General features: G+C 38.4%; 108 protein-coding genes and 1 pseudogene. 72 read left to right on the top strand and 37 right to left on the bottom strand.

The window, feature by feature from the left end; translation table 11 throughout:
• Nucleotides 1-41 precede the first annotated feature (41 nt).
• Nucleotides 42-302 (bottom strand): chlororespiratory reduction protein 7, encoded by a 261-nt coding sequence (locus H5968_RS04485; protein WP_096570233.1) that lies wholly within the window; start codon nt 300-302, stop codon nt 42-44.
• A 102-nt stretch (nt 303-404) separates the two neighbouring features.
• Complete coding sequence (locus H5968_RS04480; protein ID WP_187038953.1) at nt 405-1610, bottom strand: histidine kinase; 1206 nt, start codon at nt 1608-1610, stop codon at nt 405-407.
• A gap of 126 nt (nt 1611-1736) precedes the next feature.
• Between H5968_RS04480 and H5968_RS04475 the strand changes: the two genes are divergently transcribed.
• The 3 genes from H5968_RS04475 (at nt 1737) to H5968_RS04465 (ending at nt 5293) form a co-directional block, all read left to right on the top strand.
• On the top strand, nt 1737-3257 hold the full coding sequence (locus H5968_RS04475; RefSeq protein ID WP_187038952.1) for a hypothetical protein: 1521 nt from the start codon (nt 1737-1739) through the stop codon (nt 3255-3257).
• Nucleotides 3258-3401: 144 nt separating this feature from the next.
• The gene (locus tag H5968_RS04470; protein WP_187038951.1) at nt 3402-4799 is read left to right on the top strand and encodes an S-layer homology domain-containing protein; all 1398 of its coding nucleotides are present in this window, start codon (nt 3402-3404) and stop codon (nt 4797-4799) included.
• A gap of 236 nt (nt 4800-5035) precedes the next feature.
• Nucleotides 5036-5293 carry a hypothetical protein gene (locus tag H5968_RS04465; protein ID WP_187038950.1) on the top strand — a complete coding sequence of 86 codons (258 nt, stop codon included), beginning with the start codon at nt 5036-5038 and terminating at the stop codon, nt 5291-5293.
• Nucleotides 5294-5508: 215 nt separating this feature from the next.
• Here the strand turns inward: H5968_RS04465 and H5968_RS04460 are convergent.
• From H5968_RS04460 to H5968_RS04450, 3 genes and pseudogenes are all read right to left on the bottom strand, one after another.
• Nucleotides 5509-5706 (bottom strand): annotated as a pseudogene (locus H5968_RS04460) (hypothetical protein); the annotation flags it as partial.
• A 641-nt stretch (nt 5707-6347) separates the two neighbouring features.
• Nucleotides 6348-6977 (bottom strand): (2Fe-2S) ferredoxin domain-containing protein, encoded by a 630-nt coding sequence (locus tag H5968_RS04455; RefSeq protein WP_187038949.1) that lies wholly within the window; start codon nt 6975-6977, stop codon nt 6348-6350.
• A gap of 65 nt (nt 6978-7042) precedes the next feature.
• Nucleotides 7043-7318, bottom strand: coding sequence for an Asr1405/Asl0597 family protein (locus H5968_RS04450; protein WP_187038948.1), 276 nt, complete (start codon nt 7316-7318; stop codon nt 7043-7045).
• A 388-nt stretch (nt 7319-7706) separates the two neighbouring features.
• Here H5968_RS04450 and H5968_RS04445 point away from each other — a divergent pair, with 388 nt between their 5' ends.
• The 7 genes from H5968_RS04445 (at nt 7707) to nblB (ending at nt 16959) form a co-directional block, all read left to right on the top strand.
• A complete protein-coding gene (locus H5968_RS04445; protein WP_187038947.1) occupies nt 7707-8261 on the top strand; it encodes a Dps family protein in 555 nt (184 codons plus the stop codon).
• 820 nt (nt 8262-9081) lie between these two features.
• The gene (gene carB / locus H5968_RS04440; RefSeq protein ID WP_187038946.1) at nt 9082-12372 is read left to right on the top strand and encodes a carbamoyl-phosphate synthase large subunit; all 3291 of its coding nucleotides are present in this window, start codon (nt 9082-9084) and stop codon (nt 12370-12372) included.
• Nucleotides 12373-13144: 772 nt separating this feature from the next.
• A complete protein-coding gene (locus H5968_RS04435) occupies nt 13145-14101 on the top strand; it encodes an RNA polymerase sigma factor, RpoD/SigA family (RefSeq protein ID WP_096570252.1) in 957 nt (318 codons plus the stop codon).
• A 242-nt stretch (nt 14102-14343) separates the two neighbouring features.
• Nucleotides 14344-14691 carry a DUF760 domain-containing protein gene (locus tag H5968_RS04430; protein ID WP_187038945.1) on the top strand — a complete coding sequence of 116 codons (348 nt, stop codon included), beginning with the start codon at nt 14344-14346 and terminating at the stop codon, nt 14689-14691.
• Between the two features lie 269 nt (nt 14692-14960).
• Nucleotides 14961-15380: an 8-oxo-dGTP diphosphatase MutT gene (gene mutT / locus H5968_RS04425; RefSeq protein WP_187038944.1), complete on the top strand. Its 420-nt coding sequence runs from the start codon at nt 14961-14963 to the stop codon at nt 15378-15380.
• A gap of 221 nt (nt 15381-15601) precedes the next feature.
• Nucleotides 15602-16060 (top strand): CBS domain-containing protein, encoded by a 459-nt coding sequence (locus tag H5968_RS04420; protein WP_187038943.1) that lies wholly within the window; start codon nt 15602-15604, stop codon nt 16058-16060.
• Between the two features lie 239 nt (nt 16061-16299).
• Entirely contained in the window at nt 16300-16959 is a 660-nt protein-coding gene (gene nblB / locus H5968_RS04415) for a phycobilisome degradation protein NblB (RefSeq protein ID WP_187038942.1), read from the top strand.
• A gap of 4 nt (nt 16960-16963) precedes the next feature.
• On the opposite strand, the gene H5968_RS04410 is transcribed toward nblB, so the two are convergent.
• The gene (locus H5968_RS04410; RefSeq protein WP_187038941.1) at nt 16964-17482 is read right to left on the bottom strand and encodes a DUF456 domain-containing protein; all 519 of its coding nucleotides are present in this window, start codon (nt 17480-17482) and stop codon (nt 16964-16966) included.
• Between the two features lie 92 nt (nt 17483-17574).
• Here H5968_RS04410 and H5968_RS04405 point away from each other — a divergent pair, with 92 nt between their 5' ends.
• The gene (locus tag H5968_RS04405) at nt 17575-18195 is read left to right on the top strand and encodes a Uma2 family endonuclease (RefSeq protein ID WP_187038940.1); all 621 of its coding nucleotides are present in this window, start codon (nt 17575-17577) and stop codon (nt 18193-18195) included.
• Between the two features lie 39 nt (nt 18196-18234).
• Here H5968_RS04405 and H5968_RS04400 read toward each other — a convergent pair whose 3' ends face one another.
• Together H5968_RS04400 and rpaB are read right to left on the bottom strand one after the other, a co-directional pair.
• Nucleotides 18235-18876: a cofactor assembly of complex C subunit B gene (locus tag H5968_RS04400; RefSeq protein WP_187038959.1), complete on the bottom strand. Its 642-nt coding sequence runs from the start codon at nt 18874-18876 to the stop codon at nt 18235-18237.
• 171 nt (nt 18877-19047) lie between these two features.
• Nucleotides 19048-19776, bottom strand: coding sequence for a response regulator transcription factor RpaB (rpaB, locus tag H5968_RS04395; protein WP_096570268.1), 729 nt, complete (start codon nt 19774-19776; stop codon nt 19048-19050).
• A 169-nt stretch (nt 19777-19945) separates the two neighbouring features.
• Here rpaB and radA point away from each other — a divergent pair, with 169 nt between their 5' ends.
• On the top strand, nt 19946-21514 hold the full coding sequence (gene radA / locus H5968_RS04390; RefSeq protein WP_096570270.1) for a DNA repair protein RadA: 1569 nt from the start codon (nt 19946-19948) through the stop codon (nt 21512-21514).
• A gap of 122 nt (nt 21515-21636) precedes the next feature.
• On the opposite strand, the gene rfbD is transcribed toward radA, so the two are convergent.
• The 4 genes from rfbD to rfbB form a co-directional block, all read right to left on the bottom strand.
• On the bottom strand, nt 21637-22512 hold the full coding sequence (rfbD, locus tag H5968_RS04385; RefSeq protein ID WP_187038939.1) for a dTDP-4-dehydrorhamnose reductase: 876 nt from the start codon (nt 22510-22512) through the stop codon (nt 21637-21639).
• Entirely contained in the window at nt 22509-23054 is a 546-nt protein-coding gene (rfbC, locus tag H5968_RS04380) for a dTDP-4-dehydrorhamnose 3,5-epimerase (RefSeq protein ID WP_187038938.1), read from the bottom strand. The genes rfbD and rfbC overlap by 4 nt, the downstream gene beginning before the upstream one ends.
• 115 nt (nt 23055-23169) lie before the next feature.
• Nucleotides 23170-24051, bottom strand: coding sequence for a glucose-1-phosphate thymidylyltransferase RfbA (gene rfbA / locus H5968_RS04375; RefSeq protein ID WP_187038937.1), 882 nt, complete (start codon nt 24049-24051; stop codon nt 23170-23172).
• 112 nt (nt 24052-24163) lie between these two features.
• Nucleotides 24164-25252 carry a dTDP-glucose 4,6-dehydratase gene (gene rfbB, locus H5968_RS04370; protein ID WP_187038936.1) on the bottom strand — a complete coding sequence of 363 codons (1089 nt, stop codon included), beginning with the start codon at nt 25250-25252 and terminating at the stop codon, nt 24164-24166.
• Between the two features lie 359 nt (nt 25253-25611).
• On the opposite strand from rfbB, the gene H5968_RS04365 reads away from it, so the two are divergent.
• The 6 genes from H5968_RS04365 to H5968_RS04340 all read left to right on the top strand — a co-directional run bounded on the left by H5968_RS04365 (nt 25612) and on the right by H5968_RS04340 (nt 34317).
• Nucleotides 25612-27042: a hypothetical protein gene (locus H5968_RS04365; RefSeq protein WP_187038935.1), complete on the top strand. Its 1431-nt coding sequence runs from the start codon at nt 25612-25614 to the stop codon at nt 27040-27042.
• A 207-nt stretch (nt 27043-27249) separates the two neighbouring features.
• Complete coding sequence (gene rimP, locus H5968_RS04360; RefSeq protein WP_096570282.1) at nt 27250-27711, top strand: ribosome maturation factor RimP; 462 nt, start codon at nt 27250-27252, stop codon at nt 27709-27711.
• Between the two features lie 130 nt (nt 27712-27841).
• Nucleotides 27842-29125: a transcription termination factor NusA gene (gene nusA / locus H5968_RS04355; protein WP_187038934.1), complete on the top strand. Its 1284-nt coding sequence runs from the start codon at nt 27842-27844 to the stop codon at nt 29123-29125.
• A 151-nt stretch (nt 29126-29276) separates the two neighbouring features.
• Nucleotides 29277-29546 carry a YlxR family protein gene (locus H5968_RS04350; RefSeq protein WP_096570286.1) on the top strand — a complete coding sequence of 90 codons (270 nt, stop codon included), beginning with the start codon at nt 29277-29279 and terminating at the stop codon, nt 29544-29546.
• Nucleotides 29547-30385: 839 nt separating this feature from the next.
• Complete coding sequence (gene infB, locus H5968_RS04345) at nt 30386-33511, top strand: translation initiation factor IF-2 (protein WP_096572763.1); 3126 nt, start codon at nt 30386-30388, stop codon at nt 33509-33511.
• 608 nt (nt 33512-34119) lie between these two features.
• Nucleotides 34120-34317 carry a hypothetical protein gene (locus tag H5968_RS04340; protein WP_096570288.1) on the top strand — a complete coding sequence of 66 codons (198 nt, stop codon included), beginning with the start codon at nt 34120-34122 and terminating at the stop codon, nt 34315-34317.
• A 130-nt stretch (nt 34318-34447) separates the two neighbouring features.
• Here H5968_RS04340 and H5968_RS04335 read toward each other — a convergent pair whose 3' ends face one another.
• The 3 genes from H5968_RS04335 to H5968_RS25050 all read right to left on the bottom strand — a co-directional run bounded on the left by H5968_RS04335 (nt 34448) and on the right by H5968_RS25050 (nt 37542).
• Nucleotides 34448-35797, bottom strand: a complete 1350-nt coding sequence (locus H5968_RS04335) for a TldD/PmbA family protein (RefSeq protein WP_187038933.1) — start codon at nt 35795-35797, stop codon at nt 34448-34450.
• 22 nt (nt 35798-35819) lie between these two features.
• Nucleotides 35820-36005, bottom strand: coding sequence for a hypothetical protein (locus H5968_RS04330; protein WP_187038932.1), 186 nt, complete (start codon nt 36003-36005; stop codon nt 35820-35822).
• Between the two features lie 229 nt (nt 36006-36234).
• On the bottom strand, nt 36235-37542 hold the full coding sequence (locus H5968_RS25050) for a dynamin family protein (RefSeq protein ID WP_222620552.1): 1308 nt from the start codon (nt 37540-37542) through the stop codon (nt 36235-36237).
• 338 nt (nt 37543-37880) lie between these two features.
• Here H5968_RS25050 and H5968_RS04315 point away from each other — a divergent pair, with 338 nt between their 5' ends.
• Complete coding sequence (locus H5968_RS04315) at nt 37881-38492, top strand: Uma2 family endonuclease (RefSeq protein WP_187038931.1); 612 nt, start codon at nt 37881-37883, stop codon at nt 38490-38492.
• A 97-nt stretch (nt 38493-38589) separates the two neighbouring features.
• On the opposite strand, the gene H5968_RS04310 is transcribed toward H5968_RS04315, so the two are convergent.
• Both H5968_RS04310 and cysS read right to left on the bottom strand, forming a co-directional pair.
• Nucleotides 38590-40038, bottom strand: coding sequence for a TldD/PmbA family protein (locus H5968_RS04310; RefSeq protein WP_187038930.1), 1449 nt, complete (start codon nt 40036-40038; stop codon nt 38590-38592).
• A 358-nt stretch (nt 40039-40396) separates the two neighbouring features.
• A complete protein-coding gene (gene cysS / locus H5968_RS04305) occupies nt 40397-41854 on the bottom strand; it encodes a cysteine--tRNA ligase (RefSeq protein ID WP_187038929.1) in 1458 nt (485 codons plus the stop codon).
• A 503-nt stretch (nt 41855-42357) separates the two neighbouring features.
• On the opposite strand from cysS, the gene H5968_RS04300 reads away from it, so the two are divergent.
• The 5 genes from H5968_RS04300 (at nt 42358) to H5968_RS04280 (ending at nt 46024) form a co-directional block, all read left to right on the top strand.
• Nucleotides 42358-43473, top strand: coding sequence for a GTP-binding protein (locus H5968_RS04300; protein WP_187038928.1), 1116 nt, complete (start codon nt 42358-42360; stop codon nt 43471-43473).
• A 152-nt stretch (nt 43474-43625) separates the two neighbouring features.
• Entirely contained in the window at nt 43626-44078 is a 453-nt protein-coding gene (dtd, locus tag H5968_RS04295) for a D-aminoacyl-tRNA deacylase (protein ID WP_187038927.1), read from the top strand.
• Between the two features lie 108 nt (nt 44079-44186).
• The gene (gene psb28 / locus H5968_RS04290; RefSeq protein WP_187038926.1) at nt 44187-44522 is read left to right on the top strand and encodes a photosystem II reaction center protein Psb28; all 336 of its coding nucleotides are present in this window, start codon (nt 44187-44189) and stop codon (nt 44520-44522) included.
• Between the two features lie 162 nt (nt 44523-44684).
• Complete coding sequence (locus H5968_RS04285) at nt 44685-45254, top strand: Uma2 family endonuclease (RefSeq protein ID WP_096570302.1); 570 nt, start codon at nt 44685-44687, stop codon at nt 45252-45254.
• 263 nt (nt 45255-45517) lie between these two features.
• A complete protein-coding gene (locus H5968_RS04280) occupies nt 45518-46024 on the top strand; it encodes a MogA/MoaB family molybdenum cofactor biosynthesis protein (protein WP_187038957.1) in 507 nt (168 codons plus the stop codon).
• An 81-nt stretch (nt 46025-46105) separates the two neighbouring features.
• On the opposite strand, the gene mraY is transcribed toward H5968_RS04280, so the two are convergent.
• Together mraY and H5968_RS04270 are read right to left on the bottom strand one after the other, a co-directional pair.
• Nucleotides 46106-47209 (bottom strand): phospho-N-acetylmuramoyl-pentapeptide-transferase, encoded by a 1104-nt coding sequence (gene mraY / locus H5968_RS04275; protein ID WP_187038925.1) that lies wholly within the window; start codon nt 47207-47209, stop codon nt 46106-46108.
• An 82-nt stretch (nt 47210-47291) separates the two neighbouring features.
• Nucleotides 47292-47531, bottom strand: coding sequence for a DUF3134 domain-containing protein (locus tag H5968_RS04270; RefSeq protein WP_187038924.1), 240 nt, complete (start codon nt 47529-47531; stop codon nt 47292-47294).
• 237 nt (nt 47532-47768) lie between these two features.
• Between H5968_RS04270 and H5968_RS04265 the strand changes: the two genes are divergently transcribed.
• The 7 genes from H5968_RS04265 to H5968_RS04240 all read left to right on the top strand — a co-directional run bounded on the left by H5968_RS04265 (nt 47769) and on the right by H5968_RS04240 (nt 52876).
• Nucleotides 47769-48353 (top strand): PAP/fibrillin family protein, encoded by a 585-nt coding sequence (locus tag H5968_RS04265; RefSeq protein WP_187038923.1) that lies wholly within the window; start codon nt 47769-47771, stop codon nt 48351-48353.
• A gap of 102 nt (nt 48354-48455) precedes the next feature.
• Entirely contained in the window at nt 48456-48590 is a 135-nt protein-coding gene (locus tag H5968_RS25460) for a hypothetical protein (RefSeq protein WP_255427045.1), read from the top strand.
• Between the two features lie 94 nt (nt 48591-48684).
• Nucleotides 48685-48903 carry a photosystem I reaction center subunit IV gene (locus H5968_RS04260; protein ID WP_096570310.1) on the top strand — a complete coding sequence of 73 codons (219 nt, stop codon included), beginning with the start codon at nt 48685-48687 and terminating at the stop codon, nt 48901-48903.
• Between the two features lie 146 nt (nt 48904-49049).
• Nucleotides 49050-49883, top strand: coding sequence for a DNA-formamidopyrimidine glycosylase (locus H5968_RS04255; protein ID WP_187038922.1), 834 nt, complete (start codon nt 49050-49052; stop codon nt 49881-49883).
• Nucleotides 49884-50143: 260 nt separating this feature from the next.
• Nucleotides 50144-51730, top strand: coding sequence for an NAD(P)H-quinone oxidoreductase subunit 4 (locus H5968_RS04250; protein WP_187038921.1), 1587 nt, complete (start codon nt 50144-50146; stop codon nt 51728-51730).
• A gap of 458 nt (nt 51731-52188) precedes the next feature.
• Entirely contained in the window at nt 52189-52524 is a 336-nt protein-coding gene (locus H5968_RS04245) for a DUF433 domain-containing protein (RefSeq protein ID WP_096570316.1), read from the top strand.
• Entirely contained in the window at nt 52514-52876 is a 363-nt protein-coding gene (locus tag H5968_RS04240; RefSeq protein ID WP_187038920.1) for a DUF5615 family PIN-like protein, read from the top strand. Before H5968_RS04245 ends, H5968_RS04240 begins: the two co-directional genes overlap by 11 nt.
• Before the next feature lie 68 nt (nt 52877-52944).
• On the opposite strand, the gene H5968_RS04235 is transcribed toward H5968_RS04240, so the two are convergent.
• Nucleotides 52945-53496, bottom strand: a complete 552-nt coding sequence (locus H5968_RS04235; protein ID WP_187038919.1) for a hypothetical protein — start codon at nt 53494-53496, stop codon at nt 52945-52947.
• Between the two features lie 421 nt (nt 53497-53917).
• On the opposite strand from H5968_RS04235, the gene H5968_RS04230 reads away from it, so the two are divergent.
• Nucleotides 53918-54241: a hypothetical protein gene (locus tag H5968_RS04230; protein WP_187038918.1), complete on the top strand. Its 324-nt coding sequence runs from the start codon at nt 53918-53920 to the stop codon at nt 54239-54241.
• A 6-nt stretch (nt 54242-54247) separates the two neighbouring features.
• Here the strand turns inward: H5968_RS04230 and H5968_RS04225 are convergent, their stop codons facing one another.
• From H5968_RS04225 to ispG, 5 genes are all read right to left on the bottom strand, one after another.
• The gene (locus tag H5968_RS04225) at nt 54248-55168 is read right to left on the bottom strand and encodes a protein rep (protein ID WP_187038917.1); all 921 of its coding nucleotides are present in this window, start codon (nt 55166-55168) and stop codon (nt 54248-54250) included.
• A 1-nt stretch (nt 55169) separates the two neighbouring features.
• A complete protein-coding gene (locus H5968_RS04220; protein ID WP_187038916.1) occupies nt 55170-55439 on the bottom strand; it encodes a hypothetical protein in 270 nt (89 codons plus the stop codon).
• A 135-nt stretch (nt 55440-55574) separates the two neighbouring features.
• Entirely contained in the window at nt 55575-55667 is a 93-nt protein-coding gene (locus H5968_RS26035; RefSeq protein WP_370569744.1) for a 4-Cys prefix domain-containing protein, read from the bottom strand.
• A gap of 352 nt (nt 55668-56019) precedes the next feature.
• Nucleotides 56020-57303 (bottom strand): carboxyl-terminal processing protease CtpC, encoded by a 1284-nt coding sequence (gene ctpC / locus H5968_RS04215; protein WP_187038915.1) that lies wholly within the window; start codon nt 57301-57303, stop codon nt 56020-56022.
• Between the two features lie 214 nt (nt 57304-57517).
• Nucleotides 57518-58744: a (E)-4-hydroxy-3-methylbut-2-enyl-diphosphate synthase gene (gene ispG, locus H5968_RS04210; protein ID WP_096570327.1), complete on the bottom strand. Its 1227-nt coding sequence runs from the start codon at nt 58742-58744 to the stop codon at nt 57518-57520.
• A 163-nt stretch (nt 58745-58907) separates the two neighbouring features.
• Here ispG and H5968_RS04205 point away from each other — a divergent pair, with 163 nt between their 5' ends.
• Both H5968_RS04205 and H5968_RS04200 read left to right on the top strand, forming a co-directional pair.
• Complete coding sequence (locus H5968_RS04205; RefSeq protein ID WP_187038914.1) at nt 58908-59234, top strand: cupin domain-containing protein; 327 nt, start codon at nt 58908-58910, stop codon at nt 59232-59234.
• Between the two features lie 21 nt (nt 59235-59255).
• Nucleotides 59256-59732 carry a hypothetical protein gene (locus tag H5968_RS04200; RefSeq protein WP_187038913.1) on the top strand — a complete coding sequence of 159 codons (477 nt, stop codon included), beginning with the start codon at nt 59256-59258 and terminating at the stop codon, nt 59730-59732.
• Between the two features lie 154 nt (nt 59733-59886).
• On the opposite strand, the gene H5968_RS04195 is transcribed toward H5968_RS04200, so the two are convergent.
• The 7 genes from H5968_RS04195 to H5968_RS04165 form a co-directional block, all read right to left on the bottom strand.
• On the bottom strand, nt 59887-61278 hold the full coding sequence (locus tag H5968_RS04195; protein ID WP_187038912.1) for an amidase: 1392 nt from the start codon (nt 61276-61278) through the stop codon (nt 59887-59889).
• 235 nt (nt 61279-61513) lie between these two features.
• Entirely contained in the window at nt 61514-62377 is an 864-nt protein-coding gene (locus H5968_RS04190) for a matrixin family metalloprotease (RefSeq protein ID WP_187038911.1), read from the bottom strand.
• A gap of 21 nt (nt 62378-62398) precedes the next feature.
• Nucleotides 62399-62632 (bottom strand): preprotein translocase subunit SecG, encoded by a 234-nt coding sequence (secG, locus tag H5968_RS04185; protein ID WP_096570332.1) that lies wholly within the window; start codon nt 62630-62632, stop codon nt 62399-62401.
• A 195-nt stretch (nt 62633-62827) separates the two neighbouring features.
• Entirely contained in the window at nt 62828-64426 is a 1599-nt protein-coding gene (gene gpmI / locus H5968_RS04180; RefSeq protein WP_187038910.1) for a 2,3-bisphosphoglycerate-independent phosphoglycerate mutase, read from the bottom strand.
• A 197-nt stretch (nt 64427-64623) separates the two neighbouring features.
• The gene (locus tag H5968_RS04175; RefSeq protein WP_187038956.1) at nt 64624-65022 is read right to left on the bottom strand and encodes a type II toxin-antitoxin system VapC family toxin; all 399 of its coding nucleotides are present in this window, start codon (nt 65020-65022) and stop codon (nt 64624-64626) included.
• Nucleotides 65023-65053: 31 nt separating this feature from the next.
• Nucleotides 65054-65350, bottom strand: a complete 297-nt coding sequence (locus H5968_RS04170) for a hypothetical protein (protein ID WP_187038909.1) — start codon at nt 65348-65350, stop codon at nt 65054-65056.
• 352 nt (nt 65351-65702) lie between these two features.
• Nucleotides 65703-67397, bottom strand: coding sequence for an ABC-F family ATP-binding cassette domain-containing protein (locus tag H5968_RS04165; protein ID WP_187038955.1), 1695 nt, complete (start codon nt 67395-67397; stop codon nt 65703-65705).
• A 269-nt stretch (nt 67398-67666) separates the two neighbouring features.
• On the opposite strand from H5968_RS04165, the gene H5968_RS25045 reads away from it, so the two are divergent.
• The 3 genes from H5968_RS25045 to H5968_RS04155 all read left to right on the top strand — a co-directional run bounded on the left by H5968_RS25045 (nt 67667) and on the right by H5968_RS04155 (nt 71240).
• Nucleotides 67667-67846 (top strand): hypothetical protein, encoded by a 180-nt coding sequence (locus tag H5968_RS25045; protein ID WP_222620550.1) that lies wholly within the window; start codon nt 67667-67669, stop codon nt 67844-67846.
• A gap of 347 nt (nt 67847-68193) precedes the next feature.
• Nucleotides 68194-70404 (top strand): cation:proton antiporter, encoded by a 2211-nt coding sequence (locus H5968_RS04160; RefSeq protein ID WP_187038908.1) that lies wholly within the window; start codon nt 68194-68196, stop codon nt 70402-70404.
• Between the two features lie 71 nt (nt 70405-70475).
• Nucleotides 70476-71240 carry an AMIN domain-containing protein gene (locus H5968_RS04155; RefSeq protein ID WP_187038907.1) on the top strand — a complete coding sequence of 255 codons (765 nt, stop codon included), beginning with the start codon at nt 70476-70478 and terminating at the stop codon, nt 71238-71240.
• A 122-nt stretch (nt 71241-71362) separates the two neighbouring features.
• Here the strand turns inward: H5968_RS04155 and H5968_RS04150 are convergent, their stop codons facing one another.
• On the bottom strand, nt 71363-71902 hold the full coding sequence (locus H5968_RS04150; protein WP_096570346.1) for a DUF3172 domain-containing protein: 540 nt from the start codon (nt 71900-71902) through the stop codon (nt 71363-71365).
• A gap of 199 nt (nt 71903-72101) precedes the next feature.
• Nucleotides 72102-72578, bottom strand: coding sequence for an NAD(P)H-quinone oxidoreductase subunit N (locus H5968_RS04145; protein ID WP_187038906.1), 477 nt, complete (start codon nt 72576-72578; stop codon nt 72102-72104).
• A gap of 819 nt (nt 72579-73397) precedes the next feature.
• Between H5968_RS04145 and rplC the strand changes: the two genes are divergently transcribed.
• The 34 genes from rplC (at nt 73398) to H5968_RS03975 (ending at nt 98120) form a co-directional block, all read left to right on the top strand.
• Nucleotides 73398-74036, top strand: a complete 639-nt coding sequence (gene rplC, locus H5968_RS04140; protein ID WP_096570351.1) for a 50S ribosomal protein L3 — start codon at nt 73398-73400, stop codon at nt 74034-74036.
• A 59-nt stretch (nt 74037-74095) separates the two neighbouring features.
• A complete protein-coding gene (gene rplD / locus H5968_RS04135; RefSeq protein WP_137665975.1) occupies nt 74096-74728 on the top strand; it encodes a 50S ribosomal protein L4 in 633 nt (210 codons plus the stop codon).
• Nucleotides 74721-75035, top strand: a complete 315-nt coding sequence (locus tag H5968_RS04130; protein WP_096570355.1) for a 50S ribosomal protein L23 — start codon at nt 74721-74723, stop codon at nt 75033-75035. The genes rplD and H5968_RS04130 overlap by 8 nt, the downstream gene beginning before the upstream one ends.
• A 109-nt stretch (nt 75036-75144) precedes the next feature.
• Nucleotides 75145-76008 carry a 50S ribosomal protein L2 gene (rplB, locus tag H5968_RS04125; RefSeq protein WP_096570357.1) on the top strand — a complete coding sequence of 288 codons (864 nt, stop codon included), beginning with the start codon at nt 75145-75147 and terminating at the stop codon, nt 76006-76008.
• 201 nt (nt 76009-76209) lie between these two features.
• Nucleotides 76210-76488 (top strand): 30S ribosomal protein S19, encoded by a 279-nt coding sequence (gene rpsS / locus H5968_RS04120; protein ID WP_096570360.1) that lies wholly within the window; start codon nt 76210-76212, stop codon nt 76486-76488.
• A gap of 151 nt (nt 76489-76639) precedes the next feature.
• Nucleotides 76640-77002, top strand: a complete 363-nt coding sequence (gene rplV, locus H5968_RS04115) for a 50S ribosomal protein L22 (RefSeq protein WP_096570361.1) — start codon at nt 76640-76642, stop codon at nt 77000-77002.
• A gap of 68 nt (nt 77003-77070) precedes the next feature.
• A complete protein-coding gene (gene rpsC, locus H5968_RS04110; protein ID WP_096570363.1) occupies nt 77071-77823 on the top strand; it encodes a 30S ribosomal protein S3 in 753 nt (250 codons plus the stop codon).
• A 108-nt stretch (nt 77824-77931) separates the two neighbouring features.
• Nucleotides 77932-78357, top strand: a complete 426-nt coding sequence (gene rplP, locus H5968_RS04105) for a 50S ribosomal protein L16 (RefSeq protein ID WP_096570365.1) — start codon at nt 77932-77934, stop codon at nt 78355-78357.
• A gap of 3 nt (nt 78358-78360) precedes the next feature.
• A complete protein-coding gene (gene rpmC / locus H5968_RS04100) occupies nt 78361-78588 on the top strand; it encodes a 50S ribosomal protein L29 (RefSeq protein ID WP_096570367.1) in 228 nt (75 codons plus the stop codon).
• Between the two features lie 6 nt (nt 78589-78594).
• Entirely contained in the window at nt 78595-78846 is a 252-nt protein-coding gene (gene rpsQ, locus H5968_RS04095) for a 30S ribosomal protein S17 (protein ID WP_096570369.1), read from the top strand.
• A 43-nt stretch (nt 78847-78889) separates the two neighbouring features.
• On the top strand, nt 78890-79258 hold the full coding sequence (gene rplN, locus H5968_RS04090; RefSeq protein ID WP_096570371.1) for a 50S ribosomal protein L14: 369 nt from the start codon (nt 78890-78892) through the stop codon (nt 79256-79258).
• Nucleotides 79258-79605: a 50S ribosomal protein L24 gene (gene rplX / locus H5968_RS04085; protein WP_096570373.1), complete on the top strand. Its 348-nt coding sequence runs from the start codon at nt 79258-79260 to the stop codon at nt 79603-79605. Before rplN ends, rplX begins: the two co-directional genes overlap by 1 nt.
• Nucleotides 79606-79723: 118 nt before the next feature.
• A complete protein-coding gene (rplE, locus tag H5968_RS04080; RefSeq protein WP_096570375.1) occupies nt 79724-80272 on the top strand; it encodes a 50S ribosomal protein L5 in 549 nt (182 codons plus the stop codon).
• 20 nt (nt 80273-80292) lie between these two features.
• A complete protein-coding gene (gene rpsH / locus H5968_RS04075; protein ID WP_096570376.1) occupies nt 80293-80694 on the top strand; it encodes a 30S ribosomal protein S8 in 402 nt (133 codons plus the stop codon).
• A 135-nt stretch (nt 80695-80829) separates the two neighbouring features.
• Nucleotides 80830-81378, top strand: coding sequence for a 50S ribosomal protein L6 (gene rplF / locus H5968_RS04070; protein WP_187038905.1), 549 nt, complete (start codon nt 80830-80832; stop codon nt 81376-81378).
• 2 nt (nt 81379-81380) lie between these two features.
• Nucleotides 81381-81743 (top strand): 50S ribosomal protein L18, encoded by a 363-nt coding sequence (gene rplR, locus H5968_RS04065; RefSeq protein WP_096570380.1) that lies wholly within the window; start codon nt 81381-81383, stop codon nt 81741-81743.
• Nucleotides 81744-81840: 97 nt separating this feature from the next.
• Entirely contained in the window at nt 81841-82365 is a 525-nt protein-coding gene (gene rpsE, locus H5968_RS04060) for a 30S ribosomal protein S5 (RefSeq protein ID WP_096570382.1), read from the top strand.
• An 83-nt stretch (nt 82366-82448) separates the two neighbouring features.
• A complete protein-coding gene (gene rplO / locus H5968_RS04055) occupies nt 82449-82895 on the top strand; it encodes a 50S ribosomal protein L15 (RefSeq protein ID WP_096570384.1) in 447 nt (148 codons plus the stop codon).
• A 69-nt stretch (nt 82896-82964) separates the two neighbouring features.
• Nucleotides 82965-84278 (top strand): preprotein translocase subunit SecY, encoded by a 1314-nt coding sequence (gene secY, locus H5968_RS04050; protein WP_096570386.1) that lies wholly within the window; start codon nt 82965-82967, stop codon nt 84276-84278.
• Entirely contained in the window at nt 84278-84832 is a 555-nt protein-coding gene (locus H5968_RS04045; RefSeq protein ID WP_096570388.1) for an adenylate kinase, read from the top strand. The genes secY and H5968_RS04045 overlap by 1 nt, the downstream gene beginning before the upstream one ends.
• Nucleotides 84833-85007: 175 nt before the next feature.
• Complete coding sequence (gene infA, locus H5968_RS04040) at nt 85008-85232, top strand: translation initiation factor IF-1 (RefSeq protein ID WP_006276978.1); 225 nt, start codon at nt 85008-85010, stop codon at nt 85230-85232.
• A 116-nt stretch (nt 85233-85348) separates the two neighbouring features.
• Nucleotides 85349-85462 (top strand): 50S ribosomal protein L36, encoded by a 114-nt coding sequence (gene rpmJ, locus H5968_RS04035; protein WP_013191489.1) that lies wholly within the window; start codon nt 85349-85351, stop codon nt 85460-85462.
• Between the two features lie 115 nt (nt 85463-85577).
• On the top strand, nt 85578-85958 hold the full coding sequence (rpsM, locus tag H5968_RS04030; protein WP_096570390.1) for a 30S ribosomal protein S13: 381 nt from the start codon (nt 85578-85580) through the stop codon (nt 85956-85958).
• A 58-nt stretch (nt 85959-86016) separates the two neighbouring features.
• Nucleotides 86017-86412: a 30S ribosomal protein S11 gene (rpsK, locus tag H5968_RS04025; protein WP_096570392.1), complete on the top strand. Its 396-nt coding sequence runs from the start codon at nt 86017-86019 to the stop codon at nt 86410-86412.
• Between the two features lie 471 nt (nt 86413-86883).
• Complete coding sequence (locus H5968_RS04020; protein WP_096570394.1) at nt 86884-87828, top strand: DNA-directed RNA polymerase subunit alpha; 945 nt, start codon at nt 86884-86886, stop codon at nt 87826-87828.
• Nucleotides 87829-87860: 32 nt separating this feature from the next.
• Nucleotides 87861-88211 (top strand): 50S ribosomal protein L17, encoded by a 351-nt coding sequence (gene rplQ, locus H5968_RS04015; RefSeq protein ID WP_096570396.1) that lies wholly within the window; start codon nt 87861-87863, stop codon nt 88209-88211.
• Nucleotides 88212-88321: 110 nt separating this feature from the next.
• Entirely contained in the window at nt 88322-89149 is an 828-nt protein-coding gene (gene truA / locus H5968_RS04010) for a tRNA pseudouridine(38-40) synthase TruA (protein ID WP_187038904.1), read from the top strand.
• Between the two features lie 115 nt (nt 89150-89264).
• Nucleotides 89265-89720: a 50S ribosomal protein L13 gene (rplM, locus tag H5968_RS04005; RefSeq protein WP_096570400.1), complete on the top strand. Its 456-nt coding sequence runs from the start codon at nt 89265-89267 to the stop codon at nt 89718-89720.
• A 2-nt stretch (nt 89721-89722) separates the two neighbouring features.
• On the top strand, nt 89723-90139 hold the full coding sequence (rpsI, locus tag H5968_RS04000) for a 30S ribosomal protein S9 (RefSeq protein ID WP_187038903.1): 417 nt from the start codon (nt 89723-89725) through the stop codon (nt 90137-90139).
• A 126-nt stretch (nt 90140-90265) separates the two neighbouring features.
• Nucleotides 90266-90499, top strand: coding sequence for a 50S ribosomal protein L31 (rpmE, locus tag H5968_RS03995; RefSeq protein WP_096570404.1), 234 nt, complete (start codon nt 90266-90268; stop codon nt 90497-90499).
• A 123-nt stretch (nt 90500-90622) separates the two neighbouring features.
• Nucleotides 90623-91717, top strand: a complete 1095-nt coding sequence (gene prfA / locus H5968_RS03990; RefSeq protein WP_096572769.1) for a peptide chain release factor 1 — start codon at nt 90623-90625, stop codon at nt 91715-91717.
• A gap of 277 nt (nt 91718-91994) precedes the next feature.
• Nucleotides 91995-93086, top strand: coding sequence for a HindVP family restriction endonuclease (locus H5968_RS03985; protein ID WP_187038902.1), 1092 nt, complete (start codon nt 91995-91997; stop codon nt 93084-93086).
• A 31-nt stretch (nt 93087-93117) separates the two neighbouring features.
• The gene (locus H5968_RS03980; protein ID WP_187038901.1) at nt 93118-94059 is read left to right on the top strand and encodes a DNA cytosine methyltransferase; all 942 of its coding nucleotides are present in this window, start codon (nt 93118-93120) and stop codon (nt 94057-94059) included.
• A gap of 143 nt (nt 94060-94202) precedes the next feature.
• A complete protein-coding gene (locus H5968_RS03975; protein WP_187038900.1) occupies nt 94203-98120 on the top strand; it encodes an N-6 DNA methylase in 3918 nt (1305 codons plus the stop codon).
• A gap of 129 nt (nt 98121-98249) precedes the next feature.
• Here the strand turns inward: H5968_RS03975 and H5968_RS03970 are convergent, their stop codons facing one another.
• Both H5968_RS03970 and H5968_RS03965 read right to left on the bottom strand, forming a co-directional pair.
• Nucleotides 98250-98684, bottom strand: a complete 435-nt coding sequence (locus H5968_RS03970; RefSeq protein ID WP_096570415.1) for a hypothetical protein — start codon at nt 98682-98684, stop codon at nt 98250-98252.
• 111 nt (nt 98685-98795) lie between these two features.
• Complete coding sequence (locus tag H5968_RS03965) at nt 98796-99524, bottom strand: GDSL-type esterase/lipase family protein (RefSeq protein WP_187038899.1); 729 nt, start codon at nt 99522-99524, stop codon at nt 98796-98798.
• A 464-nt stretch (nt 99525-99988) separates the two neighbouring features.
• Here H5968_RS03965 and H5968_RS03960 point away from each other — a divergent pair, with 464 nt between their 5' ends.
• A complete protein-coding gene (locus tag H5968_RS03960; protein ID WP_255427044.1) occupies nt 99989-101167 on the top strand; it encodes a glycoside hydrolase family 10 protein in 1179 nt (392 codons plus the stop codon).
• Nucleotides 101168-101243: 76 nt separating this feature from the next.
• Here H5968_RS03960 and H5968_RS03955 read toward each other — a convergent pair whose 3' ends face one another.
• Nucleotides 101244-102893, bottom strand: coding sequence for a hypothetical protein (locus H5968_RS03955; protein WP_255427043.1), 1650 nt, complete (start codon nt 102891-102893; stop codon nt 101244-101246).
• Nucleotides 102894-103079: the final 186 nt, after the last annotated feature.

The following is a 103079-nucleotide window of genomic DNA, read 5'->3' as shown; positions in this document are numbered from 1 at the left end:
ATTGGGAAAAATAAAATGATTACCCAGTCCCCAGTCCCCAGTCACTTTTCTAATCTCACAGCATACCACTGTAAATATTTTCCTGGTCCTACATCTAATTCACAACTGGTATCAATTAAATATTGTGCTTGTTCTGTGACAGAATCAAATTTCTGGATATCAGGAGTTAAGTCATCAAAAGCCAGTTGTTTTAAAGTATTTTCTAGCTTTTCTAGTAATTCTGATTTCGTCAAAAATTGTTCTTCTTGGTTAGTTTCGAGAACAACAAAATTGTCCTCTTCATACATTAATGGATGTGGCATTTTTTTGGGTAATTGGTAATTGGTAATTGGTAATTGGTAATTGGTAATTGGTAATTGGGAAATAAAAATTCTAACTTCTAGAAATCCTGACTCCTGACTAAATTAAGATGGATAAACTGGTAAAGTAAAATGAAACCATGCACCACCATGAGGATTTGCATCTACCCAAATTTGACCATAGTGCGCTCTAATAATACGTTGACATAAAGCCAGACCAATGCCATAACCATCAGTTGCTTCATCTCGTTGCAGACGGAAATGATTTTCAAAGATGCGATCGCGGTTTTCTGGGGGAATACCAGGACCTGTATCACCAATACTAAACTGTACTTTTTGAGTGGTGCGGTGTAGTCCGGCTAAACTAATCATGCCTCCTTCGGGTGTATATTTAATAGCATTATCTAATAAATTTACTAAAACTTGACGGATACGCTCAGGATCGGCATATACATAAGGTAAATCTTTGGGGATATCTGTTTCTATTTTTTGAGCTTTGCTAATATAGCGATCGCGTAATTCTTCCAATACTTCATAACTAAGTTTTCCTAATTCTACTTTTTGTGGTATGATATTAAATTCTTTATCATTTCCCCTTCCCACTTGTAACAAGTCAGCTATCATCCGGTCAATGATTCGTGTTTGATTACGGGCTTGTTTTAACAAATGTTCAGCCATAGCTGGTTTTAAACGGTAAAATGCTCCCTTTTCAGAATTGTAGTTATTTTGAAGCGTTTCTATAGCTATAGCAGCAGCAGTTAAAGGATTACGGAGGTCATGGGCTAACATTGCCATTACCCGGTCTTTAAATTGTAACTGTTCTTGCAGTTTCTCTTTTTCCTGCTTCAAGTTAAAAATTTCATCTGAAAGCTTGATCAACTCCGCAGAAACAGCAACAGAATGTATGGTAGATGTGGGTAATGTTGCCCGCACATTCTCATCTTTGAGTTCTTGTAAGTCTTCCTGTAACTTTAAGAAAGCGTCTACAGCAACTTGCCAGCGAGGCCACCAGTTTTTTAATTGGGTTATAATATTGCTTCCCGCCAGAGTCTGTTGAGGTTCTGGATGAATTTTAATTAAAGCCGGCGTTGCTACTAATTTAAAATGTTCCGCTAGATACGGTTGTTGGCCGACATCAATAATTTGTAGTTCAAAACTATACTCTGTTTCTAATTCTCTTAAATAAGAGCGTATGCGCTGTACCTGTTGTCGGGACTTTGGTCGTCCATCGACAAAAAGCAACAGCTGGAGTGGAGCCTCAGAATAGATAGGCTGATCCTGGGAAACTTGCATGTAATCTTGTTTCAGCACTGGTAACAACCTGGCGACGCTTTACAGAAAGTAAAATAAACTGACGGTTGTCGATGGTCGTTGTTTTCTTCCAATTTAATATCTATTTTAGATTTTTCATACACCCATCAGATTGACATTTTTGACATGAGAAAAATCTTTGTGGGACTTTCACTGTCTTTGACGCTGGGTTTTACTCCCAGTTTTGCCTTAGCTCTGGAATATAAGTCTCAGTTAGACCTGAGTCAAAGTGTTGATTCAGTAGCAGGAGAAAATATATTTTATACCAAAGCTATGCAGCTAGTACAACAGCAGATTTATTTAATTGCTCGACTTGAGCAAGCACTGAGCAGTTCAGACCCCAACAGAATGAGATCCGTGAGGGGGCAATTAACTGTTTATACCCATTCTGTAGAAACTTTTCTCAAACGTCAGTACCCAAGTCCGAAAACTTTGTGTACCGCAAAAGGAGAGTTGTCTCAACAGTCTGATTTAACTGTGCAGTTAACTGATTCTCAATTACAAATTTACTGCTCTTTGTATGCTGCCAACCAGGAATTGTTAAAATTATCCCCAGTTACAGATCGGCTGTTGTCTCGACGGGGTGAGTTAGGGTTGGTGAGAAAGTTACCTTTGGTTTCTGGAGAAAGAAAATCAGATCCGGTGATTTCTATTGCACCAGTACAGCGTCCTGATCTTAGTAAACCTGCAACACCTTTTATTCGTAAAGAACCAAATTTAACTTCTTCCCCATTACCAGTGGTTGGCAGCCCGGCAAAAACAGCTATAGCTAACTATAAACCGCCTATCCAGCCCGCGATCGCACCACCAGAGGAAGCTATCAGCACTCTTAGAACTGCCAATCAAATCTTGCAAGCAGCCCAAAAAAGATTTCCTGACAACATCAAATTTATCAATCCACAGGAAGACGCAGCGACACTAGACCGTTTTGCTTACGACATTGATTCCCAAGAAAAACAAATCTACGCTCAGTTTTTGCAATTGCCTAACACGGGCATTTTTCGAGTGTTACCTGATTCAGCCTACCGTCGTCGGCCGAATACCCTCCAAAATCGATTACAACCAAGTGTTATTGAGCGTTATCCTTTTCCCTCTGTGGGTGAGGGTAAGGGAGATTTTACTCCTAGTTTAGCATTGAAAATGATTGACGATAACTTCCAGTTATTCCCTCAAGGAATAGATTATGGTTTTATCGTTAATATAGGTGATGTACCTTTAGAAAAATTGGATGGTAGACTACAAACTCTTGATCTATCAACGCGGGACTTTTTTCTCAACTACCAACCACCGAGAGAGTTAAAAGCCTTACAGGTAGATAGAAGGCGGTTTATTACAGGTAAAAGTCAAAATTGGCAACAGTCGCAAATTTATTTGAGTGGTGCTAAAGCGGAAGTAAATAAAACTTATTTAGTGCGATCGCTCCAATTTCAACTCCCAGAAATCATCTCAGAACGTCAACCCGTACGCCGTCAAAATAGCCGTATCAGGCAACAATTAACAGAAGTGCCTAGTAGTGATACTATCATAGCCTTTCGTGCCGTGCGTCGCCGTCCTGATGGCAGCTACACTATTCTTTGGCGAGTTCTCAACCAGTTACCCGCACCGCAAATCAATGATTTAGAAAAATATGTGATTGGTGATTGGTGACTGGGGACTGGGGACTGGTGATTGGTGATTGGTGATTAGGTTATTTACCTCCCTGTTCCCTGTTCCCTGTTCCCTGTTCCCTGTTCCCTGTTCCCTGAAATGCTAATGTAGAAATTGATAATAAATATCTATTTGTGATTTCCTGTGGTGCTTTATAAAAATCCTGTTATCTTTTTCAGTATAGCTGTTTTACTTTCTACCTTAACAGCCTGTGCTAATGGTCCTACTGCCAAAAATTTAGAACAGTCTTTAGCAGCAGATCCTAGACTGCAAACAAATACTGCGGTTTTTGGTGAAACCAAGAATCCAGAAATATCAACTGCACCTAAAGTTGAATTACCTGCTGACTTTCCTCAAGAAATTCCTATTTATCCTAATGCTAAGTTAGCAGAAATTCAAACTGCAAATAATAATTCAGATAATTCAACAAATTCAGAAAATAAACCTGAAAATAGAATTGTAACTCGTTGGCAAAGTGCAGATCCTAGTAATATAATTGCCAACTTTTACAGCAGTGAGTTTAAAAATCAGAATTGGCAAATTTTACAACAACCACAAGACGATACAGAAGGAACTTTTGAAGTCAAGCGGAATGATTTATTATTGAAAGTAGCAATTAACCCAAAAACCGTTACCAACTCAGCACCAAATCAACCACAAACAGCTACAGAATTAACAATTGAATATACATCTAATAATAGTGTAACTGCAAATTCTGGGACAAATTCTGGGACAAATTCTCAACCAGGAGATTCGCAATTTATTGGACCAGTTTCACCAGGGGTTGATGTTTCTAAACAACCAACAAATACAGAAATTACAGCAATTGAAAATTCACAAACTCAAGAATTTACTGATTTGAATAAAGTACCACCAGAATGGCGGAAACAGATTGAAGATTTAGGTAGATTAGGAGTTTTATCAATTGCATCAAACCCCAATAACAGCAATTCTAATGCTACAAATGCTCAACAATTTGCACCTGATAAAATCATCACTCGCAGAGAATTTGCTCGTTGGTTAGTAACTGCAAATAATGTCATGTATGCTAATAATCCTGCGAAAAAAATCCGTTTATCATCCACAAATACACAACCAGTCTTTAGAGATGTTTTACCTAAAGATCCTGATTTTCCAACTATTCAAGGATTAGCAGAAGCGGGATTAATTCCTAGTAGTTTATCAGGAAATGCCACAGAAGTTTTATTTCGTCCTGATGCACCTTTAACCAGGGAAAATTTGTTAATGTGGAAAGTTCCTTTAGATACTCGTCAAGCTTTACCGAATGCTAATTTGGAAGCTGTAAAACAAACTTGGGGTTTTCAGGATACAGAAAAAATTGATCCTAAAGCATTAAGAGCAATTTTAGCTGACTTTCAAAATGCAGAACAATCAAATATTAGGAGAGTTTTTGGATATACTACTCTTTTTCAACCGAAAAAAGCTGTAACTCGTGGGGAAGCTGCTGCTGCCATATCTTATTTTGGTTTGCAAAGTGAGGGGATGTCAACTACTGAAGCTTTGAAATTGAAAGGAGAGTAAGTTGTTAGAGTGAGGATTTTTGGGATTTGGGTATGTACAGGATTGATTTATTTGTCTGAATCATGATGTCCAGGATTTGAGGATTTATGGCTAACGCCACGCTTCGCTATCAGGATGAGATTTAGGAAGATAGAAAACTGTTATTTTATAATTAAGGAGTGATAATTTTTGATAAAATAAGATATTGAATTATTATTTCTAGGGTTCTCTTAATTAAGAACACATACACAAAAACCATGAATCAGCTTTTAGAACAAGCATTCGCTGTAGTATCACAGCTACCAGAACAAGAACAAAATGAAATTGCTCAAATAATTTTTCAAAAATTAGCTCAGAATCAACAATTACTGCAACCCAAATATATGGATAAAAATATCGATTTTATACAATTTGCTGGTATTGCTAATTCAGAAGAATCTATATTGTTACGGCAGCTTGAACATGAGATTGAAGAACAAAGATTACTAGACTCATCAAGGGAAATTGAATTGTGAAAAAAGTGATGTTAGATACTAATATCATCTCATATTTTTTGCGAGGTGAAACACAAGTAGTTCAAAAACTTCGGGAATATCAAAAATTTTATATAGCATAAAATTTGCCATTCCATTCAGCACTAAGCTGTTGTGCATTTAATTTGTATAAGTGGAACAGGCATCTTGCCTGTTAAACAAGAGTTCAGAATATTAGGATTATACAATTTAGCTGTGTAACAGCTTACCATGCAAGGTAAACTAGCTTCATCAAAGACATTTTCTACCTCAACAATATGGGGATGACGACATAACGCTAGTCTCAAACCTTCATCACGAAAATCCTGTTTTAATTTATTTTGATGTTGTATCAAATCTGGACGATTTAAAATTTCTTGTCTCAGGGTTTTTATTACTCGCAGTTCACCACGTTGCTTTTCAGCCATTTTGATATAGTTCTATTTGTTGAGTTTGATTGATATCATCATTTTTATCAATATTCATCTAGGTTTGATTAGGGTTGAAACAGAATTTACAGTATGTTTGTTTAGGTTAATATTTTTATTTGTCAGAATCAGGATATCCAGGATTTAAGGATTTTCAGGATATGATTTAGGAAGTTAATATTTCTATTTTTCAGAATCAGGATTTACAGGATGTTATTTGAATAAGCTGTTATGCCTTTAACTTGAATAATTAATACAAGCAAGATGCTTGTGCTACTGTAACTTCAGGTTTTTTTAATTATACAGTTTAGCTGCACATCAGCTTACCATTATTTTTTAATTAGATAATCTGATTATATCATTTTTTGTTCAATTGTATTTTCTTGATTTTAACTAATGTAGGCATAATATCAAATGAGTTTGCAATAATTTTTACTTTTTTGAGACAAATAATTAAACCCCAAAAATCATTATCAATGAGAAAAAATTAAACATCCTGAAAGTAATTAAATCCTGGATATCCTGATTCAGATAAATAATTAAATCCTGCAAATCCTGAAAATAATTAAATCCTGGATATCCTGATTCAGACAAATAATTAAATCCTGAAAATCATCAATTACAAAAAATCAAACTTCCATAAACTGCGGAGATTTGATTTCCGCATCCTCACCAAAATGCTTATCTACCAAAATAGCAACTTGTGAAGGTTGAACTTTAGTATACCGGGTTTTATCTGGCATGACTAAATTAGGTCCAGCCTTACAATTTTTCATGCAACCAGTACCTTTAATATCAACTGTATCCTGTAAACCGCGATCGCTCAACTCAGACTCCAACACCTGACACAACGCTTTACCACCGCGTTTCATGCAATCAGATTTTTGACACATTAAGATAGTTTGCTTTTTCGCTCGTTTGGGTTTACTCGTTTCCGGTGCTAAAGCAACTTTTTCCATATTTAAATTAGGCGCAATTATTTCTACTTGAGAGCGACCAGCCATTACCCGTTCAGCTTTTAACGTGACTTCCTCTTTTTTAGCGTCATACTTTTTAGTACCTACCACCTGTAACCAAGTACCACGAGGTAAACGCAAGTCAAAAGCTATCCGTAAATGCTTGGCTAATTTTACATAACATTCACCATCAGAAGTCGCTAATAATAAACCTTTTAACTTATAACCATCTTTAATCACAAAATCTAAAAATCTACCTTCTAGGCAAAATTCTGATACTTCTACACCAGTATAGATACTCATCTTTCGTTCACCCAAGATTAACTAACTACAAAGCAGATAAAAGGAAAACAGAAAATAATTACAAATTACAAGGCTTGATAACGCAAGCGCAAACAATCTTTTAAATGACAAATTAAGTCTTGGCGATAAGCTTTAACTTGTCTCACCACACTCCAAACTTGGATAGCTATTTGTGGGTTAGTAATTTCTACTTGCAATGGTTGGTTACTCTGACAATGACAAGGAATATCTAATTCATTTAAGCGTTGATAAACTTGCCAACGTTCTGACCAACTCACATCAATAACGTGCTGTGTTCCTAATTGTGAATTATGTGAATTATGTGAATTAGAGAATTTCAAGTGAATTACCCTCAAAGTGCAACAAAATGGCAGTAAATAGAACAGAATAACCCCCTGTGACTGGGAGTTTATTGGACTTGAGCCTTATCAACCAGAATAGCGTAAGTGCAAATTATTGTCATTAAATTTGCAAAAAATTTTCATAAAACTTGAACCACCACACCCCAAAGGTGTTACACACAATGTGTAAATAAAGTCAAGGATATTAGCAAACAAACAGAGATGAAATTAATAGTTAACACCAGACATAAAAGGAAAACGAATACTTGCAGCGATAAAAATTAGAAATTCTGTCATATTTAGCAGACTGGCATGAAAATTTTTTAATGTTAAGATATAACAAAAAGCAGTAGTTGAAAAAAACAACTGCTACAAAGCGAGGAGAACCATGTCTGATACTCAAACTTTGATTCAAAATTTTGGTCAAGTATATGACAACCCTGTATTACTAGATCGCAGTGTTACCGAACCAGTAATTGAAGGATTTAATATTGCATTAGCTAGTTTTCAAGCACTTTACCTACAGTATCAGAAACATCATTTTGTGGTTGAAGGTGCGGAATTTTATTCACTGCATAAATTCTTTAACGAAAGCTACGAGGAAGTTCAAGATCACATTCATGAAATTGGTGAACGTTTAAATGGTTTGGGTGGTGTTCCTGTAGCTTCTTTTAGCAAATTAGCTGAATTATGCTGCTTTGAACCAGAAGCAGATGGTACATTTTCTTCCCGGAAGATGATAGAAAATGACCTAGTAGCAGAACAAGCAATGATTAGCTTAATTCGCCGTTTAGCCTATCAGGCTGAGAGTTTAGGAGATCGGGGGACAAGATATCTCTATGAACAAATCCTGCTAAAAACAGAAGAAAGAGCTTATCATTTAGCACATTTCTTAGCCAAGGATAGTTTAACATTAGGTTTTGTTCAAAGAACCACAAACTAAATTTAACCTCATCTTAAATTTCTGCATTTATATAGATGCAAAATTTAGTAGAGTAGATTAAAACCGAAAATAAAAAATTGGCAGCTAGGTAAAACCACAGATGAGTTACCTATCTGTCATTTTTTGTATTTATCAGTGCAATTATTATTAATTATATAAAATGCAAATATTTGTCATTTGCTGATCAAGCAGGACTTACGGAAAACAGAAAGGAGGTAGGGGTAATTCATGAATTACCCCTACGAATAAAACATCACTAAAAATTGTTAAAAATCATATTTAACAGTTATTGAAAATAAATTTCAGGAAAATTTATCAACTCAGAAGCTATAAATTTTCAAAAATAATCTGAAAAATAGGATCATCATCAAATCAACATTCATCCTCAAAGCAAATATTCAGGAAAAAATCTCACAATAGCTGCAAACTATTTAGGACTTACGCAGAAGTTATGGAAGAATGAACCACGAAGAACACGAAGAACACGAAGGTAAGAGAGTTTGAGAGGTATTTTGGGTAAGTCTTGAGTTTCTTCCTTTGAGTCTTCGCTTATTTGCGTCTACCCTGCGGGATCTCCTGACGGAGATTGCGCGAAACATAAATATCTGGAAAATGGAATTGTTCAGTTATTCTTTTACGTCTGCGTTTATCTGCGTGTATCTGTGTTAAATTACTCAAGATAACCGAAAAATTAGGCTACACTGTTAAAAAATCTACCTAATCACAAGAACTAAGAAAACTTAATAATAAATATAAGGACTAGGGGTAAAGACCCTTAAAATAGTCAAGATTTGTATTTTCCTGATCTAAAGTAAAAACTATGCCTCGTCGTCAAGATATCCGCAAAATTCTTTTGTTAGGTTCTGGTCCTATTGTCATTGGCCAAGCTTGTGAGTTTGACTATTCTGGTACTCAAGCCTGTAAAGCTTTACGGGAAGAGGGTTTTGAGGTGGTGCTGATAAATTCTAACCCGGCTACTATTATGACTGATCCAGAAACGGCCGATCACACTTATATCGAACCGCTAACACCGGAAATTGTAGCAAAGGTCATTGCTAAAGAACGTCCTGATGCCCTTTTACCAACTATGGGGGGACAAACTGCTTTAAATCTTGCGGTTGCTTTAGCGAAAAATGGGGTTTTAGACCAGTATAACGTCGAATTAATCGGTGCGAAATTACCAGCGATTGAAAAAGCTGAAGATCGCAAGTTGTTTAACGAAGCGATGGATAAGATCGGGGTGAAGGTATGTCCTAGTGGTACAGCGTCAACCTTAGAAGAAGCTAAGGCGATCGCCGATCGGATAGGATCTTATCCTCTCATTATTCGTCCTGCTTTTACAATGGGCGGTACTGGTGGCGGTATTGCTTACAATAAAGAAGAATTTGAAGTGATGGCACAGGTTGGTATTGATGCTAGTCCTGTTTCTCAAATTCTTATAGATCAGTCTTTATTAGGTTGGAAGGAATATGAACTAGAAGTGATGCGGGATCTTGCGGATAACGTTGTCATTATCTGTTCTATCGAAAATTTCGATCCGATGGGGATTCATACTGGTGATTCTATCACGGTTGCCCCTGCCCAGACTCTCACAGATAAAGAATATCAACGTCTGCGGGATATGGCGATCAAAATTATCCGGGAAATAGGGGTGGAAACCGGTGGTTCTAATATTCAGTTTGCGGTGAACCCAGTAAATGGGGATGTGGTAGTTATTGAAATGAACCCCCGTGTTTCCCGCAGTTCTGCGTTAGCTTCTAAAGCAACTGGTTTTCCTATTGCAAAGATGGCCGCAAAGTTAGCTGTGGGTTACACTTTGGATGAAATTAGTAATGATATTACTAAGAAAACCCCCGCTTCTTTTGAACCGACTATTGACTATGTAGTTACGAAAATTCCCCGGTTTGCGTTTGAAAAGTTTCCTGGTTCTGATCCAGTGTTAACTACGCAAATGAAGTCTGTGGGGGAAGCAATGGCCATAGGAAGAACTTTTAATGAGTCTTTCCAAAAAGCTATGCGGTCCTTGGAAACTGGCCGCGCTGGATGGGGTGCTGATAAACCAGAAAAGTTACCCAGTGGGGAACAAATTCGCGCTCAGTTACGTACACCTAACCCAGAGAGAGTTTTTGCTTTGCGTCATGCGATGCTGTTAGGTATGAGTAATGAGGAAATTTACGAACTAACTGCTATAGATCCCTGGTTTTTGGATAAATTACAGCAAATTCTGGAAGTTGAGAAGTTCTTAAAACGCACTTCTTTACAGCAGTTGACAAAAGAGCAAATGTATGGGGTCAAGCGTAATGGTTTTAGTGATCGCCAAATTGCTTTCTGTACGAAAACCAAGGAAGATGAAGTTAGAGCATATCGTAAACAGTTAGGTGTTATCCCCGTTTACAAAACTGTGGATACGTGCGCTGCGGAGTTTGAAGCGTTCACACCTTATTATTATTCTACCTACGAGGAAGAAACGGAAGTTTTACCCACCGATAAACCCAAGGTAATGATTTTGGGAGGTGGTCCAAACCGTATTGGTCAGGGGATAGAATTTGATTATTGTTGCTGTCATGCGGCATACTCTTTGAAAGCTGCGGGGTATGAAACCATGATGGTGAACTCTAACCCGGAGACTGTTTCTACTGATTACGATACTAGCGATCGCCTATATTTTGAACCTCTTACCAAAGAAGACGTACTCAACATCATCGAAGCGGAAAACCCTGTCGGTATTATTGTCCAGTTCGGTGGACAAACTCCCCTAAAATTAGCAGTTCCATTGCAAAACTATCTTCAAAGTATAGCCAGCAATGAGGAAATCCAAAATCCAAAATCCAAAATCCAAAATCCAGAAATCTGGGGTACTTCTCCTGATTCTATCGACATGGCAGAAAATCGGGAACGGTTTGAAAAGATTCTTCAAGAGTTGAATATTGCCCAACCGCCTAATGGTATCGCTAGAAGTTATGAAGATGCGTTAATTGTCGCTAAACGGATCGGCTATCCCGTTGTGGTTCGCCCTAGTTACGTTTTGGGTGGACGAGCGATGGAAATAGTCTACTCTGATGCAGAGTTGGAAAGATATATGACTTTTGCAGTGCAGGTAGAACCAGATCATCCAATTTTAATTGATAAGTTCCTAGAAAATGCCATTGAAGTGGATGTAGATGCGATCGCCGATCATACGGGTAGAGTGGTTATTGGTGGCATTATGGAACACATTGAACAAGCGGGTATTCACTCAGGAGATTCGGCTTGTTCTCTCCCTTCAATTTCCCTCTCTCCCGCAGTCCTTAACCAAATTAGGACTTGGACAGTTGAACTAGCAAAAGCTTTATCTGTAGTGGGTTTGATGAATATTCAATTTGCCGTTGTTGGTGCAAATAGTTATTCTCCCCAAGTCTACATTTTAGAAGCTAACCCCCGTGCATCTCGCACTGTTCCATTTGTGTCTAAAGCAACAGGCGTACCTTTAGCTAAGTTGGCATCTTTAATTATGTCTGGTAAGACTTTAGAGGAATTAAACTTTACTCAGGAAGTGATTCCCTCTCATATAGCTGTGAAAGAAGCAGTTTTACCCTTTAATAAATTCCCCGGTACTGATACCATCTTAGGTCCTGAAATGCGTTCCACTGGGGAAGTTATGGGAATTGATGCTGATTTTGGGCGGGCATTTGCTAAAGCGGAAATGGGCGCAGGGGAAAAATTACCCCTCCAGGGTACTGTATTTGTGTCTATGAGCGATCGGGATAAAGCCTTAGTTGTGGATGTGGTGAAAGAGTTTATCAACCTGGGTTTTCATATTATCGCCACCCAAGGTACACGCCAATATTTGAAGGAGCAAGGTTTAAAAGTTGAGCAAGTGCTGAAACTTCATGAAGGCCGTCCTAATGTGATTGATGTGATCAAAAATCAACAAATTCAGTTAATTATTAACACACCTTCAGGGGAAGAAGCCCGTACCGATGGACAACTGATCCGCCGTACAGCTTTAGCCTACAAAATTCCCATAATTACCACTATAGCAGGTGCGCGGGCAACAGTAGCCGCTATCCGTTCCCTGCAAAACACCACCTTAGATGTGAAAGTCATTCAAGAATACTGTCCCATAGGGTAATGAGTAATGGGTAATGGGTAATTGGTAACTGGTAATTGGTAATTGGTGAGAATCAACTTTTGCCTTTTGCTTTCTTGCTGTTCCCTGTTCCCTATTACCTATTACCTATTACCTATTACCTATTACCTATTACCTATTACCTATTACCTATTACCTATTACCTATTACCTCTTCACTGTCACCTGTCACCTGTCACCTCGTCCCGAAACATTAAGCAATTATTATAGGCAAATCATTATAGTTAATATTGAGATATTTTAACAAATATGAGGAAACCATCTACTTCTCATTTTTCGTTCTGACTCCTGACTCATGCTTCAAGAGGGCAACCACAGGGGGTTGCCCCTACGGCTGAACTCCTGCCTCATGCCTCAAGAGGGCAACAACAGGGGGTTGCTCCTACGGCTAAACTACTATTCCTATAATATTTCAGTACAATTACGACATAGCCTCACCTGATGTAACCAGGAATTTTCTAGTTACTCGGTAGTCAAGCTTTTTTAATAAATGTTACAATTGTTAACAATTACATCACACGGAAAATGTTAGACAGATCATGGTATCTCTAACTACAGGTACTTGTAATTACAAGTAAATAACTGTACCGTCTAGCAGTTAATAAGCCTAAATTGACGACATACCGGAAACAAAGCGGATCGGGTATGTAAATTGCAAACCAGAGCATAGTTTTCTAGTTAACCTGGGTATTATCTTCTCAAGGCATCAGCTAATGACACTACCAACCAACCCAACATCAACCAAGAGTAGCGCCATGAAGACGGCTCAGACACCTACCGACCTCGTACGGACTTACCTAAGAGAGATTGGACGCGTGCCACTTTTAACCCATGAGGAAGAAATTCACTTTGGGAAACAGGTACAAAGATGTACCGCGTTGTATGAGGTGAGAGATAATCTTGCTACTCAGTTAGAACGTCAACCAACTGTAGAAGAGTGGGCAATTGCAGCTGAGTTAGAAGTAAAAGAATTAAATAGAGCGATCGCCGAAGGTGAAATTGCTAAACGGAAAATGGTAGAAGCTAATTTGCGTTTAGTAGTGTCTGTAGCGAAAAAGTATATTAAACGTAATGTTGATTTACTTGACTTAATCCAAGAAGGTAGTATAGGAATGCAACGGGGTGTAGAAAAATTTGACCCCACAAAAGGTTATAGATTTTCTACCTATGCTTATTGGTGGATACGTCAGGCCATCACCCGCGCTATAGCGGAAAAAGCCCGCACCATTAGACTACCTATTCATATTACGGAAAAATTAAACAAAATCAAGAAAGCCCAAAGGCAATTATCCCAAAAATTGGGACGTGCGCCTAGCATTTCTGAACTAGCTGAAGAATTACAATTAACACCTAAACAGGTGCGGGAGTGTCTAGAAAAAGCACGTTTACCCTTGTCTCTTGATTTGCGTTTAGGTGATAATTATGACACCGAACTAGGGGAAATGTTGGAAGATACAGGTGCATCACCTGAAGATTTTGTGATGCAATCTTCTCTATCTTGCGACATAGAAAGGATGATGTCAGAACTCACACCCCAACAAAAAGAAGTCATTAGACTGAGGTTTGGGTTATCAGATGGACAATCTATGACATTAGCCCGAATTGGTGAAATACTTAATATTAGTCGGGAACGAGTGCGACAAATTGAAAGAGAAGCCTTAACAAAACTTCGTAAATCCAAACATAGCATGAATGAGTATCTTGCTAGTTAGGTGATTGGGGACTGGGGACTGGGAATAATTATTTAATTACCAATTACCAATTACCTATTACCCATTCGCAATAATACGCTGCTTTTGGTACGGTTTAACCGACTCCCCCGACTGAAATAACCTGTTACATTGAATGACATAGACACAAAGTTAAATTTTCGTCGTCATTAAATAGAAAACAGGTTATTTATCATTGTAGTCACAATTACCAGAAACAGTAGTTGTCATAAAGGAGATCAAAAGTGAGTAACCAACCTAATCGAGTATCAGAATTTTTCAACGGTGAAGCAGAAAATAGCAACTTATTGTGGCAGTATGTAAAATCTTTAAGTCCAGAAACCGTAACACAATTATCTAAACCTACTTCTGCGGAAGTATTTCAAGTGATGGAACGGAATATTGTGGGACTTTTGGGAAATCTTCCTTCTGAACATTTTGGTGTTACCATTACAACCAGCAGAGAAAATTTAGGTAGATTATTAGCTTCTGCAATGATTAGTGGTTATTTTATACGTAATGCAGAACAAAGAATGAACTTTGATATGGCTATACAAGGAACAGAAGCAAGCAGTAGTGATGTTGCTGAATAATTTAACAAAATAGCACCAATTATATAAATTCTCTAATAAATCCAAAATGAAGGTAGCAGAATTTTGATTATTGGTGTTTTTTAAGTAATAAATGTTAATGTTTCCTAATAATTAATTCATATCCCCGATTTCTGTGAGAAATTGGGGGTTTATTAGTGTAAACTAAGAATTTGGTTTGTAGTAAGCGATTTATCGCTATATGTAAGAATTTACAGGACTAAAGTCCTAACTACGAACCGGATTTTAATTTAATTGTCATAGTTATAGTCATGAATGAAATATCTACTGTCCCACATAAAATCATTGGTGTTGCTGTTATTTGGAATGAAGAAAAACAGATTTTAATTGATCGTCGTCTTCCCACAGGAACAATGGCGAATTTATGGGAGTTTCCAGGGGGTAAAATTGAACCAGGGGAAACTATAGAAGAATGTATAGAAAGAGAAATTTTAGAAGAGTTAGGAATTAAAATAGAAGTTGGCAAACATTTGATTACTATTGATCATACTTATCCTCATTTACGAGTAACTTTGACAGTGCATCATTGTAATTATTTATTAGGTATTCCCCAAGCTATTGAATGTGCGGAAGTGCGTTGGGTGGGTTTAGATGAGTTAGATAATTTTGATTTTCCTGAAGCAAATGGAGAAATTATTGCTGCTTTGAGGAAATATCAAAACAATAATTAATGTTTAATAAACCGAATTTGATGTAGAATATTATGCAATAATCCATGATAGTAATATAGTAATAAAGTAAAAATTTTTATCATACAAGAGATTATTCAGCAAATTCAGCATTTTTTTCAATCATCAAAAGTAACAATCTATTAAAACTGTTTATTTATCATCCCCCAATTACCTAAAATAAAGACAGAAAAAGACTTTTATAAAAGGTGTAAGTAAAAAAAATGCTGAAAACCGTTGCAGAAGTGATGACCCATAATCCAATTATGGTTAATCCTCAAACTCCTTTAAAAGAAGCTATCCAAATCTTAGCAGAAAAACGCATTAGCGGTTTACCTGTAATTAATGATGCAGGGAAATTAGTGGGGATCATATCCGAAACAGACTTGATGTGGCAGGAAACCGGTGTCACTCCACCTGCATACATCATGTTTTTGGATAGTGTAATTTATTTACAAAATCCTGGTGCTTATGAACGGGATTTACATAAAGCTTTAGGACAAACTGTAGGGGAAGTGATGAGTAAAAATCCTCTCACTATTACCCCTGATAAGTCCCTAAAAGAAGCTGCAAAAATCATCCAAGAACATAAAGTACATCGTTTACCTGTGCTGGATATTACGAGTAAAGTTATTGGTATTCTGACTCGTGGTGACATTATCCGTGCTATGGCGGCTGAGTAGGCGACAGGTGACAGGTGACAGGTGACAGGTGACAGAAAAAAGCAGGAGGAGAAATACTAACCTCGTTCCCAGTCTCAGACTGGGAATGTCATTAAGAGGTTCTACCTCTGATTTAATATAAGGCAGAGCCTTATTTCATTCATTCCCACACAGAGTATGGGAACGAGAGAATTACTGTAGGGGTTTAGCAGTGCTAAACCCCTACAAATTGAAAACTAATAATAACATAGGATTATTAAATGAGTATATCTGCTGAATCTGTAAAAGAATTACTGAGTTCTGATAACTTGGGCGATCGCCTCCGTGCAGTCAATCAAATTCGTGAACTCGAACCCAAAACCGGTTTAGAATTAGTACAAGTCGCTATCCGTGATAAAAATTCCCGTGTGCGTTATTCTGCTGTTAGTCAAATGGACACATTGGGAGAACAGGATTTAGATTTATCCTTGCAGATATTACGGGAACTACTCAACGATCCTGAAGCAGATGTCCAAGCAGCAGCAGCAGACTGTTTAGGGGCGCTGAAATTACAGGCAGCTTTTGAAGATCTACAGGAACTCTATCATCAAACCCCAGAATGGCTCGTACAATTCAGTATTATTGCTACCTTGGGAGCATTGGGAGATCCACGGAGTTTTGAACTCCTCAAACAAGCACTTGCTTCAGATAATGGTTTAGTGCAAACTGCGGCTATTAGTTCCCTGGGAGAGTTGGGAAACCCAGATGCAGTTCCCCTTTTAGCAACCTATTCTACTAATTCAGATTGGCAGGTGCGTTATAGAGTTGTTCAGGCTTTGGGTAATTTAGGTGGTGCAGAAGCTAAAGCTATTTTAGAGACTTTGGTTAATGATGAAGTAGAAGCGGTTGCTAAAGAAGCGAAAAGAGCAAACCATAGTTAAAATACTACCCACCAAAAACCTGTGTCCATGTAGTCCAAATAAAAACTACCACCGCACCCACAGCAAGAACACCCTGAAGTAAATTCCCTACTACTGTTCCTACAGTGATTCCTATACCTGCTTTCACTGCTTTACCCAAATCTTTTTGATACAGCAACTCACCAATAATTGCCCCTAAAAGTGGACCAATTAACATTCCCAACAATGGTCCACCGAAGGGTAAAGCTGGCAATAATCCGAAAAATCCCAGAAGTAAACCAACAAACGCCCCTATTTGTCCCCATTTACTTGCACCGGCTTGTTTTGCGCCTATGTAACCTGCTAAAAAATCAACAGCCATACTTAGAAGTAGGACAATACCTGTAACAATGAGGGGTATTTTAATAACTGCTACAGAACCATTAACAATTCCCCAGATGATGATAGCGGCTAATATTAAACTACTACCAGGAATTGCAGGAACTACAGAACCAATCACACCCACAAGCATTAAAGCTATTAATAAACAGTAAATAATTTGCATAGTTTTAAAGAAGGTGACAGGTGACAGGTGACAGTAAATAGGCGAAAGGCAAAAGTTTATAATATTCTTATCTTCAGAAATGCTCAAGAGCCATGATCCAAACCTTATCTAAAGTTATCACCTTTGAGGAATTTGTCGCTTGGCTACCTGAAAATTCCGGGGTACGTTATGAATTACATAATGGCAATATTATTGAAATGTCACAACCAACAGGAGATCACGAAGAAGTTAAAAGTTTTCTAGGGGTAGAAATTCCCTTTGAAATCAAACGTCTGGGATTACCTTATGGTATTCCTAACCAAGTGATAGTTAGACCAGATGGTAAAGATTCTGGTTATTTCCCAGATTTGTTGGTGCTAAACCGTGAAAATTTAGTTAATGAAAAATTATGGAAAAAAGAATCTATTGTTAGTCAAGGTGCTTCTATACCTTTGGTGATTGAAATTGTATCAACTAACTGGCGTGATGATTACCATCTAAAATATGCTGATTATGAGGAAATGGGGATTCCTGAATATTGGATTGTAGATTATGCGGCTTTGGGTGGACGTAATTTTATTGGTAATCCTAAACAACCGACTATTTCTGTTTGTAATTTGGTTGATGGAGAATATCAAATTAGTAAGTTTCAAAATAATGATATAGTCATTTCTCAAACTTTTACTGAATTTAATCTTACCGCAAATCAGATTTTTCAGGCTGGTGTAGTTTAGCATCCAATTCCAGCATCATTGCCAATCACCAATCACCAATCACCCATTACTAAGAGTAACAGCTAATTTATCAGCTATTCCCGCAATCCAATTTTCATCTTGTTTTGTATAACTGCGGGGAGCATTTGCTCCTAAAATTAACACACCTTCTTTACCAATAGGTTGACAAATTACACCTTGGGTATTTTCGGGTAAATAATCAAATTCAATTTTGCCAGGATAGACTTTTAAAGCTACTAAATAAACCGGTTTTTGGGTTTCTAATACTCTTTTCAATATTGCACCTGGGGTAACTTCTGATTTAGCACCCAGAATACCGCGACGTAACAGAACTTTACCTTGGTAATAAACTACAAGCGATCGCGTAACTGTATTAGTTAACAATAACCTTGATGCCCAAGCTAATTCTGTTTTCACGGTTTCTGGTAAATCAGGATTTAACACAAAACCCTCTTCTCCGATCAGTTCTACTGTATCAGGGGTTTTAGGTTGTACTTGTTGCCAAATTAAACCTGTTAAAATTAACACCGCACTCAAAATCACTCCCAGCACATCCCCCCGTGCTTGAGAGTCTGTCAGTTCCGGTGTTAACAACCGATTTACAAACAAAAGCACAGCACCTAAACCCCCAACTACCAAGGGTAAACGCCGTAAAACTCGATTAGGATCAGATTTGGTCATTGGTGATTGGTAATTGGTAATTGGTAATGGGTAATTGGTAATGGGTAATTGGTAATGGGTAATTGGTAATTGGTAATTGGTAATTGGTAATTGGTAATTGGTAAGAATAAACTTTTGCCTCTTGCTTCTTGCCTTTTGCCTTCTTACTGTCACCTGTCACCTGTCACCTAATTACTCTTCCCCTGCTTCCAGGATACGTTGAAATAGATAACCAGTACCTCTAGCAGTAAGTATAAGTTCTGGGTTGCTGGGGTCATCTTCTAATTTTGCCCGTAACCGGGAAATATGTACATCTACTACACGGGTATCTACATGGCGTTCTGGTGTGTAACCCCAAACTTCTTGTAAAATTTCAGAACGAGAAAAAGCCTCTCCAGAACGACTAACTAATAGTTCTAATAAGCTAAATTCCATGCCGGTTAAGCGGATGCGTTCATCCCCTTTGTAAACTTGGCGTTTATTGGTATCTATCCTGATGTTACCTACATGAATCACACCAGAACTGGGAATACCACTAGCACCAGTTTTATCTACTCTGCGTAAAACTGAGCGAATACGCGCTTCTAGTTCTTTGGGAGAAAATGGCTTAACTACGTAGTCATCAGCACCTAATTCTAGTCCGGTGATCCGATCAGCTACATCACCCAAGGCTGTTAACATGATGATGGGAACATCGGATTCTTTGCGTAGTTCTTGACAAACACCGTAACCATCTAGTTTTGGCATCATCACATCCAAAACTACCAGGTCTGGTTCGGATTTGTGAAAAGTTTCTAAGGCTTCTTCTCCATCACCTGCTGTCACTACATCATAGCCAATCATGGAAAGGCGTGTTTCCAAAATCCGCCTAATGCTTGCTTCGTCGTCTACTACCAGGATTTTTTCTTTATGACTTTCCAAGTTTCTTCACGCTCCCTAACTAAATTTTTAACATTATGAATTTTATTACCATAATATTAAGATATCATTGCATCAGTTAATCTGAAAAAGCTGTAACTACTACTATTATTTAACTTGAGTTTTTTCTAAAACTTAAACAAAAATTAAGATTCTTAAATAAAAATTACCCATGGCAAAGCCTAAAACTATTTTTATATGTAGCAAATGCGGAGCCGAGTTCTCCCAGTGGTTCGGCAAGTGTGCAAATTGTGACACTTATGATTCTTTAGTGGAAGAGAATGCTACACCTTTTGGAGTAGATATACCCAGTCGGGGGGGAGTAGGTAACTGGCACGCTGCACCAGGGGGAATTAAACCCAGCAGCAGTAAACCCGCTAAACCAAGGGCTTCTCTGACTTTCGATCAAATTAGCGATCGCCAAATTGCTCGGTGGGAATCCGGTTATGGCGAGTTAGATCGGGTACTTGGTGGCGGTGTTGTCCCTGGTTCGATGGTTCTCATCGGTGGTGATCCCGGTATTGGTAAATCTACTCTCTTACTGCAAGTTTCTAACGAATTATCCCAAAGATACCGTATTCTCTACGTTACTGGTGAGGAATCAGGACAACAGGTAAAATTACGCGCTTCTCGTTTGGGAATGTCTAAACCGATCAATGTTGTCACTGAAGAAAATTCGGAGAACGAAGAAGAAGTTACAGATACCGATAAAGTATGTAAAAATACAGAAGAAATTATAGAACATCATACCATTGGTTCTGATTTATATGTCCTACCAGAAACGGATTTAGAGGAAATTTTGCGGGAAATTGATTCTCTCAAACCTAATCTGGCGGTGATTGATAGTATACAAACTGTATTCTTCCCAGCTTTGACATCTGCACCCGGTTCAGTAGCGCAGGTGCGGGAATGTACCGCCGCTTTAATGAAGGTGGCAAAACATGAAGATATTACAATGTTAATTGTTGGTCACGTTACTAAAGAAGGAACTATCGCAGGACCGAGGGTTTTAGAACATTTAGTAGATACGGTTTTGTATTTTGAAGGCGATCGCTTTGCTTCCCATAGATTATTAAGAACTGTTAAAAATCGTTTCGGAGCTACCCATGAAATTGGTATATTTGAAATGGTATCTAATGGATTAAGGGAAGTACCCAATCCTTCAGAACTGTTTCTGGGAAACCGCGACGACCCCGCACCCGGTACAGCTATTGTAGTGGCTTGTGAAGGAACAAGACCGATAGTTGTAGAATTGCAAGCTTTAGTTAGTCCTACCAGCTACCCTTCACCCCGACGCGCTGGCACGGGGATAGATTATAACCGCTTAGTGCAAATTTTAGCAGTATTAGAAAAGCGGGTGGGGATACCCATGTCAAAATTAGATTCCTACGTTGCATCTGCGGGGGGTTTGAATGTAGAAGAACCTGCGGTAGACTTAGGGATTGCGATCGCCATTGTTGCCAGTTTTCGAGATAGGATAGTAGATCCCGAAACCGTGTTAATAGGGGAAGTGGGTTTAGGGGGACAAGTGCGATCAGTTTCCCAAATGGAACTAAGATTAAAAGAAGCAGCAAAATTAGGTTTTAAACGAGCGATAATACCCAAAGGTCAAAAGTTTCCTGATTTAAACATAGAAATTTTACAAGTTTCTAAAGTCATAGATGCCATAATTGCTGCTATTCCTCATCAATCTTTGGAAGATATTGATTTAGAAACAGATGAAAAAGATGAGGATGAATAACAAATATCCGCGTTCATCTGCGTTTGATGTTTATTCAACGAACCACTCCAGACAAAGAGTTTTGATCCCCGCTAAAAATTTTAATTTTTTCCTGTTTTAAGGGAGATCAGATTTTTTAACTATCAATCAATAACTAATTTTAAAACTTGATCCCATTCTGGCATTTTTAACCCAAAAGTATCAGACAATTTTTGATTATCTAACAAAGAAAAAGCTGGTCTAGATGCAGGTGTAGGATATTCTGGAGTAGTAATAGGAATTAACCGTTTTAATTGACGTTCATTATTGGGAAAATCATCATTAAAAATTGCCTTCGCAAAACCATACCAACTAGTTTTTCCACTAGGAGATAAATTATATATTCCTCCTTTATTAGCAAAAAAATCAGTTAGGTTATTTTGACCTTGAGTAATAACTTGTGCTGTGATTTCTGCAATCATTCTACTCCAAGTCGGTGCGCCAATTTGATCATCAACTACTTTAATTTCTTCTCTTTCTTTTGCTAATTTTTGCATCGTTAATAAGAAGTTTTTGCCACGCAAACCATAAACCCAGCTAGTACGGAAAATAATATGATTAACACCGACAGATGTAATTGCTTCCTCACCAGCTAACTTAGTTTTACCATAGACATTTTGGGGATTTTTGAGTTCATCTTCTTGATAAGGAAGACTGTTATTACCATCAAAAACATAATCAGTAGAATAGTGAATTATAGCTGATCCCAAACGTTTAGCTTCTTCAGCTATAATACCAGGTGCAACACCATTAATCAACATTGCTAAATCGGGTTCTGATTCTGCTTTATCCACCGCAGTATAAGCAGCAGGATTGACAATTAAATCTGGTTTTATATCCCTAATTGTAGCACTAATTGTATCTGGTTGTGCTAAATCTAATTGATTTCTTCCCACAGAAATAACATCACCCATAGTCATTAAAGTACGTTGTAATTCCCAACCCACCTGGCCAGAAACACCAGTTAATAGAATTTTCATTGATAAACCTCCGCTTCTGAAAATAACTTACCTACTTTATCCTTAGCAGAAATAATTGGTTCATCTTCAATCGGCCAAGCAATAGCTAAATCAGGATCATTCCATAAAATAGTGCGGTCATATTCTGGTGCATAATAATCAGTGGTTTTATACAAAAAATCTGCATATTCAGATAACACTAAAAAACCATGAGCAAAACCCGGTGGTATCCACAATTGATGGTTATTTTCTGCTGATAAATGCACACCTACCCATTGACTAAAAGTAGGAGAACTTTTTCGCAAATCAACAGCAACATCAAAAACTTCACCAACTACAACTCTGACTAATTTTCCTTGTGGTTGTTGAATTTGATAATGCAACCCGCGTAACACATTTTTCACTGAACGCGAATAATTATCTTGAACAAAATGAGGTAATATTCCGGTTTTGTCTAAAAAAACTCTTTCATTAAAACTTTCATAAAAAAAACCCCTTTCATCTCCAAAAACTTTAGGTTCAATTAATAGCACATCAGGAATTTCTATATTTATAATCTTCATCAAATTCTCCTTTGCTCTAGGTTTAATTATAGATCACCGACTTCTTTTATTGATTGTGTACAAAAATTATAAATTGATCTTAGAAGTCGAGGACATAATTTTTTTATATCATTTCTCAATTAAAAGTAATTTCATCTTCTAAAATTCGTCTTAAATAAAGACCATAACTACTTTTACCCATAGACTCAACCAAATAACTAAGTTGTTGAGTATCAATATATCCTTGATAATAGGCAATTTCTTCAATACAAGCTATTTTCAATCCCTGTCTTTGTTCTAAAGTTTGGATAAAATTACTAGCTTGATGTAAAGATTCATGTGTACCCGTATCTAACCAAGCATATCCTCTTCCTAAAATTTCTACCTTTAATTGATCTTGCTTTAAATAAGCTAAATTCACATCAGTAATTTCTAGCTCACCCCGTGCAGAAGGTTTCAAACTAACAGCTATTTCTGTAACTTGGGAATCATAAAAATAAATTCCCGGTACTGCATATTTTGATTTAGGACTTTTTGGTTTTTCTTCAATACTAATTGCTTTACCTGTACTATCAAATTCAATCACACCATAACTTTCAGGGTGAGTGACTTTATAACCAAAAACTAAACCTCCATTTTGCAATTGAGCAGCACGGGTTAAAACTTCTGTGAAACCATGACCATAAAAAATATTATCTCCTAAAATTAAACATACTGAATCATTTTTGATAAAATCTTTTCCCAAAATAAAAGCTTGTGCTAAACCTTCTGGTTTTGGTTGTTCTACATAACTAAACTTTAAACCCCATTGACTACCATCTTTTAGCAATCTTTGAAAAAGAGGTAAATCTGTGGGTGTGGAAATAATCAAAATTTCTCTAATTCCCGCTAACATCAACACCGATAAAGGATAATAAATCATCGGTTTATCATAAACCGACATTAATTGTTTACTCACAACTTGTGTTAATGGATAAAGTCTTGTACCCGAACCACCTGCGAGAATAATACCCTTCATTTTACCATCCTTATACAGCGAATTAATTATTACTAAATAAATCCTAAATAAATCCAGGACTTACGCAAAATAAAACGGAAGTAGGGGTAATTCATGAATTACCCCTACTCCTTTAACGACTTTCGTAATTTTTCTGAATCCAGTTTTTATATTCTCCTGTAAAAATAGATTCTACCCAAGCAGAATTATCAAGATACCATTGCACAGTTTTTAACAAACCACTATCAAAATTTTCCTTGGGTTGCCATCCTAATTCTTTGGTGATTTTACTACAATCAATTGCATAGCGGCGATCATGTCCAGGACGATCTTTAATAAAGGTAATTAAAGATGAATATTGAAAATTCTCTTTGGGTGCTAACGTATCCAAAATTTCACAAATTTTATTCACAACTACTAAGTTAGTTTGTTCATTCAATCCCCCAACATTATAACTTTCGCCAATTTTACCTTCCTTTACAACCAGATAAATAGCATCACAATGATCACTTACATATAGCCAATCTCTAATATTTTGACCGTCACCATAGATAGGTAATGGTTTACCATTTACAGCATTGAGAATCATTAAAGGAATCAGTTTTTCAGGAAACTGTAACGGTCCATAATTATTAGAACAATTAGTAGTTAAAGTAGGTAAATTATAGGTGTGATAGTAGGATCTAACTAAATGATCTGCACTAGCTTTAGAAGCTGCATAAGGGCTATTTGGTGCATAAGGTGTATCTTCTTTAAAACCTGGATCTTCTGGATTTAAAGAACCATAAACTTCATCGGTAGATATATGCAAAAATCGGAATTTTTCTTGTTTTTCTGATTTGAGTTTTTGCCAATAAAATTTACTTGCTTCTAATAAATGAAACGTTCCTAATACATTAGTTTGGATAAAGTTAATGGGTGTTAAAATAGAACGATCTACATGAGTTTCTGCCGCAAAGTTAATTACTGCATCTGGTTGATATTTTTCTAACAAATAACTGACTAATTCAAAGTTACCAATATCTCCTTGAATAAAAGCATAATTGGGATCATCTTGTAATTCAGCTAAATTTTGTAGATTACTAGCATAAGTAAGTTTATCTAAATTAATGATATTAGCCCACTGATTTTTTCTAGCTTGGAGAACAAAGGTAGCCCCTATAAATCCTGCACCACCTGTAACTAATAAAGTTGGCAGATCATTTTTTGGTACGTTTGACATATAAACAGATTTTTCCTATGTGTTATTGTTTGATTTTTAGTGGAAATGTGGTAATTTCAATTGTTGGAATGTCACGGCTAATCATCGGATTACAGCTATTTTCAGGTAAATAAACCACATTTTGATTTAGGTTTCGCGTCAACAATGTAGGGGCGTTCGCGAAGCGTGCTGGAAGCATCAGCATTCGGACAATTAATTATCGGTTTTTACCTAAGACTATCATCCGAATGCTTCGCCCTTACTATGGTCTAAAGACATGAAAACTGCTGTAAAAACCAGAGATATGAGGTAAATAATTAAACAATATCTTAAACTAAAGAAGAGAAAGACTTAATATCGAGTATAGAAATTAACTAATAATGAATAAATTAAAACCTCGAAAACAAGCTAATCTATGGTTGGAAAAGTTAATGGCGATCGCAGCCAGTGTTAACTTAGGGTTAGTGTTATTTGACTTGAGTTACGTACCTTGGCGGGATTTCTATTTTCGCCAACTTCCCCAGATTACCCAAATTTACGATCCCATTAAAGGTATTGAACCCCATCGAGACACGAAAAATTATCTAGAAACAGTAGCAGCTTTAGAAGCACAGGTTAGCCAAACCGGTTTAAACTCCCCTCAAGTAAAAACCAAGTTAGCAGAAATCAGCCGTCTCAGCAACGAGATGATTGATAGTAACCCCTTTGCAGGTGCGGGTAAAAGTGGAACTCTGGAAAAAATTAAAAACCGGATGCGGGAACACATTGGTCAAGAATCAGCCAAACGCGCCTTTGCTACTTTTTGGAGTGTAGAATATTTATCTAAACGGGGTTGGATACAAGAAATTAATTTTTTTAACCAGCAAATTCGTCCAGGCATTGCCTCTAATTATTATCGCCAAATAGGCGAAAATGGCGAATTTATAGATGATTTTTGGTTAATTGATTTACCGTTTGTCGTGATATTTGGCTTAGAATTGCTATTACGTACTTTTTATATAAAACGTCAAAATCGCCATTTAAGCTGGTTAGAAGCGATTTTATGGCGTTGGTATGACCTATTTTTAGTAATTCCCTTTTGGCGTTGGTTGCGAGTTTTGCCAGTATTAGTTCGTCTAGATCAAGCCGGGTTAATTGATCTACATTTAGTGAGAAGGCAAATTCACCAAGGTATAGTAGCCAATTTTGCCGAAGAAATCACAGAAATTGTGGTAGTGCGGGTAATTAACCAAATGCAGGTTTCAATACAGCGCGGTGATATTACTAGGTGGTTATTACAACCGGAAAAAGAGCGTGCCTACATTGATATTAATAATGTTAACGAAGTAGAAGCACTTTCAGGACTGTTAATACAAACCATCGTTACTCAAGTCTTACCAAAAATACAACCAGAAATGAATGCCATTTTGCGGCACAATATCGAACTTGCTTTTAGGCAAGTACCTGTTTATCGTAACCTGCTCATGCTGCCAGGAGTAGGACAGGCACAAAATCAGCTAAGTGAACAATTGGCCAATCAAATCACCACAAACCTATATATTGCCTTGGTTAGCGCCTTTAAAGATCCAGTGGCAGCCCAACTTTCTAGTCAGTTAGTGGAAAAATTTACTACGGTTTTAGGTGCAGAGATCCAGGAAAAACACGTAATTTCAGAAATTCAAAGTTTGCTCAATGACTTTTTAGAAGAAGTGAAAATTAATTATGTTCAACGTCTATCCCAAGAAGATATTGAGCAAATTATCGAACAAACAAGAAGGATGCGATCGCAAGCTACTGTTCCCACAGTTATTGATAATAGCTTTATAGCATAAAAGTGTACAGGTGTTGTGTATATAGGTGTATAGGTAAATTAATAACCCAATCACCAATTACCAGTCACCAATCACTAATGACTAACGAAAAAAATACGCTACACTCATGTTAGGGGCGAACCAATACAGGTTCGTCACAAGACTTCTTGGAAGATATCCCTATCGCCGGAAGTGGGTAGAAGCCCACTTTTTTTATTGAATTTTCCCATGACTCATCCTTTAGTTCCACAAATTATTGAATTGGCGAAACCAGTAGCAGAAGAACTGGGTTTGGAAGTAGTTGGCATAGTTTTTCATACCAACCAACGTCCACCAGTTTTGCGGGTAGATATCCGTAACCCTCAACAGGATACTGGTTTAGACGATTGCGAACGAATGAGCCGTGCTTTAGAAGCCTCCTTAGACGCGACAGAGATGATTCCAGATGCTTACGTATTGGAAGTCTCCAGTCCTGGAATTTCCCGACAATTGAACACAGACAGGGAGTTTATTTCCTTTAAAGGATTTCCCGTGGTGATCTCCACTTCTGAACCCTACGAAGGAAAACAAGAGTGGATTGGTAACTTGATGCGCCGGGATGAAACAAAAATTTACTTAAACCAAAAAGGTCGTGTAGTACAGATACCCCGTTCCCTCGTTACCAGGGTGCAACTCGATGAGGGCAGTTAACTAAAATTGAGATTTTAGATGCAGGGTTTTAGATTCAGGGTTTTAGATACAAATCTAAAATCCCAGATTTAAAATACAAAAAATTGCTGGTTGCTGACATAAAAATTTAAAAATTAAGGAGATGTTGCTTATGTCAATGGTTACTTTACCTGGATTAAAAGATTTAATTGAAAGCATTAGCCGCGAGCGAAATTTACCACGTTTAGCAGTGCAATCATCTATTAGAGAAGCATTACTTAAAGGTTACGAACGTTATCGCCGCGCCCAAAATTTAGAGCGCCGACAATTTGATGAAAATTATTTTGATAATTTTGAAGTAGAACTTGATATTGAAGGAGAAGGATTTCGAGTTCTTTCTACCAAAACAATAGTCGAAGAAGTTACTAATACAGATCATCAAATTTCCTTAGATGAAGTACAACAAGTTGCGCCAGAAGCTCAATCAGGTGATTCTGTGGTCTTAGATGTCACCCCGGATCAAGGAGAATTTGGACGCATGGCAGCCATGCAAACTAAACAAGTGCTGGCACAGAAATTGCGGGATCAACAACGTCAAATGGTGCAAGAAGAATTTCAAGATTTAGAAAGTACCGTTTTACAAGCAAGAGTTTTAAGATTTGAAAGACAATCAGTAATTTTGGCAGTTAGCAGCGGTTTTGGTCAGCCAGAAGTAGAAGCAGAATTACCAAAAAGGGAACAACTACCCAATGATACATACCGTTCCAATACCACCTTTAAGGTATATCTAAAAAAAGTTTCCCAAGGACAACAAAGGGGTCCACAGTTATTAGTATCTCGTGCTGATGCTGGGTTAGTAGTTTATTTATTTGCCAACGAAGTCCCAGAAATTGAAGACGAAGTAGTGCGAATAGTGGCAGTAGCTAGAGAAGCAAATCCTCCTTCCCGTTATGTCGGTCCACGGACTAAAATAGCAGTAGATACACTTGATCGAGATGTAGACCCAGTTGGAGCTTGTATTGGCGCGAGGGGATCACGCATTCAAGTGGTAGTCAATGAATTGCGGGGTGAAAAAATAGATGTAATTCGCTGGTCTCCAGATCCAGCAACTTACATTGCCAATGCCTTGAGTCCGGCCAGAGTTGATGAAGTGCGCTTAATGGATCCCGAAAGTCGGCAAACCCACGTTTTAGTAGCAGAAGATCAACTGAGTTTAGCTATTGGGAAAGAAGGACAAAACGTGAGATTAGCTGCCAGACTGACAGGCTGGAAAATTGACATTAAAGATCAAGCTAAATATGACTATGCCGCAGAAGATGCGAAATTTGCAGCTGTGAGAGCAAAATATCAGGCAGAAAATGATGAAACCGAGATGGAACAACTAGAAGATGAATATCAGGACAAATTAGAATTAGAGAATGATAATTTTGAAACTAACGAGGAAGAGACAGATTAATTCTCAAATGTTTTTTGACAATAGTCTGTTCACTATCAACAGTTCACGGTAAACTAGAAGACATTTGGCAAGTGTGAAAATTAACAAAAACAAATCTGAGGTAAGTATCTCAAGCAAGTAAAAACTGCTCACATGACTGAACAAAAACCCGATGAAACCAAACTATCGGCGTTGTATTAGTTGTCGCCGGGTAGGACAAAAACAAGAGTTTTGGCGGATTGTCCGCGTCTTTCCATCTAGGAAGGTACAATTAGATCAGGGCATGGGGCGTTCTGCCTATATTTGCCCGCAAGCTGACTGCCTACAAGCAGCACAGAAAAAAAATAGATTAGGGCGATCGCTACATGGAACAGTGCCAGAAACACTGTATCAAACATTGTGGCAGCGACTTAGTGAACGCAATCCCCCAAATCAAATTTAATTAAACTAAATATTCTGGTTTGCCCAAGGTAGTCTACTGCCTGATTTCCGGCCAGATCAAAGGTTAAAATACCAGAGAGGCTGTGTCAGACAAAGGTTAAAAGCTAGTTAGTGTTTTCCTAAAAAAAGCTAACAAATGCTCACATTTGATCAAGATTTATGTCTACTCATTGACAAAAAAACTTGAGAATTGAGAATACTAAAGATCCTGTAGCCTGAGAGTCAGCAGACAGGGCAAACAAGAAAATGCTATTATTGATAGGTATTTTAGGTGAGAACCAAGCCTAAATACTTAATAGTAGGGTGAGATAGACCCAATCTGAAAGCCTGTAGACTAGATAGTGCCGACACTTCTAGGAGTTCAGTGAGAGTAGTCGAAACTGATGAAGCAGGAAGGAAAAGCATCAAAGCTTGTTAGCATTAGTTAGCTTTTTGTATCGGATTAGTGCCAAAATAGTAAATGGGTGTAAAAGGCAAGTGGCTCTCTAAAAATGGAGAGAGACGAAGCAATACTCCCAACAAGTTTTACTCGATTGTGTTGTGGAAGACTCAGAATCAGCAAAACAAAAACCTAAAAAATGGCAACCTGGTAGCGTTAAAGCGCAGTTCGGCATCAAGGATGCCCAAAAAAATTTTTTATTGAGAAAAATTTTATGGGGTCCAGTCAACCATCATTCCCGGTGGGGATGCCAGTATTAAACCGAAACATCTCTCTTTCCTAATTATTGGAGGCACCGGCAACATCACCAAGGGCAACCTAAAAAACAGTGATCAAAGGATGGAGATGTCGCAAACCAGGCAACCATCCGTTAAAACTGTAAATTAAAGGGGAAAGAGTGGATGAACAACGGCAAAGTTAGAATCTACGAATTATCAAAGGAATTGAATTTGGATAACAAAGAGCTATTAGCAATTTGCGACCAGCTCAACATCGCGGTCAAAAGCCATAGCAGCACGATTTCAGAAACAGAGGCAGAACAAATTCGACAGGCTGCGGAAAAACTCCCAGCCACGAGTGTCACGCCCAAAAAGGAATTAGGTACAAACAGCCATAAACCAAATTCACAAAAAACTGGCTCCCGAAACCGACCTGCTGCACCCCATAAACAACAAATTTTGGAAATTCGCAAACCCAAAATCTTGAGAAACACTACCTCCAACGCCTCAGAAGCGTCAGTTGCTACCAATAGCCAAGTTGCTTCGTCTGATAGTGTACATGGCGAAGTTACAGCTAATTCTCCATCACCTCCACGGCCTTTCGCTACACCAGTCTCACCCATGAAACCGACGGCACCAACTCGACCTGTACCCCGGAATCAATCTGAGACACCACAGAAACCTGTGGCAGAAACAGATCATAAACCCAATGTCCAAGCAGCCCCAGAAAAAATAAAAGCGGAAAAACCAGAAAAACCGGCTGGTCATCGACCCAAACCGGAAAAACCCCAAAAACCGCAACTGGTTGCTCCACCAGCAAGGCCTGTGGAAGAAAAAGCTTCTGCCACAGAACAGCTATCTCCTGCGGAAAAACCAATTCTCAAACGCGATCGTCAGCAACGGCGTGAAGAGGAAAGAGAACACTCAAAACCCAGGGGCAACAAAGGAACAGCAGAGCAGACACCACAAAAACAGGGTCGCTCAACTCCATCACCTGTGAAACCAGAACACAGGGGAAGTAAATCTGCACCCACACCATCAACTGAGGTGCAACGACCCAGCAGGCCAACACGTCCTGCTGAACCTGTAGCCGCCATGCCTGTAGCCACTCCACCCAAACCAATGTCTGGAGGAGGTAAAAAAGAGGCATTGGTGGATGAGCCGATCGCACCAGCTTTGCTGGATTTGAAACGGCCAACACCACCACGCCTATCTAAAGGTGGGAAGAAGTGGCAAGAAGAAGAAATAATTGACGAAATCAAAGAGAAAGCCAAGGTTGGACCTAAAGGCAAGCGAGCTAAACCCATCCTCGATGATGATTTTGAAGAAGACGACTTACTGGATGAAGAAGGTCTGGAAATTCCAGCCGCAGTCCAAGTCAGCCTGTCTATAGCTCGTCCACCCAAGCCCAAGGCTGCTCGACCTGCACAGCAACCAACATTGGTTACATCTGCACCCACGAAAAACAAAAAGCCTGGTTCCCAACGCGACCAAAATCGCCGTCAGCAGGAAGTAGAAGTTAAGCGTGAGCGTCCAGAAAAACTGGTTGTCACAGGACCAATGACAGTACAAGAGTTGGCGGATGCTTTGGTCATTGCCGATACAGAGATTGTGAAAATCCTGTTTATGAAAGGCATGGCGGTAAGTATCACCCAAAATCTGGATATTCCCACCATTACCCTAGTAGCTAAAGAACTAGAGGTAGAAGTGGAAACGGCTGAACCAGAAGCAGAAGCCCGCAAAGTCACAGAAATGATTGACATTGAGGATCTGGAGCATCTGATTCGTCGTCCTCCCGTGGTGACAATTATGGGTCACGTAGACCACGGTAAAACTACTCTACTGGACTCCATCCGCAAAACTAAAGTGGCGGCGGGTGAAGCAGGTGGTATTACCCAGCATATCGGCGCATACCATGTTGATGTAGAACATGATGGTAAGCAACAACAGATTGTCTTCCTAGATACTCCTGGTCACGAAGCTTTCACAGCAATGCGGGCTAGAGGTGCGCGGGTGACAGATATTGCGATTTTGGTTGTAGCCGCAGATGACGGTGTACGTCCGCAAACAGTGGAAGCGATTAGCCATGCTCAAGCCGCAGGTGTACCGATTGTTGTCGCTATTAACAAGATTGACAAAGAAGGCGCACAACCAGAGCGGGTTAAACAAGAACTGACCAATTATGGTTTAACCGCAGAAGACTGGGGTGGTGAGACAATTATGGTTCCTGTGAGTGCGATCAGGGGCGAAAACCTGGATACACTGCTAGAAATGGTTCTCTTGGTGGCAGAAGTTGGAGAACTTTCCGCTAACCCCAATCGTGTGGCTAAGGGAACAGTCATAGAAGCTCACTTAGATAAAGCTAAGGGTGCGGTTGCTACCTTGTTGATTCAAAACGGTACTCTCCAAGTGGGAGATATGCTAGTTGCGGGATCGGCATTTGGTAAAGTCCGGGCAATGGTAGATGATCGAGGTAAGCGTGTAGAAGCTGCTACTCCCTCCTGTGCGGTTGAGGTACTAGGCTTAAGCGATGTACCCGCAGCAGGTGATGAGTTTGAAGTGTTCGAGAATGAAAAACAAGCACGAGCGATCGCTGCTGATCGAGCCGACAAACAACGTCAATCTCGTTTGTTACAAGGAAGAGTTACCCTCACAACCCTATCGGCTCAAGCTCAAGAAGGCGAGTTGAAAGAACTCAACTTGATACTCAAAGGCGATGTCCAAGGTTCTGTAGAAGCTATTATCGGCTCTCTCAAGCAAATACCTCAAAACGAAGTACAAATTCGGATGTTATTGGCTACTGCGGGAGAAATTACAGAAACAGATATCGACTTAGCTGCGGCAAGTAACGCTGTCATCATTGGCTTCAACACTACTTATGCTAGTGGTGCTAGACAAGCTGCCGATGAAGCAGGTGTGGATGTGCGGGAATACAACATCATCTACAAACTACTAGAAGATATCCAAGGAGCTTTGGAAGGTCTACTAGAACCAGAGTTAGTGGAAGAACCTTTAGGACAAACAGAAGTCCGTGCTGTCTTCCCAGTCGGTCGTGGCGCAGTTGCTGGTTGTTATGTACAATCTGGAAAACTGGTTCGTAACTGTAAAGTGCGAGTTCGTCGCGGCAGTAAGGTGATCTACGAAGGTGTTCTTGATTCCCTCAAACGGATGAAAGAAGATGTGCGCGAGGTCAACTCTGGTTATGAATGTGGTATTGGTATTGATAAGTTCCATGACTGGGCTGAAAATGATATCATCGAAGCTTACCAAATGGTAACTAAACGCCGTACCCTGACCTTAACTAAGTAGTCTTGAGTACCAACTTTTGAGTGCTGAGTAAATTGATGAGTGTTGAATGGATATAGGTTTTATTTCAACATTCACATACATAAATCTCAGCACTCATATAGCAGGTGGCAGGTGACAGGTGACAGGTGACAGGTGAGAGCGAAGAGATAAAAGAAAAAAATAACTATCTATCACACAGATAAAACAGCTTAAAACCCATAAGTAAGTTGCCATAAAAAAAACTGAGGTATATTACAAAATGTAAAATCGCTAAAAGCCTCTTGCCTCTTGCCTTGCCACAACGATAAATTTCAACGCCCACTTACTTAGTTAAAAATCTTTTGGTTAATTTAAAAAGCTTATTTGGCAGAATTTTACCGAAAATATCCTTAGTTTTAGTGATCAATCACACAGAATTTGTTGCTGTGTAACCGTTATCTTGAGAAAAGATTAAATAAGATTGCAAAATTTTCGGGGTAGGTATGGATCACCTCCTGCCCCATTTAAAAAATGTTAGATTTAGCTTATTTGGTTTCTTTGTTGTCGTTCTAGGCAAAACAATAATCCATTTCAAGTCTAAAATCTAAAATTGTTTGACTCTAAAATTGAAAAACGAGGAATGAGGAACTATGGCTCAAATTTCAGCTTCTATCACCGGCCAGCTTTCTCGTGATGCTCACATTTGGCAAAACCTGAAGTATGCCATTTCTGCTAGTTCCGGTTTCCAACGCTGGCAACTAGAAAGTAATGCTCAGTTAAAGGGTTTGCGCCTAGAACAGCAAGTACAACGGTATTTACGAGAAACTTTAGAAACTTTAGCTTATTAAGAAAACAACATTTTTCACAATAACCAGGTATAAAAGGAGTCAGGAGTCAGGAGTGATTGATTTTGGATTTTGGATTTTGGATTTTGGATTGTTTTTGTCAACTCTAATCTAAAATCTAAAATCTAAATTTTTAGTAACTATATGTGAAATCTTCCACCAGCATTCCTGGAACTAAAGTACCACCTAATTGACGACTTTCATAAGTACCGACTTCGGGAATAAATTCTTGAAAGTTGGTTAAGTCAACTAAATTTTCTGATCCCCAACAGCGATAAAGACTTTCATCAAAACGGAGGTTTTCTATAGGTGCAACTATTTCTCCGTTTTCTACCCAAAAACAGGCATAACGAGTCATACCTGTAATTCTAGCAGTTTGGCGATCGCTCCAATTTAAATAATGCAAATTAGAAACATACAACCCAGTATCTAAACTGCGTAAAATATCAGCAAAAGCTAAATCACCTGTCTTTATTTCAGGAGAACGTAAAGTTTCTGAACTATTAGCACCATTGGCAGGTTTATTATATTCCTTAGCTGTGCGAGAATTAACTAAACTATTTACCAAAACACCATTTTCTATTAAAGTTAATTCCTCTGGTGATATTTCTCCTAAATTATTAAATCTGGGAACTAAACCAGATGTGAAATTTTCTTTTAAAACGAATTTAGATGAAAGTTGTTTTTCCTGACGTGATAAAGCAGCTAAAGCACTATTTCCCTGTTGGATAGAAGCTTCACTAATAGCACCCCAAGAAAGCATTCCCAATAATTCTGCTACCGCAGCAGGAGCAAAATAGGTTTTATAATTTCCTCTGGGTAGTTCTTTGGGTTGACGAGACAATAAAGCTAATTGTTTTTTCCCATCATTTATCTTATCTACATAAGCAGCTTCATCCCATGCACTACCAGCAAAAGTACCTTTTACCGCTTTTCCTGATTTGATAATTAAAGAATAATCTAAATTAAAAGAATCAGTTGCGAACCAGTGTTTTTGCCCATTAGAATCACCATAACCTCTAATAATCACTCCCCCAGCATAAATACCAGTAAAATCTAAATTAGCAACCGATTCTAAAATAGAATTAACCACATTTTCCGGTGCTAATAATTTACCTGTATGTACTTCTCTACTAACATTATTTCCTGTAGGTAAAACCAAATAGGGATCAACAGGTAATAGATGTAATTCTTCTCGTAAATCTTGTAAAGCTTGGTATGCTGTTTGCCAATCTATATCCCAGTTACCAGTAAAAGGAAATTTACAGAAACTACTGCGCTGATTTTCCATTAAAGTTAGGGTAATTGAACCATCAGCAACTAGTCCTGTTTGTCTAACTTTAGCATGATTAAAACGGGTAAATTGACTTCTTTCGCTGTTAAGTCTGACGGTAAAATGTTCGCTATCTGCTTTTTTTGCAAGCAGCATTTCTATCAGTTGATTAAAGTTACTTTCTAAGATTGATAATTCTTCAATTTGCATTTTCATTTTTTTAAAAGTCGCTTTAAATGTTCTCAGTATCAATATTTAATTCTCGCAATTTTGCCGCTAAACGTTCTGCTCTTGCGTCTGCTTGTGCTGCTCGTTTAGCTTCTTGGTTTGCTCTTTTCTCTGATTTTACTGCTTTCTTAGTTTCCTCTTCTGCGGTTTCTTCTAGTGTGCAGTTCTGTTTCCACTGGTGGTTCATCACTATATAAATCACTAGGGGGAAATGTGACCTCTGGGGAGATGTCTTTTGTTTGTTCTAAGTCTTGTGCAATCATCATATTGATATAGCATCAAGTAGTTATTGGTTGATTGTAGCATTGATTATACATTTGGTGGTAATTCAATTTGCATAATCTGAAACCGTTTTAGAGACAATTCATGAATTATTCCTACCATAAATGATTACTTTTTAGTGCAATAGATAATTGTCGTCATTTATCACTAACTTCTAAATTAGATGTTTGAGATTTTAAATTATTTGGTATTTCCGCTAATAAAAGTGGATTTCCTTGTAACCATTCATTTAATGCTACACCAGTCCAAGTTCCTTCTTTCTCTCTAAAACTATCAACTAAATTCTGGAGTTCTTGACGATAATAAGACTCAAAACCCGCAGCGTCAAAAATTGCATAACGCAAATATTCAGCAAAAGCATTAATATCATTTTCTACTTCAAAAACTACAGCTTGTTGTGCAGGTATCAGTTCACTAACAACATCCATTGCTATTTGCGCGACAACTTCTGTTACTCCTAATATTTGTTGGCGAATTTCTGGGTTAAAAAGTAAATCAGAACCATATTTTATATATCTTTTGAGAACACTATAAGCCTGTTCTTCTCCTGTGTAATAGTTATCTACAATTTCAATATCTACTCCCAAATTTTTGATGATTTTATTGCGAGTATCACTATTAACTGGTCTGCGAATTAATGCTTCTGCTACTGGCCGCGCAAAACGTAAAAATAACACACTTAAACTATTTTCTAATTTGGATAAAAAATAGTCTTCTGAATTTTCAATTAATCTGGCTTTTACTTGACTACTTCCCCATAATAAACTTTTGACTTTTTGAGAATCGGTTTCTGCACTGTTATAAGTAACTATACATAAAGCCTCTCGACATTGTTTAATCACATTCGCATTACCTTGATCACCCACATAAGCTAACCCAGGTAAATCAAGAATTCTAACTTTTGTTCCTTGTGGTAATTGTAATTGAGATTCTTTTAATAGTCGGAAAGGATAAAAAATAGTAGATTGTGGACAGGCTAAATTAGGTTGTGTTTCTCGATTTTCGATATAACTTATCATCGCTTGATAAAGCAATTGATAAATTTTTTCTTCACTAATTCCTTTCCATTCTCCACACTCCCACAAAGCACCTGGTGTTTCATGAATGATCAGAGATTTTTCTTTACTATATTCAATTGTCACTGCTCCTGCACTCATTTCACTAACTGCAACGGGAACAATTTCTGCACCACATAATAAATTTACCAGGGTGCTTTTACCACTACTGGTAGTTCCCGTTGTAGCAAGAGTAAGGGTAGGATTTTGTAATTCGTAAACGAGTTGAGTTAATGCTGTTTCTAATTTATCTGACAGTTCTTGTATTTCCGGTTGATAACTCTCTGGTAAATGCTGAGATATTTCCGTATGAAAGTTATTCCAGTATTGTGCGAGTAGTTTGGCTTTAAACTCGATTTCTTCAAATACCTTATATACTTGATTACTCATATAGTTTTAACTGTTAGTTTTATTTTTTACTGTTTAAACATACCTTTATATCTTATACATAGTAATAACCTGTGTCAAGATTGAAACAGGTTTAAATTTTAATTTTTTGTGTCTTTTTTATAAAAAGATAATACTTATTTTGAAATATTATGTAGATAATTAAAGTTGTGTAAACAACGACTTGGGAATAAATAACCAAGATCACTGAAACAAATTGAGGAAATAGAAACAGCAATTCAAGATAATGAGAAGATTGTAAATTACATCCACACAAACAAAACCTTGGGAAATGAGATAAAATAATAATATGATAATAATAATTATTCAAGAGGTGAATCATGGTTCAAACAATAATTAAACCAGTAACCTTTGAGGAATTTATCGAATGGTATCCAGATACAGGATTACGCTATGAATTACATAATGGAGTAATTGTTGATATGAACCCACCATTAGGAGATCATGAATTAGTTATTGGTTTTTTAGTCCGTAAATTATCAGCAGAATTAGATAAACTTGATCTTCCTTATCTCATACCTAAAACAACATTGATTAAATCATCAAGTTCTGAATCGGCTTTTTATCCAGATATTTTATTACTAAATCCTGAAAACTTAGTTAATGAACCTCTGTGGAAAAAAGAATCAACAATTACTCAAGCTGCTTCTGTTCCTTTAGTAATAGAAATTGTTAGTAGTAATTGGCAAACAGATTATTCGACTAAAACTAATGAATATGAATTAATGGGTATTCCTGAATATTGGATTGTTGATTATGCTGCTTTCGGTGGTAGAAGGTTTATTGGTAATCCTAAACAACCCACGATTTCAGTTCATACTTTAATTGATGGAGAATATCTAGTTAATCAATTTAGAGGAGATAATTTGATTGTATCCCCACTATTTCCAGAGTTAAAATTAACTATTGCGGATATTTTACAAAGAATATAATGATCTGGTGTTGTTGCAGATCCCCGACTTCTAATATTAACTTATAAGTTGTAAAAATTAAGTAAATAAAAAGTCGGGGATCTTATTTAATCGGTCTCTAACCACCACCAAAAACTTCTACATTTGCAAATACACAAACAGGTGAACCATGTCCTACCCAAATAGTTTGATTAGGTTCTCCTTTTCCACAGAATGGTGTACCGTACATTTGCCAATTTGCATCATTACCAACTTTAATTAAACTGTGCCAAAATTCGGGCGTAGTAGCTCTATAATTAGGATTACGCAAGGTTTTAGTGAGTTTACCGTTTTCAATTAATTTGGCATATTCACAACCAAATTGAAATTTATGTCTTCTATCATCAATTGACCAAGAACGGTTAGACTCCATGTAAACACCATGTTCTATATCCGCTATCATTTCGGAAAAATTTGCGTTTCCTGGTTCTAAATTTGGTTCTAAATTTAAGTTAGCCATTCTATCAATGGGTGGACGATTCCAAGAAGTAGCACGCGCACAAGCTACCCCTGGCAAACCAGAACGATTTTGACTTTCTAAACTGCCTAAACCTCTTTGTAAAATGCCATCTTTAATGATATATTCTCTGGTGGCTTTTGCTCCAGTATCATCAAAACTATAACTGGCAAATTCACCTTCAACGGTAGGATCAAAAGTAATATTCATTAAAGGTGAACCGTATGCTAATTTACCAAAATCTTCGGGTTTCACAAAACTACCACCAGCGTAGTTGCGCTCATCTCCTAAAATGCGGTCAATTTCTAAAGGATGTCCCACACTTTCATGAATTTGCAGCATCATTTGATCTGGTGCTAAAACTAAATTAGTGCGTGTATTTGGACATTCTGCTGCTGTTAATAATTCTAATCCTTGTTCAGCAATTTGTTGGACTCGATGCCATAAATTATCTTGTTTTAATAGTTCCCATCCACCTTGATAACAATTAGCGTGCATTCCGTTATTACTACGTTGTTGCACAATATTACCATCTTGGGCAATAACACCAAAATGGTTTCCTAAAGAAATGATTTTTTGATAAACTTCTGAACTGTTACTGCTAACAAACCAAGTTTCTTTTTCAGATGTGTTAATATTGGCTACGGTTTTGACAATTTTATCACTAATTTTTAAGCTGTGACAAATTCTCATTAATAAATCATTTATTTCCTTTGGACTGATAGAATTTAATGGTTTAAAAAAGGGTGAGTTATATTCACCGACGACTTTGGGACGGGTATTTTTACTAAAGGGATATATCCAAAATTCACTTGCTGCAACTGCTTGTTTATAAGCTATTTCTGCGGCATTTTGCAATGATGATAATGTTAAAGAGTTGGTAGCAGCATAACCCAAACTACCATTAACCATCACTTCTATCATTGCTCCCATTGTTAATGATTTACCGTTGCTTTGGGGTAAACCATCTCTGACAAAATGGGTTCTGGTTGTTTCTTTGACTGCACGAATACCGATCCAATCAGCAGGAATGTTAAAATTAGATATGGCGGTTGTTAGTTCTTTCCACATAGGTTAAATTGAAAATTAAAAAATTCAAAGTTAAAAATCTGTTTTTACATTATAAGTTATATATGGTGTAAAGAATAATAAACCACAGAGGACACAGAGGAAAAGAGTTTCTGAGATATTGGTTAGTTGTGAATAATTTTTCAAGAGAATGAACCACGTTCAGCGAAGCTGTTCCCGCAGAGTAGGACGCAAAGAACACGAAGGAAGAAGAGAAGAATAGGGGGAATATTAGAATGAGAAATGAGTAAGATTCAATCATCTTTTTTGTCTTTACCTCTGTGTCCTCTGCGTCTGGAGCGGTTCGTTTAAAAAATCATGTTCACAACTCAGATGACGATGCTTTGTTAATTTTTAATTTTTAATTTCTCCGTTGCCAGCGTGTACCTTCTTTGCTATCAATTAATTCAATTCCTTGGGCTTTGAGTTCATCTCTGATTCTATCAGATTCGGCAAAGTTTTTGGCTTTTCTTGCTTCCTGTCTTTTTTGAATTAATTCCTCAATTTCTGCATCACTTAAACCATTAGTTTTTGTTTTTTCTGCTTCTGGTTCGGCGGTTAAACCTAAAACTTCTGCTAATGTAGTTAAGGTTTGCCATTGTTTAAATAATTCATCGGCGGGAGTTTCTGTTTTTCCTTGATGAACAATGATATTTCCTTCTTTTCTCAGTTCTTTAGCTAATTCAAAAATAACCGCTAACCCACCAGGAAAATTAAAATCATCATCCACTGCATTAGTAAATTTTTCACCTTCTGATTTATCAATGTTGGCGTTATTTAGTTCCAGATTTTCCCAACCTAACTTTTCACCGTGTTGATGTCCAAAAAGCAGACCTTCCTTAATAGTATGCCAGCCGTTTGTTGCTGCTAAAATTGCTTCATCTGTGAAATCAATGGGTTTACGATATTGTGCCATTAACACAAATAATCTTAATGCCATTGGGTCAACTCCACGATCTAATAAATCGCGGATTGTGGTAAAATTGCCTAAAGATTTAGACATTTTTTCACCATCAACTTTAACCATGCCATTGTGTAACCAATAGTTAGCTAAAGGTTTACCGGTTACTGCTTCTGATTGGGCAATTTCGTTTTCATGGTGTGGGAAAATTAAGTCAGCACCACCAGCATGAATATCTATGGTATCACCCAAGCGATCGCGCACCATTGCAGAACATTCTATGTGCCATCCGGGGCGGCCTTTTCCCCAAGGTGACTCCCACGCAGGTTCGGAAGGTTTTGCAGCTTTCCACAAGGCAAAATCAAAGGGATCTTTCTTTTTCTGATATTCTGGATCTTCTACGTTTACTCTTTCGCTTGCACCTGCTTGTAAATCTTCTAATTTCCGTCCTGAAAGTTTACCGTACTGATCAAACTTTCGCACCGCATAATAAACATCACCATCAGCAGGATAAGCAAAACCCTTGGTTTCTAAATCATGAATTAATCTTTGGATACCATTCATGGTATGAGTTGCACGAGGATATTCATCTGCTTCTTTTATCCCCAAACGTCCCATATCTTCAAAATATGCCTGGATATAGCGTTCTGAGACCGCTTCCATTGTTGATTTTTCTTCCCGTGCGCGGTTAAGAATTTTATCATCAATATCCGTGAAATTCTGGATATACCGCACATCATAACCAATAAATTGTAAATAGCGACGCACTACATCCCAAACAATACAAGCTCTAGCATGACCCAAATGGCAATAATCATAAACCGTCACACCGCAATAATACATTTTTACCTTACCAGGTTCGACGGTTTTAAATTCTTCTTGACGACGGGTGAGAGTATTGTAAATAGATAGGGTCATAATATAAGGGATAAGGCAATCTAACGATTAGCAATGATAGCGTATGTAGTGAGTAACCGGATAGGTGAGACAGATTAAGTTACAGATACAGTAAAAAGCGATCGCTCTTATCATCTATGATATCTAAATATAGTTCTCTAGTTGATTTCCAGTAATATCATGTAATATAGTTGTCAGAGTTAGGTAACTTATGATTCTAGCTTTACCCAGAACTAAACAAGTAAATTTTGCAGAGTTGGCGTAATTTAACCCAAGATCAAAATGATTTAACTTTATATTTAGGTTTAGGTATAATTTCTGATATTGCAAATCTTCAAACAACAACTATTGCTATTGAGAATTGCATCAATGAAAACATCACCTTAAGCAATTTATAAATGATTGAAAAAAATGATAAAATAACTAGCTAACAAACACTTCCCAAGTGACAATTAACAGCTACTGGGATTTTTGCAAATCACGCTAACATTCAACACTTCTGACTCAAACCCTACTTCATAAATATGACATCAGCAGTTACTTCAGAATCTCACGTAATGGAAGCAACCAAACAGGGATTACCTGTTACCATTATCACTGGTTTTCTTGGCAGTGGTAAAACTACCTTACTAAATCATATTCTTACTAATCAGCAAGGTGTAAAAACTGCTGTTTTAGTTAACGAATTTGGCGAAATTGGTATTGATAACGAATTAATTGTTTCTACAGATGATAATATGGTGGAACTTAGTAATGGTTGTATTTGTTGCACCATTAATAATGACTTAGTTGATGCTGTTTACCAAGTTTTAGAACGGGAACAAAAGCTAGATTATCTAGTAGTTGAAACTACAGGTTTAGCAGATCCTTTACCTGTAGCAATGACATTTTTAGGATCTGAATTGCGAGATTTAACCCGATTAGATTCAATTGTCACTGTAGTAGATGCGGCAAATTATAGTTTGGATTTATTCAACTCTCAAGCTGCATTTAGTCAAATTACTTATGGTGATGTAATTCTGCTCAATAAAACCGATTTAGTTGATGAAGCTGCTTTAAATTCATTAGAGAAAAAGATTAATGATATTAAGGAAGGTGCAAGAATTATCAGAACTAAAAATTCTCAAGTTCCACTTCCTTTAATTCTCAGTGTTGGGTTATTTGAATCTGATAAATATTTTGATTCAGAAACTGATGAACATGATCATCATAATCACGATCATGATCATTCTACCTGCGAACATGAACATCACGACCATGATCATTCTACCTGTGGACATGACCATCACGACCATGATCATCACCACTCTGATCACTTAGAAAATGATGGTTTTACATCCATATCTTTTCAAAGTGATAAACCTTTCTCGATTAGAAAATTTCAATATTTCTTAGATAACCAACTACCCACAAATGTCTTCCGCGCTAAGGGTATTATGTGGTTTGAAGAAAGTCCTCAACGTCATATTTTCCACCTGTGCGGTAAACGCTTCACTATTGATGATGATCAGTGGAAAGGTGAAAAGAAAAATCAACTGGTTTTGATAGGTCAAAATTTGGATCAAGAGACTTTACTTCAGCAATTAGAAAATTGTCTGTGTTTACCTTCAGTTAGCAAAGGTAAAGGTTTCGGAAAATAGGTAGATCAGATCCCCGACTTCTTTTATGAGTGTTTTAATAAATTGTAAATTGATCGTAGAAGTCGGGGATCTGCGTATCGTCATTAGTCATTAGGACGAAAATTATGAACTCCTGACTCCTGACTCCTGACTCCTCGATCTCCTAAATTAATATGCGCGTTATTGTTCAAAGAGTTAAATCATCCCAAGTAACTATAGACGGGGAAATTGTTGGTAAAATTGGTCGAGGTTTAAATTTACTTGTGGGTATTTCCAATACTGATACTGCTGCTGAAATTGATTGGATGGTGCGTAAATGTTTAGAATTACGTTTATTTCCCGATGATGAAGGTGGTGATAAATGGCAAAAATCTGTACAAGAAATTAATGGGGAATTATTAGTAATTAGTCAATTTACATTATACGGTGATTGTCGTAAAGGTCGTCGTCCTTCCTTTGACCGTTCTGCTACACCCACATTAGCAGTAGATTTATATAATCGCTTTGTATTAAAATTACAGGAAAGTGGTTTAAGGGTAGAAACTGGTAAATTTGGCGCGATGATGCAAGTTGCAATTGAAAATGATGGACCAGTTACTTTAATTTTGGAAAAAGAAGCTATTTAGCGACACCCACCCAAAATGAAAAACAGATTTAATCAAGATAGCCAAATCGCTGCTATATGATGAGAGAATATTAACCTAAAGATCATAAAACTTAAACAAACATTCATCATGGCAAAAATCCAATTTTCTAGAGGCATTGACGAACCAGTAGTTCCAGAAGTAAAGTTAACAAGATCACGTAGTGGTGATAGTGGAACAGCAACATTTACTTTTGTAAATCCCCAAGCCTTCAGTGAAAATAGTACAGAAGAAATTACAGGGATGTATATGATTGACGAAGAGGGGGAAATTATCACCCGTGAAGTCAAGGGTAAATTTGTGAATGGTAGACCAGAAGCAGTAGAAGCGGTTTACCTGATGAAAACTCCAGAAGAATGGGATCGCTTTATGCGCTTCATGAATCGGTACGCTGAAGAGAATGATTTAGGATTAAGTAAATCTTAAATCACTTAGTGGTGATTGGTGATTGGTAATTGGTGATTAGTGATTGGGTTATCAACACTCCACACTTCGCACTCCGCATCCTGCACCCCATCACCCGATTTAATTAGGTTGTTAAAATAGTAAATATCTAGTAAATATCAGCAGTTTCTAGGAGTAATAATCATGACAGTTGCAACTGCTAAAAAAATGACTTTTGAAGAGTTTCTACAATTTGATGACGGTACAGATAATTTATATGAATTAGAAAATGGAGAATTAATTGTTATGCCTTTTGAAAGCGAACTAAATCGGCGCATAGCCACATTTTTATTAATCTATTTTTCTAAGTTAGGTATTCCCTATTACCGCTTGAGTATGAAAACAGAAATAGCTGTAAATAGTAAAATGGTGGGGGTGCGTATTCCTGATTTAGTGATATTTTCAGAAGAATTAGCAGAAGAAATGAAAGACGCTACACGCTCTTTAATTTTAATGGATATGCCACCTCCTTTATTAGTAGTTGAAGTAGTCAGTTCTAACCAAGAAAATCGTGATTATCGTTATAAACGTTCAGAATATGCAGCGCGGGGTATTGCTGAATATTGGATAGTTGATCCCATGCAGAAAAAAGTAACAATTTTAGAATGGGTAGAAGGTTTTTATGATGAGCATATTTTTACTGATGATATGGTGATTTCTTCACCTTTATTTGCTGATATTAAGTTAACTGTGGGTGAGGTTTTACAGGGATAGAAATTAATGAAAACTTTAGCAGTAGTAGAAGCTACACTAACCCGATAATTCAAACACAACTGAAGTATTTGTTCTTAGATATAGATAATCAAAATATAACATTTCTTCTTCCTTCCTTCTTCCTTCTTCCTTCCTTCTTCCTTCCTTCTTCCTTCGTGTTCTTCGTGCCTTCGTGGTTTATTAAATCGGTATTATTCAGGTAGGAAGGGAGTAAACTATAGCAAAATTAATAATAGTAATTGCATTTTCTATATTCATATATGATCAAATCACATCCACATCCAGATACAGAAAATATCACAGTAAAATGTGCAGTTGTTACCGTCAGCGATACCCGCACATCAGAAACAGATAAAAGTGGAAAATTAATACAGGATTTATTATTATCTGCTCATCATTTAATTGCAGATTATCAAATAATCAAAGATGAACCAGACAAAATCCAAGCGTATATAGAAAGTATCAGTAAAAATCAGAATGTAGATGTAATTATTTTGAATGGTGGTACAGGAATAGCACCTAGAGATACTACTTATGATGCGATCGCTAATTTATTAGAAAAGACTTTACCAGGTTTTGGCGAAATATTCCGTTTTCTCAGTTATCAAGAAATCGGTTCTAGAGCGATCGCTTCTCGCGCTATTGCTGGTATTTATAGAAATCAACTGATTTTTTCCCTACCTGGTTCTAGTAACGCTGTCCGTTTAGGAATGGAAGCTTTGATATTACCAGAAATCGTGCATCTTGTCAAGCAAATGCAAACTGAATAAACAACCAATAAAAACAAGATCCCCGACTGCTCAAAAAAAGTCGGGGATCTAGGCTGAATTATGGATAGTTTGTTAAAAATCTCAAAATTTAATGCTTGTCAAGCATATAGTAGCCAAAATTGCAGCAATGATATAAAACGCACCAACTACTTGCAATTCTGTCCAACCAGATAATTCTAAATGGTGGTGTAAAGGGGCCATTTTAAATAACCTTTTACCTTTTCCATCTGGTCCCTTGGTAGCTTTGTAATAACTGACTTGTGCCATCACAGACAGAGTTTCCACAAAGAAAATACCGCTGAGAATGAACAAGGCTACTAAACTATTAGTAAGCAGTGCTACAGCAGCCAACGCACCACCCAAAGCCAGAGAACCTGTATCACCCATAAAAACACGGGCTGGGTTGCGGTTATGGGCTAAAAAGCCTACACAACTACCACTCATAGCTGCACAGAATATCATCAAATCAGGTGAAGTGGGTGCAATTAAAGCGCCTAAAGCAAAAATGGCGATCGCCACCGTTCCCCCAGCCAACCCATCAATACCATCAGTTAAATTAGTAGCATTGCTTTCTGCAACCAACACAAAACCAGCCACAGGCCAGAAAAGTAAACCCAGAGGCAAAGATAAACCAACCCAAGGCAAGGCAATATTTGTTATACTAAAATCTCTGTTAAACATCATCCAGACACAGAAACCAGTTGCAAAAACAATCTGCAAAGCCAATTTCATCTTTGGAGATATACCTTTATTTGATTTTCGATGCAAAATTTGCCAATCGTCGATCCAGCCTATTAAGCCATAGCTGAGAGTTAACACAGAAACAGCAAGTACATCCTGAGCAAAATTAGACAAAATACAAGCAACTGTTACAGCTACAGGTATGAAAAAGATCCCCCCCATAGTCGGAGTACCAGCTTTTTTCAGATGCGCTTGCGGTCCATCTTCCCGAATTATTTGTCCTGTTTTCAAAGCTTGTAGCAACGGCACAACCCAAAAACCAGCAGTACCAGCGCCTACAGCACATAGAAAAAACGGCATAGTCAGCGAATTAGCTTGCCAGAATACTCTATGTCCTAGCCCATCTAAAATCAATGCAGCTGTAGTCAGCGAGAGGGCTAACAGAGAGGCCAGCCCAATTCCAGAAATGTTTAATCCTTGGTTTGGAGATAATTTAGCGTCCACAAAAAATTTCCCTTCACTCCACACTTTTAAAAAACCGAAAACCGAAACTATTTATCAAACCCAGTCCCCACAGTCCTCAAGACTAGTCCTCATCTATACTGATATCGCCATCATCATCATAGTCAAGGTCGCCAATTCCATCTTCTCCCGCCAAAAAATCGGATATTTCTTCTTCAGGCTCCGAAAAAGTCGATTCGTTAAAGTCACGAGCGATGAGACGACCGCTAGACTGCAACCAGTCCAACATCGAAGACTTTTGCTTCAAGGGAATTACAGTAGCTCTTTGGTTCCGGGGTTGCTCATTTAGGGGAGAATTTAACATATCAACGAAGACAGAAAAAGGTACAAGTTCTGGACATTAAGAGTCTATCATTTGATACGGGATAATTTAGTTAATGATTCAACTCTTTGATTGATCTATCCGAATTAAACACAAAAATTTATTTAATAGCCCTATGCCAAACAGCAAGCTATTCTTCGACGATTACACCAGCCTATACATATAACATTTAACCCTTGTTAATCCTGATTTCATAGCTATATTTTGAGGTCAAGAGTTATGGTAACAAAAAATACGCTTTTAGATGCAATTGCTGGTACAAACCGGGGTTTACTGGCAACTGAAACCCAAAAACAGGCTATCCTAGCAGCGATCGCCAGTCTAGAAGACTTTAACCCCACACCCCGCCCAATGCAAGCCAGCCATTTACTAGAAGGTGATTGGCGATTACTTTACACCACCAGCAAGGCCTTATTAAACCTGGATCGTTTCCCTCTTTGTAAACTTGGTCAAATTTACCAATGTATTCGAGTCGAAACTAAAAGTGTTTATAACATTGCTGAAATTTATGGACTACCGTCTTTGGAAGGATTAGTTAGCGTAGCTGCTAAATTTGAACCTGTTTCCGAACGTCGAGTCCAAGTCAAATTTCAACGTTCTATTTTTGGCTTACAAAGGTTAATTGCCTACAAATCACCTGCAACGTTTATCCAACAAATTGAATCAGGCAAAAAATTTACCGCTTTTGATTTTTCCATCAACAGCGACCAACAACAAGGATGGTTGGACATCACTTATCTAGACAATGATCTGCGTATTGGCAGAGGTAACGAGGGGAGTGTCTTTGTGTTAAGCAAAGCTTAAAAGGCATAGGCAATTTATTCGCAAAAAGTGTTTGCGAACGACATTATTCTATTATAGGTACTTTGTCAAGTAGGGTTTGATACTTTTTCGGGTAATTGGTAATTGGTAATTAGGTTATTCATCTTCCCCAGTCACCAGTCACCAGTCACCAGTCACCAGTCACCAGTCCCCAGTCACCAGTCCCCAGTCCCCAGTCCCCAGTCACCAGTCCCCAGTTCCCTAACTTATGACAAATAACTTAACAAATACGCTAGTAAAGACCTTCTAGTTGTAGAGTGAAATCAAATAGCCCTAATTTATTCTCAATTGAACATTCAAAGGGAAGATAATCATGGTTCAACGTGGTTCCAAAGTACGTATTCTCCGCCCTGAGTCCTACTGGTTTCAAGAAGTAGGTACTGTTGCTACTGTAGATCAAAGCGGAATTAAGTACCCTGTAATTGTCCGGTTCCCCAGTGTTAATTACGCTGGTGTTAACACCAACAACTTTGCTTTAGATGAATTAGTAGAAGTGGAAGCACCCAAAGCTAAACCTGCTGCTAAAAAGTAAGCAATACAACAGTCATGAGTCCTGAGTGCTGAGAATTGAGTATAAAAACATGGAAAAGCAGTAAACTAAATATGCTGGTTCCATGCCCTTAATCTACGGTTGAGGTATGACTCTAAACTAAACACCCAGCAATCATTACTCTGAAAATGCCTGAACTGCCTGAAGTTGAAACAGTACGACGGGGTTTAAATCAATTAACCCTAAATCAAGAAATTACGGGGGGCGATGTGTTGCTACCACGCACCATCGCCCACCCTTTTTTTGTTGAAGAATTTATAGAAAAAATTAAAACCAGTACCATTACATCTTGGCATCGTCGCGGTAAATATCTTTTAGCTGAACTCTCCCCTTTTTCCTGGTTAGGCGTTCATCTGCGAATGACAGGGCAATTATTATGGTTAAATCGAAATGAACCCTTACACAAACATACAAGAGTAAGATTATTTTTTGGAGATCAGCAAGAATTACGCTTTGTAGATCAGCGCACCTTCGGGCAAATGTGGTATGTTCCTGGGAATGTACCTGTAGAAAGTATTATTACAGGTTTAGCCAAACTAGCAGTAGACCCATTTTCCCCAGAGTTTACAGTTGAGTATTTAGCAAATAAACTGCAAAAAGTCCGTCGTCCGATTAAAACAGCCTTATTAGACCAGTCAATAGTAGCAGGATTAGGTAACATTTATGCTGATGAGGCTTTATTTAAAAGTGGCATCTTACCTACCACCATCTGTACAGACTTAGATAAAAAACAAATAGCACCTTTAAGAACAGCGATAATTGATGTTTTATCCGCCAGTATTGCCGCAGGTGGGACAACTTTTAGTAATTTCCTTAATATTAAAGGTGTTAACGGCAATTATGGCGGTGAAGCATGGGTTTACAACCGTGCTGGAGAGCCTTGTAAAGTTTGTAGTAATATCATCCAGCGTATTAAACTAGGTGGGCGTTCTAGTCATTTTTGTTCTCAGTGTCAAAGTTAGTGCTGAGTCTATATCGCTGTTAAAATTTTATGAGGAGAAAAATTATATCTGAAAATGGCGGCCAATTTAGCCGCTTTTTTGTTGACGTTACAAAAATTTATGATTAGAATAGCGGCTAGGCAATTTTAGTAAGTATTTATTACTATTTATTACTATTTATTACCTAGATTGAAATTATGTTAAGAAATGTGTTTACAAAAGTAACGATTTCTTAATATAATCTAATTAAAAGAAAAATGCAAAATTGATTGTCAACAGTGATGAATCCGATACAAATTCCTTGGCTATCAGCCATAATTTTTTTGCCGTTAGTGGCATCCTTAGCCATTCCCCTCATTCCCGACAAAGACGGTAAAACCATTCGCTGGTATGGTTTAGGAGTAGCTTTTGCAGATTTAGCATTAATGATTTATGCGGTTTGGCAAGGTTACGATTTCCAAAGTTCCGCTTTACAACTCACAGAAACCTATAGTTGGATACCTCAAATTGGTTTAAATTGGGCATTAGCAATTGATGGTTTATCAATGCCCTTAGTATTACTCACAGGTTTAATTAACACATTAGCTATATTCGCGGCTTGGAAAGTAACCAATAAGCCGCGTTTATTTTATGCCTTAATGCTGGTAATGTATAGCGCCCAATTAGGTGTATTCCTGGCTCAAGACTTGTTATTATTCTTCTTAATGTGGGAAATTGAATTAGTACCAGTTTATTTATTGATTTCTATTTGGGGAGGCAAAAACCGCCGTTACGCAGCTACTAAATTTATTCTCTACACAGCAGCCGCATCTATATTTATTCTCGTAGCTGGTTTAACAATGGCGTTTTATGGTGATCACTTCACCTTTAACATGACAGAATTGGGACTTAAAGAATATCCCCAACTGTTAGAATTAGCTCTCTATGCAGGTTTCTTAATTGCTTACGGTGTAAAATTACCTATTTTCCCCTTTCATACCTGGTTGCCTGATGCCCACGGTGAAGCATCTGCACCCGGTTCAATGATTTTAGCTGGTGTGTTATTAAAAATGGGTGGTTATGCCCTAATTCGCTTTAACATGGAAATGTTAGGTGATGCCCACGCTGTTTTTGCTCCAGTTCTAGCAATTTTAGGTGTAGTTAATATTGTTTACGGTGCTTGTTGTGCTTTTGCTCAAACCAACCTCAAACGCCGTTTAGCTTACTCTTCTATTGCCCACATGGGTTTTGTGTTAATAGGCATTGCATCTTATACCGAAATTGGTATTAGTGGTGCGGTGTTACAGATGGTTTCTCATGGTTTAATTGCTGCTAGTTTATTCTTCTTGTCTGGTGTCACTTATGAACGCACCCATACTTTAATGATGAACCAAATGGGTGGTATTGCTAAGGTAATGCCCAGAACCTTCGCTCTGTTTACTGCTGGTGCAATGGCTTCTTTAGCTTTACCCGGTATGAGTGGTTTTGTGGGTGAGTTGATGGTGTTCTTGGGTATTGGTACTAGCGACGTTTATAGTTCTAGTTTCAAGGTTGTAGTTATTTTCTTATCTGCTGTGGGTGTGATTTTAACACCTGTCTATTTACTTTCTATGTTGCGTCAGGTGTTCTACGGTAAGCAAAGTGAAGAGTTACATTTAGATACTGTAGTTGCTGATGTGAAACCCCGTGAGTTGTTCATCACTGCTTGTTTGTTACTGCCTATCATCGGTATTGGTTTCTATCCTAAGTTGGTGACAGAAACATACGATGTAAAAACTGTAGAAGTTGCGGCTCATGCCCGTCAAGTGTTGCCTGTGATCGCTCGTCAACAACCTACAAGTTTATATTCTCAAATCTTTTCTGCTCCCACTTTAGCTAGTGCTGAGTAGTTGTTAAGTTACAAGTTGTTTTAGGGGTGGTTGTGAAAGCTGCCCCTATTTTTTTCTATTTTTTCTCACGCAGACACGCAGAGTAGGGGCGAAGCATTCGGGGGATAAGTTATCCCTGAAACCATTGATTTTCTTTCCGAATGCTTCGCCCTTACTTATTTGAAAATACTTGTAATTGCTTATGCACAGAAGATAGTTCTTCCTCATCAAGATTAGCATAACAGGGTTTTCAGGTGGTGTCAAGGGGTTTACTCTTTACTATTGCGGAAATCTTGCGGTTTTTAAGGTGAGATCCAGTTTTATAATTGTAGATGAGTAATTCTAGAAAGATCAGATCCTCGACTTCTTTTTTCTATCTTGATAGTTACCCTTATGGTTAAAAAGTATCACTCAACATAACCGATAATATTCTAAAATAAAATTAAGATACAGTAACAGCAATTGAGACTTAACTAACTATGCAACTTGAAGAATACTTTAATTTTCTAGCTCCCGATGATATTAGACTCAAAGGTACAAGAGTGGGAATTGAAACCATTTTATTTGACTATCTTTTCCATGCGAAAACTCCTGAAGAGATTGCTAAAACCTATACATCACTAACATTAGAACAGGTTTATGCGACGATTCTTTACTATTTGCATAATCAACAATCAGTAGATGAATACATAAAAGATTGGTTGGAATGGGGTGATAAAATGAGAGAAGAACAGCGTCGCAATCCTAACCCTGTTGTGGAAAAATTACGTAAGTTAAAAGCTGAAAAAATGTTGTTGCAAAGTCATGGCGCTTAATTATCTCATTGATGAAAATGTTAATCCAATTTATACCATTCAATTACGCCGTCTAAACCCTGATTTATTTATCCTAGCAGTGGGAGATTTGACTACTCCACAAAAGGGAACTCTTGACCCAGAAATTTTGATTTGGTGTGAGGAAAATAACTTTGTTCTCGTAACTAATAATCGTAAATCTATGCCTGTTCATTTAACAGATCATATCGCTCAAGGTCATCATATTCCAGGAATTTTCATTCTTAATCCAAAATTAAGTGTTGGTGAAAATATTGAACAATTATTACTGATAGCTGAAGGATCACTAGATAATGAGTATCAAGACAGAATAGAGTTTCTTCCTATTGTCTAGTTAAGTATTAATTATAAATTAGTCTGTTATTGTTGGGTTTTCTTGCGTCAACCCAACCTACAAAATTGTTAGTTAATTGCCACAACAGACGGGGTAAGTGATGATAAGAAGGTGATTATTTCTTGTATTAATGGATGTTGTTGTAATATCTTAATTTCTTGATCATTGATATTGCTAAATATTTTATCATTGATTGATGTTTCTTTACCTAATACTGTTTCTAAAAATTCCTTGGGTTTACTTTGGGCAAGTTGCCATTCTAAGTCATTAAATTGACGTTGGGCGATTTTTTCAATTAATGGTTTATTTTGGAGAAATATAATTTCTATTTCAGGAGTAGCAAGGGAGATTTGAAAAGGAATACCTGAAGATACTTGACTTAACATATAATTAATTAAATCTTTCTTTTCAAATACTTTAGATTGGTTATTTGTATCTGCATCTATAACAAGACAAACAGGTATTTTTTGAGTCGCAAGTAGTGAACTAGCTAAAGAACGCGCTCTGTAAGAACTTGCACCTGCTATAAATTTAATATCTTGAATTAAATTTTTTGGTAGCAATTTCTGTAAAATTTCTATATCTTTATCACTTTCTGTCAGGATGTATGCTAGTGTCATGAGAAAATCTCCGTTGTAATGTCGTAGTTAGGTATACATTTTTGAACACAAACACGATATTTTTTGACTAGGAATTTACATATACATTTATTTGTGAGTGAATATTCACTTTCTTCTCCTTAATTTTACATTATAAGCCTTTCCATTTTCCTAAATGCAATAGATCATCCATTAATTTGGTGAGATAATTTTTGGTTCATGAAATTCTTTGGAAAATATTTATTAGTTTCAAGTGAAGGTAATTTTAAACTCTCATTTACTACAACACTATGTAATTGGGAGTTTTTTATGTCCAATACCCACAATTTTGTTTTCCGCATCTTCTTTCTTCTTCTATTTATCTACAAGGCTAACGCCTCTTTGTTTGTGAAGAAAAAATTATTTCATTTTAAAAATCATTTTGTTTATTTGAGGTGTTTCAATGATTGTTGAGTTTTCTATTTTCACCCGTTATTCCAAATTTGATGGTATTCCTGTTGGCAGACTTTATGTTTCTCATGCCTTTCTTACACATCCTCTTTTTCTTTCTTGGCTTCCTTCACTTCATGTCATTGATGAACATATCTATAGGGATGGTTCTAAACGTATCTGGTTTATTGCACCTGTTTCTTTCTATTCTTATCTTGCTTCTCAATATCCTAATCCCCGTTTTTCTGCTTATAATCTCTATCTTCTGAGAAAATCAGCTACCTTTTTCAGAGGGCTGAAACCCCCGCATTTACCCGATAGTCACTATCTTGACTAATCTTAGTTATTCCTCTATTATGTACTGATGTAATCTTCTATTCCATCCGAAATATAAACTATCACCTGTCACCTCATCTATCTCTTCACTGTCACCAATGAGGTCTTGATTTTTCTCCTCTAATTCTCTCATGTAATGTCTGAGGACTCCCCCAACTGCGATCGCTCTAGTTTTGTGTAGTTGACGGGTTAACTCCAGAAACCATTCCCTATCATCCAATAAGTCAGACTCTTTTACCTGATATTTCAGAATTTCAGGAATTAGCACCTTTGGATCATGGTGTTTTGCGATCGCTCTCACATCAACTACTGGCTGATAATTAACCCTTAAACACTGCTGCCATAATGATACCCATTTAGCTTGAGAAATATAGCCATGACTGAAATATGAAGGTTTAACCATCGCTAAAAGGTGTATATGTGGGTGTGCTGATATTCCATCTTTACCTTTGGTGACTTCTACAGACTTTACCCAACCTTTAGCTGGCCATGCTTTCAATTCTGACAAACGTTTAAAAGCTTTGTTTATTTCGTCCAAGGTTTCTCTGAGTTCTTCAATTTGGCAATTTCTGACTGTGAGAGTGATAAACAACCAACGGTATTTAGGATAATCTGTAACAACTTGCGGGAGAATTTGATAAGCTTTTGCTTTCCACATCATAGAACGTCGCCACTGACAAACCGGACAGTGACGCACTCGACAAAATCGCGCATTAGTTAATTTTAATTTGAGAGTGTCTGCTGATTCTTCTGGTACTAAGCGAAACTCTAGCCACTCAGAACAGCTTTTTAAACGCCAAGCATAATCATTAAAAGTCTCATCATCCGCTTTGGCGTAAAAATCAGCAATTTTATCAGCATTAACTCGATGCTTTTCCCAAATTTTACCTGTAGGATCAACTTCAGACAAGCAATCTAACTTGGTCATTCTAGTATGTCCAATCAACAACTTGACATTCCAGCATATTACATACGATTACAGCATAAGGACCAGGATTGACCATAAGAAATGCCTGACGACCTGATCCAGTTTCCACACATATCCATATATCTAATCCAGAACGAGTTCGACCATAATACTCTGGGTAAATAACAGGTAAACCAGCAACACCAGTACAAGTCATTTGTGCAACAACTTTTGTTCGACTGGGAGAAGCAGCAACCGATTGAGTAAATACAATCGGAGAAGCTATAAGCAATGCAGAAATTAATTTTCCAGCTATTCTACTACTTAGAAAGTTTTTATGGCTGGATACGTGATTAGTTTTTTTAGTCTGGTTAAACATAGGTGATTTCTTTTACTATTTTTGATTACCAGTTTATATTTTAATGTGTCAAAACAAAACCGCAAATTTACTTAAAAAGCGGTTATTGACATTTGCAGGATCAGCAGGTTTGGCACAGTGAGGATTGATACAATAGGACATCGCGCAAAAATCCGCCCCATCAATAAATGACTGTTATTCATCACCAGTACAGGAATTAACAGTATAAAGTAATGATAATATGTTTAAATATACTCTAAGTAGATTAACATACTTGTCGTATTTTTGGCAACTGGTTATACTATATAAATAACAAAATAAGTAACGTCTGCTGTTCCCGCAGCGTGCCATTAAGCATATAAATACAAAACTGAATCAAGGGATTCAGGGATCAAAAGGGGAAGAAAATCCAAAGAATAGACATTAAAACCATCAAAAGCTGCCCACTTTTCCCCCTGACTCCTGTACGGGTTTAGCACTGCTAAACCCCTACTGACTCCTGACTCCTGACAATTTAATTCTTATTAGTTGTTGTAGTATTTTGAGCAGCTTGTTTACCTAAAATTTCCAAAGCTTTAGCAAATTGGGGATCTTCTAAAGTACCTAATTTCTCACGTTCCCTTAACCACAAATCTTGTCTTTGGGCATCAGTTAAATCTACTTTGATATCAGGGTCAATACCATGCTTGTTAATATCTTTACCGCTAGGAGTATGATATTTAGCAATAGTCACCGCTAAACCAGAACCATCTTCCAACGGACGCACAGATTGTACCAAACCCTTACCAAAAGTTTGTGTACCTACTATCGTCGCCCGCTTATTATCCTGCAAAGCACCGGACAGGATTTCACTAGCACTGGCTGAACCCTTATCCACCAACACTACTAAAGGTTTATTAGTTAAAGCACGTCCTCTGGCTATTTCCCGTTCTTGCTCACCTTGACGATCAATAGTGGAAACAATCGTACCTTTATCTAACCACATCCGGGAGATTTCTATACTGGAAAATAATAAACCACCAGGATTACCACGCAGATCCAAAACGTAACCAGTGACGTTTTTAGCTTCTAACTTATTAATCGCATCTCTCATTTCTTTGCCAGCATTAGCACTGAATTGATTCAGTCGGATGTAGCCAATATTACCTGCTGGACTTGGTTTTTCAGCAAACTTAACCGGATGAATTTCGATTCGCGCCCTGGTGATGTCAAATATTTTTTGCTGACCATTTCGCAGAATTTTCAGTCTGACCTGAGTTCCCGCTTCACCCCGGATCAAAGATACAGCTTGGTTTGTATCCATGCCTTTAGTGCTTTTGCCATCAATTTCTAAGATGACATCTTTAGCTAAAATTCCTACTTTAAAGGCTGGTGTATCTTCAATAGGGGAAATTACAACTAATTCCTTTGTTTTTTCATCCTGACTGATAGTGATACCAATACCTGTTAATTCTCCAGAGGTATCAACCTGCATACTCTTAAATTCCTCTGGATCCATAAACCGGGTATAAGGGTCTTCTAGCTTTTTCAGCATTTCCCGGATGGATGTATAAGCTTCCTGCTGATTACTGTAGGACTTGCTTAAATATTCTTTACGAACAGCTTGCCAATCTACTTGATTAAAAGTCCCGTCTACATATTGACGGTAAACAATTTGCCATACTTCGTCTACCAATTCCTTGGGACTTGCTTTAAACAAAGCCTGACCACGGGAATTAATACCAAGACTAGTAACAGCAATTGTAGAAAGCGTCACTGCTGTAGCACCTAAAACAAGTCTACTTTTTGTAATCACCATAATGACATCTATGTCAGAGGGAAAATCTATTGTCAGTATGCCCAATCTAACACAGGATTTGGTGATTGGTGATGGGTGATGGGTGATGGGTGATAGGGGAAAAATATTTCTCTCCCGACTCCTCTACGGGCGAAGCATTCGGGCTACCAATTCTCAATTTTATGAAAAGGTTATTTTCCGAATGCTTCGCCCCTACGACTCCCCATTCCCCAAATTAAGGATCTACCCAACGTCCATCAGCTTTAATTAAATTGATCAATTCCTCTACACCTTGATCTTCTGGAACTTTTTTGATTTCTTCTCTGCCACGGTATAAAGAAATAAACCCAGGATTTTTACCTACATAACCATAGTCAGCATCCGCCATTTCTCCCGGTCCATTGACAATGCAACCCATGACAGCAATATCTAAACCTGTTAGGTGCTTAGTTGCTTCCCGGACTTTGTGTAACACTTCTTCTAAGTTAAATAAAGTTCTTCCGCAAGAAGGACAAGCGACATACTCAACCATTGTTTTCCGCAAACCTAAAGCTTGCAGAATGCTGTAACAAACGGGAATTTCTTTTTCTGGTGCTTCTGTCAAAGATGCGCGAATTGTATCACCAATACCATCGGCTAATAATGTAGCTATTCCCGCAGTAGATTTAATTCTGCCATATTCCCCATCTCCGGCTTCGGTTACACCCAGATGTAAAGGATAATCCATGCCTAAATCATCCATGCGTTTGGCCATTAACCTATAGGCGGCTACCATGACGGGAACTCTTGAGGCTTTCATCGAAATAACGATGTTGCGAAAATCCAAAGATTCACAAATGCGGATAAATTCTAAGGCAGATTCTACCATTCCTTCTGGGGTGTCACCATAGGTAAATAGCATTCTTTCTGCTAACGAACCATGATTGACTCCTATCCGCAAAGCTTTACCTTGATCTCTTAGGGAAACTACCAAGGGTTCTAAGGTTTCACGGATTTTCTCGCCAATTTCGTCAAATTCAGCTTTTGTGTATTCTGTGCGGTTGGTGTTGGGTTTTTCAAATACATACAACCCTGGATTGATACGTACTTTTTCGATATGTTTAGCTACTTCCAGGGCAATTTTCATGCCATTGTGATGTACGTCGGCAACAATGGGAACATCACGGTAAGTTTGCTTTAATTTCTGTTTAATTTCTGCTAAGGCTTTGGCATGAGCCATACTAGGAACTGTAACGCGGACAATTTCGCAGCCAATTTCATGAAGACGACGAATAGCTGCTACAGAACCATCAATATCGAGGGTATCTTCGTTAATCATTGACTGTACCACCACAGGGTAGCCTCCGCCAATGGTGACATCTCCCACTTTCACAGGACGAGTTTTGCGGCGTTTGATGGTGGTGTCAAAGACGGGTTGACTGGATGTAATGTTGTTAGTTTCAAGGGGTGGTAGGGTTTGCATAGCCTCAACAGGTAGATTTTCTGTAGCTAAAATATCAGATTGCCAGGGGTTATGTTTATCAGATTGCCATAGTTGAGGCTCTTTTGGGTGATGATGTGGGAAATTTCCAACTTCATTTTGTTAGCATTTATTAGATGGTATTGATAGGTTCAACGCTATTGATATGAATCCTACTGTCACTCGATTACAGGAACACATTGAATATCCCCGTGAGGGAATTTTAAGCAAGGTGCTGGCAAAAGATACAGTTTGTCAATATACTCTCTTTTGTCTAGCAGCTAATACGGAAATTTCTGAACATACCTCTACACGCAATGCTACTGTCAATGTTTTGGAAGGTAGAGGTTTATTAACTTTATCAGGAGAAGAAATTATACTCGAACCTGGAGTTTTTATTTTTATGCCTGCTAATGCCCCTCATGCGTTACAGGCTGAATCTAATTTATCATTTCTGCTCACACTTTCTGAAAAGTCAGCAGATATTAATTAATCATTTTGGGAGGTTTGGAAAATGTCAACAGCAATTTCTACCTTTACTCAGCATTTAGATTTTTCTCAATCAGAAATAGAAGCAATACTTTCTACACCTTTAGATGAGGTACTGAAATCAGAAGCACTAAAACAAGAATTAGACAGTTTAGATATTCAACTATTGCGCGAGACTTTACCCACAGCAGGACAAGTTTTAGCTGAACATTTACCGCCTTTTTATAATTGGTTAAAAAACGAATTAGGGGTTAAGCGTGTTCCTGATAGTCCAGATCATACAACAAAATGGGTAATTAATTTTCTCCATCATCAAGAAAGTTTAAATCACCTCGTTGAGTTACATCGTCCTGTTTCACCAGCAGCTTTGGAAGCAGCTGTTCCTCGTTTAGTTAGTTTATTTGATGGTGTGGAAGATGTCAAAGTTCGTCAGGAATGGGAAAAAGCTGTTGCTGCACTTTGTTTAGTTTTGGTTGTTGATAAACGACAGAATAATTCGTAATTCGTAATTCGTAATTTGTAATTCATAATTGCTGTAAAAAGTGAAAATCATAAATTAACAGGATTTCCAGAAAAACATGATTTATTTTTGATGAAAATCCTGAAAATCATGGATATCCTGATTCAGACAACATTACCATCTTATTAACACTAACTCAGAGATTTGGACGATGTTGAATCCAAGGATTAGCGGTTTCCAATTGTGCTGCTAAACTAATAATAGTAGACTCGTCCGCAGGTTTACCTATTAATTGCACACTCAGGGGTAAACCATTACTATCAAAACCTACAGGAATCGCTATTGCAGGTAATCCTGTTGCGTTTGCTACTGGACAAGGTGCAACCCATTTGATAATATTTTGAAATATCTCTTCTGGGGTTAAATTTTCCCATTCACCAACTTTAATGGGTGAGTGCAAATAAACCGGTAATACTAACACATCAATATTATCAAAAAAGGCGACTATTTGCCGGGAAACTATCTGCATTTGTGCTAATGCTTGCAAATATTCACCCGCAGAACCTGTTCTCGATAATAAAAATTGATTCAATGGTTGCAGTGCTTCTGGGGGTATTCCTGCTGCTGCTACTCCAGATTGCCATACTATTTGAAATGGTTCTACTAAACCACTCATATCAGGACATTTTTCTGCTATTTCATGTCCAATTTCTGCTAATAATTTAACTGTTTTTAATACTCCTTGTTTGCAGTTTGTGTCAGCATCTCCCAAGGGAGTAATACTGGTACTAAAAGCTATTTTTAACTTCTGGTTTTTTACTTGGGTTGCTGCTAAAAATGAAGGTTCTGGATTTGTCAACCAATAAGGATCTCCGGTAATATATCCAGAAATTACATCTAACATGGCTGCTGCATCTGATACAGTTCTAGCTATGGGACCATTAACAGCAATTCCTCCCATACGATCGCCTACCGGTGCTTGTGTGACTCTTCCCCTTGCTGGTTTAATTCCCACCACACCACAACAAGCCGCAGGTCCTCTAATTGAACCACCACCATCTGAACCTTGAGCGATCGCACATAATCCTGCTGTCACAGAGGCCGCAGCACCACCACTAGAACCCCCAGGAGTATATTCTAAATTCCAAGGGTTTCTAGCTGGGGTAAAACCCGTAGGTTCACTGTAAGGATAAGAACCTAATTCAGAAGTCGCAGTTTTTCCCAAAATTGTAAAACCGGCTTGTTTAATTTTGCTCACTACGCCATCATCATAGTTAGAGATATTTTTAACGAAAGCTGGATTTCCGTAAGTGCAAGTAACACCAGCTACGGCGTTTAAATCTTTAATAGAAATGGGAACACCAAAAAATGGCGGTAATTCTGAAGCGGTTGTGAGTAATTCTGTTTTTGCTTTAGCGTCAGCAATAGCTAAATCTGCTGTGACAGTAAAATAACTTCCTAATTGGGGATTGAAGCGAGAAATTCTATCTAAATATAGTTCTGTCAATTCCAGAGGTGAAACTTCCCGACGACGAATTAATTGTGCTAACTCTAAAGCTGGGGTAAAAGCTAAATCAGTTTCATTCATTGTTGTAATTTGCAACTTTAAATTTGCAACTTTAAATTTTATACATCTATCAGAAGTTATAAATCTTCCATATTTCACAAATATTAACTTATAGCCCAACACAGGGTAGTTAAGACATCAATTTATCATCAAAGTCTTACTAAAATAGGCTTATACTCCTGACTTCTGACTCCGGTTGGTGAGCGACTTGTACTGAGCGCAGTCGAAGTAAGTCGAACCACTGACTCCTACTATATTACTTTTCCACATTTGACCACCCCAAACTTGTAGACTGTTGATAAATCTTCTTTAAAGTATTCACATCTCTGCTAGAAATAGATACAGGGTTACGAACTTGAGAAAAATAAAGTGCGTCAGTTTCTACGGGACTATGACCCCAAATTCCTAAAGCGTGTCCCATTTCATGACGTGCTGCTGCTTGCAAATGTTCCCCTGTTTGAGTGGGACTTAATAAAATAGTAAAACGGTGTAATAAAAAATTATTTTGATTATATAACTCGTATGTCGCTAATGCAGAACGCGCACGGGGAATTTTACTAATGGGGTTTATTTGTAAAGGTGGACGTTGACGCATAATTTTAATATCAGCTTTAATATCAGCTTTAATATCAGCAATTTCTGAATTTTCTACTAATTCTAAAGGTAAAAAATTATTCCACTCTTTAATAGCTTGTGAAACTTGATTTACCCATGTTTGCGCTTGTTGTTGATTGATATTTGTAGGAGTTTCAATATTTACTTGAATCGGGAAATGTGACCAAATTAAATAACCATATTTTGTAGGTTGAATTTGCTCAAAATAATCACCACTGTTATTTTGATCTTGCCATTTTTCTAAACTTAGTGGTAAAGGATGGGGTTTTTGTATTGACTTTTCCCCTAACCTCTCTGCTACAAGGAAAGGGGAAATTATAGTCTCCTTCTCTGCTAGGGAACGGGGTTGGGGGTTAGGTTCTTGGGCATGAGTATGAAAATTCGTCAAAATAACTAACAGCCCTGAAATTATGAATAAAGTCAGAACTGTTAATAATTTCCACCCAAAAAAATGATGATTTCTATTTTGGGTTTTGGATATTGATTTTTGGGATATTTTTCCCATTTTTACTTATCTAGGTTTTACTTATTTAGGTAGCCAGTTAGCACTTAAAACCACTGTTAAACCGAGAAAAATTACTACTAACGCCCAGGTGACACGATTTAATGTATTTTCTGCGCTTTTGGTACTGCTAAAGAGTTGAGCTTGGCCACCAATAGCACCAATACCATCACCTTTAGGGCTATGTAGTAAAACCAGGACAATTAAACCTAAAGCAGAAAATGCCCAAATTCCTTGCACAATGTTAGTAATCGACATACGTAATTAAAAATTCCCAAAGATGATCTTGAATATTATTTAACGTAACACGGTTAATTAAAAATTTGATGATTGGTGATTGGTGATTGGTGATTGGTGACTGGGATAATATTACCAATTACCAATTACCCATTACCCATTACCTCTAAAAAACAGTTAACTGTAAAAAGTTAACTGTCAAAGAAGAGAAATAGATTACAAACCTACTTGTACAGGAGTACGAGAAAGCTGTAAATCATATTCTGCGGCTCTTAGTAGAGATTTACCAGTCATTTCTTCTGGTTGAGGAATTTGTAAAATATCCAAAATAGTGGGTGCAATATCAGCTAACTTACCATCATGTCGCAAGTCAACATTTGCACCATATCCGGGTATTTTCACCTTTTCCCCTTCTACCAAAATGAAGGGAACGGGGTTAGTTGTATGTGCCGTCCAAGGATTACCATCCTCATCTGCCATATACTCAGCGTTACCGTGATCGGCTGTAATTAGCATTGTACCGCCAACTTTGCCGACACTTTCTATAAGTCTGCCTAAACATCGGTCAACTGTTTCAATCGCTGTGACTGTAGCTTCTATTTTTCCTGTGTGGCCTACCATGTCGGGGTTAGCGTAGTTCATCACTACTAAAGAGTAAATACCCTTTTCAATGGCAGCGATCGCCACCTTTGTCACCGCCTCTGCGGACATTGCGGGTTCTGTGTCGTAGGTGTCCACCATTGGACTGCTGACCAGTTCCCGATCTTCTCCCTCATAAGGGTCCTCTAGTCCCCCATTAAAGAAATAGGTGACATGAGCGTATTTTTCCGTTTCTGCCGTGCGGAACTGTTTTAGACCATGATTTGCAATCACTTCACCCAGAATATTCGTCAAGTTCTGGGGAGTAAAGGCCACAGAGACAGTTAACTCTGGGTCATATTGGGTAAATGTCAGAAAAGACAGAGGTGTAATTTGCTGTCTCTCAAAACCCTGAAAATGAACACTAACAAAAGCTTGAGTTAATTCTCTGGCGCGGTCGGGACGGAAATTGAAAAAGATCACCCCATCGCCAGGTGCAACTGCGCCAGGAGTAATTCTGACGGGAACAATAAACTCGTCGGTTACGCCTTCAGCATAAGAGGCTTGCAAGACTTCTAACGCTGTTTTTCCGTTGCCAGCGCCTTCTTGCGTCATTACATCATAAGCTCGTTGGACTCGATCCCAACGGCGATCGCGGTCCATCGCATAATAACGACCGCTAATAGTGGCTATCTGCCCTATTTCCACGCGGTCTATATAATCTTGCAGTTGTGCGATGGCTTTTATTCCATCTGCGGGAAGAGTATCACGCCCGTCCATGATAGCGTGAATACATACATCTGAAATTTGCTGTGATTTGGCTAGGTCCAGTAACCCAAAGAGATGGGTAATGTGGGAATGTACCCCACCGTCAGAACAAAGTCCAATCAAGTGTAACTTGCCATTTCGTGATTTCACTTCCTGGCAAATGTTTACAAGTGCTGGGTTAGCGGACAGAGAACCGTCTTCAACCGCATCGGAGATGCGTACCAGTTCTTGGGGGACGACACGCCCAGCGCCAATATTCAAATGACCAACTTCCGAGTTGCCCATTTGACCTTCTGGCAACCCTACGGCTTTTCCTGAAGTGCGAATGAGGGTATGGGGGTAGGCCGCCCACAAACTGTCCATAATGGGAGTTTTAGCGGCAGCGATCGCGTTTCCTCGCTTGTCCTCACAGTAGCCCCATCCATCTAAAATGACTAGCACCACAGGAGCAACAGGTGCTTTGGTCATAGTAAAATTGCCCTTTACTTTTTGTAATAACCGAATGATATCACTACTAACCACAAATTGAAGAAAGAAGTTGAAAAAGAGAGGAGTCAGAAGTTCAGAAGTTCAGAAGTTCAGGAGTTCAGGAGTTCATAAGAATAAGAGTCCGTTAAAACGCACTTTCACTAGGAGACAGAGCATTTATTACCTAGCATTTATCCCTACAACCAATTTTCTAAACTTAAACCTTCAACTCTGGTTAAATCACTATCATTAGAAACCACAGTTAAACCTTTAATTATTGCTGTAGCCGCAATTAAAACATCTTCACTTTGAATCGGTAAACCTTTTAATCTTAAATCAGCATGAATTTCCGCAGCTTTTTCTAAAATCGCTAAATCATCTAGAAAAATTATCGGATATTTTTGACAGAATATGTTAAATCTGGCTCTTTGTTTAGGCGAATCAACCGCTAAAAAACCTCTTCTAATTTCAAAATAGGTAATACAACTAATAAAAATATTGTCTTCTTTAGCTTGAGCTAATACAATCTTTTCCAAAATTAGAGAATTTTGTTTGAGGGCTAAAGAAACAATATTAGTATCTAATAAATAATTCATATTTTTTATTTGATTATTTTTATAATATTCTCTATTTTCGTTTAATTGCATCTTCAAAATTTGCCATTTGTTCGGGTGTAAAATCTTCACCAATTTTCGCCAAAATTCTCACAGCCATAATACCATCACAACGTTTTTTTAAACTTGCATCTGAGATATGATTAAATTCATCAAAAGATAAGGTTTTTTCAAAAATTTCCACTAAATCATTCACTATTGCAGCATAATTAAGGTCTTCTTTAAATATGGGATTCTCTTCCATTAAAATAGATACTACTCTCTCAACTCTCTTAATCACGGATTCTTGCTCAATGTTTGTTGATAACATAATATTTGCCTCCTGCTTTCATAATGATATATATATATAGATGTTTACAATTAAAATTTGAGTATGAAATTATTAAGATTTTACCATTTTTAATAATATAGCTCAATTAATCAATTACTATTTTCTAAATTCTGATGCTGACCCATTAAAATTAAGATATATTAATTTATTATACTATCATTATACCATGTTCAATAAAAATTTACATAAGTTATTTTATTTCTGCTTTACAGTATTACGTAATTAGGGGTGTTATATTTTTTGCAGTGTGATTTATTTTGTCTGATTCAGACAAAAAATCCCCAACTTCAAAAAGTCAGGGACTCACAAATACTTGTTTTTAAAAACAAACCTACTTCTTCTTCGCTGCGGATTTTGCTGATTTTGCTGCTTTCTTCGCTACTTTTTCTGCTTCTATTGCAGCTAACTTTGCTTGTTCCTTTTCCTCTTCAATCTTCCGCAAATAATAATGATAATCTCCCAAATAAACCCGAAATTCTCCGTCCCGAATTTCCACAATTTTATTTGCAACTTGGGAGATAAAATAACGGTCGTGAGATACTACAATGGCAGTACCATCATAATTTTGTAATGCTTCCTCCAACATTTCCTTAGCAGGAATATCTAAATGGTTGGTAGGTTCATCTAAAATGATTAAATTAGCAGGTGTTAATAGCATTTTTGCTAATGCTAACCTAGCTTTTTCTCCTCCACTTAAAGCACCCACTTGTTTAAATACTGTATCACCCGCAAATAGAAATCTTCCTAACAAAGTGCGGACTTCTTCATTTTTCCAGTCGGGAACTTCATCATGTATGGTTTCCATGACAGTTTTATTTAAATCTAATGCTTCCGCTTGGTTTTGTTCAAAATAACCAGGGATAACATTATGATCTCCTAGTTTCACAGTTCCTTCTGTGTATGGTTCTACACCCATAATCATTTTCAAAAGTGTAGATTTTCCAGCACCATTGGGACCTAAAAAGGCGATTCTATCACCTCTTTCAATCAACAAATTAGCACCTAAAAACAGAATTTTATCTCCATAAACATGAGTTAAATCTTTGATTTCTACTACTTCTCTACCGCTACGAGGTGCGGGGGGAAAGCGAAAATGTAAGGTTCTAACTCCTGCGGTTGGTGCTTCAATTCTTTCAACTTTTTCTAATTGCTTTTCTCGGCTTTTTGCTTGGGTGCTGCGAGTTGCACTAGCGCGGAATCTATCCACAAATGCTTGTTGTTTTTCTAATTCCTTTTGTTGCCGTTCAAAGGCGCTCAATTGTGCAGATTCATTTTCTGCTTTTTGTTGCAGATATGATGAATAATTACCCAGGTAAGTGCTAGAAATTCCTCTTTCAGTTTCCACAATTTGAGTACAAAGTCGATCCAAAAATTCCCGGTCATGGGAAACTATTACCATTGGTGTCAGTAATTTTTTCAGGTAATTTTCTAACCATTCAATGGTTTCTAAATCTAAATGGTTTGTCGGTTCGTCTAGTAGTAATAAATCTGGTTCTTGCAGGAGAATTTTACCTAAACTCATCCGCATTTGCCAACCACCAGAAAAAGCACTGACTAGGCGATCGCCATCTTCTACTTGAAAGCCCATTTCCGGTAAAATCTTACCAATGCGAGCATCTAAACCATAACCATCCAAGGCTTCAAACTGACGCTGTAATTTATCTAACTTATTAATCAGTTTATCTAATTCCTCTAGGGTGGCGGTTTCCATTTCCCGTTGTACTTCGTGCAAAGCTAACTGAACTGCGTTAGCTTCCTTGAAAACCGTCCAAAATTCTTCATTAACTGTCCGCGTCGGATCAACTTCAAATTCTTGGTTTAGGTAAGCTATGTGTAAACTAGCAGGGCGGATAATTTCCCCAGCAGTGGGTTCTATTTCACCAGAGATAATTTTCAGTTGGGTAGACTTTCCCGCACCGTTAACACCAACCAAACCAATGCGATCGCCTGGTTTCACTTCCCAGTTGATATCCTTTAAAACTTCGCCTGTAGGGTAAATTTTGCTAATGTGTTCCAGTCGCAACATGAAATATCTCTCAGATAGGGGATATAAGGGTAAAGCTAACGCCATACTCAATCTTAACAAAATTTAACGACATATTTACAAGAATTTAGGAGTCAGGAGATTGGCTTCGCCACGCTTCGCGAACAAGGAGTCAGGAGTCGTAGGGGCGAAGTAGGGGCGAAGCATTCGGAAAATAACCTTTTCATAAAATTGATAATTTATCGCCTGAATGCTTCGCCCTTACTTACAGGAAAATAACCTTTTCATAAAATTGATAATTTATCGCCTGAATGCTTCGCCCTTACTTACAGGAAAATAGCCTTTTCATAAAATTGATAATTGGTCGCCCGAATGCTGATGCTTCCAGCACGCTTCGCGAACGCCCGTACAGGAGTCAGGAGTCAGGAGAAAGAATTGATTTTTTGTCAGCATTTAGCCGTCGGTTTTCGTCGGTTTCCGTCAGTACCTGAAATATTTAAATACAAAGAATGAAAAGAAACAGATGCAGATAAAATGCACGCAATTAAAACTTTAGGAAATTAAAACTTCACGAAATTAAAACTTTTCAATTCTTGCTAATGCTGCTATTAGCTGATTACTAATTACTAATTACTAATTACTAATTACTAATTACTAATTATTAATTATTAACTATTGATAGCTCATTACTGACTCCTGACTCCTGACAGCTTTTTCTTACTTAACAATAATTTACATCAAAATTAATAGAATACACCTGTATTGTGTCTAACAAGGTTGACATTTTGCCATCCTTTAAAGAATCATCTTAGGGAAACCGAAGAGTCAAGAGGAAACTATGCACACAGTTATTCTCGTTCTGGTTGAGGTGTTAATTGTAATTGGAATGTCAAGGTTAGTAGGATTGGCATTTAAATCAATTAAACAACCTTTAGTCATCGGTGAAATTGTCGCCGGTATCATGTTGGGACCATCATTATTGGGTTTCATTGCTCCCCATGCAGCAGCTATACTGTTTCCAGCAGAAACCGTACCTTTCCTGAATGTTTTATCTCAGGTAGGACTAATATTTTTCATGTTTTTGATAGGTTTAGAGCTAAATCCTAAATATCTTAGCGGTAATTTAAAATCAGCGATTATTATTTCCAATATCAGCATAATTGTGCCGTTTTCTCTAGCTGCGATTTTATCTTTGCTGTTGTATCCACTCATTTCTAATGCTAGTGTATCTTTTACCGCCTTCGCCTTATTTTTAGGTGCAGCAATGTCAATCACAGCTTTTCCTGTATTGGCCAGAATTATTACCGAAAATAATTTACAAGGGACAAAATTAGGAACATTAGCTTTAACTTGTGCCGCCGTTGATGATGTAACAGCGTGGTGTATTTTAGCAATAGCGATCGCAGTCGCTCGTAATGGTAGCATCGATCAAAAAGCTATCCTCACCATTGTTGAAAGTATCATCTACATTGGCTTTATGTTCACCGTAGGGCGGTGGTTTCTCAAACATCTTCTTACTCATTATCGCCGCACAGGAAAGTTAAGCCAACTTCTTCTAGCGTTAATTTATATGGGAGTAGTTGCATCTGCTCTCATTACTGAATTTATCGGTATTCACCTGATTTTCGGCGCATTTTTATTAGGTGCAGTCATGCCCAAAAATGCCGAATTAGTCAGAGAATTAGCCGTAAAAACTGAAGATTTCGTCTTAATTTTTCTTCTCCCTGTGTTTTTTGCCTATAGTGGTTTAAAAACCCAAATAGGTTTACTCAACAGTCCACAATTATGGTTACTATGTGCATTAGTTTTAGGAGTAGCCATAGCAGGAAAGTATTTTGGTGCTTACTTCGCCGCCCGTGTCAGTGGGATTAATAAAAGAGAAGCATCAGCCCTGGGTTGGTTAATGAATACTCGCGGTTTAACAGAATTAATTGTTTTAAATATTGGTTTGGAATTAGGAGTAATATCACCTTTGCTATTTACCATGTTGGTAGTGATGGCTTTGGTAACAACATTTATGACATCACCATTATTAGAATGGACCTATCCCAAACAGTTAATCAAATTAGATGTCGTTGAATCAGAACCAAAAAAAGAGACAAATACAAACACAGAAATAATAGACACAATAGAAACAATAGAATCTTTTGTTACTCCATATCGGATTTTAGTACCTGTAGCCAACCCCAGCACCCAAAAAGGTTTAGTGCAATTAGCAGTAGCGATCGCCCTCAACTATCGACAACCTGCTGTGATCAATCCTCTCAGTTTAATCGAATTAGAGGAAGACTACGGTTTTGAAAATACACCCACAGAAGCTAACCGCTTAATTACCGAGCGTCGTCACCAACTAGAAGAATTAATTGATACTCTAGAACCGCCAATCATTCGCTCTTATATCCATCCTATCGTTCGCATATCTAGCAATGTCGCCAGAGAAACAGCCCAAATAGCCCAAATAGAACAACCTGACTTAATACTTGTAGGATGGCATCGTCCAGCCTTTAGTAATAATCGCTTAGGTGGTAGAGTTGGACAAATTCTCAGCACCGCACCAGTAGATGTAGCAGTATTCATAGATAGAGGCGGCGATCGCCTGGAAAATTTGCTAGTTCCCTACTCTGCAAATATCCATGATGACTTAGCCCTGATCCTTGCCCTGCGACTACTCATCAACCGTGATACCTGTATGTTGCAGATTTTACAAGTCTTAACAACAAATCAAACCCAAGATGAATTAAGTTATGAATTAAACGGAATGATTTCCCAACTACCAGCCAATGTACGCGATCGCATAGAAATCAAAACCATCAGCGATCCAGAACCCATGTCAGCCGTACTTGCAGCCTCAGAAAATATTGACTTAACCATTGCTGGTACTAGTCGCGCTTGGGGTATTGAAAGACAAACTTTAGGAAGATACACAGATGAACTTGCTATTCAATGTCGTTCTTCCCTACTTATCACCCGTCGTTATAGTCAAGTTACCTCTCATCTGAGTTCCCTACTACTAGAAACTAGCTACCAAGAAACAATACATAATTCGTAATTCGTAATAGTGCCTCCGGCACGCTGCGCGAACGTAATTCGTAATCACCAATCATCAACAACATCTAAAATATGAAAAGTCTACTCAAAACCAGGCAAGTTTTACCATCCAATCTTTTGAAGATCAGCTTATTGTTATTATCTACAACAATAACCCTAAATACTTGCATTAATCTGGCAATTGCCAATTTACCAAAATCAAAAGTAACACTCAACAAATGGCAACTTAACCCCAAATCCCAACAGCTAGAAATTACCCTTTCCGCAAATACAAAACCAGAGTATTTCTACCTGGATCAACCCCCCCGTCTAGTTGTAGATTTGCCTAACACCCAATTAGGCAATGTCAACACCCAAAAAAGCTATTCTGGAACAATCCAGAAAATTCGCGTTTCCCAATTTAGCCCACACATCACCCGCCTAGTCATTGACTTAAAACCAGGAACTTTTGTCGATGTCAGCAAAGTAAAACTGCAACCCGCTTCCCCAAAAAAACCCACGCGCTGGGTATTACGCCCGATATTCTCCCATCATAACACCACTAACAGCAATCAACCATCTCCATCATCTTTAATGACTCTGCCACCACCAACCACCAACTTACCCACCAACCAACAACCTTTAGTTACAGCACCACCCCTAAATTCTCAAAACCCCTCTCGATTATCCAACTTAACCATCATCCCCGCCAATTCTGCCAACTCTTCAGAAAACACCAATATGATTACAATTCCTAATTCTTCTGCAAATATTCCTAATTCACAGAATTATTCAAATCAAAATTTTAGCGTTCCTATTATCGAATTTGGTCAACCCATACCAACCACTAACTGGTGACTGGTGACTGGTGACTGGGGATACAATGAAAAGATTTTAGATTTTGGATTGTTTTTGTCAACTTCAATCTAAAATCTAAAATCTAAAATTATTCTGCCTCCTGACTCCTTGAACTCCTTCTCCTAGAATCTTTCTGTTTCCTGCGTTGGTGCAACAGCACCCGGTTGAGATAAGAAGAAATTCTGAGCAGATTCGTTTTGATATATACACCTAATATCTGGCTTCTCACTATCCAAGTCACCAGTAAAGCCAAAAGTATTCAGGCGATTTTTACACTCTCTCACCTGATCAGAAGTCACAAGTCTTTTATTTTCTAAAATAGCCCAGTTATTTTGACGGATTACACATCCAGGACGAATACTCGGCTGGGCAACATAGACATTAAAGGGGTTCAGAGTGACAAATAATCTCGCATCCATCACCATCGCACTTGCTCCATACTGCACACAAATTTCCGGGTTTGGTGCTTTAGTATCAATAAATTCACGGGAAGCCACATTGGATGGAGTTAAAGTAGTTGTAGAACTAAATGCAATACCAATCCCAATACCTAAAATCAACACCCCTCCCAAAACGGCAATAGTGGTGAAATTAAAGATAGGAGATTGGAAAATAGAGGGTTTAGTAGTAGTAGCTGACCTAACAGTTGATTTACGTCTCATTTTTGCTTGATCACCTTCACGCCAATTTTGAGGAGAGAGTGGTTTCTTATCTCCGATACAAAAAAGCTAACTAATGCTAACAAAAGTTGGCTTTTTCTTCCTGTTGCACCAGTTCGACTACGCTCACTGAACTCCTAGAAGTGTATTTAGAGTCAGCAGTCAGCCAAAAAACAACTGACCACTGACCATTAACCATTAACTAACTAGCTAACAGAGTTTTTTCCAGTGAAGTCCAACGGAAATAGCGATCGCCACCCCGTTCAATTACCACTTTCACCCGTGGTTCTAACTTCGGCAAGTTCGCTAAATATTCCACTTCCTGATCAGAAAGAATATTGCCCTCAATAATCCACAGCAATAAACCCTTAGACTTAGGTGGTAGTTGTTCCAAATGAGAACTAATCAAAGGTGGTAGATAATACACATCACCCACTGCTGCACCGCTACCAGTGCTTTTTTTACCTAGATGGGGAGGTCTCACACCATGAACTCCCATCAAATAGGCTGCCACATCTCCCAAACCTCTAGCTGTAATATGGAGGTTAACATAGCCCGCAGCCCGTAAACGACGGCGATACCGACCTTCGTGGCCTCCCTCCAACGGAACAAATACACCTAAAGAGCCAAATTTCTCCAAATCCCGGATGAAACCCCTGCCAGTGGTAATTAGTGCCATAGATTTTCGTTTTATTCCACTTAGATATTTCTATTATTTACCTTTGGATGGTAGATTAAGTTAAGTTAAGTTATAGAATTTTATCAAGACTCACCATCAACCCCTCTGAAAAAAATTTTTCCCCATCAACCACTGGACAAACACAACTTAATATATTATATTGTTAGATTGTGACCAAACTGTAAAATCAGATAACTTTCTCAATTAGCAACCTCAAGCCAAAACAGCATCAGTGATTGATGACTGAAAAACAATCTTCCAGCAATATCTGGTAGAAAAGAGCAAGAGACTGGTAAACTAGGAAAGCATTTAGGTCAAAACAAGAAGCTAGAGGCTCATAACCCACAGCCACAACCAAGCTTCAGTCCGAATTCACTCCCGCAGCCCCTAAAACAAGGCAAATCCTCAAACAATAGTTTAAGGTATTAAAAGCAGTAGAGCCTGAACAGCAGTATTCAGGAAATGGATACTGAATGGAAACATCCATTTAAGTCCTACTACCAACGGAGAGTGCCAGAGCAATGGCTTAGACGAAAGCATTGCTGCACAAAAACGCAAAGCAATAGCGTCTTGCATTGATACCAGAAATAATACCTTCCCATAAAAAAGGTAATTATCACTGTTCTGGTGGACAAGAAAGTGAAACAATAGACGGATTCACCTAACAGTAGACAAAAAGTTTGTTGCGTCATCAAAAATTTGCACTGTCAAACGCCAGTCCAAATTTGCGGAGATAGAATCTTCACAATGACGTTAAGAAACTTGTCTCTTAGAAATCCGATTTCCAGGTCAGCAACTAGATAAGGAGAACCAGTTACTGTGTCTGTAGGTATTCTCGGCACCAAGCTGGGCATGACCCAAATCTTTGACGAAGCAGGAGTAGCTATTCCTGTCACCGTAATCAAAGCAGGTCCATGCACTGTCACACAAGTTAAAACAAAACAGACCGACGGTTACTCCGCCATTCAAGTTGGCTATGGCGAAGTTAAACCCAAGGCATTGAATCAACCGAAACTAGGACACTTGGCAAAATCATCAGCCCCAGCATTGCGGCATTTGAACGAGTATCGTACTGATACAGCCAGTGAATATGCTTTAGGACAAGAAATTAAAGCAGATATTTTTAGTGAAGGTCAAATTGTAGACGTAATTGGTACAAGCATCGGTCGCGGTTTTGCCGGCAACCAGAAGCGTAACAACTTCGGACGTGGACCAATGTCACACGGTTCCAAAAACCATAGAGCGCCCGGTTCTATCGGTGCAGGTACAACCCCTGGTCGTGTTTATCCTGGAAAACGGATGGCAGGCAGACTAGGCGGAACTCGCGTTACAATTCGCAAACTGACCGTAGTCAAAGTAGATGCAGAACGCAACCTGATCCTGGTTAAAGGCGCGATTCCTGGCAAACCAGGCGGCTTAGTGAACGTAGTACCCACAAACAAAGTTGGTAATAAATAGTTTTAGTTGATTAGCTGTCAGCATTAACTGGCAACTGACCACTAACAAAGGACACAAACATGGTTGAGAGTGTAGTTAAAAATTGGCAAGGCGAAGAAGTTGGTCAGACCAGCTTCGAGTTGCGAGTTGCCAAAGAAGAAACAGCGGCGCACATAGTACACCGCGCCCTCGTCAGACAAATGACTAATTCTCGCCAAGGTACAGTCAGCACCAAAACCCGTTCAGAAGTACGAGGTGGAGGACGCAAACCTTGGAGACAAAAAGGCACCGGTCGCGCCCGTGCAGGTTCTATTCGTTCACCATTATGGCGTGGTGGTGGTGTGATCTTTGGACCTAAACCCAGAGATTTCAACATCAAACTCAACCGTAAAGAAAGACGTTTAGCACTGAGGACAGCCTTTGTTAGTCGTGCAGAAGATTTAATAGTTGTAGAAGAATTTAGCAACGAACTACAACGCCCCAAGACCAAAGAATTGGTAGCAGCATTAGCCCGTTGGGGAGCAGTCCCAGAGCAAAAAACCTTGTTAATTTTGTCTGAGATCGCGGAAAACGTGAATTTATCAGCCCGCAATGTAGAAAATTTAAAAGTAATTGCAGCTGATCAGTTAAATGTATTTGATTTACTGCACGCCGACAAAATTGTAGTTACATCCTCAGCTTTAACAAAAATTCAGGAGGTCTACAGTGCCTAACTTTGACCCCCGCAACCTACCCGACTTGGTGCGTCGTCCTATTCTCACCGAGAAAGCGACCATCCTCATGGAGCAAAACAAATACACATTTGAAGTAACTCCTAAATCAACCAAGACACAGATTAAAGCGGCAATTGAAGACTTATTTGCAGTCAAAGTGGTTAAGGTTAACACCACCTTACCACCACGTAAAAAACGCCGTGTAGGTAAATTTATCGGCTTCAAGCCTCAGTACAAAAAAGCGATTGTTACCGTCGCCGCTGGGGACGAAGACAAAATCAGACAAGTTCTCTTCCCAGATGTTTAAAAATTGGCGAATGGCGGATCAGGAATTGAGAAAGGTATTGATTACCAATCACCAATCACCAATCACCAATCACCAATCACCAATTACCAATTAGCAAAGCAAATCGTTTATGGGTACTCGTTCTTATCGCCCTTATACCCCCAGTACTCGCCAAGTTACAATCTCCGACTTTGCGGAAATCACCAAAACTGAGCCAGAAAAATCACTAACTGAATCAGTACATCGTGCCAAAGGACGGAATAATCAAGGGCGGATAACCAGCCGTCGTCGGGGAGGCGGACACAAGAAACTATACCGGATTATCGACTTTAAGAGAGATAAACGGAATATAGCAGCTACAGTTACAGCAATTGAATATGATCCTAACCGGAATGCGCGAATCGCCTTAGTCCAGTACGAAGATGGCGAAAAGCGGTATATATTACATCCCAATGGCTTGAAAGTAGGCGCAAAAATTATTGCTGGATCTGAAGCACCTTTTGAAGATGGTAATGCCCTGCCTCTGTCTAACATTCCCTTGGGTACTAACGTTCACAACGTAGAACTGACAGCAGGTAAAGGCGGTCAAATTGTCCGTGCTGCTGGTGCAACAGCCCAAGTTGTGGCTAAAGAAGGTAACTATGTGACATTGAAATTACCTTCTGGTGAAGTTCGCATGATACGTAAAGAATGTTACGCCACCATCGGACAAGTAGGCAACACCGACGCGAGAAACCTCAGTGCTGGTAAAGCCGGACGGAATCGCTGGAAAGGTCGCCGTCCTAAGGTTAGAGGTAGCGTCATGAACCCAGTAGACCACCCACATGGTGGTGGTGAAGGTAGAGCGCCCATTGGTAGATCAGGTCCTGTGACACCTTGGGGTAAACCAGCGTTAGGTGCTAAGACCCGCAAGCGCAAAAAAGCCAGCACTAAATTAATTGTCCGTCGTCGCCGTAAGTCCTCTAAACGGGGTCGTGGCGGTCGTCAGTCTTAGAATTTTAGATTTTAAATTTTGGATTTTAGATTCAGTTAACTTGTGGGCATCTGCAAAATTATGAAAATAACAGAAGTCTTGACAAGTAGCTTGAATCATCCAAAATCCGAAATTATCAATCCAAAATCCGTCTTGAAAAGTTCTGATCGGCGGAAACCGCCGCTCCGACTTTCCGCAAAATCAAAAATCAAAAATTGAACTATGGGTCGTTCTTTAAAAAAAGGTCCTTTCGTTGCTGATCACTTACTCAGCAAAATCGAAAAGCTGAACGAGAAAAACGAAAAGCAAGTCATCAAAACTTGGTCGAGAGCTTCAACAATCATACCCGTTATGGTGGGTCATACCATCGCTGTACACAACGGTAAACAGCACGTCCCCGTATTTGTGAACGAACAAATGGTAGGACATAAGTTGGGAGAATTTGCTCCAACCCGCACCTACAGAGGTCATGGTAAGAGTGATAAAAAATCGGGGAGATAGTCCTTGGTAAAAGGTGACAGGTGACAGGTGACAGAGAAAATGCGGAAGTTAAAGAATAATTGATGCGTGGAATTCTGAACTCCTGATAGCGAAGCGTGGCGTAAGCCATACTCCTGAACTCCTATTCCCACTGACCAAAACAGAGAAAATTATGGCAACTGATACTACAGAAGTTAAAGCGATCGCTCGTTATATCCGCATTTCTCCCTACAAAGTGCGTCGTGTACTGGATCAAATCCGGGGGCGTTCATATCGGGAAGCACTAATCATCCTGGAATTTATGCCCTACCGCGCCTGTGAACCAGTATTAAAGGTGTTAAGAAGTGCGGCCGCTAATGCTGAACACAATGCAGGTTTAGATCGGGCAGAATTGGTAATTACTCAAGCTTATGCTGACCAAGGTCCAGTTTTAAAACGCTTTCAACCCAGAGCGCAAGGAAGAGCTTATCAAATCCGCAAACCGACCTGTCATATTACTGTTGCTGTCGGTGCAGGTGCTACTGCTGCTAAATAAGCAGCCAAATAAGCACTCATACAGCCACAACTAATTGCGTACAGTAAGAAATTTTAGAGGAAGCATTTGTGGGACAGAAAATTCATCCAGTCGGTTTTCGTCTGGGTATTACACAAGAACATCAATCCCGTTGGTTCGCAGTTCCTGACCGTTATCCAGCACTGCTGCAAGAAGACCACAAACTCCGTCAATACATAGAAAAAAAACTGGGAAGAACCGCTCAAAATAACGCTGGTATTTCCGAAATACGTATTGAGCGCAAAGCTGACCAAATCGACTTAGAGTTACGGACAGCTAGACCAGGTGTGGTAGTAGGTCGGGGTGGACAAGGTATAGAATCACTGCGTACCGGACTCCAAGACTTGTTAGGTGGTCAACGGCAAATTCGCATTAACGTTGTGGAAGTGCAAAAAGTTGATGCTGATGCTTATTTAATTGCCGAATACATCGCTCAACAATTAGAACGCCGTGTTTCCTTCCGTCGGGTAGTGCGCCAAGCGATTCAACGCGCCCAAAGAGCCGGAGTACAAGGAATTAAAGTTCAAGTGGGTGGTCGCCTCAATGGTGCGGAAATTGCCCGGACAGAGTGGACTCGTGAAGGTAGAGTACCTTTACATACACTGCGTGCTGACATTGATTATTCCTACTGCACAGCCCAAACAATTTACGGAATTTTGGGTATCAAGGTTTGGGTATTCAAGGGCGAGATTATCCCTGGACAAGAAGAAGCACCACAACCATCAGGAAGGGAGCGCGAACCCCGTCGTCGTGACCAAAAACGCCGTCGCCAACAATTTGAAGACCGTTCAAATGAAGCGTAATAGGTGACAGGTGAGAGGTGACAGGTGACAGTAAAAAGCCAATTACCGATTACCAATTACCGATTACCAATCACCGACTACCGATTACCAATTACCAATTAGCAAACCATGTTAAGTCCTAAAAGAACGAAATTCCGCAAACAACAACGCGGACGCATGGAGGGTCTAGCACACCGTGGCAGTACCCTGAACTTCGGGGATTTTGCTCTGCAAGCCCAAGAGCCATGTTGGATTACTTCCCGGCAAATCGAAGCTTCTCGTCGGGCAATGACTCGTTACATTCGCCGGGGTGGTAAAATCTGGATTCGCATTTTCCCAGATAAACCCGTTACCATGCGTCCTGCAGAAACCCGGATGGGTTCCGGTAAAGGAAATCCCGAATTTTGGGTAGCTGTAGTTAAACCAGGTCGGATTTTGTTTGAAATCGCTGGTGTATCCGAAGAAATAGCTCGTGAAGCTATGAGATTGGCGGCTTATAAGTTGCCCATCAAAACTAAGTTTATTGTGCGCTCTCAACCACAGGAGCAAGAATAGGTTATGGCTCTTCCCAAGATTTCAGAAGCTAGAGAATTAAGTGATGAAAAACTAGCTGAGGAAATAGTCGCTGTTAAGAAACAACTATTTCAATTACGCTTGCAAAAAGCCACTAGACAGCTAGAAAAACCTCACCAGTTTAGACACGCCCGCCATCGCCTAGCTCAACTGTTGACAGTAGAGGGAGAACGGAAACGGGCAGCAAGTCAATCGACTCAAGAAGCAAAGTAGGAGATTATGGCAGTCAAAGAACGAGTTGGCTTGGTAGTGAGCGATAAAATGCAAAAAACCGTGGTTGTCGCTGTAGAAAACCGAGCTCCTCACCCCAAGTACGGCAAAATCGTAGTTCAAACCCGGCGCTATAAGGCTCACGATGAAGATAATAACTGCAAAGTGGGCGATCGCGTGCGGATTCAGGAAACTCGACCCCTGAGCAAAACTAAGCGTTGGCAAGTTACAGAAATCCTTAACGCTAAAGCTACAACATAAATGGTTGTTATAAAATTAACAACTCTAACCGGGAGACTAAGTTGTGATTCAACCCCAAACTTATCTGAATGTCGCAGATAATAGCGGTGCCAAAAAACTCATGTGCATCCGCGTATTAGGCGCAGGTAATCGTCGCTATGGTGGCGTAGGCGATAAAATTATCGCTGTTGTGAAAGAGTCTAACCCCAACATGGCTGTTAAAAAGTCTGATGTTGTGGAAGCAGTAATTGTTCGCACCAAGAAAAGTATTAATCGTGACAGTGGTATGAGCATTCGTTTTGATGATAATGCCGCAGTCATCATCAACAAAGATGGCAATCCCAGAGGTACACGGGTGTTTGGACCAGTGGCACGGGAATTACGCGATAAAAACTTTACCAAAATAGTTTCTCTCGCGCCGGAGGTGCTGTAATGGCAAAGCCAAAACCTAAAGTCTTTCATAAAATGCACGTCAAAACCGGCGACACTGTACAAGTGATAGCTGGTAAAGATAAAGGCAAAGTGGGAGAAGTGATTAAAGCACTACCCCAAGATAGCAAAGTTATTGTTAAAGGTGTCAACATTAAGACCAAGCACGTTAAACCTCAGCAAGAAGGTGAGTCTGGTCAGATTGTTAACCAAGAGTATCCTGTTCATAGTTCCAATGTGATGCTCTACTCCACCAAGCAAAACGTCGCTAGTCGTGTCTGCTACACTTTCACCGCTGAAGGGAAGAAAGTGAGAATGTTGAAAAAAACAGGTGAGATTTTAGATAAATAAGCCTGTAACCAGGTTGAGATTTTAGATTTGAGTAGATTTAAAGATATTCAATCCAAAATCTAAAATCCAAAATCTAAAATTCCCTGACCAAGCCCAGGGATAATCAGGACAAATAACTATGGCGACAACTAGACTCAAAACTGTATATCAAGAGACAATTGTCCCCAAACTAACCCAACAGTTTCAGTACACTAACGTACATCAAGTACCTAAAGTGGTGAAAATCACTGTTAACAGGGGTTTGGGTGAAGCTGCTCAAAATGCTAAAGCATTAGAAGCATCTTTAAACGAAATTGCCCTGATTACTGGTCAAAAACCAGTAGTGACAAGAGCAAAAAAGGCGATTGCTGGCTTCAAAATTCGTCAAGGTATGCCTGTTGGCATCATGGTGACTCTCAGAGGCGAACGGATGTATGCCTTTCTCGACCGTCTGATCAGCCTCGCATTACCTAGAATCCGCGACTTTCGTGGTGTTAGCCCCAAAAGCTTTGATGGGCGAGGTAACTATACTCTAGGTGTACGAGAACAGCTAATTTTTCCAGAAGTCGAGTACGACAGCATCGATCAAATCCGTGGTTTAGATATCTCTATCATTACCACAGCGAAAAACGACGAAGAGGGTCGTGCCTTACTTAAAGAAATGGGAATGCCCTTTCGCGATCAATAAGTTCATCTAAAGAGGGAACGATGGCGGCTAACGACACAATTGCAGATATGCTGACGCGCATCCGCAATGCTAACCTGGCAAGGCATCAAACAACACAAGTGCCAGCGACAAAAATGACTCGTAGTATTGCCAAGGTACTACAACAAGAAGGCTTTATTTCTGAAGTTTCAGAAGCCGGAGAAGGGGTCAAGCGTAACTTAGTAATTTCCCTGAAATACAAAGGTAAAAATCGCCAACCCTTAATTACAGCACTGAAGCGTGTAAGTAAACCTGGTTTGCGGGTTTACTCTAACAGAAAAGAATTACCAAGAGTGCTAGGTGGCATCGGTATTGCCATTATTTCTACATCCAGTGGGATTATGACCGACCGTGAAGCGCGTCGTCAGAACTTGGGTGGTGAAGTGCTTTGCTACGTTTGGTAATCAAGAAGATCAGGAGTATGGCTAACGCCACGCTTCGCTATCAGGAGTTCAGGAGTTCAGAATTTTTTCAGGGTTATTAACCACGACTCATTCTCGTACTCACAACTCATAACTGACAAAGGACAAAATTAAGTCATGTCTCGTATTGGTAAACGTCCAATTACTGTTCCCGCCAAAGTACAAGTGGCGATAGATGGCACAAAGGTAGTGGTAAAAGGTCCAAAGGGAGAACTTTCCCGTGATCTACCCGCCAATGTCATAGTTTCTCAGGAAGGCGAAACTTTGTTGGTAACTCGTCGGGATGAAACCCGTACTTCCAGACAAATGCACGGTCTAAGCCGTACCCTGGTTGCCAACATGGTTGAAGGAGTATCCCAAGGTTTTCAACGGCGCTTGGAAATTCAAGGGGTTGGTTATCGCGCCCAAGTTCAAGGCCGTAACCTTGTATTGAATATCGGTTATAGCCATCAGGTACAAATTGAACCACCAGACGGAATTCAGTTTGCTGTAGAAAATAACACTAATGTCATCGTCAGTGGCTATGACAAAGAAGTGGTAGGTAACACAGCAGCTAAAATTCGTGCTGTCCGTCCACCTGAACCCTACAAAGGTAAAGGTATCCGCTACTCCGGTGAAGTGGTCAGACGCAAAGCTGGTAAGACTGGTGGTAAAGGTAAGAAGTAAATATGAAACTCACTCGCAGAGAATCAAAACAGCGTCGTCATCGGCGCGTGCGTGGTAAAGTTAGCGGTTCCCAAGAACGCCCACGATTAGCTGTATTCCGGTCTAATGAGCATATTTATGCTCAAGTCATTGATGATACACAACATCAAACTATTGTCGCAGCATCAACTGTAGAACCAGAGTTGAAATCTAACTTAGCTTCTGGTGCTAACTGTGATGCCTCAGCGCAAGTTGGTAAGTTGATAGCAGTGCGTTCCTTAGAAAAAGGTATTACCAAAGTCGTTTTTGATCGCGGTGGTAACCTCTATCATGGTCGCATCAAAGCACTAGCTGAAGCAGCACGCGAAGCAGGTTTAGATTTCTAAAGTCATTGAAAATAGTACATTAGGCGTTGGGCAAAACTAATGACTAATGACTAATGACCAATGACTAATGACAACTAACGTTGAGAGAGCATGAATTATGGCAACGGGTCGTCGTAAAGCAAGTAAAGCAAAAAAAGAAGAAACCAACTGGCAAGAACGGGTAATTCAAATCCGTCGCGTTAGCAAAGTGGTTAAAGGTGGTAAAAAACTTAGCTTCCGGGCAATTGTCATCGTTGGTAACGAACGCGGGCAAGTTGGTGTGGGAGTAGGTAAAGCTTCTGATGTGATCGGGGCAGTTAAAAAAGGTGTGGCAGATGGCAAAAAACATCTGATTGAAATTCCTATCACCAAATCTAACTCTATTCCTCATCCTATTGATGGTATTGGCGGTGGTGCTAAAGTGATCATGCGTCCAGCCGCACCCGGTACTGGTGTAATCGCCGGGGGTGCAGTACGGACTGTATTAGAGTTAGCAGGGGTACGTAATGTTCTCGCTAAACAATTAGGCTCTAGTAATCCTCTGAATAATGCTAGAGCCGCTGTTAATGCTCTATCTACACTGCGGACATTCGCGGAAGTCGCTGAAGATAGGGGTATTGCTGTAGAGAATCTCTATATTTAGTAACGCTTTGAGATTGGATTTTTCATATAAAATCCATAAGCACAACGAGATTATCAATCCCAAATCTAAAATCCCAAATCCAAATGAGACTCAACGATGTTAAGCCCCAAAAAGGCTCAAAAAAACGCCGTAAGCGTGTAGGTAGAGGTATTTCTGCTGGTCAAGGTGCTAGTGCAGGTCTAGGTATGCGGGGTCAAAAATCTCGCTCCGGTAGTAGCACTAGACCAGGTTTTGAAGGTGGTCAACAGCCGTTGTACCGTCGGATACCTAAACTCAAGGGGTTTCCCGTCGTTAATCGTAAAGTTTACACTACGATAAATGTAGAGAAGTTGGCCTCCCTACCTGCTAATTCAGAAGTAACTTTGGCTTCTTTGAAGGAAGCTGGGATTCTTACATCTGTTAAAGGCCCCTTGAAAATCTTGGGTAATGGGGAATTGGGCATTCCGCTCAAGGTGCAAGCGGCAGCTTTCACAGGCCAAGCTCGTAGCAAAATTGAGGCAGCTGGCGGAAGTTGTGAAGTCTTAGACTGAGCCAGGAAACAGCACTCCCAGCTAGTCAACTCGCTTCCAGCGCCTGGTTAACTATAAAGGTAGCACTCTATGATCAGTCGAGACAAAGCCCCAACGGCTCAAGAAACTTTTATGCAGATGGCGCAAGCAGCTGGACTGAGAGGAAGGCTGCTGGTCACAGTCGGTATTTTAATTTTGGTTCGCCTGGGCATCTTTTTACCAGTTCCAGGAATTAATCGGGAGAGATTTGCAGAAGCTATATCCGGCAATAATTCCATTTTCGGTTTATTGGATATATTTTCGGGACGGGGACTCTCTACACTGGGGGTATTTGCTCTGGGGATTTTGCCCTTTATCAATGCGTCTATTATCATCCAATTGCTGACTGCCGCCATACCTTCTTTAGAAAACTTACAGAAAAATGAAGGGGAGGCAGGACGGCGGAAAATATCGCAAATTACCCGCTATGTGACTGTTGGTTGGGCAGTTGTTCAAAGTACGGCTTTTTCAGCATTGTTCTTACAACAATTTGCCGTTAATCCTGGACCAGTTTTTGTGGCAGAAACGGCGATCGCTCTCACTGCTGGTTCAATGTTTGTCATGTGGGCATCGGAACTGATCACAGAAAGAGGTATTGGCAATGGTGCATCTTTGTTGATTTTTGTCAACATTGTTGCTTCTTTACCTAAATCTTTAGGCGATACCATTGACTTGGTACAAGTTGGCGGACGGGAAATAGTCGGTCGTGTGATTGTTCTCGTACTGGTTTTTATAGCTACCATTATCGGTATTGTGTTCGTGCAGGAAGGAATGCGCCGAATTCCCATTATTTCTGCACGTCGTCAGGTAGGTCGGCGAGTTTTGGCAGAACAGAGGAGTTTTCTTCCTTTACGCCTCAATCAAGGCGGTGTGATGCCGATTATTTTTGCCGCAGCTATCCTCAGTTTGCCACTGCTAATAGCCAACTTCACTAAAAACGCTGACTTGGCAAATATCGTCAATACATACCTCAGTCCCAGTGGTTCTGGTTCTTGGGTTTATGCTTTGGTGTACATGGTTTCTATTATCTTCTTTAGCTATTTCTATTCTTCGTTGATTCTCAACCCAGTAGATGTGGCGCAAAACTTGAAGAAAATGGGTTCTAGTATTCCCGGTATTCGTCCCGGTAAGGCTACCAGTGAGTATATTGAGCGTGTCAGTAACAGATTGACTTTTTTAGGCGCACTCTTTTTGGGCTTAGTGGCTATTATTCCCACGGCTGTAGAAAGCACTTTAAACGTGCCAACTTTTAGAGGGTTGGGTGCTACCTCTTTATTAATTTTAGTGGGCGTGGCAATTGATACGGCAAGGCAAATTCAGACCTACGTTATCTCTCAACGCTATGAAGGAATGGTGAAACAATAGTGACGCGATTAATCTTCTTGGGACCACCGGGTGCGGGTAAAGGAACTCAGGCTAAAGCCTTGGCTGATTTTTTAAATATTCCTCATATTTCCACTGGGGACATTTTACGCCAAGCCATTACAGACCAAACAGATTTGGGGAAAAAAGCCCAAGAATACATGGATAAGGGTGATTTAGTTCCTGACAAACTTGTAGAAGATATGGTTGAGGAACGACTCCAAAAACCAGATGCAGAACATGGTTGGATTCTTGATGGATTTCCTCGCACAGTTGCCCAAGCAATTTTCTTGGGAGAACTGTTGGCAAAAATGGAGAAGGACGAGGAAAAGGTGGTTAACCTGGATGCACCCGATGACATTGTTATAGATCGGTTGTTGGGACGAGGACGTAAAGATGATGCTGAAGATGTAATTCGTCATCGTCTGGATGTTTATCGCCGAGATACTGCACCACTCATTAAATATTATGGCGATCGCCATAAACTTTTAACTGTTAACGGTAATCAGTCCCAAGAAGAAGTTACCGCCGAATTAAAAAAGGTCATAGCTGTTTAGGGGATGAACAGGGGAAATAGAGGGAGGAGCAAATATCCCAATCCTCAATCCCCAGTCCCCAATTCCTTTTAGCTAAGATATATTAATAAACTGTTGATATATTTCGCAATTTGTGTATTCTTACCGATTGCATTTGTGGCAACGGAACAGAAAATTGTCGAGTTGAGGAAAAAATTTGTCTAAACAAGATTTGATTGAAATGGAAGGGACTGTCACCGAATCATTGCCCAATGCAATGTTTCGTGTGGACTTGGACAATGGTTTTAATGTTCTAGCACACATTTCTGGCAAAATTCGCCGTAATTACATCAAAATTTTACCTGGTGATCGGGTCAAGGTGGAGTTAACTCCCTACGACCTGACAAAAGGCCGAATCACCTATCGACTACGGAAGAAATAAAACTATGTAGAGAATCTTACCATAAATCAGCCAATTTGGGATTTACCCATTTGCTTAACTGAAATAATTTCCCTAGAAATGCTATAATTTACTATTTGGAGTCAATTAGAACAGGCATGAAAGTCAGAGCCTCAGTCAAAAAAATCTGTGAAAAATGCAACGTGATCAAGCGCCGTGGTCGCGTTATGGTGATTTGTGAAAACCCCAAACACAAGCAACGTCAAGGATAAAACTCTGATTACCAGAGCTTTGGTGCAGCAAAAAATCACCATCAAAAACCAAGAATGTGATTAATTATCACGATCTGCTAAATGCGAGCAAGAACAAAAGAGGGAGACATTCATTGTGGCAAGGATTTCGGGAGTAGACCTACCCCGCGATAAGCGCGTAGAGATTGGTCTAACTTACATTTATGGAATTGGGTTAACAAGGTCGCAAGAAATCCTAGCGGCTACTGGTGTGAACCCAGACACCCGCGTTAAAGACCTGAGTGATGCTGATGTAGCGGCTTTGAGAGCCGAAATAGAAAGTAATTATCAGGTAGAAGGTGACTTACGCCGTTTGGAGGCGATGAGCATCAAGCGTCTAGTGGATATTGGCTGTTATCGTGGCCGTCGTCATCGCATGGGCTTACCCGTCAGAGGACAAAGAACCCGCACCAACGCCAGAACCCGACGCGGCAGAAGACAAACAGTGGCTGGTAAGAAGAAAGCCCCTGGTAAATAAATAAACTTTCTAGGCTTGCTCATGGCAGCAAGTTTTACCTTAAATTCACCAAACAAATATGGCAAGACAACCAACTAAAAAAACCGGGAGCAAAAAGCAGAAACGGAACGTACCTAACGGCATTGCCTACATTCAGTCTACTTTCAACAATAGCATTGTCACCATTACCGATCAAAATGGAGATGTCATCTCCTGGGCAAGTGCTGGTTCAAGTGGATTTAAAGGGGCAAAAAAAGGAACTCCCTTCGCAGCACAAACCGCCGCTGAAAGTGCAGGCCGTCGCGCTATGGACCAAGGAATGCGTCAAATTGAGGTGATGGTAAGTGGACCTGGAGCCGGTCGAGAAACTGCGATCCGGGCGTTGCAAGGAGCAGGATTAGAAATTACCCTAATCCGTGATATTACCCCTATTCCTCACAATGGCTGCCGTCCACCTAAGCGCCGTCGAGTTTAAACACTGTCAGAATTCAGGAGTCAGTAGAGACGTTCCACCGGAACGTCTGTACAGGAGTCAAAAAGTTTGACAAATCAGTAGATGATCAAATAGTAATTTTTGGCGTAACTGTTAAGAAGCTGACCGCTGATAGCTGAATGCTTACTAAGCATTAACTGTTAAACACGCTCAGGCAGAAAGTTCATGCTCAGGGAAATCACCGCCAAGGCAATCTGGGAAATATAAAGTAAACTTCAGAAGCAATTGGTGATTAAAAAGCATATCAGCCCTCCCAATGGGAAGGCTGCTCAACTTTCAAAAAAACAGAAAAACAGAATATTAACATGCCTGCAGATTGAATTGGCAAACCAAACTATCACTAATTTTATATGTTGGCAGTTTGATCCACCACAGTCATAGATCAGAGCATAAAGTGAATTTGATAGGCAAATTAATTGCCTGATAGCAGCACCTTGAAAGGGAGGCTACTCCGTGGCGCAGTTCCAAATTGAATGTGTAGAGTCTAATACAGAGGAAAGTCGCAGCCATTACAGTAAATTTGTCCTCGAACCCTTAGAACGTGGTCAAGGAACAACTGTAGGTAACGCATTGCGGCGGGTTTTGTTGTCCAATTTAGAAGGGACGGCAGTTACAGCAGTAAGAATAGCTGGGGTTAGTCATGAGTTTGCCACAGTTCCTGGTGTCAGGGAAGATGTGCTAGAAATTCTCATGCGCATGAAGGAAGTGATCCTCAAAAGCTATTCTTCTCAACCCCAGATCGGTCGGTTATTGGTTAATGGTCCTGCAACAGTCACTGCGGCACATTTTGATTTGCCTAGTGAAGTAGATGTGATTGATCCTACCCAGTATGTAGCTACTTTGGCTGAAGGTGGCAAACTGGAAATGGAATTTCGCATTGAAAGAGGTAAAGGTTATCGTACTGTAGAACGGGGTAGAGAAGAAGCCACTTCCCTGGACTTTTTGCAAATTGACTCGGTATTTATGCCGGTGCGAAAAGTAAATTATAGCGTTGAAGAAGCCCGTGGTGATGGTACTCTTAAAGATCGACTGTTATTAGAAGTTTGGACTAATGGCAGCGTTTCACCTCAAGAAGCCCTATCTTCAGCGGCGGGAATTTTGGTAGATTTATTTAACCCGTTAAAAGATATCTCCTTAGAACCTACAGATATGGGTTCAGATATCCCAGACGATCCAACTGCTCAAATTCCCATTGAAGAATTGCAGTTGTCTGTCCGTGCTTATAACTGTCTCAAACGAGCGCAAGTTAATTCCGTGGCAGATTTGCTGGATTATACCCAAGAAGACCTCTTGGAAATCAAAAACTTTGGTCAAAAGTCGGCGGAAGAAGTAGTGGAAGCTTTACAGCGTCGTTTAGGCATTACTTTACCGCAGGAAAGAGGTTCTAAGCCAAACTAATTTTATTTTGTAATAATTTCAAGTGCATTATTATGCGTCACCGTTGTAAAGTCAAAAAACTTGGTAAACCCACAGACCAGCGTCGTGCTTTATTGCGATCGCTCACCACTGAGCTTATCCGTCATGGTCGGATTACCACAACTTTAATCCGTGCTAAAGTATTGCGGAGTGAAGCCGAAAAGATGATCACCCTAGCTAAAGATGGTTCTTTGGCAGCACGTCGGGAAGCTTTGGGTTATATCTACGATAAATCCCTAGTTCATGCTTTGTTTGAGCAAGCACCTACTCGGTATGCTAACCGTCAAGGTGGTTATACTCGCATTCTGCACACCGTACCCCGTCGCGGTGATAATGCAGAAATGGCGATTATTGAATTAGTTTAAAGTCAAAGGGAACAGGAAATAGGGAATAGGGAACAGGGAATAGGGAAGATATAAACATTATAGAGCTATTGCCTTTTGCCTTTTGCCTCTTGCCTTTTACCAAACCCAGTATGTTAGAAAGCCGCCAGCCAACACCAACTTATCGAGTAGCCTTGGTCATTCAGTATCTAGGTACTAATTTTCACGGCTGGCAACGGCAAAAGGCGCAGCGAACGGTCCAAGAAGAGATAGAAACAGCTATAGCTACTGTTCTGGGGTATCACGTGACACTTCACGGCGCAGGGCGAACTGATGCCGGAGTTCATGCAGCTGCTCAAGTCGCGCATTTTGATGCTACAGGTTATATACCCGCACACAAGTGGGCAACAGTTTTGAACAGTTACTTACCCCCAGATATATTAATCAGGGCTTCGGCGGGTGTAGATGACCGTTGGCACGCTCGCTTTAATGCAGTGTATCGTCGGTACAGATACACAATCTATACTGAAGCTCTACCAAACTTGTTTGTGAACTCCTTCAGTTGGCATTATTATTATGCTCCCTTGGACGAAAATTTAATTCAAGCTGCCCTGAAACCTCTGCTGGGAAAACATCATTTAGCGGCTTTTCATCGTGCAGGATCAGCGCGATCGCATTCCTGGGTTGAAGTACAAGCAGCAGAATGTTATCGAAAAGGTTCATTGCTGCATATTGAAATTCAGGCAAATGGTTTTTTATACGGTATGGTGCGGTTATTAGTAGGGATGCTGGTGGAAGTGGGATCAGGAGTGCGATCGCTCGAAGATTTCACCAACATCTGGCAAACAGAAAACCGGGAAAAAGTGAAATACGCCGCACCACCTCAAGGCTTATGCTTGTTAAGGGTAGGATATCCTGATTTTCCCTTTCCCCAGGAAATTTGGTACGACACCCAACCATATTTAGTGTTTGGTCAGTAAGGGAACAGGGAACAGGGAACAGGAAATTCTGAGATCCTGAACTTCTGCCTTCTGCCTCCTGCCTCCTGCCTCCTAAAACTCCTAACCACTCAAAACCGACAAAGGAAAAATAACAATGAGTAGTAAAACTTACCTTCCTCCTCAAGAAAAACTTGAGCGCGAGTGGTATGTAGTAGATGCCACCGATAAACGCCTGGGTAGACTAGCAAGCGAAATTGCTATGGTTCTCAGAGGCAAAAGAAAAGCTGAATATACACCCCACTTAGACACTGGTGATTTCGTAGTTGTCATCAACGCCGAAAAAGTAGCAGTTACCGGTAAAAAACGCACTCAAAAAGTTTACCGTCGTCATTCTGGCCGTCCTGGTGGGATGAAAACAGAAACCTTTGCTAAATTGCAACAACGTTTACCAGAACGGATTGTAGAACACGCTGTGAAAGGGATGTTACCTAAAAACAGCTTGGGTAAACAATTATTCACAAAGTTGAAAGTTTACGCTGGTCCTACCCATCCCCACGCAGCACAAAAACCCAAAGAACTAATTGTTAACACAATTCCTGGAGAAAATTAATAATGACAGTAGCAGAAGCTAATAGCGGTCGTGCTGTGTACTGGGGTACTGGCCGCCGTAAGTCCGCAGTCGCACAAGTACGTTTAGTTCCCGGTGAAGGTAAATTTACCGTTAACGGCAAAGATGGAGAATTATACTTCCAATTCAATGCCAACTACTTAGGATCGATCAAAGCACCCTTAGAGACTTTGGGACTAGAAAGCGAATATGACATTTTAGTAAAAGCTGAAGGCGGTGGTTTAACCGGTCAAGCTGACTCTATTCGCTTGGGTGTAGCTCGTGCGTTGTGTCAATTAGATCCTGACAACCGTTCACCTTTGAAAATCGAAGGTTATTTAACTCGTGATCCACGAGCTAAAGAACGGAAAAAATACGGTTTACACAAAGCTCGCAAAGCTCCTCAATACTCCAAACGATAAAGCTGGAGGCAGGAGGCAGAAGGCAGGAGGCAGGAGGTATACCAAATTTTACCCAGTCCCCAGTCCTCAGTCCCCAGTCGCCAATCCTAGTTATAATTTTGATAGAGAAACACCACAAAAGGAAAAATGGCTAAACCTGATATTCATCCCCAGTGGTATCCAGAGGCTAAGGTCTACTGTAACGGTCAAGTTGTGATGACTGTTGGTTCTACAAAACCGGAATTGCACGTAGATGTTTGGTCTGGAAACCATCCCTATTACACTGGTACTCAGAAAATTATTGACGCTGAGGGTCGTGTGGAACGCTTCCTCCGCAAATATGGTATGTCTGGCGAACAAGGCAGTAAAAAGAAAAAGTAGCTGGTTGGCTATAGCTTGTGCTGGCATGATGCCCGCACCACAAGGACCCTGCATGGTTGTGGGGTCACTTGTCATTTTATGCTTGAGCCAACTTGTTATTTTTTAGGAGCTTGTGTAGTTGTTATGGCAGAATCATATTTACTGGAGAAACTTAAATCTGTTGAACAAACTTTTCATGAATTAACTCGCCGGTTAGCTGACCCGGATACAGCGAAAAATCCTGATGAGTATCAAAAAATTGCTAAGTCTCGTTCTTCTTTAGAAGAGGTTGTTAATACTTACGAAACTTGGAAAACTGCCCAGGAAGAATTAATTGGGGCGCGTCAAATTCTTAAAGAGTCTAATGGTGATCCAGAGTTGCAAGAAATGGCAGCTTTGGAGGTGAAGGAATTAGAAGATAAGATAGAACATCTGGAAGACAGGTTGAAGATATTGCTGCTACCTCGTGATCCGAATGATGATAAAAACATCATGTTGGAAATTCGCGCTGGGACTGGTGGTGATGAAGCGAGTATTTGGGCTGGTGATCTGCTGAGAATGTATTCCCGCTATGCTGATACTCAAGGTTGGAGAGTGAAGCTAGTCAGCGAGTCTCTGGGTGAGATGGGCGGTTTCAAGGAAGTAATTCTGGAAATTCAAGGCGATAGTGTTTACAGTAAGCTGAAGTTTGAAGCTGGTGTTCATCGTGTGCAGCGTGTTCCCGCAACAGAGGCGGGGGGTAGGGTGCATACTTCTACAGCTACGGTGGCTATTATGCCAGAAGTGGATGATGTGGAAGTGCATATTGACCCGAAAGATATTGAAATGACTACTGCGCGTTCTGGTGGTGCGGGTGGACAAAACGTGAACAAGGTGGAAACGGCGGTTGACTTGATGCACAAACCGACTGGTATCCGCATTTTCTGTACTGAAGAACGGAGTCAGTTACAGAATAAGGAACGGGCGATGCAAATTTTGCGGGCGAAACTCTATGAAATGAAGTTGCGGGAACAACAGGAAGCTGTAACTTCGATGAGGCGATCGCAAGTTGGTACTGGTTCTCGTTCAGAAAAAATCCGCACTTACAATTATAAAGATAGTCGGGTGACTGATCATCGTTTGGGACAGAATTTCACTTTGAATCCTGTTTTGGAAGGTGATATTGAAACCTTGATTCAATCTTGTATTTCTCAAGATCAACAGGAACGTTTAGCAGAATTAGCTGCTGCTAATAATTAATTTTTAGCTTTAAATATTTGCTAAAACCGCTTATTTTGTTGTTGTTTTTTTACAGGAATAGGCGGTTTTTTTATGATTTTGTTTCGCGCAATCTCCGTCAAGAGATCCCGCAGGGTAGGCACAAAGGAGCAAAGGCGCGAAGTAATGAACCAAGTTCTGCGAAGCAGTTCCCGAAGGGTAGAGAAGAGGGTTTGAGAGAGATTTTTTGTGAAGTGTTAATTATGTTATACAATTATATGCTAAATCAATAATTTTTATTATACTAATTTCCAATTTTATGAATTTTGAGCAAAGACAGGTGGGATTATTTGGAATACTTCATTCTAATCGAGATTTTTCTCAACCAGAAAGCTGGGGTAAAAATCAATTTAATAATTCTTTTCCCGCATCATTAGCTTGTTATATGTACGATCAAGGGATGAAGCTGAATTATTTAATATTGGATAAAAACTTAAAAATTCAGCATCAAGAAATAGATGTAACTCATATAGTTGGTATTCCTCCTCTTTCTCCTAATCTATTTTTCTCCTTTGAAAGTGATTATGTACCCTATAGAAAAATAGTTACAGGTAAACTTCCAAGAGTTGATTTGGTAACTCACGATATTAACAAAAATAATGCTTGTTTACGAAGTATAGAAATTAAGTTAACAGCATTACCTGATAACTCAACTTATCGTTTACCAGATGATCAATATGGTTGTGAAATTGTTACTAGACCAGATACTATTATTTATCTTGCTATCAGTATTGCTCATGAGTTTGAAAATTCGAGAGATAAGCTACTAAATTATCTTCAACCTGTTTGTAGTCAAATCAAAGATTGGTCAAGTATACGTCAGGTATTACCTTTTATACCTCAAATTGTAAATTGTTTAGATACTTTATTAAGTGAAAATCTTGAAATTCAATCTCCATTAGTCATGCAACCAGTATGGAAAACTATGGGTAAAACTTCTAAACTTTATGAAAATTGCTTAGATATTTTCGTTTGGAGTAACTTTGGATTTACAAGACTTTTTGTTGATATTACTAAACGATTGACTAAATCTGAAGAAACTATACAAAGACCTATGCGTTCTGTGGTATGGTTGGCAAAGATGTTATACGAATTTGCTCTTATTGGTAAAATCAATCATAAATTAGTGGTTGATACATTAACCTATAACACTAAGAATGATAAAGCTTTTGCTTTAAGTGGTGCAAATACTCGTCCATATATGACTTGTGACAATTTGATTCAACCAAGAATTACGAAACAAGAAATTAAGAATATAATTTTGGGAGGAGGGCAAAACTTTTTAAGTCCTGAGCGTAGATTTGACGCTATTATCTTGAGTAATCCTGATCTTTTTGATGATATATTATAGAAATATAATGAATGAATACATCAAGTAGATTATGTTAAAAGTTATAGATTTATTCTCTGGATGTGGTGGTTTATCATTAGGTTTCCAAAACAGTGGATTTGAAATTGTTGCTGCATTTGATAAATGGAAACCAGCAATAAATGTTTATCAACAAAATTTTAAACATCCAATTATTGACTATGATTTGAGCCAGGTAAATAATAATTATTCTCCTTTCAAAAAATTCTCACCAGATATCATTATGGGGGGTCCACCATGTCAAGATTTTTCTAGTGCTGGTAAGCGTAATGAAGATTTAGGTAGAGGAGATTTAAGTATTACATTTGCTGAAATAGTAGCTAATGTTGGGAGTCAATGGTTTGTGATAGAAAATGTAGATTTATTTAGGAAATCAAAAAAATATCAAGAATTTAGGCAAATTCTCAAATATGCTGGTTATGGTTTAACAGAAAAAGTTTTAGATGCTAGTCTATGTGGTGTTCCCCAAAAGAGAAAAAGATTTTTCTGTATAGGAGAACTTGGTGGTAATGATGATAATATCCAACCTTATTTAGAGGCAAAATTATCTAAAAAACCGACAACTATTAAAGATTATTTAGGAAATAGTTTAGGGATTCAATATTATTATAGACATCCTAGAAGTTATCAAAGAAGGGCTATTTTTAGTATTGATGAACCTAGTCCTACTATTAGGGGTGTAAATAGACCAATACCTAAAAATTATCAACAACATTCGGGAGATGTTGCACCAGTAACACCAGATTTACGTCCTTTAACTACTATTGAAAGAAGTTATATTCAAACTTTCCCGGAAGATTTTATTTTCTCAGGTTCAAAAACAGACTTAGAACAGATGATTGGTAATGCTGTACCTGTTAAGTTAGCAGAATATGTCGCTAATTGTCTCTTAATGTATATTCGAGAACAGGATAAACATAAAAATTATCATGTTTCTTGGTTAAGCTGTCGGTAGGATTTACCATCAAGAAACTTCAAGTGTGTCAATTTGTTCAACCCAACCTTACTTTTCATACTTATATGTAAATTTTTTTTATGCCTCATCAAAAGGATAAAAAACCAGGTATCATAGATGATGATTCATGAATGAGTAAGTAAATGTCACTATCACAATTCCGCGAAAATATTACTCAGTTAATTACAACCGCAGAAACTATGTTAGGTTCACCACGTAGTGGTAAACCAGAAGAAAATACTAAAAATAGTCTCATTGTCCCTGTTTTAGATGCTCTCGGTTATACTTCAGAATACCGGACTTTAGAAGGCGCAATTCGTAGTTTAATTGGTACTACGACATGGGTGGATTATTTGCTGCGTAATGAAGTCGGAAAACATCCAAAATTGCTGTTTGAAGCTAAAAGTTTATGGGATAAAAATATCTGGGAAGCTAATGAAAAACAAGTATTAGATTATATCAGAAATTATAGTTTAGATATTGGTACACAAGAACCTGTTCTTTGGATTATTTTATCTAATTTTCGAGAATGGCATATTTTAAGATTACAGGATCGGAAACCTTTTTGGTCTTTTACAATGGAGGATCTGAAAAATGATCCTGAATTGCTTAGTACGTTATACAATTGTTTAGTCCGGGAAAATTTATCTACTAATCGTTTAGAAGCTTTTTATAGTGAAAAATCCAGAGAAGAATTAGGAGCAAAATTTCTAGCAGATTTAAAAATTTGGCGAATTATTATTGCTAATGGTATTAAAAAATCTCACCCTGATTTAAGTTTAGATCAAATTCGTGAAGCTGCCCAAATTATTCTGAATCGGTTTCTCTTAATTAGACTTTTAGAAACATTTAGCCGAGAAATGCCATTTAATTATCTGGGTAGAGTTTATTATAACTGGCAGCAAACTTTTCCTGATTTACCTTTTATTGAAGAATTAAGGCGTGCTTTTCGTCATACATGGGTGGGATATAATACTGAATTATTTCAACCTTCCTGGATTGATGAATTAAGCATTGATGTTGAATATTTAGAATCAATTATTGTGATTAATGCTGTTCCCCAACAGGGAATACTTTATCCCATTACAGGAACATTGGCTAATTATCGTTCAATTTATAACTATGATTTTACAACTTTAACTCAGGATATTTTAGGTACTGCTTATGAACAATTTTTGGCTCATCAATTAATTTTAGAAAATGATATTATTCAAATATTAGAAAATCAAAAAACTCGCAAAAAAGAAGGTATTTTCTATACTCCTAATTATATAGTACGTCGCATTGTTCAGCAAACTTTACAACCTTTAGTAAAACCGAAAATTGATCAAGCTATTGAATTACTAGCAGCAGGTGAATTACAACAAGCTTATTTAGTAGCAACTTCGGTTTTAGAAATTACAGTGCTTGATCCTGCTTGTGGTTCAGGTTCATTTTTATTAGGTGCATTTGATTATTTATTAACAGAAATTAAACGTTATAATCTAGGTTGTCAAAATGCCAAAATACCCGCAAATTTTGATTTATTTAGTCATGTAGCACCCCAACCAATTATTAATCCTGAAGAACAAATTTTAGTAAAAATGCTGCATGGAGTAGATCGAGATCCCCAAGCAGTTTTATTAGCAAAATTATCATTATGGACTAGGTTATTACGTGCGCGACCAGGTGAATATGGTAGACGCAATGGTTCTATTTATTCCCATCTCCCTGCACTAACTTTAAATATTCGTGTTGGTGATAGTTTAGTTCATAGTCCTGCTAATTTACAACCTTTTGAAACACAATTAGCAATAGTCGCAGATTTGGCTAAAATTGCTAGAGATAATACTCAAACGGAAATAGAAAGAAATCAAGCAGTTAGTAATTTAGAAACTAGAATTACAGCAATTAATCAAGAAATTAATCCGGTTTTAACTGCTTTTTTTGCTAGTGATGAAAGTATCAATTCGGTAGTTAATTTAATTAAAAATCGAGATGCTGAAGATAACGAGATAGCAGAAATTAGAAAGTTAATTATACAAAAAAATCATTCAGAACAAAGTTTAGAAAATGGTTTAAAAAATTGGGGTTTAAAAAATTGGACTTCAGGAGAATTAGCAAGAGTCAAATCTGAATTAATAACTTTATCAACTGCGGTTGAGGAAGTTGTACTAAAAAAACCATTTAATTGGGAATTGGAATTTCCCCATATTTTTGATCCTAGATTACCAAAATCAGCAAGAGGATTTTCTGCAATAATTGGTAATCCTCCTTATTTTAATGTTGATGCTACCTTTGGTAGAGGTGCATTGGAATTAAAATGGTTAAAATTTGCTTATTCTGATATTTATACTGATAAAACAGATATTTTATTTTATTTCTTCCGTCGGGGTTTTGATATTTTACAGGAAGATGGTTATTTAAGTTTTATCATTTCTCGTTCTTTTATTCAAGGTGATAAATCTAGAAGTTTACGAGAATTTATTTGTAAAAATACGAAGATAATTAACATTATTGATTTTTTAGGACATCAAGTTTTTCAAGCGGGAATTGCTACTTGTATTATGCAATTGCAAAGGAAAAATCCTCAACCAGAAGATAGTTTTACTACTTTTTATGTTCTGGATTTGGATATTGTAAAAAATACTTTTAACAATGATGACGGTTGTTTAAGTTTAACTCATGGTGTCACTCAGGTAGATATTAAACAATCTGATTTAGATGATGATCGTTGGCAAATTTCACCCTATAGTCATATTTTTCAAAAAATTGATAAATCGGGTATTAAATTAAGAAATATAGACTGGGTACGTTATACAGAAGGTATTACTACAGGTCGTGATTCTATTTTTGAAGGTGAATTTAAACAAAGATTTCCTCATGAATATTATTTACAAAGAGTTGCGATTTCTGATATTAATTCCTATGGGTGTGAACCACCAGATACACAAATCTTGTACTATACTCATCAAACAGAATGGGAAGAATTACCTCAGTCTGTCAAAATCTATTTACAGGAAAATCGTTCAGAATTAGAAAGCAGAGATGTTTATAGAAATAAAACCAGTAGTTATGAGTGGTTTCATTTGCATCGGCCACGTTACGGAATGAGAGATGCAAAAATTCTCTTTCCCCGTCGTGCAAATTCTAATAAGTTTTTTGTTGATGAACAGGGAATTTTTGGTTTTAAAAGTGATGTAGCTGCTTATATCAAATGTGAAAATACTGATGTTAATATCCTTTACTATATTTGTGCTTTACTTAATTCCCAAGTTTTAGAGTTTCGCTATCGTGCATTAGGTGGAATTGGTAAACTTACAGGTAAGGGAATGTTTGAATATTTTGAAAATCAAGTTGGTGATTTACCAATTCCCTCATTTAATGATGAAACAAATAATGATGACACAAAATCTGATTATCAAGAGTTAGTAAAATTAAGTCGTGAAGCGCATAAAATTTGGCAAAATCGCTATCAAATTATCACGACTTATGAAGATAAAGCTGCGAAAATTCCCAGCAAAGAAGTATCATTAAATGAATATCATAAATTAACTGGTGATTATGCTATTGACATTGAATGGGAAAGTGCTAATGCAAACGCAGAAGGACATTTATTAGCATTAAAAATTGAGCCAACTGCAAATGGATATATAATATGGGGAGAAGTAACTGATGATGAAGATTGGAAAGAAGGGGATAGAGAATGGATAGAAATAGCTAACGTCAATATTCGTAATTCCTATTTACGGAGATATCTGTTAGCAAGATTAATTTATTTAACTGAATTTGATGCTTCTTTCCGTCGCAAACAAAAATTATCACGGGAAATAGGAAACTTAGTGAATATTGCTTTTGACGTTATTAAAGTTAAGAGATATGATCAAGATAGATTTAGTAATCTTCGTACTTTAGAAGTGATTGCAAATAGAGTTTCACAAGAAGTAGGTAGAGCAGATTTAGAAACAGTTTTACTGAGACAAATAGAAATTAGAAATCAAGTTGATAAAATTGCCTATCGAATGTATAAAGTAGAAGAATATGTAAATATTATCGAGAAAGCTTTAAAAGTTGTGTTGTAAGATGAATCACTAGAAAATTTATTTCCCATCATAATCTAGAAGATAAAATTTGAGATAATCGACATAAACATTTAACCATTAAACTTTGCGTACTCCTCTGCGCCTCTGCGTGAAAAAAAACTCTATCTTTTATAACCACTGTCCACCACGAAAACGCCAACGGGGAAAAATAATTCTCATTAAACTTTGCGAACTCATAAAAACCGCCAACCAAACTACAGAATAATGTAATAAAAACGCCCCTATTGATAATTCCTCTTTTGGTATAGGTATAGGTAAAAAACCAAAAATCTTTACTCCACAAAACACAAATATCATCTCCCAAATACCTGCAAAAAATTGATAAGCTGCTGGCCAGTCTCTATCCCAGCGTGATTTTTGTAGATAATTATAAACAACATCCCAACCTAAACCAAAGATAGCAACATAAGCAAGAATGAAAAAATAAACAATATTTGCACCAGAACCTATTAACCCCAGTGTAAAAGGTAAAGATACTAATACACCAACAGTTGCTAATAATAATAATCGAGTTTGCCAACGACCAAATAAAGTAGGAGTCATAATATTTCAAGGAGTCAGGAGTCAGGAGTCAGGAGTCAGAATATATAAAATCATAAATTTGTTGATTGAAAATAGATACCCGACTTGTTTAAGAAGTCAGGAATCTAAATATTAAGTGTGTTCTAATTTCAAGTGATAATCTACTTGACAATGATATTGAGATAGTTCTGACCAGTTGAGGACAGCTTCTAATAAGTCTTGATAACCAAGAGTGTTCGGATGAAGTCCATCTGCTGTCATGCGTTGACTTCTCCAGGTTTCATCATGTGACATCCATTGATCAAATATGTCTAAATAGGGAATCTTTCGTTGTTCACAAGCTTGACGGGTAGCTTCTTTGTAGCGATATTGGTCAGCATGATTGTAATATAAACAATCGAGAAAAGGCATTTTGCTTTCATCAACCGGGACCATACCGACAAAGAGGACTGGACAAAGTTGTTGTGCTTGATCTAATAATGTGGCGATCGCTGTTTCAAATTCCGCAAAATCTGTATAATTTTTGCCAGTGGGACGACCTAAACGGGGTGAGTCGTTAACGCCAACAGAGAGGATAATTAAATCAGGAACTCGGTTTCTAATTTCTCCCCGGTGACGAAATTCCACTTCTAACCGTTGTGAAACTTGCTGAATGCGATCGCCCCTGACCCCTAAATTATAAAGCACATGACCCACACTATCCGGTAACATCCACCATCGGCGCAGTTGTTCTACCCAACCACCTTTTTCATAGTCTCCATATCCATATACTAAACTATCTCCCAAGGCGACTATTTTTAAAGGTTGACATAGTTTTGGCGTAATAGACAGCATTGAGGAGGAAGGTTTTACAGTTTGCATCTTAAACAAGAATGTAATTGATATCTCTACAATATTCTAGACATTATTACACTATTGTATGGTATATTTTTTATCTTTTATGCACAAAGTTAGAACCTAAAATCCAAAATTTCAAATTAGGACTATTAAACCAGGCACTAATTTGAAGTAGTTACGTCAAAAACGTAAGCATTCAACCGTCGGTTTCCGTCAGTACCTGAAATATTGAAATACAAAGAATGAACAGACACAGATGCAGATAAATAACATTCCTGAAATTAACCTGAAATTAAAACCTCTGAATCCTGGCTATTAGCTGTTTCCTGATTGCTGATAGCTGAATACTTACATTTTGCACACCCTCAGAAAATATGAATCATAAATTACTTCGCAATTTTAGACAGCTGCATAAATGGTTAATTCAAACCTCTTACCCAAGAGTGAAATTCAATTTTTTTTCTTCATATTGGCAACATATAAAAACAATGAGTTGGCATCACAAATTTTTTAAAAGGTTGTTTCCCTTTTTGGTTTTAATTTCTTTTGTCACTGTTTTATTAACAAATACCTTTACACCCGTTAACGCCCAAATACCAAGACAAGAAATTAGAGGTGTATGGATTACCAACAATGATCTTAACGTCTTTAAAGATCGCACCAAAGTTAACGATGCTGTTACTAAATTGCGTCGGCTCAATTTCAATACTATTTATCCCGTAGTTTGGAATTCTGGTTATGTCATGTATCCCAGTAAGATAGCCAAAGATTTAGAAATTCAACCTTTTGTATTTCGTGGTTCAGATGGCCATGATATTCTTGCCGATGTAATTAATCAAGCCCATCGTCAAAATTTACTGGTAGTTCCTTGGTTTGAATTTGGTTTTATGACTCCCCAAACTTCAGAACTAGCATTAAATAAACCGGAATGGTTAACACAAAAGCGGGATGGTAGCGAAACTTCTATTAGTGCTGCTGGTGAAGTTGCATGGTTAAATCCCTTTCATCCAGAAGTACAAAAATTTATTACCGATCTCTTGGTAGAACTAACATCAAATTATGATATTGATGGTATCCAGTTTGACGATCATACCAGTTTACCCCATGAATTTGGTTACGATCAATATACAGTTGATTTATATCGCCAAGAAATGGAAAAAGATCCCCCAGCAGATTCTCAAGACCCAGAATGGGTAAAATGGAGGGCAGATAAAATTACAGATTTCATGGTGAGACTTAATCAAAGAATTAAGCAAATCAAACCAAAAGTAATTTTTTCAGTTTCACCTAATTACTACGATTTTGCATATAAATTACAATTGCAAGACTGGCTTAATTGGGTAAGATTAAACATAGTAGATGAACTAATTGTACAAGTTTATCGTTCTGATTTAAACAGTTTTTCTGCTAAAATTTCCCGTCCAGAAATGCAAGAAGCACAACAACTAATCCCAACTGGAGTGGGAATAATGGCAGGTTTAAGAACTAGCCCCGTATCAATGCAACAAATTACAAATCAAGTGAGAACTGCCCAAAGACAAGGATTAGGTGTGGTTTTCTTTTATTATGAAACTCTTTGGAATAATGCTTCAGAGTCATTCAAAGACCGTCTTGCAGGATTTAAACAACTTTTTCCCTATCCTGCTTTTCGATTAGCAGCAGAATAGATTGGTAATGGGTAATGGGTAATTGGTAATGGGTAATTGGTAAATACATTATTCCCTATTCCCTATTCCCTATTTCCTATGATGGTGCTTGATTAAAAACCCATTTTATCCACTGATTTAAAGAACTAAAAGTATTTAACTTTTTCACACCAGGCGCACGGACAATATACATCCCATCCACAGCAACTAAAGCCGCATATTGTAACCCTAAAAAACTATCAACTGCTGCATAGTGTCCACCTAAAGTTATTGCCCCAGATACATACATTTGACCTTGAGTATTTCGCATTTCTACTAATTCAAAATTGTTGGCTACTACTAATCTTTCTAAATGATTTAAAGGTAGTTTGTAATGTTCAACTAAATCTTTTAATAAGGGATTAGTTTTAACTTTGGCATCAAGTCCGGTAGCATCAATAATAAAATCAGCAGTTAATTTCATTTCCCCAAAACCCTTTTCTTGAATATGGGTAATAGTGTGGTTTTGGGCATCTCTTTCTACACTAACAACTTGACCAAAAGTAATTTGATACCAACCTTCTTTAATACCTGCTTCTGTGATTCTTTGCCAGTCTCCACGATCTGCGGTAGTAGTTCCTCCCCAGTCAGATAATAACCTTTGACGTTCTTCTGGGGTGGCTTTTTCTAACATCACTCGTAGTTCACCACCCCAACAAGCTTTTGGCCAGTTAAAAGGTTGCAACTCGTAGTGATTTTTAACCGGACGTTGGGCTTTTTGAAATTTGTTACCGTGGGGTTTAGGCGATCGCATTAAATGTAAAACTGTAATATTTCTATTTTGTTTTCTCACCTCATAAATACGTTGTAAAATTCGTGAAGCTACAATACCCCTTCCTCTAATTAAAACAGTACCACCTTGTTTTTCTAACTGTTCATAGACATGATTATGGTCTTCATAAGCATTAACTACAGATTTAAAATCTTGATATTTTTCCCGATAGGCTTGTAAATCTGGTAAAAATTGAATAGCGGGATATCCCGTAGCTAAATGTAAATAACGACAAACTAAAAAAGCATAATTTCCCGGACCACGAGAATAAGCAACACAATATCTACCATCTTCCGTTTTTCTAATTGCTCTCACTCTACCATAACGATAAATTTTATCCCAACTAATACGTTTAGCTTCCCGATCTATAGAATCAAAAACATTACCCGCACGGGGCGTATAAGTTTCTGCAAAAGTTGGTTCATTAAAAACTTGCCATAAATATTGAAAAGCTGAATTGATCTGACCTTTTGTTAAATCATCCCAAGATTCTCGCAAAGCATAACTAGGCCATCCCCAAATATTATCAGGACAAGAATCAGAATTAGAACGCAATCTTTCATGTAAAGGAATTTGAGAATTTAAACATAAACGCTGATAACGTGCATAAGGTTTTGATTCTAATCCTACAGCAATAATTTTTTCAGATTTAACACCACTAATTCTTAATAAATCAACCCAAATAAAACTACCCAAACCAGCACCAACCGCTAAATAATCACATTCATCAATAGGTAAACCAGTAGCATGAATAGCTTGTAAATCAACTTTGTGATTCTGAAATTCCGAAGGTGGAAAATTACTACCTAAAGGCGTAACTGGACGAACTGGAGATATATTAGGATCAGGAAGATTAGTATTAGGATTAAATTGAATAGTCGAAGGATTATTAGGTGTAGGAATAACAGTATTTAATCCAAACTGGACAGTAATCATATAAGGTCCAATTTGCAAAGTATCACCATTAGCTAACTGACAGCGAGTTTGTTTTTGACCAGAAGTGTTGAATGTTAAGAAATCTGTGATAAAAATAGCCCAAAATATATTAAAATTTGAGCAAGCTATATCAAAATATTGATTTGATCATGATTATAAATTCATTTCCCAAGATTGTCAAAGACA

This window comes from Sphaerospermopsis sp. LEGE 00249 (genome assembly GCF_014299995.1).
Lineage (GTDB): Bacteria > Cyanobacteriota > Cyanobacteriia > Cyanobacteriales > Nostocaceae > Sphaerospermopsis > Sphaerospermopsis kisseleviana.
Note: the sequence above shows the minus strand (reverse complement) of the source record. Positions and strands in the feature narration are given on the sequence as shown.

Coding starts and splice junctions, on each gene's coding strand:
- H5968_RS04485 (WP_096570233.1), bottom strand. CDS start 302: ATGCCACATCCATTAATGTATGAAGAGGACAATTTTGTTGTTCTCGAA.
- H5968_RS04475 (WP_187038952.1), top strand. CDS start 1,737: ATGAGAAAAATCTTTGTGGGACTTTCACTGTCTTTGACGCTGGGTTTT.
- H5968_RS04465 (WP_187038950.1), top strand. CDS start 5,036: ATGAATCAGCTTTTAGAACAAGCATTCGCTGTAGTATCACAGCTACCA.
- H5968_RS04455 (WP_187038949.1), bottom strand. CDS start 6,977: ATGAGTATCTATACTGGTGTAGAAGTATCAGAATTTTGCCTAGAAGGT.
- H5968_RS04445 (WP_187038947.1), top strand. CDS start 7,707: ATGTCTGATACTCAAACTTTGATTCAAAATTTTGGTCAAGTATATGAC.
- carB (WP_187038946.1), top strand. CDS start 9,082: ATGCCTCGTCGTCAAGATATCCGCAAAATTCTTTTGTTAGGTTCTGGT.
- H5968_RS04435 (WP_096570252.1), top strand. CDS start 13,145: ATGAAGACGGCTCAGACACCTACCGACCTCGTACGGACTTACCTAAGA.
- mutT (WP_187038944.1), top strand. CDS start 14,961: ATGAATGAAATATCTACTGTCCCACATAAAATCATTGGTGTTGCTGTT.
- H5968_RS04420 (WP_187038943.1), top strand. CDS start 15,602: ATGCTGAAAACCGTTGCAGAAGTGATGACCCATAATCCAATTATGGTT.
- nblB (WP_187038942.1), top strand. CDS start 16,300: ATGAGTATATCTGCTGAATCTGTAAAAGAATTACTGAGTTCTGATAAC.
- H5968_RS04410 (WP_187038941.1), bottom strand. CDS start 17,482: ATGCAAATTATTTACTGTTTATTAATAGCTTTAATGCTTGTGGGTGTG.
- H5968_RS04405 (WP_187038940.1), top strand. CDS start 17,575: ATGATCCAAACCTTATCTAAAGTTATCACCTTTGAGGAATTTGTCGCT.
- H5968_RS04400 (WP_187038959.1), bottom strand. CDS start 18,876: ATGACCAAATCTGATCCTAATCGAGTTTTACGGCGTTTACCCTTGGTA.
- radA (WP_096570270.1), top strand. CDS start 19,946: ATGGCAAAGCCTAAAACTATTTTTATATGTAGCAAATGCGGAGCCGAG.
- rfbD (WP_187038939.1), bottom strand. CDS start 22,512: ATGAAAATTCTATTAACTGGTGTTTCTGGCCAGGTGGGTTGGGAATTA.
- rfbC (WP_187038938.1), bottom strand. CDS start 23,054: ATGAAGATTATAAATATAGAAATTCCTGATGTGCTATTAATTGAACCT.
- rfbA (WP_187038937.1), bottom strand. CDS start 24,051: ATGAAGGGTATTATTCTCGCAGGTGGTTCGGGTACAAGACTTTATCCA.
- rfbB (WP_187038936.1), bottom strand. CDS start 25,252: ATGTCAAACGTACCAAAAAATGATCTGCCAACTTTATTAGTTACAGGT.
- H5968_RS04365 (WP_187038935.1), top strand. CDS start 25,612: ATGAATAAATTAAAACCTCGAAAACAAGCTAATCTATGGTTGGAAAAG.
- rimP (WP_096570282.1), top strand. CDS start 27,250: ATGACTCATCCTTTAGTTCCACAAATTATTGAATTGGCGAAACCAGTA.
- nusA (WP_187038934.1), top strand. CDS start 27,842: ATGTCAATGGTTACTTTACCTGGATTAAAAGATTTAATTGAAAGCATT.
- H5968_RS04350 (WP_096570286.1), top strand. CDS start 29,277: ATGAAACCAAACTATCGGCGTTGTATTAGTTGTCGCCGGGTAGGACAA.
- infB (WP_096572763.1), top strand. CDS start 30,386: ATGAACAACGGCAAAGTTAGAATCTACGAATTATCAAAGGAATTGAAT.
- H5968_RS04340 (WP_096570288.1), top strand. CDS start 34,120: ATGGCTCAAATTTCAGCTTCTATCACCGGCCAGCTTTCTCGTGATGCT.
- H5968_RS04335 (WP_187038933.1), bottom strand. CDS start 35,797: ATGCAAATTGAAGAATTATCAATCTTAGAAAGTAACTTTAATCAACTG.
- H5968_RS25050 (WP_222620552.1), bottom strand. CDS start 37,542: ATGAGTAATCAAGTATATAAGGTATTTGAAGAAATCGAGTTTAAAGCC.
- H5968_RS04315 (WP_187038931.1), top strand. CDS start 37,881: ATGGTTCAAACAATAATTAAACCAGTAACCTTTGAGGAATTTATCGAA.
- H5968_RS04310 (WP_187038930.1), bottom strand. CDS start 40,038: ATGTGGAAAGAACTAACAACCGCCATATCTAATTTTAACATTCCTGCT.
- cysS (WP_187038929.1), bottom strand. CDS start 41,854: ATGACCCTATCTATTTACAATACTCTCACCCGTCGTCAAGAAGAATTT.
- H5968_RS04300 (WP_187038928.1), top strand. CDS start 42,358: ATGACATCAGCAGTTACTTCAGAATCTCACGTAATGGAAGCAACCAAA.
- dtd (WP_187038927.1), top strand. CDS start 43,626: ATGCGCGTTATTGTTCAAAGAGTTAAATCATCCCAAGTAACTATAGAC.
- psb28 (WP_187038926.1), top strand. CDS start 44,187: ATGGCAAAAATCCAATTTTCTAGAGGCATTGACGAACCAGTAGTTCCA.
- H5968_RS04285 (WP_096570302.1), top strand. CDS start 44,685: ATGACAGTTGCAACTGCTAAAAAAATGACTTTTGAAGAGTTTCTACAA.
- H5968_RS04270 (WP_187038924.1), bottom strand. CDS start 47,531: ATGTTAAATTCTCCCCTAAATGAGCAACCCCGGAACCAAAGAGCTACT.
- H5968_RS04265 (WP_187038923.1), top strand. CDS start 47,769: ATGGTAACAAAAAATACGCTTTTAGATGCAATTGCTGGTACAAACCGG.
- H5968_RS04260 (WP_096570310.1), top strand. CDS start 48,685: ATGGTTCAACGTGGTTCCAAAGTACGTATTCTCCGCCCTGAGTCCTAC.
- H5968_RS04255 (WP_187038922.1), top strand. CDS start 49,050: ATGCCTGAACTGCCTGAAGTTGAAACAGTACGACGGGGTTTAAATCAA.
- H5968_RS04250 (WP_187038921.1), top strand. CDS start 50,144: ATGAATCCGATACAAATTCCTTGGCTATCAGCCATAATTTTTTTGCCG.
- H5968_RS04245 (WP_096570316.1), top strand. CDS start 52,189: ATGCAACTTGAAGAATACTTTAATTTTCTAGCTCCCGATGATATTAGA.
- H5968_RS04240 (WP_187038920.1), top strand. CDS start 52,514: ATGGCGCTTAATTATCTCATTGATGAAAATGTTAATCCAATTTATACC.
- H5968_RS04235 (WP_187038919.1), bottom strand. CDS start 53,496: ATGACACTAGCATACATCCTGACAGAAAGTGATAAAGATATAGAAATT.
- H5968_RS04230 (WP_187038918.1), top strand. CDS start 53,918: ATGATTGTTGAGTTTTCTATTTTCACCCGTTATTCCAAATTTGATGGT.
- H5968_RS04225 (WP_187038917.1), bottom strand. CDS start 55,168: ATGACCAAGTTAGATTGCTTGTCTGAAGTTGATCCTACAGGTAAAATT.
- H5968_RS26035 (WP_370569744.1), bottom strand. CDS start 55,667: ATGTCCTATTGTATCAATCCTCACTGTGCCAAACCTGCTGATCCTGCA.
- ctpC (WP_187038915.1), bottom strand. CDS start 57,303: ATGGTGATTACAAAAAGTAGACTTGTTTTAGGTGCTACAGCAGTGACG.
- ispG (WP_096570327.1), bottom strand. CDS start 58,744: ATGCAAACCCTACCACCCCTTGAAACTAACAACATTACATCCAGTCAA.
- H5968_RS04205 (WP_187038914.1), top strand. CDS start 58,908: ATGAATCCTACTGTCACTCGATTACAGGAACACATTGAATATCCCCGT.
- H5968_RS04200 (WP_187038913.1), top strand. CDS start 59,256: ATGTCAACAGCAATTTCTACCTTTACTCAGCATTTAGATTTTTCTCAA.
- H5968_RS04195 (WP_187038912.1), bottom strand. CDS start 61,278: ATGAATGAAACTGATTTAGCTTTTACCCCAGCTTTAGAGTTAGCACAA.
- H5968_RS04190 (WP_187038911.1), bottom strand. CDS start 62,377: ATGGGAAAAATATCCCAAAAATCAATATCCAAAACCCAAAATAGAAAT.
- secG (WP_096570332.1), bottom strand. CDS start 62,632: ATGTCGATTACTAACATTGTGCAAGGAATTTGGGCATTTTCTGCTTTA.
- gpmI (WP_187038910.1), bottom strand. CDS start 64,426: ATGACCAAAGCACCTGTTGCTCCTGTGGTGCTAGTCATTTTAGATGGA.
- H5968_RS04175 (WP_187038956.1), bottom strand. CDS start 65,022: ATGAATTATTTATTAGATACTAATATTGTTTCTTTAGCCCTCAAACAA.
- H5968_RS04170 (WP_187038909.1), bottom strand. CDS start 65,350: ATGTTATCAACAAACATTGAGCAAGAATCCGTGATTAAGAGAGTTGAG.
- H5968_RS04165 (WP_187038955.1), bottom strand. CDS start 67,397: ATGTTGCGACTGGAACACATTAGCAAAATTTACCCTACAGGCGAAGTT.
- H5968_RS25045 (WP_222620550.1), top strand. CDS start 67,667: ATGCTTCGCCCTTACTTACAGGAAAATAGCCTTTTCATAAAATTGATA.
- H5968_RS04160 (WP_187038908.1), top strand. CDS start 68,194: ATGCACACAGTTATTCTCGTTCTGGTTGAGGTGTTAATTGTAATTGGA.
- H5968_RS04155 (WP_187038907.1), top strand. CDS start 70,476: ATGAAAAGTCTACTCAAAACCAGGCAAGTTTTACCATCCAATCTTTTG.
- H5968_RS04150 (WP_096570346.1), bottom strand. CDS start 71,902: ATGAGACGTAAATCAACTGTTAGGTCAGCTACTACTACTAAACCCTCT.
- H5968_RS04145 (WP_187038906.1), bottom strand. CDS start 72,578: ATGGCACTAATTACCACTGGCAGGGGTTTCATCCGGGATTTGGAGAAA.
- rplD (WP_137665975.1), top strand. CDS start 74,096: ATGGTTGAGAGTGTAGTTAAAAATTGGCAAGGCGAAGAAGTTGGTCAG.
- rplB (WP_096570357.1), top strand. CDS start 75,145: ATGGGTACTCGTTCTTATCGCCCTTATACCCCCAGTACTCGCCAAGTT.
- rpsS (WP_096570360.1), top strand. CDS start 76,210: ATGGGTCGTTCTTTAAAAAAAGGTCCTTTCGTTGCTGATCACTTACTC.
- rplV (WP_096570361.1), top strand. CDS start 76,640: ATGGCAACTGATACTACAGAAGTTAAAGCGATCGCTCGTTATATCCGC.
- rplP (WP_096570365.1), top strand. CDS start 77,932: ATGTTAAGTCCTAAAAGAACGAAATTCCGCAAACAACAACGCGGACGC.
- rpmC (WP_096570367.1), top strand. CDS start 78,361: ATGGCTCTTCCCAAGATTTCAGAAGCTAGAGAATTAAGTGATGAAAAA.
- rpsQ (WP_096570369.1), top strand. CDS start 78,595: ATGGCAGTCAAAGAACGAGTTGGCTTGGTAGTGAGCGATAAAATGCAA.
- rplX (WP_096570373.1), top strand. CDS start 79,258: ATGGCAAAGCCAAAACCTAAAGTCTTTCATAAAATGCACGTCAAAACC.
- rplE (WP_096570375.1), top strand. CDS start 79,724: ATGGCGACAACTAGACTCAAAACTGTATATCAAGAGACAATTGTCCCC.
- rpsH (WP_096570376.1), top strand. CDS start 80,293: ATGGCGGCTAACGACACAATTGCAGATATGCTGACGCGCATCCGCAAT.
- rplF (WP_187038905.1), top strand. CDS start 80,830: ATGTCTCGTATTGGTAAACGTCCAATTACTGTTCCCGCCAAAGTACAA.
- rplR (WP_096570380.1), top strand. CDS start 81,381: ATGAAACTCACTCGCAGAGAATCAAAACAGCGTCGTCATCGGCGCGTG.
- rpsE (WP_096570382.1), top strand. CDS start 81,841: ATGGCAACGGGTCGTCGTAAAGCAAGTAAAGCAAAAAAAGAAGAAACC.
- rplO (WP_096570384.1), top strand. CDS start 82,449: ATGAGACTCAACGATGTTAAGCCCCAAAAAGGCTCAAAAAAACGCCGT.
- secY (WP_096570386.1), top strand. CDS start 82,965: ATGATCAGTCGAGACAAAGCCCCAACGGCTCAAGAAACTTTTATGCAG.
- rpmJ (WP_013191489.1), top strand. CDS start 85,349: ATGAAAGTCAGAGCCTCAGTCAAAAAAATCTGTGAAAAATGCAACGTG.
- rpsK (WP_096570392.1), top strand. CDS start 86,017: ATGGCAAGACAACCAACTAAAAAAACCGGGAGCAAAAAGCAGAAACGG.
- rplQ (WP_096570396.1), top strand. CDS start 87,861: ATGCGTCACCGTTGTAAAGTCAAAAAACTTGGTAAACCCACAGACCAG.
- truA (WP_187038904.1), top strand. CDS start 88,322: ATGTTAGAAAGCCGCCAGCCAACACCAACTTATCGAGTAGCCTTGGTC.
- rplM (WP_096570400.1), top strand. CDS start 89,265: ATGAGTAGTAAAACTTACCTTCCTCCTCAAGAAAAACTTGAGCGCGAG.
- rpsI (WP_187038903.1), top strand. CDS start 89,723: ATGACAGTAGCAGAAGCTAATAGCGGTCGTGCTGTGTACTGGGGTACT.
- rpmE (WP_096570404.1), top strand. CDS start 90,266: ATGGCTAAACCTGATATTCATCCCCAGTGGTATCCAGAGGCTAAGGTC.
- prfA (WP_096572769.1), top strand. CDS start 90,623: ATGGCAGAATCATATTTACTGGAGAAACTTAAATCTGTTGAACAAACT.
- H5968_RS03985 (WP_187038902.1), top strand. CDS start 91,995: ATGAATTTTGAGCAAAGACAGGTGGGATTATTTGGAATACTTCATTCT.
- H5968_RS03980 (WP_187038901.1), top strand. CDS start 93,118: ATGTTAAAAGTTATAGATTTATTCTCTGGATGTGGTGGTTTATCATTA.
- H5968_RS03975 (WP_187038900.1), top strand. CDS start 94,203: ATGTCACTATCACAATTCCGCGAAAATATTACTCAGTTAATTACAACC.
- H5968_RS03970 (WP_096570415.1), bottom strand. CDS start 98,684: ATGACTCCTACTTTATTTGGTCGTTGGCAAACTCGATTATTATTATTA.
- H5968_RS03965 (WP_187038899.1), bottom strand. CDS start 99,524: ATGCAAACTGTAAAACCTTCCTCCTCAATGCTGTCTATTACGCCAAAA.
- H5968_RS03960 (WP_255427044.1), top strand. CDS start 99,989: ATGAGTTGGCATCACAAATTTTTTAAAAGGTTGTTTCCCTTTTTGGTT.
- H5968_RS03955 (WP_255427043.1), bottom strand. CDS start 102,893: ATGATTACTGTCCAGTTTGGATTAAATACTGTTATTCCTACACCTAAT.